86 protein-coding genes, 1 tRNA gene, 4 pseudogenes and 2 riboswitches (2 of these 93 cut by a window edge) are annotated in these 115,343 nt (G+C 70.1%); of the genes and pseudogenes, 46 read left to right on the top strand and 45 right to left on the bottom strand.

Going from position 1 to position 115,343, the window contains the following annotated elements:
* Positions 1-2,789, top strand: partial view of a M14 family zinc carboxypeptidase gene (locus tag ACH4YP_RS01960; RefSeq protein WP_361051265.1) — the 3' portion only. Its footprint begins 238 nt before the window's first position; only the last 2,789 of its 3,027 coding nucleotides appear in the window; its start codon lies off the left edge, out of view; its stop codon occupies positions 2,787-2,789.
* A 116-nt stretch (positions 2,790-2,905) separates the two neighbouring features.
* Here ACH4YP_RS01960 and ACH4YP_RS01955 read toward each other — a convergent pair.
* A pseudogene (locus tag ACH4YP_RS01955) lies at positions 2,906-3,713 on the bottom strand (transposase family protein).
* A gap of 67 nt (positions 3,714-3,780) precedes the next feature.
* Positions 3,781-3,978 (bottom strand): hypothetical protein, encoded by a 198-nt coding sequence (locus ACH4YP_RS01950; protein ID WP_361051268.1) that lies wholly within the window; start codon positions 3,976-3,978, stop codon positions 3,781-3,783.
* A 1,280-nt stretch (positions 3,979-5,258) separates the two neighbouring features.
* Here ACH4YP_RS01950 and ACH4YP_RS01945 point away from each other — a divergent pair.
* Positions 5,259-5,612 carry a hypothetical protein gene (locus ACH4YP_RS01945; protein ID WP_398488888.1) on the top strand — a complete coding sequence of 118 codons (354 nt, stop codon included), beginning with the start codon at positions 5,259-5,261 and terminating at the stop codon, positions 5,610-5,612.
* A gap of 253 nt (positions 5,613-5,865) precedes the next feature.
* On the opposite strand, the gene ACH4YP_RS01940 is transcribed toward ACH4YP_RS01945, so the two are convergent.
* On the bottom strand, positions 5,866-6,234 hold the full coding sequence (locus ACH4YP_RS01940) for a hypothetical protein (protein ID WP_361051273.1): 369 nt from the start codon (positions 6,232-6,234) through the stop codon (positions 5,866-5,868).
* Positions 6,235-6,326: 92 nt separating this feature from the next.
* Between ACH4YP_RS01940 and ACH4YP_RS01935 the strand changes: the two genes are divergently transcribed.
* The gene (locus ACH4YP_RS01935) at positions 6,327-6,656 is read left to right on the top strand and encodes an ArsR/SmtB family transcription factor (protein ID WP_398488886.1); all 330 of its coding nucleotides are present in this window, start codon (positions 6,327-6,329) and stop codon (positions 6,654-6,656) included.
* A gap of 208 nt (positions 6,657-6,864) precedes the next feature.
* Here ACH4YP_RS01935 and ACH4YP_RS01930 read toward each other — a convergent pair whose 3' ends face one another.
* Positions 6,865-7,326, bottom strand: coding sequence for a hypothetical protein (locus tag ACH4YP_RS01930; RefSeq protein ID WP_398488884.1), 462 nt, complete (start codon positions 7,324-7,326; stop codon positions 6,865-6,867).
* A gap of 222 nt (positions 7,327-7,548) precedes the next feature.
* Between ACH4YP_RS01930 and ACH4YP_RS01925 the strand changes: the two are divergent.
* Positions 7,549-7,674, top strand: a pseudogene (locus ACH4YP_RS01925) (IS5/IS1182 family transposase); the annotation flags it as partial.
* 92 nt (positions 7,675-7,766) lie between these two features.
* Here the strand turns inward: ACH4YP_RS01925 and ACH4YP_RS01920 are convergent.
* Positions 7,767-8,378, bottom strand: a complete 612-nt coding sequence (locus ACH4YP_RS01920; protein WP_398488883.1) for a transposase — start codon at positions 8,376-8,378, stop codon at positions 7,767-7,769.
* A gap of 270 nt (positions 8,379-8,648) precedes the next feature.
* Between ACH4YP_RS01920 and ACH4YP_RS01915 the strand changes: the two genes are divergently transcribed.
* Positions 8,649-8,894 (top strand): hypothetical protein, encoded by a 246-nt coding sequence (locus tag ACH4YP_RS01915; protein WP_361051284.1) that lies wholly within the window; start codon positions 8,649-8,651, stop codon positions 8,892-8,894.
* Positions 8,895-9,095: 201 nt separating this feature from the next.
* Here ACH4YP_RS01915 and ACH4YP_RS01910 read toward each other — a convergent pair whose 3' ends face one another.
* Positions 9,096-11,822: a discoidin domain-containing protein gene (locus ACH4YP_RS01910; RefSeq protein WP_398488881.1), complete on the bottom strand. Its 2,727-nt coding sequence runs from the start codon at positions 11,820-11,822 to the stop codon at positions 9,096-9,098.
* A gap of 231 nt (positions 11,823-12,053) precedes the next feature.
* Between ACH4YP_RS01910 and ACH4YP_RS01905 the strand changes: the two genes are divergently transcribed.
* From ACH4YP_RS01905 to ACH4YP_RS01895, 3 genes are all read left to right on the top strand, one after another.
* On the top strand, positions 12,054-13,103 hold the full coding sequence (locus tag ACH4YP_RS01905; protein WP_361051290.1) for a LacI family DNA-binding transcriptional regulator: 1,050 nt from the start codon (positions 12,054-12,056) through the stop codon (positions 13,101-13,103).
* 125 nt (positions 13,104-13,228) lie between these two features.
* The gene (locus ACH4YP_RS01900) at positions 13,229-16,108 is read left to right on the top strand and encodes a glycosyl hydrolase family 95 catalytic domain-containing protein (RefSeq protein ID WP_398488879.1); all 2,880 of its coding nucleotides are present in this window, start codon (positions 13,229-13,231) and stop codon (positions 16,106-16,108) included.
* Between the two features lie 219 nt (positions 16,109-16,327).
* Positions 16,328-16,500, top strand: a riboswitch (cyclic di-AMP (ydaO/yuaA leader).
* Between the two features lie 95 nt (positions 16,501-16,595).
* On the top strand, positions 16,596-18,074 hold the full coding sequence (locus tag ACH4YP_RS01895; protein WP_398488878.1) for a C40 family peptidase: 1,479 nt from the start codon (positions 16,596-16,598) through the stop codon (positions 18,072-18,074).
* Positions 18,075-18,194: 120 nt separating this feature from the next.
* Here ACH4YP_RS01895 and ACH4YP_RS01890 read toward each other — a convergent pair whose 3' ends face one another.
* The 10 genes from ACH4YP_RS01890 to ACH4YP_RS01845 all read right to left on the bottom strand — a co-directional run bounded on the left by ACH4YP_RS01890 (position 18,195) and on the right by ACH4YP_RS01845 (position 27,955).
* Positions 18,195-19,385: an acyl-CoA dehydrogenase family protein gene (locus tag ACH4YP_RS01890; RefSeq protein WP_398488877.1), complete on the bottom strand. Its 1,191-nt coding sequence runs from the start codon at positions 19,383-19,385 to the stop codon at positions 18,195-18,197.
* A 146-nt stretch (positions 19,386-19,531) separates the two neighbouring features.
* Positions 19,532-20,650, bottom strand: coding sequence for an alcohol dehydrogenase catalytic domain-containing protein (locus tag ACH4YP_RS01885; protein ID WP_361051298.1), 1,119 nt, complete (start codon positions 20,648-20,650; stop codon positions 19,532-19,534).
* Between the two features lie 194 nt (positions 20,651-20,844).
* Entirely contained in the window at positions 20,845-22,368 is a 1,524-nt protein-coding gene (locus tag ACH4YP_RS01880; protein ID WP_398488875.1) for a class I adenylate-forming enzyme family protein, read from the bottom strand.
* Positions 22,365-23,639, bottom strand: a complete 1,275-nt coding sequence (locus ACH4YP_RS01875) for an NAD(P)/FAD-dependent oxidoreductase (RefSeq protein ID WP_398488874.1) — start codon at positions 23,637-23,639, stop codon at positions 22,365-22,367. Before ACH4YP_RS01875 ends, ACH4YP_RS01880 begins: the two co-directional genes overlap by 4 nt.
* Positions 23,636-23,959, bottom strand: coding sequence for a 2Fe-2S iron-sulfur cluster-binding protein (locus tag ACH4YP_RS01870; RefSeq protein WP_361051307.1), 324 nt, complete (start codon positions 23,957-23,959; stop codon positions 23,636-23,638). Before ACH4YP_RS01870 ends, ACH4YP_RS01875 begins: the two co-directional genes overlap by 4 nt.
* A gap of 63 nt (positions 23,960-24,022) precedes the next feature.
* Positions 24,023-25,225 (bottom strand): cytochrome P450, encoded by a 1,203-nt coding sequence (locus tag ACH4YP_RS01865; protein WP_398488873.1) that lies wholly within the window; start codon positions 25,223-25,225, stop codon positions 24,023-24,025.
* Entirely contained in the window at positions 25,222-25,752 is a 531-nt protein-coding gene (locus tag ACH4YP_RS01860; RefSeq protein ID WP_361051312.1) for a cupin domain-containing protein, read from the bottom strand. The genes ACH4YP_RS01865 and ACH4YP_RS01860 overlap by 4 nt, the downstream gene beginning before the upstream one ends.
* Before the next feature lie 191 nt (positions 25,753-25,943).
* Positions 25,944-26,489, bottom strand: coding sequence for a MarR family transcriptional regulator (locus ACH4YP_RS01855; protein WP_361051315.1), 546 nt, complete (start codon positions 26,487-26,489; stop codon positions 25,944-25,946).
* Positions 26,490-26,522: 33 nt separating this feature from the next.
* The gene (locus ACH4YP_RS01850; RefSeq protein WP_361051318.1) at positions 26,523-27,371 is read right to left on the bottom strand and encodes a fumarylacetoacetate hydrolase family protein; all 849 of its coding nucleotides are present in this window, start codon (positions 27,369-27,371) and stop codon (positions 26,523-26,525) included.
* On the bottom strand, positions 27,368-27,955 hold the full coding sequence (locus tag ACH4YP_RS01845; protein ID WP_398488872.1) for a carboxymuconolactone decarboxylase family protein: 588 nt from the start codon (positions 27,953-27,955) through the stop codon (positions 27,368-27,370). The genes ACH4YP_RS01850 and ACH4YP_RS01845 overlap by 4 nt, the downstream gene beginning before the upstream one ends.
* Before the next feature lie 81 nt (positions 27,956-28,036).
* On the opposite strand from ACH4YP_RS01845, the gene ACH4YP_RS01840 reads away from it, so the two are divergent.
* Genes ACH4YP_RS01840 through ACH4YP_RS01830 form a run of 3 tightly spaced genes read left to right on the top strand, consistent with a single transcriptional unit; the run spans position 28,037 to position 31,783 of the window.
* Complete coding sequence (locus ACH4YP_RS01840; protein WP_398488871.1) at positions 28,037-28,897, top strand: VOC family protein; 861 nt, start codon at positions 28,037-28,039, stop codon at positions 28,895-28,897.
* Positions 28,898-28,943: 46 nt separating this feature from the next.
* A complete protein-coding gene (paaZ, locus tag ACH4YP_RS01835; protein WP_398488870.1) occupies positions 28,944-30,521 on the top strand; it encodes a phenylacetic acid degradation bifunctional protein PaaZ in 1,578 nt (525 codons plus the stop codon).
* Positions 30,518-31,783, top strand: coding sequence for a multidrug effflux MFS transporter (locus ACH4YP_RS01830; protein ID WP_361051328.1), 1,266 nt, complete (start codon positions 30,518-30,520; stop codon positions 31,781-31,783). The genes paaZ and ACH4YP_RS01830 overlap by 4 nt, the downstream gene beginning before the upstream one ends.
* A gap of 85 nt (positions 31,784-31,868) precedes the next feature.
* Here ACH4YP_RS01830 and ACH4YP_RS01825 read toward each other — a convergent pair whose 3' ends face one another.
* The 3 genes from ACH4YP_RS01825 to ACH4YP_RS01815 form a co-directional block, all read right to left on the bottom strand.
* On the bottom strand, positions 31,869-32,729 hold the full coding sequence (locus ACH4YP_RS01825; RefSeq protein WP_398488869.1) for a DUF4394 domain-containing protein: 861 nt from the start codon (positions 32,727-32,729) through the stop codon (positions 31,869-31,871).
* 187 nt (positions 32,730-32,916) lie between these two features.
* Complete coding sequence (locus ACH4YP_RS01820; protein WP_398488867.1) at positions 32,917-36,213, bottom strand: AfsR/SARP family transcriptional regulator; 3,297 nt, start codon at positions 36,211-36,213, stop codon at positions 32,917-32,919.
* A gap of 140 nt (positions 36,214-36,353) precedes the next feature.
* Positions 36,354-37,076: a glutathione S-transferase C-terminal domain-containing protein gene (locus ACH4YP_RS01815; protein ID WP_361051337.1), complete on the bottom strand. Its 723-nt coding sequence runs from the start codon at positions 37,074-37,076 to the stop codon at positions 36,354-36,356.
* 211 nt (positions 37,077-37,287) lie between these two features.
* Positions 37,288-37,433: riboswitch (SAM riboswitch) on the bottom strand.
* Between the two features lie 214 nt (positions 37,434-37,647).
* Between ACH4YP_RS01815 and ACH4YP_RS01810 the strand changes: the two genes are divergently transcribed.
* The 4 genes from ACH4YP_RS01810 to ACH4YP_RS01795 all read left to right on the top strand — a co-directional run bounded on the left by ACH4YP_RS01810 (position 37,648) and on the right by ACH4YP_RS01795 (position 43,044).
* The gene (locus tag ACH4YP_RS01810) at positions 37,648-37,770 is read left to right on the top strand and encodes a putative leader peptide (protein ID WP_361051340.1); all 123 of its coding nucleotides are present in this window, start codon (positions 37,648-37,650) and stop codon (positions 37,768-37,770) included.
* Between the two features lie 75 nt (positions 37,771-37,845).
* Positions 37,846-39,114, top strand: coding sequence for an LLM class flavin-dependent oxidoreductase (locus ACH4YP_RS01805; protein ID WP_398488866.1), 1,269 nt, complete (start codon positions 37,846-37,848; stop codon positions 39,112-39,114).
* A 22-nt stretch (positions 39,115-39,136) separates the two neighbouring features.
* Complete coding sequence (locus tag ACH4YP_RS01800; protein ID WP_398488864.1) at positions 39,137-40,549, top strand: NtaA/DmoA family FMN-dependent monooxygenase; 1,413 nt, start codon at positions 39,137-39,139, stop codon at positions 40,547-40,549.
* Positions 40,550-40,656: 107 nt separating this feature from the next.
* Positions 40,657-43,044: a SpoIIE family protein phosphatase gene (locus ACH4YP_RS01795; protein WP_398488863.1), complete on the top strand. Its 2,388-nt coding sequence runs from the start codon at positions 40,657-40,659 to the stop codon at positions 43,042-43,044.
* Positions 43,045-43,049: 5 nt separating this feature from the next.
* Here ACH4YP_RS01795 and ACH4YP_RS01790 read toward each other — a convergent pair.
* A pseudogene (locus ACH4YP_RS01790) lies at positions 43,050-44,090 on the bottom strand (RNA polymerase sigma factor); the annotation flags it as partial.
* Between the two features lie 285 nt (positions 44,091-44,375).
* Here ACH4YP_RS01790 and ACH4YP_RS01785 point away from each other — a divergent pair.
* On the top strand, positions 44,376-45,251 hold the full coding sequence (locus ACH4YP_RS01785; protein ID WP_361051352.1) for an aminoglycoside phosphotransferase family protein: 876 nt from the start codon (positions 44,376-44,378) through the stop codon (positions 45,249-45,251).
* A 393-nt stretch (positions 45,252-45,644) separates the two neighbouring features.
* Here ACH4YP_RS01785 and ACH4YP_RS01780 read toward each other — a convergent pair whose 3' ends face one another.
* Entirely contained in the window at positions 45,645-47,477 is a 1,833-nt protein-coding gene (locus ACH4YP_RS01780; protein WP_398488861.1) for a helix-turn-helix domain-containing protein, read from the bottom strand.
* 204 nt (positions 47,478-47,681) lie between these two features.
* Between ACH4YP_RS01780 and ACH4YP_RS01775 the strand changes: the two genes are divergently transcribed.
* From ACH4YP_RS01775 to ACH4YP_RS01755, 5 genes are all read left to right on the top strand, one after another.
* Positions 47,682-49,442 (top strand): FAD-dependent oxidoreductase, encoded by a 1,761-nt coding sequence (locus ACH4YP_RS01775; protein WP_398488860.1) that lies wholly within the window; start codon positions 47,682-47,684, stop codon positions 49,440-49,442.
* 95 nt (positions 49,443-49,537) lie between these two features.
* Complete coding sequence (locus ACH4YP_RS01770) at positions 49,538-50,413, top strand: intradiol ring-cleavage dioxygenase (protein WP_361051361.1); 876 nt, start codon at positions 49,538-49,540, stop codon at positions 50,411-50,413.
* A 23-nt stretch (positions 50,414-50,436) separates the two neighbouring features.
* A complete protein-coding gene (locus ACH4YP_RS01765) occupies positions 50,437-51,483 on the top strand; it encodes a maleylacetate reductase (protein ID WP_398489445.1) in 1,047 nt (348 codons plus the stop codon).
* A 236-nt stretch (positions 51,484-51,719) separates the two neighbouring features.
* Positions 51,720-52,976 carry a glucarate dehydratase family protein gene (locus ACH4YP_RS01760; RefSeq protein ID WP_361051363.1) on the top strand — a complete coding sequence of 419 codons (1,257 nt, stop codon included), beginning with the start codon at positions 51,720-51,722 and terminating at the stop codon, positions 52,974-52,976.
* A gap of 247 nt (positions 52,977-53,223) precedes the next feature.
* Positions 53,224-54,696: a glycoside hydrolase gene (locus ACH4YP_RS01755; RefSeq protein WP_361051366.1), complete on the top strand. Its 1,473-nt coding sequence runs from the start codon at positions 53,224-53,226 to the stop codon at positions 54,694-54,696.
* On the opposite strand, the gene ACH4YP_RS01750 is transcribed toward ACH4YP_RS01755, so the two are convergent.
* The 7 genes from ACH4YP_RS01750 to ACH4YP_RS01720 all read right to left on the bottom strand — a co-directional run bounded on the left by ACH4YP_RS01750 (position 54,686) and on the right by ACH4YP_RS01720 (position 62,654).
* Positions 54,686-56,833 (bottom strand): PQQ-dependent sugar dehydrogenase, encoded by a 2,148-nt coding sequence (locus tag ACH4YP_RS01750; RefSeq protein WP_398488858.1) that lies wholly within the window; start codon positions 56,831-56,833, stop codon positions 54,686-54,688. The genes ACH4YP_RS01755 and ACH4YP_RS01750 overlap by 11 nt on opposite strands.
* Positions 56,834-56,838: 5 nt before the next feature.
* Positions 56,839-57,699 carry a hypothetical protein gene (locus ACH4YP_RS01745; protein WP_398488857.1) on the bottom strand — a complete coding sequence of 287 codons (861 nt, stop codon included), beginning with the start codon at positions 57,697-57,699 and terminating at the stop codon, positions 56,839-56,841.
* Positions 57,700-57,930: 231 nt separating this feature from the next.
* Positions 57,931-58,695 (bottom strand): ABC transporter ATP-binding protein, encoded by a 765-nt coding sequence (locus tag ACH4YP_RS01740; RefSeq protein WP_398488856.1) that lies wholly within the window; start codon positions 58,693-58,695, stop codon positions 57,931-57,933.
* Entirely contained in the window at positions 58,688-59,437 is a 750-nt protein-coding gene (locus tag ACH4YP_RS01735) for an ABC transporter ATP-binding protein (RefSeq protein WP_361051377.1), read from the bottom strand. The genes ACH4YP_RS01740 and ACH4YP_RS01735 overlap by 8 nt, the downstream gene beginning before the upstream one ends.
* Positions 59,434-60,549, bottom strand: coding sequence for a branched-chain amino acid ABC transporter permease (locus tag ACH4YP_RS01730; RefSeq protein ID WP_398488855.1), 1,116 nt, complete (start codon positions 60,547-60,549; stop codon positions 59,434-59,436). Before ACH4YP_RS01730 ends, ACH4YP_RS01735 begins: the two co-directional genes overlap by 4 nt.
* Complete coding sequence (locus ACH4YP_RS01725; RefSeq protein ID WP_361051383.1) at positions 60,533-61,420, bottom strand: branched-chain amino acid ABC transporter permease; 888 nt, start codon at positions 61,418-61,420, stop codon at positions 60,533-60,535. The genes ACH4YP_RS01730 and ACH4YP_RS01725 overlap by 17 nt, the downstream gene beginning before the upstream one ends.
* 7 nt (positions 61,421-61,427) lie before the next feature.
* On the bottom strand, positions 61,428-62,654 hold the full coding sequence (locus tag ACH4YP_RS01720) for an amino acid ABC transporter substrate-binding protein (RefSeq protein ID WP_361051386.1): 1,227 nt from the start codon (positions 62,652-62,654) through the stop codon (positions 61,428-61,430).
* A gap of 148 nt (positions 62,655-62,802) precedes the next feature.
* Here ACH4YP_RS01720 and ACH4YP_RS01715 point away from each other — a divergent pair, with 148 nt between their 5' ends.
* On the top strand, positions 62,803-63,837 hold the full coding sequence (locus ACH4YP_RS01715; protein WP_398488854.1) for a LacI family DNA-binding transcriptional regulator: 1,035 nt from the start codon (positions 62,803-62,805) through the stop codon (positions 63,835-63,837).
* A gap of 206 nt (positions 63,838-64,043) precedes the next feature.
* On the top strand, positions 64,044-64,955 hold the full coding sequence (locus ACH4YP_RS01710; RefSeq protein ID WP_361051392.1) for a YceI family protein: 912 nt from the start codon (positions 64,044-64,046) through the stop codon (positions 64,953-64,955).
* A 20-nt stretch (positions 64,956-64,975) separates the two neighbouring features.
* Here ACH4YP_RS01710 and ACH4YP_RS01705 read toward each other — a convergent pair whose 3' ends face one another.
* The 4 genes from ACH4YP_RS01705 to ACH4YP_RS01690 form a co-directional block, all read right to left on the bottom strand.
* Complete coding sequence (locus ACH4YP_RS01705) at positions 64,976-65,512, bottom strand: hypothetical protein (protein ID WP_361051395.1); 537 nt, start codon at positions 65,510-65,512, stop codon at positions 64,976-64,978.
* Between the two features lie 74 nt (positions 65,513-65,586).
* The gene (locus tag ACH4YP_RS01700) at positions 65,587-66,492 is read right to left on the bottom strand and encodes an amidohydrolase (protein WP_398488852.1); all 906 of its coding nucleotides are present in this window, start codon (positions 66,490-66,492) and stop codon (positions 65,587-65,589) included.
* Positions 66,489-68,054, bottom strand: a complete 1,566-nt coding sequence (gene hutH, locus ACH4YP_RS01695) for a histidine ammonia-lyase (RefSeq protein WP_398488851.1) — start codon at positions 68,052-68,054, stop codon at positions 66,489-66,491. The genes ACH4YP_RS01700 and hutH overlap by 4 nt, the downstream gene beginning before the upstream one ends.
* Complete coding sequence (locus tag ACH4YP_RS01690) at positions 68,051-69,061, bottom strand: ornithine cyclodeaminase family protein (RefSeq protein WP_361051404.1); 1,011 nt, start codon at positions 69,059-69,061, stop codon at positions 68,051-68,053. The genes hutH and ACH4YP_RS01690 overlap by 4 nt, the downstream gene beginning before the upstream one ends.
* Positions 69,062-69,180: 119 nt before the next feature.
* Between ACH4YP_RS01690 and ACH4YP_RS01685 the strand changes: the two are divergent.
* The 11 genes and pseudogenes from ACH4YP_RS01685 to yjfF all read left to right on the top strand — a co-directional run.
* Positions 69,181-70,329: pseudogene (locus ACH4YP_RS01685) on the top strand (ABC transporter ATP-binding protein); the annotation flags it as partial.
* A gap of 263 nt (positions 70,330-70,592) precedes the next feature.
* Entirely contained in the window at positions 70,593-71,258 is a 666-nt protein-coding gene (locus tag ACH4YP_RS01680; RefSeq protein ID WP_361071778.1) for an ABC transporter permease subunit, read from the top strand.
* Positions 71,255-71,944: an ABC transporter permease gene (locus ACH4YP_RS01675; RefSeq protein WP_361071775.1), complete on the top strand. Its 690-nt coding sequence runs from the start codon at positions 71,255-71,257 to the stop codon at positions 71,942-71,944. The genes ACH4YP_RS01680 and ACH4YP_RS01675 overlap by 4 nt, the downstream gene beginning before the upstream one ends.
* Positions 71,945-72,046: 102 nt before the next feature.
* Positions 72,047-72,973: an ABC transporter substrate-binding protein gene (locus tag ACH4YP_RS01670; protein WP_361071780.1), complete on the top strand. Its 927-nt coding sequence runs from the start codon at positions 72,047-72,049 to the stop codon at positions 72,971-72,973.
* Between the two features lie 181 nt (positions 72,974-73,154).
* Positions 73,155-74,033: a MurR/RpiR family transcriptional regulator gene (locus tag ACH4YP_RS01665; RefSeq protein WP_361071772.1), complete on the top strand. Its 879-nt coding sequence runs from the start codon at positions 73,155-73,157 to the stop codon at positions 74,031-74,033.
* Positions 74,034-74,184: 151 nt separating this feature from the next.
* Positions 74,185-74,258: transfer RNA gene (locus ACH4YP_RS01660), tRNA-Pro, on the top strand.
* A 542-nt stretch (positions 74,259-74,800) separates the two neighbouring features.
* Positions 74,801-75,847, top strand: coding sequence for a LacI family DNA-binding transcriptional regulator (locus ACH4YP_RS01655; protein WP_398488850.1), 1,047 nt, complete (start codon positions 74,801-74,803; stop codon positions 75,845-75,847).
* A gap of 156 nt (positions 75,848-76,003) precedes the next feature.
* Positions 76,004-77,014, top strand: coding sequence for an ABC transporter substrate-binding protein (locus ACH4YP_RS01650; RefSeq protein ID WP_361071766.1), 1,011 nt, complete (start codon positions 76,004-76,006; stop codon positions 77,012-77,014).
* A gap of 209 nt (positions 77,015-77,223) precedes the next feature.
* A complete protein-coding gene (locus ACH4YP_RS01645) occupies positions 77,224-78,762 on the top strand; it encodes a sugar ABC transporter ATP-binding protein (protein WP_398488848.1) in 1,539 nt (512 codons plus the stop codon).
* Entirely contained in the window at positions 78,759-79,850 is a 1,092-nt protein-coding gene (locus ACH4YP_RS01640; protein WP_398488847.1) for an ABC transporter permease, read from the top strand. The genes ACH4YP_RS01645 and ACH4YP_RS01640 overlap by 4 nt, the downstream gene beginning before the upstream one ends.
* Positions 79,850-80,872 (top strand): galactofuranose ABC transporter, permease protein YjfF, encoded by a 1,023-nt coding sequence (gene yjfF / locus ACH4YP_RS01635; RefSeq protein ID WP_361071757.1) that lies wholly within the window; start codon positions 79,850-79,852, stop codon positions 80,870-80,872. Before ACH4YP_RS01640 ends, yjfF begins: the two co-directional genes overlap by 1 nt.
* Before the next feature lie 118 nt (positions 80,873-80,990).
* Here the strand turns inward: yjfF and ACH4YP_RS01630 are convergent, their stop codons facing one another.
* From ACH4YP_RS01630 to ACH4YP_RS01615, 4 genes are all read right to left on the bottom strand, one after another.
* Complete coding sequence (locus ACH4YP_RS01630) at positions 80,991-82,571, bottom strand: S1 RNA-binding domain-containing protein (protein WP_398488846.1); 1,581 nt, start codon at positions 82,569-82,571, stop codon at positions 80,991-80,993.
* A gap of 172 nt (positions 82,572-82,743) precedes the next feature.
* Entirely contained in the window at positions 82,744-82,920 is a 177-nt protein-coding gene (locus ACH4YP_RS01625) for a hypothetical protein (RefSeq protein WP_398488845.1), read from the bottom strand.
* Positions 82,917-83,138 (bottom strand): hypothetical protein, encoded by a 222-nt coding sequence (locus ACH4YP_RS01620; RefSeq protein ID WP_398488844.1) that lies wholly within the window; start codon positions 83,136-83,138, stop codon positions 82,917-82,919. The genes ACH4YP_RS01625 and ACH4YP_RS01620 overlap by 4 nt, the downstream gene beginning before the upstream one ends.
* On the bottom strand, positions 83,135-83,338 hold the full coding sequence (locus tag ACH4YP_RS01615) for a hypothetical protein (RefSeq protein ID WP_398488842.1): 204 nt from the start codon (positions 83,336-83,338) through the stop codon (positions 83,135-83,137). Before ACH4YP_RS01615 ends, ACH4YP_RS01620 begins: the two co-directional genes overlap by 4 nt.
* A 168-nt stretch (positions 83,339-83,506) precedes the next feature.
* Here ACH4YP_RS01615 and ACH4YP_RS01610 point away from each other — a divergent pair, with 168 nt between their 5' ends.
* Together ACH4YP_RS01610 and ACH4YP_RS01605 are read left to right on the top strand one after the other, a co-directional pair.
* Complete coding sequence (locus ACH4YP_RS01610) at positions 83,507-84,262, top strand: DUF6879 family protein (protein WP_398488841.1); 756 nt, start codon at positions 83,507-83,509, stop codon at positions 84,260-84,262.
* An 18-nt stretch (positions 84,263-84,280) separates the two neighbouring features.
* Positions 84,281-85,129 (top strand): helix-turn-helix domain-containing protein, encoded by an 849-nt coding sequence (locus tag ACH4YP_RS01605; protein WP_398488840.1) that lies wholly within the window; start codon positions 84,281-84,283, stop codon positions 85,127-85,129.
* An 85-nt stretch (positions 85,130-85,214) separates the two neighbouring features.
* Here the strand turns inward: ACH4YP_RS01605 and ACH4YP_RS01600 are convergent, their stop codons facing one another.
* Positions 85,215-90,449, bottom strand: coding sequence for a family 43 glycosylhydrolase (locus tag ACH4YP_RS01600; protein ID WP_398488838.1), 5,235 nt, complete (start codon positions 90,447-90,449; stop codon positions 85,215-85,217).
* Between the two features lie 403 nt (positions 90,450-90,852).
* On the opposite strand from ACH4YP_RS01600, the gene ACH4YP_RS01595 reads away from it, so the two are divergent.
* Together ACH4YP_RS01595 and ACH4YP_RS01590 are read left to right on the top strand one after the other, a co-directional pair.
* Complete coding sequence (locus tag ACH4YP_RS01595) at positions 90,853-92,289, top strand: family 43 glycosylhydrolase (RefSeq protein WP_398489443.1); 1,437 nt, start codon at positions 90,853-90,855, stop codon at positions 92,287-92,289.
* Positions 92,290-92,400: 111 nt separating this feature from the next.
* Positions 92,401-93,825, top strand: a complete 1,425-nt coding sequence (locus ACH4YP_RS01590) for a family 43 glycosylhydrolase (RefSeq protein ID WP_398489441.1) — start codon at positions 92,401-92,403, stop codon at positions 93,823-93,825.
* A gap of 39 nt (positions 93,826-93,864) precedes the next feature.
* Here the strand turns inward: ACH4YP_RS01590 and ACH4YP_RS01585 are convergent, their stop codons facing one another.
* Together ACH4YP_RS01585 and ACH4YP_RS01580 are read right to left on the bottom strand one after the other, a co-directional pair.
* The gene (locus ACH4YP_RS01585) at positions 93,865-95,295 is read right to left on the bottom strand and encodes an ATP-binding protein (protein ID WP_398488837.1); all 1,431 of its coding nucleotides are present in this window, start codon (positions 95,293-95,295) and stop codon (positions 93,865-93,867) included.
* Positions 95,292-95,999, bottom strand: a complete 708-nt coding sequence (locus ACH4YP_RS01580; RefSeq protein WP_398488835.1) for a response regulator transcription factor — start codon at positions 95,997-95,999, stop codon at positions 95,292-95,294. The genes ACH4YP_RS01585 and ACH4YP_RS01580 overlap by 4 nt, the downstream gene beginning before the upstream one ends.
* Before the next feature lie 154 nt (positions 96,000-96,153).
* Here ACH4YP_RS01580 and ACH4YP_RS01575 point away from each other — a divergent pair, with 154 nt between their 5' ends.
* From ACH4YP_RS01575 to ACH4YP_RS01565, 3 genes are read left to right on the top strand one after another with little or no spacing between them, the layout of a single operon-like run.
* Positions 96,154-97,494: a ferric reductase-like transmembrane domain-containing protein gene (locus ACH4YP_RS01575; protein ID WP_361071495.1), complete on the top strand. Its 1,341-nt coding sequence runs from the start codon at positions 96,154-96,156 to the stop codon at positions 97,492-97,494.
* Positions 97,495-97,504: 10 nt separating this feature from the next.
* Positions 97,505-98,230: an FMN-binding protein gene (locus ACH4YP_RS01570; RefSeq protein WP_398488833.1), complete on the top strand. Its 726-nt coding sequence runs from the start codon at positions 97,505-97,507 to the stop codon at positions 98,228-98,230.
* 23 nt (positions 98,231-98,253) lie between these two features.
* Positions 98,254-99,003 (top strand): FAD:protein FMN transferase, encoded by a 750-nt coding sequence (locus ACH4YP_RS01565; RefSeq protein ID WP_361071504.1) that lies wholly within the window; start codon positions 98,254-98,256, stop codon positions 99,001-99,003.
* A 264-nt stretch (positions 99,004-99,267) separates the two neighbouring features.
* On the opposite strand, the gene ACH4YP_RS01560 is transcribed toward ACH4YP_RS01565, so the two are convergent.
* The 4 genes from ACH4YP_RS01560 to ACH4YP_RS01545 form a co-directional block, all read right to left on the bottom strand.
* On the bottom strand, positions 99,268-100,743 hold the full coding sequence (locus ACH4YP_RS01560) for an FGGY-family carbohydrate kinase (protein WP_398488832.1): 1,476 nt from the start codon (positions 100,741-100,743) through the stop codon (positions 99,268-99,270).
* Positions 100,744-100,817: 74 nt separating this feature from the next.
* Positions 100,818-101,891 (bottom strand): mechanosensitive ion channel family protein, encoded by a 1,074-nt coding sequence (locus ACH4YP_RS01555; protein WP_361069671.1) that lies wholly within the window; start codon positions 101,889-101,891, stop codon positions 100,818-100,820.
* A gap of 376 nt (positions 101,892-102,267) precedes the next feature.
* Entirely contained in the window at positions 102,268-102,420 is a 153-nt protein-coding gene (locus ACH4YP_RS01550; RefSeq protein WP_361069673.1) for a hypothetical protein, read from the bottom strand.
* 137 nt (positions 102,421-102,557) lie between these two features.
* Entirely contained in the window at positions 102,558-103,598 is a 1,041-nt protein-coding gene (locus ACH4YP_RS01545; RefSeq protein ID WP_398489440.1) for a YbhN family protein, read from the bottom strand.
* 153 nt (positions 103,599-103,751) lie between these two features.
* Here ACH4YP_RS01545 and ACH4YP_RS01540 point away from each other — a divergent pair, with 153 nt between their 5' ends.
* The 3 genes from ACH4YP_RS01540 (at position 103,752) to ACH4YP_RS01530 (ending at position 109,508) form a co-directional block, all read left to right on the top strand.
* Positions 103,752-105,731, top strand: a complete 1,980-nt coding sequence (locus ACH4YP_RS01540; RefSeq protein ID WP_398489439.1) for an ABC transporter ATP-binding protein — start codon at positions 103,752-103,754, stop codon at positions 105,729-105,731.
* Between the two features lie 656 nt (positions 105,732-106,387).
* Positions 106,388-106,579 carry a hypothetical protein gene (locus ACH4YP_RS01535; RefSeq protein WP_361069679.1) on the top strand — a complete coding sequence of 64 codons (192 nt, stop codon included), beginning with the start codon at positions 106,388-106,390 and terminating at the stop codon, positions 106,577-106,579.
* Between the two features lie 175 nt (positions 106,580-106,754).
* Positions 106,755-109,508, top strand: coding sequence for a cation-translocating P-type ATPase (locus tag ACH4YP_RS01530; protein ID WP_398488829.1), 2,754 nt, complete (start codon positions 106,755-106,757; stop codon positions 109,506-109,508).
* Positions 109,509-109,564: 56 nt separating this feature from the next.
* On the opposite strand, the gene ACH4YP_RS01525 is transcribed toward ACH4YP_RS01530, so the two are convergent.
* Positions 109,565-112,327: an AAA family ATPase gene (locus ACH4YP_RS01525; protein ID WP_398488828.1), complete on the bottom strand. Its 2,763-nt coding sequence runs from the start codon at positions 112,325-112,327 to the stop codon at positions 109,565-109,567.
* A gap of 526 nt (positions 112,328-112,853) precedes the next feature.
* Between ACH4YP_RS01525 and ACH4YP_RS01520 the strand changes: the two genes are divergently transcribed.
* Entirely contained in the window at positions 112,854-114,209 is a 1,356-nt protein-coding gene (locus tag ACH4YP_RS01520) for an NAD(P)/FAD-dependent oxidoreductase (RefSeq protein WP_398488826.1), read from the top strand.
* A 76-nt stretch (positions 114,210-114,285) separates the two neighbouring features.
* Complete coding sequence (locus ACH4YP_RS01515; RefSeq protein WP_361069690.1) at positions 114,286-114,645, top strand: hypothetical protein; 360 nt, start codon at positions 114,286-114,288, stop codon at positions 114,643-114,645.
* Positions 114,646-114,922: 277 nt separating this feature from the next.
* Here the strand turns inward: ACH4YP_RS01515 and ACH4YP_RS01510 are convergent, their stop codons facing one another.
* Positions 114,923-115,343, bottom strand: the 3' portion of a protein-coding gene (locus tag ACH4YP_RS01510; RefSeq protein ID WP_398488824.1) for a hypothetical protein. Its footprint extends 119 nt past the window's final position; 421 of the gene's 540 nt are visible here — the last part of the coding sequence; the start codon falls outside the window, past its right edge; the stop codon is at positions 114,923-114,925.

Here is a 115,343-nt window from a genome sequence, read left to right as displayed (position 1 = left end):
TGCCGCTCAGTCGAAAGAAGACCACCTCGGCACCGGCATCGCAGCATGTGTTCCGGCAGTACAACGTACCTGGTGGGTTGCGCGCCGAGATGGCAGCGACGGTAGCGGACCATCCTGAGCTGGCGGAGCTGGTCACCGTGGGCACGAGCCTGCGTGGCGTGCCGATTCAGGCGGTGAAGGTCACCAGGGACGCTCGGCGGGTTCCGGACGGGCAACGGCCGGCCGTGCTCTACCTGGGTGGTCAGCACGCGCGGGAGTGGATCACGCCGGAGATGACCCGCCGGCTGATGCATCACGTCATCGACGGATACGGCCGGGACCCGGCCCTGACCGCCTTGCTGAACACCACCGAGTTGTGGTTCCTGCCGGTCGCGAACCCGGACGGCTACGACTACACGTTCACTCCTGGAAACCGTCTGTGGCGCAAGAACCTGCGGGACAACAACGGCGACGGCACGATCACCGAGGGCGACGGCGTCGACCTCAACCGCAACTTTGCCGACAAGTGGGGCTACGACAACGAAGGTTCGTCGAACGACCCGTCAGCCGAGACGTACCGAGGTCCCGCGCCGGACTCCGAACCCGAAACCCGGGCGCTGGACCAGCTCTTCAGACGGATAGGCTTCGCCTTCCTGATCAACTATCACGCACCCGCGGAACTACTGCTCTACGGCACGGGCTGGCAGGTCGCCACGCCCAGCCCGGACGACCAGATCGCAACCGCAATGGCCGGTGACCACACCCGGCCCGCCGTGCCCGGCTCCGATCCGGGACTCATCGCGGCCCTTTACAGCAGCAACGGCGACACCAACCAGCACGCACAGAACCGGTACGGCACGATCACCTTCGCCGCGGAGATGTCCTCCTGCTACACCGTGGCGAACGACCCGGAAAGTTGCGCGGACGAGTTCGCCTTTCCCGACGACGAGAAACTGATCGGCGGCGAGTTCCGCAAGAACCTGCCCTTCGCCCTGTCGGTCGCCGCCTCCGCCAAGGACCCCGCCAATCCGGTCTCCACGGTCGGTCGCCGCACCCCGGACTTCACCGTCGACACGTTCGACATCTCGTACGGATCACGGCAGCAGGTCGCAGTCACCGCACGGCGCACCCTGCGCGACGTGACCCTGCACTACCAGATCAACAAGGGCACCCCGCGGACGACCGGCGCCGGCGAGTGGCAAGGCGGCGACCGGTACGGCGACACCGGCGACCGGTACTTCGCCGAACTGCGTGGCACTGTGCCCGGCGCCTCGCCGAAAGACCGGGTGAAGGTCTGGTTCACCGCGGACAAGGGCGGCGCGAGGGTGACCAGCCCGGCGTTCACGTACCAGGTGGCCGACCACATCGGCGCGGACGTCCTGGTGCTCGCCGCCGAGGACGTCACCGGCGAATCGCCGACGAGTACGGACGGCGCCACCTCGGCCCGGTACGCGGACGAGCATGTCGCGGCGTTGCGCCAGGCCGGATACACCGCCGACGTCTACGACCTGGACACCCATGGTCGCCGGGCACCGCATCCGCTGGGTGTGCTGTCGCACTACCGGACGGTGGTGTGGGAGACCGGCGACGACGTCCTCCCGCGAGCCATCGGCCAGGAAGAGGGCGCCGTGGACTCGGCGGCGGCGGCGACCGACTTCGCTGTCCGCGATTACCTCAACGAGGGTGGCAAGGTGCTGCTCGACGGCAAATACGCCGGATACGCGCAGGCGGCCGACGGGCTGTACTACTACCAGACGCAGGGATCGCAGGATTGCTCCGTCGCCTTCGAGACCTGCGCACCGCTGGGCAACGACTTCCAGCAGTACTGGCTGGGAGCGTACGGCTATGTCGAGGCCGAGTCCGCGCCCGCGGTGACCGGCACGTCACAGGCCTTCGCCGGTTTCGCGGGCGCGCTCAACGCCGTCGGATCGGCCGGCAATCAGGACCACACCGCGGCTTTTCAGACCACGACGAGTTCGCTGCCCCAGGCATCGTTCCCGCAGTTCGCGAGCACGGCCGCGATGACCTGGCAGCCACCGGGCGGGGCCCCGTACGCCGCACAGGACGGCGACTGGTACGTGTGGAGCGGGGAAGCGTCCGACAGCTACAAACGGTTCACCCGTACGATCGACCTCTCCAAGGCCGCCACCGGACGGTTGCGTTTCAGCACGTCCTACGACCTCCCGAACGCCGAGGACTTCCTGTTCGTCGAGGCGCACACGCCCGGTTCGGACCAGTGGACGACGCTGCCCGAGGCCAACGGACACACCACCACGGCGATCGGCCAGGCGTGCTCGGACGGCGTCACCACCCACCCGTTCCTGAGCCACTACATCGGCGCGGACTGCGGCCCCACCGGCAGCACCGGCTCCTGGAACGCGGCCTCCGGCTCGAGCGCCGGGCGGCAAGAGTGGACCATCGACCTGTCTCGCTATGCCGGCCGGCGGGTCGAGGTGTCGATCTCGTACGCGGCGTCCTCGCTCTTCCCCGGCCCCGGCGTATTCCTCGACAATGCGCGAGTCGAGGTCGACGGGGTGACCGGCGCGCGGACCTCCTTCGAGACCGATCTCGGTGGCTGGACCGCGGCAGCCGCGCCGGTAGGCTCTCCGCCGGCCGCCGGCACCTTCCGCCGTACACGGCAAGCGTTCGGCGCGGGAGTCACCACTGCTGACTCGGTCTACCTCGGTTTCGGTCTCGAAGGTCTTCCTCCCGCCAGCCGAAAGGATCTCGTCAGCCGGGTGATGACCTACCTGAACAGACCGAGCACGGCGGCGCAGCGGACAAAAACCCGGAACCGGCCGTCGACATAGGCGGGGTGGACCGGGCTGCCGTCCTTACGCACCAACACGTAGGACTGTGAGGCCATGGCTTACGAGTTGGTGCGTGATAGCGGGTGGGGTGTGCTGGTCCGTTGGAGGACCGCTGTTCAGGCTTGAGCGGTGCGGTCGGATACGAGGCCGGCGATGGCGCGGTCGGAGGAGTGCCAGTGGCGCTCGCGTTCCCACTGTTCGACTCTGCCGGGCAGCGCTCCCGGACGCGGTTTTCTGGGCGGTGTGACTGCTTGCCCGCGGTGGTCGCGGCTCAGGCCGAGATAGCCGTCGTCCAGGAGGACCTCGACGTCGGGGAAGTGCTGGAAGCAGAAGGCGATGCCCTCGTTGCGGGCGGCCGTGGCGTCGTGCATGCGCATCGGTCCACAACGTGCGGCCACGCCAGTCGGCGATCACGGTGGCCTTCATGGTGTTCTGTTTCTTCTTCCCGGAGACGAACGCGCGCCGGCCGCCTCGTCCGGCCGGCGGACGGCGGACCTGGATCTCGGTGGCGTCCAGCCGCAGCTCGACGCCTTCGGCCTGGGCGTAGGCGAACACGTCGGCCAGCGTGCGTAATCGCAGGTCGGGACGGTCGGGGACCGCGCACCCCCGCTCGGCCAGGAGCGTGCGTACTTCTGCGATCGCTCGGGTGATGGTGGAGCGGTCGACGCCGAACAGCAGGCCGAGCACCGAGTGCGGCAGGTCGTGCCGCAGATGGATCAGCGTGGCCACCAGCCGGTCGACAAACACCAGCTGGTGGCGGGCGCCGGCCCCCGCGGCCCGCTTCCTGTCCCCACCTCGTGCAGCATGACGGCGGCCCTTGAGTCCGGCCTGCCACGGCACCGCCAACTCCTCCACCAAGAGCGCGAGATGACGCCGAGAGATCCCCGTGAACAGACGATGCGCCGGCACCGCCCGATTGACCATGATCGCCACAGGCGGATCATGCCACCGGCCAGGCACCACGCCTCACCCGCTATCACGCACCAACTCGTTAGGCGAGGAGGGCGACGATGGTCACCGTTATGGCAGCGGCAAGAGTGATGACCGTGGCGAAGGCGCCGGAAGCCCGGCTGAGTGCGGTGGGGTAGGTGGCGCCGTCCATGCGGGCGAGCTTGCCTGCGCCGGCGGCGGTAAGCAGCGCGATGACGATGACAAGGGCGGTGGTGAGAAGGGCGACGGCAACGGTCACGGCAAGCTCCCTGTACACAGTGGGGTGTTGACGTGGTCGAAGGTCGTGGAAGTGGTGTTCGCCGTGGTTCGTCGGGAGGAAGATGAACACTGACGAACACACAATCTCGGGGGCGGGTCTGTGCAGGACGAGCAGAACGGCCGTAGTCCGGCACTCACCAAACTACGCAGGCAACTGGCCGACGGGCTGGCCCGGACCGGGCTGAACAAGACGCAGCTCGCCAACCGCGCCGGACTGGGCCGCACGACCGTGTCGGAGGCGTTCCCCCCCCAAAGATGCTGCGCCATCCACGCAGACGGTTGCTGCGCTGGCCCGCGCGCTGAAGCTTCCAGCCGAGGAACTGCTGGAGTTGCAGCGGACCGCGGCGGAGAATCCGGGCACCGTCAAAGCGGACGGGACGGGGCCGGGCCGTCCGATGGGTGAGTGGGATCCCCACGCCTTGGAGGTCCACCCAGCGGGTCCGGCATCGGAGGGGACTGGTTCGAGCACTTCTGCACAGCGGGCGCTGCCCGGATATGTGCTTCGGGAGCATGACCGCGGGCTGGCCGAAGCGGTACGGGCGGCCGGGCAGGGGCGCAGCCGGATCGTGGTCCTGGTGGGCACCTCCTCGACAGGCAAGACACGAGCCTGCTGGGAGGCAATCCAACAACTCGCCGAAAAGGGGTGGCGGTTGTGGCACCCCTTCGACCCGACCCGGGCCGAGGCCGCTCCGATCACGTCCAGGCGGTCGTATTCCACCCGGAGACCGGACAGTTGGACCTGCGCCCCGACTCGCCCGCCTACGCCACCCCGCTGCGGCTGATCGCCGCACGGATCGTCGCCACGGCGAACAGCACGGCCGGCACCGCCGCCGTGCGCAGCATCCGGGTCCTGGCCGTCGGTGGCTCGCCCGCGCCCCGTACGACCGAGCGTCCCGGTGGCCGCGGTGGGGCCCGAAGCGCCGGTGAGAACCCGCGAGTTGGCCTCCGACGGCTACCGCCAGGCGGTCGCCGCGCACCAGTCCGTCTCACCCGCGCAGCGGGTGGACCCGGATATCGCTGAGGCAGTCGAGCGGCAGAGCAGGGCGATGCGTGGGTTGAGCCGGAGCGCGTTCCCGGAGCCGGAGGCATCCTCGGAAGACCAGCCAGCGCCGATCGAGACGGCTGGCGTCCAGCACCGCCGTGAAGCCAAGGCCACCCGCGCACTTGCGCTGCGCCGGGCGGCGCGTGCCGAGCGAGCGGCCCGGCAGGACAGGACTGCGGTGGGGCAGCTCGAGGGCGCAGGTTGTCAGGATCTCGTCTATGGACGAGATCACCAAGGTTCTGAGGCGGGAGTTCGACGCGGAGGAGGGGAGCTTCCTGCTGCGGCTGCGCGGGGATCTGGAATGGGACCGTGCTGCCTTCGCCCGCCTGGAACGGGCGATGCGAGTCGCGTGCGAGCGGTCCCAGTCCGACGAGAAGCTCGATCGATGGGTCGTCGAAGGGTTCTATGAGGTCGTGACCTGGGTTCCGTCGTGGACGTCACACCCGAACTTCCCCAAGCCGGCGCCCGATGCCTGTTTCGAGGACTGCGTCGAGCGAATCGGGGATCTTGCCAACTGGTTCTTCCGGGGCTGGCACAACTACTCCGAGGGATGTGTCTGGACTGACCTGTGATGGCTTCGGGGAGTTCGGTCAGGCTGCATCGTCCCGGTCGCGTTCGACGGCTGCGAGCCGGTTCCTCAGCCAATAGCTGGGGCCGTTGATGGAGATGACGTCGCAGTGATGGAGGAACCGGTTGGCTTCGGTCACTTCTCAGGACAGCGTTTGTGGATGAGTTTGGAGTGCAGTTAGCGATCAGTGGGCCTGGGGATGTTCACCAGTTTTGACGGCGCCACCGAGCGTGCCTGTTTGGGTCGACTGGGTTGGCTCATGCGAGGGCTGATCGTGCGGCTGCGTGGAACTGCACGTACTCGATGGTCGCGCCTCCGGGGTGCTGCACGGTCAGGTTTCGGCCGGTGGGCACCTCGTTGGGGCCGTCGAGGATTTCTCCGCCGTGTTGCTCGGTGATGCTCAGGATCTGGTCGATGGACTCGACGATCGCGGTGGCGTGGGTGCCGCGGTAAGGGGCTAGGGCTTCCTCTGAACCTGCCAGCAGCAGATAGCCGCCGATGCTCGCGAGGTTCAGACCGCGGTAGGTGAACCGCAATCGTGGCTGCTCTCCGGTGAGCTCGACGAAGGTCGGCAATGCCACCTCCAGGTCGTCGACGTAGACGCGGGCAAGGGTGGCAAGCACCATCACGGCCATCTCCTAGATCATTTCGATTTTCCCGAAACATCGAAGCGATCTGCATACTACGGGTGTCACACAGGCGAAGACGAGGAGGGCCAGTGGAACAGCCCGACCACGCGGACTTGGACCTGGCGGTGGTGCTCCATGCCCTGGGCGATCCGGTTCGGTTGGCACTGGTCCGCCGAATGGCTGAGGACGGTGAGAGCGCGTGTAGCCCGGACGGCGTGGACGTGCCCAGGTCGACGCTGTCCAATCACTGGCGAATCCTGCGCGAAGCCGGGATCACCCAGACACGGCGGGTCGGAAAGGCACGTCTGATGGCTCTGCGTCGCGCTGATCTCGACGCCCGCTTCCCGGGACTCCTGGCCGCCGTGTTGGCCGACGGCTGTGCGCCGAACTCGGCGAAGGACCCGTGGACGCTGCTCTGACCTGGCTGCTGCGCACCCCGGCCGTCGTCGCCACCATCATCGGACCCGTACCGCCGCACGGTTCGACATCAGTCGGCGCCCCTTCGACATGTCGCTGAACGACGACAGGCTGTGCAGGCTCGACGAGATCTGGCCCGGCTCTGGCGGCGAAGGCCCGGAAGTCTGCGCCTGGTAGCCATGCCCCGGGCCGGGACGGCCGCGTCGCGTATCAGTCGAGCGCGACGCCCGTCTCCTCGGCCAACGCGCGCAGCAGGCGGTCCTGGAACGCCTCGTCGTGGACGGCGGGGTGCGGCTGTTCACTCCGGCGGTGGTACCAGTACCCGCCGGTGGTCCGGGCCTCGGGTTCGTTACTGACGGCGAGCCGCTCCTGGGTCCGAGGGCCGAGTTCGAGATCGTCCGGCGCGTCCGGACCGCCCATCCTGGTCGGCACCCGGCCCGGATCCACGGCGTTGCTCAGCACCTCGGGCCGCAGGCGGGCCACCGCGGCCGCGAGCGTCGTGACGAACAGCTCGCTGTCGGCGTACGAACCCGCGCTTGCGCCCTGCCAATTCACTCCGGCGGCGAGCGAGGGGTGCCCGCTGAGGTGCGGGCTGCTGCTCAGATACACCGTGCGGCGCGGCCCGGGCAGCAGGGCCGTCAGCAGGTACGGCGCGACGACGTTGACGGGCATGACGGCCCGGCCGTTCCATGCCCCGGCGTTGTGGATGACCGCGTCGAGGGGCTTGGCGTCGTTCAGTCCGGCGGCGAGGTGCCACGCTGGGTGGATCTGGGCGGACTGATCCAGCGCGTCTCACTCACGGTCGGCCGGACCTGGCAGACGCTGCTCGCCGTGCGCATTCTGCACACCTGACGGTCGTCTCATATCGCCGCCTACGGCCGCGATGATCTTTCCGTGGCTGGTGTGATCACGGCATCGGAGCCGTCTTGGACAGGCCCCTTCACAGGGCTGAGCCTGCGATGCTTCACCAAGTTGGTGAGCGCACTGCGGCGCGAGGGCGCGGACGCGGTCCGTAGAGGCACGCTCGTACCAACCCGGGACCACACCGTCGCCGAGCAGCCGAAGACATCTCATGTCGTCTAGAGGTCAAGTCCGGGCTCAGGCGGCGCGGGTCAAAGGGGCTGGGAAGGCTCGCGGTTGTATGTCGTTCGGTTCTGCAGGCAGTGGTAGAGGCAGCCCAGGAGCTTGTTGAACAGGTTCCGCAGTGCGGCGGTGTGGCGTTCTCCGCCGGCTCGTCGCCTGTCGTAATGGGTGCGCGGAGCCTCAGTGCGGAGCGTGGCAAAGGCCCACGTGTAACCAACACCGGCGAGTCGTCGGTTCTTGACGGTCCGGGCCACGACGACATGGCTGCGGCCCGAAGCGCGGGTCACGGGTGCCGCGCCGGCGTATGCCTTGACGGCCCTCGCGTCCGCGAACCGGGAGCGGTCGTCACCGATCTCGGCCAGCACTCGGGCCCCGGACAGCACGGAGAGCCCCGGGAAGCTGATGATGATGTCGGCGTCCGGGTGCGCGAGGAAGGCTTCCTCTGTCGCCGTCGCGAGGTCGGTGACACTGCCGCACGCAGCGTTGACCTGCTGGATGAGTGCTGATGCCTGCCTGCCCATGGCCTCTTCCACCAGGGGCAGCTGGTGGAGATGTTCCGCGCGGAAGATCTCCCGGAGCCTGTCGACCTCCGTTTCAATGCCGCGGCGCAGGCGACCCGCCCGTGTGAGGAGCGCGCGCAACTGGCTGCGGGTGAGTCTGGCCGCAGAGGCCGGGGTGGGGGCGGCTGCAAGGACCGCGCGTCGACGTCCTGCACGCCATGCTCAAACACCGCACCCTCTACCAGCCCGGGCACGAACAAACAGCCTGACCAAGCCCACAGACCTTGACCAAACAGATAGAAGCACCCCCCGGGTCCTCAGCCTGCCCGGCCTCGACGTCCGCCGGGGATCGGTCGACCCGCTGCCCGTCCCCTACGAACTGGTCCTGTCCCTCGTAGCCGGAGGCGGGGCGTGCGGGCTCGGCTTGACCACGCGGCCGAACTCTTCGACGACGCCCGCTTGGTCCGCATGGCCGAGCACTTCCACACCCTCCTCGACGCCGCGTGTGAGCGCCCGGACGAGCCGCTCTCCCGGTTGCCGATCCTCACCGAAGGGGAGCACATGCAGGTGGTCCACGCCTGGAATCGCGTCGAACCGAGCGCGTCGCCCCGGCAGCGGGCGCCTACCTGCACGATCTGGTCGCCGCGTGGCTCGTAATTACCTGGGGACCAGTTGGGGACCACACGGAGCTCGCGACCCTGAACAGCACACGCGCGGACGCACGACTCGCACCCTAGTTCTGCCTGATATGTGCAGGTAATTCCTATGGTCCTCACTCCTGGGGGTCAAGGGGCCGCAGGTTCAAATCCTGTCGTCTCGACTAGAGGAACACTGATAGTCGCAGATCAGAGCCCTGCTTCACTCCGGTGAAGGGGGGCTTTCGATCGTCAGCCAGTCCAGTGCGGCGACCTGCCGTCCTCCCTTCGCCACGACGTAGAGGTCGTGGGTGCCGGACAGTTCGCGCTTCAGGTTCACCGTTCGCTCCTGCCAGTCGTCGGCGCTGTCGCCCCGGAGGGGTATCGCTGCGACCAGCGGACCGTCCGGCGCGTCCAGGCGGAGTTGGAGTGAACAGGTGCGCGCGCAGGAGGACGTGCTGCGCACGGTGAGTCGGCCGCCGTCGATGTTCACCGCGCGGAACCCCACCCGGTCGCCGGAGCCCAGCACCCCGGTGGCGGCCGTGCCGCGCTTCACGCCCTGCACGACTGTGGCCTGCTCGGCCTGGAGTGTGGTGGTGGCGTCGGGGCCGTCGCCGTACAGGCGCAGGTCATTGACGACCCAGGGGACCGGTCCGCTCGCGCTGAGCGTGATACGGACGTAGCGGGCCGTGGTCTGCCGGGGGAACACCGCGTCCTGGGTGAAGGAGCGGCCCGAGACCCGGGCGAGCGGCTCGCCCCAGTGGGTGCCGTCGCGGCTGACCGAGACCGAGAAGCCGTACGGCTGGCCGACGGTGTCGCGGCCGGCGTCGAGCGAGAGCCTGCCGAAGGTCTTCGGCTCACCGAGGTCGACAGTCAGGTACTGGCCGGAGGACTGTGAACTCCCCGCCGTCCAGCGGGTGTTGATGTCTCCGTCGGTGACAGCGGTCGCGTCCGTACCGTCGCTCGCCGTCGTGGTCCAGGTGCCGTGCCGCACCCGCTGCTGGCAGCCCGGCAGGTCGCAGCCCGTCGACCAGATCGGTGCGCCGTACTCGTACGCGCCCTGGTCGGGGCCCGCGCCCCGGACGTCCGTCGTGATGCCGTCGATCGTCTCGCCGGCGTCGATGGCGGGGGAGCCGGCCGTCAGCCACAGTTCGCCGTTCACGGCGTCCGTGTAGCCGGGCTTTTCGCTGATCAGGTTGGAGCGGACCACCGGCAACGGGTCGCCGGTCTGGGTGGCGCTGACCGGCTTCGGGCCGATGATGTTGCTGATGTACGAACCCGAGGCGTCCGTCGCCCCGCTGAGCAGCACCGAGTTGCCGTTGATGCCCATGCCGTAGCTGGAGTTGTGGTCCTCGTTGGCGATGCTCGGGCCGGTGTGGCCGTTGAAGAAGGTCCCCCGGGTGCCGGTGTTCCAGGCGACGTTGTGGTGCAGCCGGAAGTGGCCGGAGTAGTTGTCGACGTAGAAGCCGACCTGGCCGTCGGCGTCGTGCGAGGTGTTGTGGTCGATGGAGGTGCCGCTGCCGTTGAGGCTGCAGCAGACGTAGAACGGGGAGCCGTCGCGGGACGTGCGCATCGCCTCGGACATGTCGTTGTAGGCGATGCGGTTGTCGTGGAACTCCGTGCCGTTGAGCTGCCAGGCCGTGTCGATGGAGGCTCGCCCCGTGCGCCGGATCGTGTTGCGGGTGACCGTGTGGCCGTTGCCGTTGACCTCGATGCCCGGCGTGTAGCTGCCCATCCAGCCGACATCGTGGATGTAGTTGTTGGTGACGGTGTTGCCGGTGCCGCGCAGCAGGACGCCGTCACCGGCGGACTGGGAGATCTCGCTGTTCTTCAGGGTGTTGCCGGTGCCGAGGATCTGTACGCCCGAGTCGAGGATGCGGGACGCGACGATGTGACCCTCGAAGGGCGGGATCGCGAGATCGCTGTCCGGCGGCATGGGCAGGGTGGAGAACTCCGAGATGTAGCTGGCCCGCAGCCGGTCGACCACAACTCCCTTGCTCTTGTCGCCCGTTCGGAGCGAGGTGCCCCACAGATCCAGGCCGCGCACGGTGACGTACGAGCTGTCGGTCAGGTCGACGCCCCACAGCCGGTGCTTCGCGGTCACCGTGTGCCCGGCCATACCGCCCTTCGGCGGCACCATGTAGAGCCGGTGCGCGGTCTCGTCGTAGTACCACTCCCCGGGCCGGTCGAGGGCGGCCTTGGAGCCGACGAGGTAGTAGTTGCGGTAGTTCTGGTTGCCCATGCACAGCGGCGGGCAGCGGTGGTTGCCGCCCTTGAAGTCCAGCTTGCCGGGGCCGGTCGCGGTGACCGTGCCGGTCTGCTGGGCCCAGGGGTTGGAGCCCGCCCACAGGTGCACGGTCGCGCCGGTCCAGTCGGCGTCCGCCAGGTCGGTGTCGTCGATGTGCTGGTCGGTGGAGGTGGGGTCGGCCTCGGCCCAGGTGGTGTTCAGCGGATCAGGGCCGGAGTTGGGCCAACGGCCCTCCTGCGCCCGGGCGTTGTCCAGGAACACGGCGTTGAAGTCGGGGTCGGGGGGAAGGTCGGTGTCGGCGGCGACCAGACCGTCGCCCGCGTCCTTCCAGCCGGTCACCGGTTCGGTCCCGTCGACCGTCACCGGTCCGTCGCCGTACGCCGCGATGGTGATCGGCGCGTCCTTCGTGCCGGAGGGCGGAGCGAGTCGCTCGCGGTAGGTGCCGCGGTGGATCAGACAGGTGTCACCGGGGCGGACGCGGGAGAGACAGTCGCCGATGGTGCGCAGCGGTCTCGCCGCGGAGCCGGACGCGTGGTCCCTGCCCGCGGGAGCGACGTGGTAGACGCGGCCCGGGCTCGCTTCCTGCGCCTGCGCCCGTGCCGGTGCCGGTGCCGGTGCCTGAGCTTGCGCCTGGACCGGGAGCGCCAGCAGTGCCGTGGCAGCGGCCAGCACGGACAGGCGTCTGAGCCTTCTGGTTGTCATGTGCCGCCTCCAGTCGTCGAGGGTTCCGGGGGTTCCGTCGGGGATTCCGGAGAGTGCCGCCGGGCCTCCTCGGCTTCCGGAGCGTCCGGGGCGCCCCGGACGCCCGGTACCGCGCGTCTCAACCGGTGCTCGCCCGGAGGGTCCACGGCGGGACAACTCCTTTTCCCGGGGGTACGGTTGCGATAGTTTTCGCAACTTGTGATCGCCTCGAAAACGTAGGAGATTCATCCGATGACGTCAACGGTTCGGACGGGATCTGGCTCAGGGCGCCGGCGCACTCTGGCCGAAATCGCCGAACAAGCTGGCGTTTCGGTCTCCACCGTTTCCAAGGTGCTGCACGAAAGATCCGATGTATCGGCCGAGACCAGGGCCAGGGTGCAGCGCATCCTCGAACAGCACGGCTATCTGGCGAAGCATCGTCCCGCGGCCACCGCGGCACCGCCCGGCGGTCTGATCGACTTCGTCATCAATGAACTGGACAGCCCCTGGGCCGTGGAGCTGATCCGCGGCGCGGAGGACGTCCTGCACGACGCGAACATGGGGCTGGTCGTCTCGGCCACGCACGGCCGGACCAGACGCGCCCGCCAGTGGCTGGACTCCCTGGCCGCCCGGTCCACCCGCGGGGCGATCCTCGTGGTGCCGGAGCTGACGCCGGAGCAGCACGAGGAACTGGGCCGGCTCGGCATCCCGTACGCGCTGGTGGCGCCCATCGATGAACCCGCGCCCGGGACGCCGTGGGTGGGCGCGACCAACTGGCCCGGCGGGCTTGCCGCCACCCGCCATCTCATCGAGCTGGGCCACCGGCGGATCGCGATCATCAGTGGCCCGGAGCGCCGGCTTACCTCGCGGGCGCGGGTCGACGGCTATCGCTCGGCGCTGGCGGAGGCGGGGCTCCCCTTCGATCCGGCGCTGGTGCGCTACGGCGATTTCACCCACGATCTCGCGCACCGGCATGCGCTGGAGTTGCTGGCGCTGCCCGAACGTCCGACCGCGGTCTTCGCGGGCAGTGACCATCAGGCGCTTGGCACCTACCGGGCCGCCGCCGAACTCGGGCTGCGGATCCCGGCAGACGTCAGCGTGGTCGGTTTCGACGACCTGCCGTTCGCCGACTGGGTGACCCCGAGACTGACCACGGTCCGCACCCCCCTGGCGGACATGACCGCTCTCGCGGCACGGATGGTGCTGCGGCTGCTGTCCGGGGAGCAGCCGGAGACGACGCGGGTGGAGGTGGCGACTGAACTGGTGGTGCGGGAGAGCAGCGCACCACCAGGCCGTGGATAAGCCGCTGTTGGTCAGTCCTCGGATGAACAGCCGTGTGTGTGAGCCGTATTGACGCATCATCAGCCACTTCCTACCCTCACATCCAACCAAGTCATCGGATCAATGTGGTGGGACGGGAGTCGATGATGGGTGTCAGCAGGCGGGGGTTCCTGGGCAGTGTCGCCGCGAGCGCGGCCGGTGGAGCGGCGACCGGGATGGGTGCCGCGGAACCGGCGTCGGCCCAGCCGGGCCCGCCCGTCGGCCCCGTGGCCCTCACCGGCATGCGCACCGACCGCGAATGGCGGGACTTCCTCGCCGGACAGGACCCGCGCTGGAAGCGACTGCCGCGCGCCTGGTACGAGGGACCCTTCCTCGGCAACGGCCTGCTCGGCTCGATCGTCCACCAGGAACCCGGTGCCAACGCCCTGCGCTTCACCGTGCACCACAGCGAAGTGCAGGACCACCGGCCGGAGTTCGGCCACAACTGGGGCCTGGCCCGCCTCCCGGTCGGCAACCTCCGCCTGCACCCCGTCGGCGCCATCACCGGCGCCGACCTGCGCCTGGACCTGTGGAACGCCGAGGTCAGCGGAACGGTCACCACGGACAAGGGCACCATCGCCCTGCGCGCGCTGGTCCACAACGACCGGACGCTGCTGCTCGTCACCGCACGCGCGAGCGCGGGCGAACGCGACTTCCGCTGGGAGTTCGCCCCCTCGCCCGCCGTCAGCCCGCGCATCGTCCGGGAGGACCCTCCGGCGGGCCTGGCGCCCAACCCCGCCCCGGTGACCACACGCGAGCCGGACGGCACGGGCGTCGTCGTCCAGTCACTGGTCGCCGGCGGCCAGACCGTCACCGTCCACCGGGAACACCGGCGGGGCGACGAACGCTCGTACGTCCTGGCCGTCGCCCACTCCCATCCCGGCACCGACGCCGAGGGACGGGCGAGATCCGCGGTCCGCAAGGCATCGGCGCTGCCCGTCTCCAGCCTGCTGCGCACCCATCGCGCGTGGTGGCACCGCTTCTACCGCAAGAGCTTCCTCTCGGTCCCCGACGAGATGCTGCAGAGCTTCTACTGGATCCAGCTCTACAAGCTCGCCTCCGCCGCCCGCGAGGACGCGCCGATCATGGCGACCACCGGACCCTGGCTGGAGTCCACGCCCTGGCCCGCCGTGTGGTGGAACCTCAACGTCCAGCTGGAGTACTGGGCGGTGCACGGCTCCAACCACCTTGAGCTGGACGCCGTCCCGCGCACCCTTGCCGAGAACACCGGCACACTCATCGGCGGCCTGCGCCCCGAGTACCGGTCCGACTCGGCGGGCCTGCGCCGCGCCACCGACGCCACCTGCGACAGCAGCGGCACCGTCGCCGTCCCGGGCGTCGGCGCCAACCCGGAACTCGGCAACCTGCCCTGGGCACTGCACAACGTCTGGCTGACCTACCGGCACACCATGGACCGGGGCGTCCTGGAGGACGTCCTGTACCCGCTGCTGCGCCGAAGCACCAACTACTACCTGCACTTCCTGTACGAGGGTGACGACGGCAGGCTGCATCTGCCGCCGACCCACTCGCCCGAGTACGGCAACGCCCCCGACTGCAACTACGACCTGGCGCTGCTGCGTTGGAGCTGCACGACCCTGCTGGAAACCGTCGACCTGCTCGGCGTACGGGACGAACTGGCGCCCAAATGGCGGGAGGTGCTGGAGAAGCTGACCGACTACCCGGTGGACGAGAACGGCTTCATGATCGGCGCCGGAGTCCCCTTCGCCAAGTCCCACCGGCACTACTCCCACATGCTCTCCGTCTACCCGCTCTACTCGGTCAACTGGGAACAGCCCGAGCACCGCGACCTGATCGAGCGGTCGCTGAACCACTGGATCGGCTTCGAGGGCGCCCTGCGCGGCTACAGCTTCACCGGCGCCGCCTCGATCACCGCCCAGCTGGGCCGGGGCGACGACGCGCTGACGTACTTGAGGGAGCTGGTCGACCGGTTCGTACAGCCCAACACCATGTACTACGAGGCGGGTCCGGTCATCGAGACACCGCTGTCCGCCGCGCAGAGCCTGCACGACATGCTCTGCCAGAGCTGGGGCGACACCATCCGCGTCTTCCCGGCCGTCCCGGGAGCGTGGAAGGACGTCACGCTGCACGACTTCCGCACCCAGGGCGCGTTCCTCGTCAGCGCCGTCCGCCGCGGCGGCACCACCCGCTGGGTCCGCGTACGCAGTCTCGCGGGGGAACCGTGCCGCGTACGCCACTCCCTGCGCGGGCGGCTCACGGTCTCCGGGGTCGGCGGCCCCGCACCGGCCTGGCGCGACCTCGGCGACGGCGTCGTCGAACTGGACCTGGCACGGGACGCGGAGGCGGTCATCCACCCGGCCGGCTCACGGCCCGACCTGAGGATCGCCCCGGTGAAGGTGACCGTGCCCGCCGACCCGTGGGGACTGCCGGAACCGCCGCAGAGCGGAACCGTCACCCAGCTCGATCTCACCGGGCACTTCGACAACGACGGCATCACCACCGAGATGTACTACGGCGACGGGGACTTCGACGGCACCGGCCGTACGTACCCCATGGCCCAACTCCCGCAGACCGGGCAGACGACGGACAACGGGATCGCCTTCCTCTTCACCAACGGCAGTGAGGGGACGAACAACAACCTCGTGGCGGGCGGGCAGGAGATCGCCGTCCCGCCGGGCGCGCGACGTGCGTTCGCGAAGCTGCACGTGCTCGGCGCGGGCGACACGGCGGCCGTGACCGTCCCCGCGGTGGTCCGGTACGCCGACGGAACGAGCGAGGCCGCGCCGATCCCGCTCACCAACTGGCTGGCGTCCGGCCCCGAGTACGGCGAGACCGAGGCGGTGATCACGGGTCAGATCCACACGCGCACCGGGCCGTCGGCCACCAAGGCGGCCGTCTTCCATCAGATGATCGAACTCGACGCGAGCAGGCAGTTCACCGCGATCACACTGACCGCGCCCCCCGGGGCGGCCAGGGCCCATGTCTTCGCCCTCTCGCTGGAGGAGTGACAGGAGTAGCGGGGGCGGTGGGAGCAGTTGGAGTAGCCGGGACGGTCAGAGGTGGCGAACCATGAGAAGTCGCCGAAGTCCGGCGATATCTCGACCCGGTACGACGAAGGTCACAGTTATATATCGGACACTTCGCTCTTCAATCTTCACATGAGGTGCACATGTTGGCTAAGTTGACGGACAGGACGCACGACTCCCTCCGGTGAACCTCGCCGGGTCGCGCGGCCTCCGCCGAATCCGGTGGCCCTCGCGGCGACCGGAACCGGGGACCCAACCGAACTTTGGGGTGAATCGGCCCAACCGCCCGACAGGGCAAGGGCCGTAGGGCATACCTTCCGGATTCCTCGCCCGAACCCGACAGCTAACTCGGTAGGCGGAGCACGGAAGGAGTACGGCTCCCATCGCGCCGGAACGAACCCCGCGCCCCGGAGGCAGCAACCTCCCGGGCATACCCCGGCCCGCCCTCGCGACGGCGGCCGCCACCTCGGTGGACCTCTACTCCTCGGCCGGCGGCTCCTCGCCCGCGAGAGGGGACGACGGGCCCAGTCGCGAAGAGGTCCAGCAGCGGATCAGCAGCCTGTACGACCAGGCGGAGACCGTCAGCGGGAACTACAACGCGACCCGGGCCATGAGTTCGGGGCGCCCGCGCGAGCGTATGACGCCCGGGCCCGACACCGGACGTGGCCGCGCCGACGCCGTCGCCGCCCCTGCCCCCGCTCTGAACGACCGCGCCAAGCAATGGTTCGACGTGGGACGTTCGCAACTGGGGCCCCTCATCCCCGCCGTGCTGCCGCCCGACAGGATGCCGGACCGCGGCCAGAGCGGCCAGACCGGAACCCGGCCCAGGAGCCCCGGTGACCGTCCGGCCGACCGGTCGCCCGACCGTGCGCTGGAAGCGGCGGGCAAACCCCTCCTGGAGCTGACGGCCGGACCAGGCGCCGCGACAGCCGCCCGACCCGTGGCGGAGTTGACGGCCGGTCCCATCGCCGCGCTGCCGGCCGCGCCGCGGTCGCGTCAGGACGCCACCGAGGTTCTGCCCGCGATCCCCTCCGCGCCGGCCGCCGATCCGCGGCAGTCGCTGAAGACGTCCAAGCAGCGGAACCAGAGCAAGCTCGCGAAGGCCCGCGAACTGCTCTCCGCGCACATCGCCCGGCGGAGCGCGCCGGTGGCGGCCATCGAACCTCCGTCGGCGGAGACCGCCTGGGGTACCGGCGAGGCACAGGGCTACCGCCAGCCCGAGGCCGAGTGGTGGCAGCCCCAGCCCCAAGCGCAGCAGCCGCAGCCGGCCGGTTTCGGCACGCAGCTGTCCGTCGACGCCCTGGGCGGCCCCGACTTGACGTTCGGCATGGACCTGCCCACCGCTCCGGCTCCGTCGATTGCTCCGGCTCCGGCTCCGTCATTCGGCATGGATCTGCCCATGGGCCCGGACCTGTCCTTCGGTATGGCTCCGCCCATCGACGCCCGTACGCCGATGGGCACGGGCCTGCCGATCGGTTCGGACGGTGCCGCGAACCCGGGATACGGCGCCGCGAACCCGGCTTATGGGGCTGCGAGTCCGGGTTACGGCGCTGCGACCCCCGGCTACGGCGGATCGACCCCGGCATACGGCGGCAAGGCGGCGACAGCGGTCGACTTCGCCCGTGCGCAGATCGGCAAGCCCTTTGTGTGGGGAGCGATGGGGCCGGGCTCGTACGACTGCTCCAGCCTCACCCAGGCGGCCTGGAAGGCGGCGGGGGTCACACTCCCGCGTACCGTGCACGATCAGGCGGTCGCCGGCATGGCGGTCCCGCTCTCCGACATCCGTCTCGGCGACCTGATCCTCTTCCACGGGCACGTTGGCCATGTCGGCATCTACAGCGGCAACGGCATGATGGTCCACGCGCCGAGCCCGGGGGCGGTCATCCGCGAGGAGTCGATCCACTGGGCCGGGGAACCGGCGATCCACAGTGTGATCCGGCCTGCCTGACCCCGTGTCACCGCACGCCTGACCCGTCGTCCTGCGCTCGCCGCGGCGTCACCGCCGAGCGCAGGACTGCAGGGCCGAGGGCGTCGCGTGACGACGAAGGCTCCGGCCGTCGTGGTCCGCTCAACGGAAGGCCGCCTGGCCCGTCAGCGCCTGGCCGATCATGAGGGTGTGCATCTCGACGGTGCCCTCGTAGGTGAGGATCGACTCCAGGTTGTTGGCGTGCCGCATGACCGGGTACTCCAGCGAAATGCCGTTCGCGCCGAGGACGGTACGGGCGGTCCGGCAGATCTCCAGCGCGTTGCGGGTGTTGTTGAGCTTGCCGAAGCTGACCTGCTCGGGGCGCAGCCCGCGGTCGTCCTTGATCCGGCCCAGGTGGAAGGCGAGCAGCGTGCCCTTGGAGAGTTCGAGGGCCATGTCGGTCAACTTGGCCTGCGTCAGCTGGAATCCGCTGATGGGACGGCCGAACTGGACCCGGTCGCCCGCGTACGCCAGTGCCGTCCGGAAGGCCGAGCGCGCGGCCCCCATCGCGCCCCAAGCGATGCCGTAGCGCGCCTCGTTGAGGCAGGACAGGGGACCCTTGAGTCCTCGTACCTCCGGCAGTACGGCGGTGGCCGGCAGGCGTACGGAGTCCAGGACGAGTTCGCTGGTCACCGACGCTCGCAGTGACATCTTGTGCTTGATCGCGGGTGCCGAGAAGCCGGGGGTGTCGGTGGGCACCACGAAGCCCCGGACTCCGTCGTCCGTACGGGCCCAGACCACCGCGACGTCGGCGACCGACCCGTTGGTGATCCACATCTTGCGTCCGTCGAGGACCCAGTCACCGCCGTCGCGACGGGCGACCGTGCGCATACTGCCGGGGTCGGACCCGGAGTCGGGTTCGGTGAGCCCGAAGCAGCCGATGGCGGTGCCCGCCGCGAGACGGGGGAGCCACTCCTCCTTCTGGTCCTCGGACCCGAACGCCCAGATCGCGTACATGGCCAGCGAGCCCTGGACCGAGACGAGGGAGCGCAGCCCGGAGTCCGTCGCCTCCAGTTCGAGACAGGCCAGCCCGTAGTCGACGGCGCTCATGCCGGCGCAGCCGTAGCCCTCCAAGTGCATGCCCAGCAGGCCGAGTTCGCCGAGTTCCTTGGTCAGGCCGCGGATGTCCTCGATCGCGCCCTCCTCGAACCACTCGGCGATGTGCGGTTCGACGCGCCGGTCGCAGAAGGTTCGGACGCTGTCCCGGACGGCGCGTTCGTCCGGTGTCAGCAGACTGTCGAGTTCCAGGAGGTCGAGGGGTTCGGCCGGTCGCCCGGCGTGCGGTGCGTGCATCAGGGTCTCCGAAAATCGCGAGGGAGGGGAGGGGAAAGACGAGAGGGGGCAACAGGGGAGCGGGAGGAGGCCGCCGGCCAGGGGAGTATGGCCGACGGCCCCCGGCTGGAAGGAGGCCGTTTTCTACGGCTCGGCGTGCGCCGAGCTCAGGAGGTGGCCGTCGGGTCGATGACGAAGTTGCTGAAGCCGCCGTTGCGCTGGGCGATCCCGCCGATGGCTTCGTTGATCCGGTCGAGCGGGAACACCTGGTGCTCCAGCGGGCCGAGGTCGAGCAGACCCGCCTCCACCATGTCGGCCATCGCCTGGCCCTCTCCGGAGGTGAACCAGGCCGATCCGATCAGCCGCAGCTGCTGGTCCATCATCCGGTGGATGTCGATGGGCAGGTCACCGGCGACCGCGCCGATGTTCACCGCGATACCGCCGCGCGCCATGGCCCGCATGCCGGCCAGGAACGTCTCGTGCGGCGCACCGGGGCCGAGCGCGTCGATGTAGATGTCGACGCCGTACCCGTCGGTCTCCCGGTGGATCCACTCGTCGAGCGGACCGTCGTTGAGGGAGTGCAGACGCAGCCGGCCCGGCGCCAGTTTGTCGACCTGGTCGAGCAGGCTCTGGTCGCGGCCGGTGCCGTAGACACATGTCAGGCCGAGGGCGGGGGCGAGGAGCGCGGCGCCGATGCCCAGGGTGCCGCTGATGCCGTTGATCAGGATCGACTTGCCAGGAGCCGCTCCGGCCTTGCGGAGGGCGGAGTACATGGTGCCGAGGTAGCCGAAACGGGCGGCGGCGTCGAAGGGCAGCGAGTCGGGCAGCTTCACCAGGGCGTAGGCGGGCGCCACCATGTACTCGGCGAGGCCGCCCTGGTAGCGGTCCAGGAGGCCGATCGCGGTGGCGGAAAAGCCGAAATATCCGGCGAAGGCGTAGCTGGCGCAGTTGATCGAGTCGTTGTTGCGACACGACCGGCACGACCCGCAGTGCCGGCCGGGGTTGACGTACACCCGGTCGCCGACCTCGAACCCCTGGACGCCCTCGCCGACGGCCTCGACCACGCCGGCCGGGTCGAGACCGAAGATCGCCGGAAGGGTCGGCAGCGGGCTGTGCGGGAACCACGTCGTCCACATGTTCAGGATGTTGGCGAGGTTCGGGACGATGTTGACGGCGTGGACGGCCACGCGGACGTCGCCGGGGCCGGGCTCGGGGACGGGGAGTTCCTCGATCCGCATCGGTTCGCCGACGGCGTGCATCCGCGCGGCTCGCATGGTCGCACTCATGATCTCTCCAGGGTGTGGGTGGTGGAGATGCCGCCGGTGGCGCCGGCTCCATCTCGGTCTGCGGGGATGTGCGGGGATGTGTGGGGGAGATCGGGGGAGGAGGGGTGGGGATCTGTGGGGGAGATCGGTGACAGTCGTCCAGCAGGGTCTGTCAGTCGTCCAGCGAGGTCTGTCAGTCGGTCGAGCCGGGCCTGTCAGTCGTCCAACAGGGTCGCGAGGCGCTGCCGCTGGAGCTTCCCGGTCGCCCCTCGCGGGAGCGCCGGAACCACGGACAGACGTCGTGGCCACTTGTGCCGGGCCAGCCGGCCGTCGAGGTGGGCGCGGATGTCCTCCAGGGACGGTCCGTCGCCCTCTGCCACCACGAACGCGGTGACGACCTCGCCCCAGACCGCGTCGGGTGCCCCTGCCACCGCGACCTCGACGACACCCGGGAGGCTGATCAGCGCGTTCTCGACCTCGGCCGGGTCGACGTTCTCGCCGCCGGTGATGACGGTGTCCTTGACCCGGCCGACGACCTCCAGCCGCCCCTGGGCGTCGATCCGTCCACGGTCCCCGGTGTGGAACCAGCCCGCGGGGTCCGTGGCGGGGCGCGGCCCGTCGGCGGTCCAGTACGAGGACGCGACGGACGGCCCGCGTACCCAGATCTCGCCGGGGGCGCCGGCAGGGGTGGGCCCGCCGGCCTCGTCCACGACGAGAAGCTCGACGTGGGGCACGGGACACCCCGCCACGGCGGCCGGTCCGTCGGCCGTGCCGAGCGCGGAGTACGTCACGCCGGCGCCGGACTCCGTCAGACCGTAGGAGTCGACCACCCCGATGCCGCGCTCGTGCAGCAGATCCCGGGTCGCGGTCTGCGCCGGTGCTCCGCCGGAGAGGATCCACCGCAACGTGTCCAGGTCACCGCCCGCGAAGCGGGGATGACGGGTCAGCAGAGCGGCCATGGCGGGCACGGCGAAGGCACAGGTGATCCGGTGGTCGCGCACGAGGTCGATGAACAGGTCCGGGTCGAAGCGCGGGGCCAGCACCACCGTCCCGCGACGCGCCCAGGTGTACTGCGGCAGCCCGCCCAGTACGGCGACGTGGGCCAGCGGAGTCGCGACGAGGGCGACGTCGTCCGGGCCGACGGGCAGCCGGTCCAGCCCGTTGACCATGCTCCAGCGGAGGTTGTCGTGCGTCAGCGCGACGCCCTTGGGGTGTCCGGAGGTGCCGGACGTGAACGCGATGACCGCGACGTCCGAACCGGCCGGGGCCTCGGTGTCGAGTCCCTCGGCGGCGGGCGCGGACCCTTCGTCGCCGGGGTGCAGGTCGTCCCACGTCAGACGGAAGCATCGCCCGCTGCCGTCGGCCGGCCGGCCGCTCAGGAAGCGTTCGTCGGCGACGACGGCACGCGGCGCGGTCTCCGCGCAGACGACCGCCAGTTCACCGGCGGTCAGCTGCGGATGGACGGGTACGAGGACGGCGCCCATCCTCGTCACGGCGAACAGCGTGACGAGGGCCTCGGGCCGGGCCGCACCCTGCATCACGACGCGGTCTCCCCTGCGCACCCCGAACTTGTCGAGACGGGCGACCGTGCGCCGGATGGCCAGGTCCAGTTCGGCGTAGGTCCAGGACCGGTCCGTGGCGACCAGGGCGAGGCGGGAGGGGACCTCGTCCGCGCTCGCCACGAGGTGGGCGCCGAACCAGGCGTCCGTCGGGGCCGGAGGTGTGACTGTGCCGGTCATGCCCGCACCTCCGCGGCACGTCGGGCGCGGGCGAGCGCGCCGAGGGTCGACCCGGTGAGGTCGGCGGGGGAGACCGGTGTGCGCCGCTCCAGCAGGCGGCGGGCGGCCAGGTGTTCCGCGGGCCAGTTCAACGTCTCCACGGCGACCAGCCGCTCGTCTCGGAAGGCGTACGCGGCCAGCCGCTCCGGGGAGTCGCCCGGCAGCACACGTACCTCGTCGGTGTCCGTGCGCAGCCCGGCGATCTGCAGCTTGATGTCGCCCTGGTCGCTCCAGAACCACGGCAGGCTCTCGTACGGGCCCGGGGACCCGGCGATACGGCGGGCGACCAGCGCTCCCTGGTCGGTGGCGTTCTGCACGGACTCCAGCCGGACGACCCCGTCCGCGTGGGGGTGCGGATGGCGGGCGCAGTCGCCCACGGCGGAGATCCGGGGGTCGGTGACCGAGCGCAGCTGTTCGTCCACGATCACGCCGTCGTCCACGGCCAGACCTGCGGCCCGTGCCAGTTCGTCGCGGGGTACGGCTCCGATGCCGTACACGACGAGGTCGGCGGGCAGGGAGCCGTCGTCGGTGACGACCCGGCGCACCCGGCCCTCACCCTCGATCGCCCGCACGGCCGTCCCGGTGACGATCCGTACGCCGGTGCGCTCGTGTCGCTCCCGCAGGTGCTCCTGGAGCTGCGGGGAGACGGCCCGGCTCAGGAGCCGGTCGGCCAGCTCGACCACCGTCACGCGGGCTCCGCGTGCCCTGGCGACCTGGGCGAGTTCGAGTCCGATGAACCCGCCGCCCACGACGACCACGTCGCGGGCCGTCGTCAGCGCCTGCCCGATCGCGAGGGCGTCGTCGATCGAGCGCAGGGCGTGTACCCCGTCCAGCTCGGCGCCGGGGACGGGCAGCGGCCGGTTGCGTGCGCCGGTCGCCAGCACCAGGTGCTCGTAGGGGACGCGTTCGCCCGTGCCGGTGACCACGACGCGGGCGGTGGTGTCCACGGCGGCCACCCCATCGCCCAGCCGCAGGCCGATGTTCCGCTCGCGGTAGAAGGACTCCGGCACCAGGGTGACACCCATGCCGTCCGGATCGGTGTGGGCCTTCTTGGACAGTGGCGGCCGCTGGTAGGGCAGGTGGTGCTCGTCGGCGAACACGGTGACCGGCCCGTCGTACCCGGCGCCGCGCAGGGCCGAGACGACACTGAACCCGGCCTGTCCGCCGCCGACGACAACCACGCCCGCGCCCGTGCCCGCGTCGGTGCCCGCGAGACTCTTCATGTTCGTCATACCTGCTCCTCGGGCACGTGGACGACCAGCCCGTCGAGCGCTTCGGAGATCTGGATCTGGCAGCTGAGCCGGCTGGTGGGCCGGCGTTCGGCGGCGGTGAAGTCCAGCATCTCGTCCTCGACGTCGTTCGGCGGTCCCGTCAGTTCGCTGTGCCGGCCGTCCACGTAGACGTGGCAGGTGGCGCAGGCGGCGTTGCCGCCGCACTCCGCGACGATGCCCTCCACCGCGTTCGACACGGCCGCCTGCATGAGGACCGTCCCCGGCGCGGCGGTGACCTTGCGCTGGGTGCCGTCGGGCAGTTCGAAGATGACGATGGGCATGAAGTCCTCCTGGTGGGGACGGCTCGGTCGGGCCTGCCAGGCGCAGGCGGTGGCCTGTCGGGCTCAGTCGGAGGCTTGCCAGGTGACGTTCAGCGAGGTGAGACCCCGGAACACCCAGCCCTCCAGGTGGTCCTCCGCGCTGTCGACCAGGCGGAGTCCCTTGAGGCGGCCGAACACGAGGGGCCAGGCGAGCGCGCTGACCTCGTGGCGGGCGACCCATGCCCCCATGCAGAAGTGCGGACCACCACCGAAGGCGAGGTGCGGGCGGTGCGGCCGGTCGACATCGAACTCGTCGGCCCGCTCGAAGACCGACTCGTCCCGGTTCCCCGACGCGATCACCAGAGCCACCCGGCTCCCGGCGGGCAGGGCCACGCCGGCGATCTCGTAGTCCTGGGTGAGCTGGCGCGGATACATGCCGATCGGTGAGATCCACCGGGCCGTCTCCTCGAACACCCGCTTCCAGAGCACCGGCTCCGCCAGGACGCGGTTCAGCATCTCGGGGCGGCGCAGCAGTGCCCAGGCACCGACGCCGAAGACGTCACGCGGCTCGTTGACGCCTCCGCCGATGATGACCTTCACGTTGTTCTGGATCTCGCTGAGCTCCACGGGATCGGCCGCGTGGACCATGGAGGAGATCACCGAGCCGTCGGGCTCGCGCCGGACGGCCTCGGCCATCTCGGCCACGGCCTCGTCGATGGCCCGGGTGGCGTGCTCGGCGCGCAGCCACAGGTCGGGGTCGTCGGCGTAGTTGCTGTTGCCGTCCATCATCGCCCGCGACCAGGCGGCGATGTCGTCGGCACTCGCGTTGCGCAGCCCGAGCACCAGGGCCAGGTTGGCCGCCGCGAGGGGCTCCGCGAAGTCGCGGACCAGGTCCGCCTCGCCGTGCCCGGCGATCCGGTCGAGCAGGTCGTGCGCGTTGCGCTCGAAGGCGCCGGCCCACAGGTCGCGTACCTGGCGCGGGCGGGTGGGCGGCTCGGCCGCGGCCCGCAGGCGCCGGTGCTCCGGGTCGTCCTCGCGCAGCAGGTTGGGGCCGACGGTGCGCAGGAGCAGCGACCCCTCCTCCCGCGAGCTGAACACCTCGGGCAGTTTCTCGGCGTGGACGATGTCCTCGTACCGGGTGAGCAGGTGCCGTCCGACCGAGGGGACCCACGCCAGGGGAGCGGTGCGGCGTAGTTCGGCGTACGCGGGATAGGGGTCCCGGCGCAGCTCGGCGAGGTCCAGGTCGACGACGGGTGCGCCGGGGGCCGCGGTGGTGACGGCGCTCACGACGTGCCGCCCGCGCCGATCAGGACGAAGAGCACCGTGGCGGGCTCCGTGCCGTCGTTGCGCCAGGCGTGGCGAGTGCCGTTCTGCACGACGATGTCGCCGGGACCCAGCGCCGCGGTCTCCCCGCCGTCGAGGTCGAGGACGATCTCGCCCTCCAGGACGACGCCGTAGTCGACGGTGGGAGTGGTGTGCATGCCGGGGGCGTCCGGCTCGAACAGTTCGGTGAGACCCGGGGTGGCCTCCAGCTGCTCGGCGCCCGCCGCCGCGGGGTCCCAGCCGGGGTCGGCGTAGACACTGGACGGCGGGAAGGTGACGGTCAGCGCGATCGTCTCGCCGGGAGCGGGCACGAAGGAGGTCAGGGCCTCCGTCGGGTCGGCCGACGGGGCGGCGGGGGCCGACGTGTTCCAGACCAGGGACCTCGCGAAGCCCGGGGTGTGGACGTACTGAAGGGTACGGGGCGGCTCGCCGTCGCTGACTATGACGGGCTTGCCGCTCGAACTGACACCGGTGACGACACGACGAACCATGGTTCTCTCCTTTGAGAAGCAGTTCGGGTACGACGAAAGAGCGTCGGATGTGGGGTGGCTGAGAAGGTAAGGCGCACAGCGCCGAAAACGTTAGAGCTGAGACAGTAAAAGTTCTGACGATTTTCAGATGTCGCGCCGCACCCGCGTTCTTCCCGGTGTGCGTGCGTTTGTGAGGCGGTCCCCGCGGCCGGTCAGTCCGCGGCGGGCGGGGTCTCCTGGTTGACCAGCGTACGCAGCAGATGGACGAGCTCACCCAGCTGGTCGTCGCGCAGGATAGCCGTCCAGGCCCGCTCGCGCTCGGTCTGGGCCGCGATGGCCCGCCGCAGCGTCTCGCGGCCCTCCGTGGTGAGCTCGACGATCAGCTGGCGCCGGTCGGTCTCGACCCGCTTGCGCGTGACCAGTCCGCGGTTCTCCAGCGTCGTCAGCGCGCTGGAAATGCTGGCGCGGGTGGATCCGGAGACCCGGCCGATGTCCTGCTGGGCGAGCCCGTCGTAGGCCCACAGGGCGTTCAGGATGCGAAAGCCCGCCCAGGTCAGGCCCAGCGGCCGGTGCACGTGCCGTTCGAAGTCCTTGGTCAGCCGCGCTTCGAGACGGGTGAGATCGGTGACCATCTCGATCGCGTCCAGGTTCCGGGGGTCGGTCGTGCCCAGCTCCCGATGGTGGTGGCGCAGCAGCTCCGAGAACTCCCGGGTCCGGCTCTCGCCCGCGGCCTCCGGTTCACGCACGGTGTCGGTCACGATCTCCCACCCTTCCTGGTCGGGCCGCCGGCGTCAGCCGGCGACGACCGGATTGACCATAGTGCCGACACCCGTGACCTCGGTGCGCAGGACCTTACCGTCGCCGAGGTAGAGCCGCGGCGTCCGGCGGACACCGCAGCCGGCCGGGGTGCCGGTGAAGATCAGGTCCCCCGGCTCGAACGTCACCCGCTTCGACAGCCAGGCGATCAGCTCGGGAACGCTGAAGATGAGGTCCGAGGTCCGGCCGCGCTGCACCTCCAGCTCGTCCACCCAGCCGGCCACCTCGATGTCGTCCGGGTCCTCGAACTCGTCGACCGTCACCAGGTAGGGCCCGATGGGGCTGAAGGTGTCGTACGACTTCGGCAGCGTGAACTGGTTGATCGGCTTGCGCCACTGCTCCTTGCGGTCGCTGATGTCCTGACCCGCGGTGACACCCGCGACGTACGACCAGGCGTCGGCCTCGGAGATGTTCTTGCCGGTCCGCCCCATCACGACCACGAGCTCCGCCTCGAAGTCCACCTTGTCGTACTGCGGCTCCACCACGATGGAGTCGTACGGGCCGACCACGGACGAGGCGAACTTGGCGAACACCGACGGTTCGTCCGGGACGGGGAGGTTGGACTCCTCGGCGTGCGCGCGGTAGTTGAGGGCCACCCCGATCGCCTTGTACGGCTTGGCGACGCGGCCCAGGTCACGCGGCTCGAACGGCTTCCAGTCGGCGTCTTCCGCACGCTCGGCGAGAGCGCGCAGCTCGTCGTGGAGGGCGAGATCGGAGAGCACCTCCAGGCGCGGCTCGATCGCTCCCTTGCCTGCCGTGGCGATGTCCAGGGCACGGTCCTCGCGCACGAGGACGGGGCGGCCGGCGAGGTTGGCGAGCTTCATATGGACACTTCCTTCTGGGCGGCGGGCTCGACGCGGGGCAGGTCGAGCGCGAGTTCGCCCTCCGTCCGGACGCCGAGCGTGTTGATGACGGTGGCGATGGTCAGGTACTGGCCGACGGTGTAGAGGACGTCGATGATCTGCTCGACACCGAGGTGCGACTCCAGCCGGCTCCACAGCTCGTCGTCGACGCCCTGGCGGTCGATGAGCGAGTCGGTGGCGGCGAGCAGGACCTGGTCGAGCTCGTCGAGTCCCTCCCACGTGCCGGTCGCCGCGTCGAGGATCGTCGCGTCGGTCAGTCCCGCGCGCCGGGCGATCCGGACGTGCTGGTCCCACTCGTACGTGGCCCGGGCGCGGGCGGCGATCCGCAGGATCATCAGCTCCCTGGACGTGAGGGGCAGGGTGTTCTTGCCCAGCACGTGGTTGCTGAAGACGAGATAGCGGCGCAGCGCGTCCTCGTGGTGCGCCAGCGTCGCCCAGATCGTGTAGATCCGGCCGTCCTGGTCGCGGTACGGCGCCAGTGACGCCAGTGTCTTCTCCTGCAGGTCGGCCTCGTCGACGGGCTGCAGGCGGGGCTTCTCCGGCATCGGAGTCCTCCTCGGCTCGATGGCGTCAACTTATTCGTACGAGCCTTGACCGTCAAGGGTCTAACAAATATCGTCTTCCTCATGACGATCCAGAGCCTTGGGTACGTGGGTATCGGCACGCCCGACCCGACAGCATGGGCGGAGTACGCCCAGAAGGTAATAGGCCTCGCGGTCGAGCCCGCCGAGCCCGAAGGGCCGGTGCGCTACCGCCTGCGCATGGACCAGCATCCGTTCCGCATGTGGCTGACCCAGGCGCCCGCGGGCGGTGTCACGGTCATCGGGTGGGAGGTCCGCGACGCGACCGCGATCGACGAGATGACGGGGCGCCTCAAGGAGGCCGGGGTCGACGTCGCCGTCGGTACGGACGAGGAGTGCCAGGACCGCCAGGTGACCCGGATGGTGCACTTCACCGGCCCGCTGGGCATCCGCACCGAACTGTTCTGCGGCCGCCGGCTCGCCCCGAGCCAGTTCGTCTCACCGCTGGGCGTCGACTTCGTGACCGGGGAGCAGGGGCTCGGCCATGTCGTCATGAAGACGCCGCACGTCCAGAAGGCGGTGGACTTCTACTGCGAGATCCTGGGGTTCCGGCTCAGCGACACCGCCGACTACCCCTGGGGCACTTTCTACTTCCTGGGCTGCAACCCGAGGCACCACAGCGTCGCCTTCATCCGCTCGTACAAGAACGAGGGAACGCACCACATCCTGTGCGAGGTGACGACCCCGGAGGACGTCGGCCGCGCCCTGGACCGGACACGCGAGCACGGCATACCGCTCATGGCCACACTCGGCAAGCACGCCAACGACGGAATGTTCTCCTTCTACATGACCTCGCCGGCCGGCTTCGGCATCGAGATCGGCGCGGGCGGCGTGCAGGTCGACGAGAGCACCTGGGTCAGCCGCACCTACACCGCCGACATCTGGGGCCACCACCCCGTCGACTGACGGACCGTGAACACCCCTTTCCGTCTCCGACGAAAGCAGCCGCATCATGCTCCAGAGCTATGTGCAGGACACCTGGGTCACGCCCACGGCCACGCCCGAATCGGCGGTCGACGTACACGACGCGGTCACCGGTGACACGGTCTGCCGCGTCTCGTCCGAAGGCCTGGACATCGCTGGGGCGTTCGACCACGCACGCCGCGCCGGCGTTTCCGCTCTGCGCGACCTCACCTTCCACCAGCGGGCGGACCTCCTGGACGCGGTCGCCGCCGCCGTCCGCGCACGCCGCGAGGAGCTGTACGCGCTGTCGGCCCGAGCCGGAGCCACCCTGCCGGACGCCCGGTACGACGTCGACGGCGGCATCCGCGTCCTGCGTGACTACGCGGCTCGCGCACGCGCCGAGCTGCCCGACGCGCCGCACCTGGTCGAGGGGCCCGCCGAACGGCTGGCGCGGGGCGAGGACTTCCTCGGCGTCCACCTCTGCACCCCCTCCCCGGGCCTGGTGCTCCAGGTGAACGCCTTCAACTTCCCTGTCTGGGCACCCCTGGAGAAGCTGGCCCAGGCGCTGCTGGCCGGCATGCCCAGCGTGGTGAAGCCCGCCACCCCCACCGCGTACCTCACCGCGCAGCTCGTACGGATCGTCACCGAGGCCGGTGTCCTGCCGCCCGGCGCCCTGCAGTTGGTCGTGGGGTCGGTGCGGCCGGCGCTCGATCTGCTCCGGGAACAGGACGTGCTCTCCTTCACCGGCTCGGCCGCCACCGCCGCGACCCTGCGCACCCACCCGAACCTGGTGGCCCGCTCCGTCCGGTTCAACGCCGAGGCCGACTCCGTCAACGCCATCGTCCTGGCCCCGGACGTACCGCCCGGATCACCGCTGTTCACGGCGTTCGTACGGGAGGTCGTGACCGAGATGACCGTCAAGGCCGGGCAGAAGTGCACCGCGATCCGCCGGGTCCTCGTCCCCTGGGAGCACGAACCCGCCGCCCTGGACGCCATCTCGTCCGAGCTGGCCGGGGTGACGATCGGCAACCCCGCCTCGGAGGGCGTCCGGATGGGCGCGGTCGTCAGCCTCGCGCAACGCGACGACGTACGCCGGGCGGTGCGCGCGATCGCCGAGTCCGGCCGCTTCGTCCACGGCGACCCCGACAAGGTGCGGGTCGTCGACGCGGACCCCGAGCGGGGCGCCTTCCTCGACACCCTCCTCATCTCCGCCGACCCGGACGCCTCCGCACCCCACGAGGTCGAACCGTTCGGACCGGCCGCGACCGTACTCGCCTACCGCGACGCCTCCCACGCCACCGACCTGGTGGCGCGCGGCCGGGGCAGCCTCGCCGCCTCCGTGGTCGGCGACGACCTCGCGTGGACGACCGCCTTCGTGCGGGAAGCGGCCCCCTGGCACGGGCGGCTGCACCTCCTGGACTCGGCCAACATGGCGCAGACCACCGGGCACGGATCGCCGCTCCCCGCCCTGCGCCACGGTGGCCCCGGCCGGGCCGGCGGCGGTTCGGAGATGGCAGGCATCCGCGGCGTCGTGGACCTGATGCAGCGCACGGCACTCCAGGCCTCGCCGCGGGTTCTCAACTCCCTCGGGGCCGCGCAGTCGTCCTCACCGGCCGGCCCGGTGTGACCGCAGGGCCCGTCGGCCGGTCCTCGTCCGCCTCCTCGGAGCACGAACCCGCGGAGCGCGGCGGTACGGGCCTGCCGACGGCGACGATGCTCGCCCTGGCCCTGGCCTACGCGGTCGCTCCGCTGGCCACCGACATGTACCTGTCGGCGTTCCCGCGCATGACACGCGAACTGCACACCTCGGCCGCGGGCATCCAGCTGACCTTGACCGCGTTCATGACCGGCCTGGCCGTCGGACAACTGGTCATCGGGCCACTGTCCGACCGGTATGGCCGACGCCGACCGTTGCTGACCGGGACCGCGGTGAGCGTGCTCGCGGGGCTGCTCTGCGCCGCGGCGCCCTCCGCGGAACTGCTCATCGCGGCCCGATTCCTACAGGGCTTCAGCGGAGCCGCCGGGATCGTCATCGCCCGCGCCGTGGTCAGCGACCGGGCCAGTGGCGCGGGGGCGGCCCGGGCGTTCGGTCTGCTCATGATGATCGGCGGGGTGGCGCCGGTCCTCGCCCCGCTGACGGGCGGGGCACTGGTCGGAGCCGTCGGCTGGCGCGGGATCTTCCTCGTCCTCACCGGCCTGGCCGTGCTGATGTTCGTGGGCGCGCTGCTGTTCGTGCCCGAGACCCTGCCCCCGCGGGAACGGCACACGGGAGGGCTCGCCGACACCCTCCGCAGAACGGGCACGCTCCTGACCGACCGGCCGTTCCTCGGCCACGCCCTCGCTTTCGCCTTCGGGTTCGGCATGCTGTTCAGCTACCTCGCGGCATCCCCGTTCGTCTTTCAGAACGTCTACGGCTTCTCGGTCGGGGCCTACGCGGTGTCCCTGGCCGTCAACGCCTTCGGGTTCACCGCCACCAGCGCCCTCAACAGAAGACTCGTCCGGCGCTTCGGCGCACGCCTCCTGCTGCGCACCGGCCTTGCCACCATGTTCGTGTTCTCCGCGACGCTGTGTCTGCTCGGCGTCACCGGGCTGCTCGTCCGGGCCTCCGCCGTGCTCCTGATCTTCGTGACGGTGTCGTCCCTCGGTCTGGTCGCGGCCAACGCCACGGCGCTCGCCGTCGCCCGGGCTCCACACGCGGCGGGCAGTGCCTCGGCGGTCCTCGGAGCCTCACAGTTCGGGCTGGCGGCCGTCGTCTCCCCGCTGGTGGGACTGGGCGGCGACCACACCGTCGTCCCGATGGCCGTGGCCATGGCAGCCTCGACGGCGGTGGCGGGATCGGCGGTGCTGCTCCTCGCCCGGAAGGACCGAGGCGGTGACGAGGCCGCCTGAGCCGGGCGGGTCCGCGCGCTCGGAGGCCGTGTCGGGCACGTGCCCGACACGGCCTCCGAGCCTTCGGCGGTCCTCGGGAGGCCCGTCAGTTCGTGTCGAGCGCGATGGCGATGTCGGTGATGCTCGCGGGGAACTGGTCCACGAAGGACGTGGCTCCGGTGAGGACGTCGACGGTGTAGAAGCTCGGATCCGCGTCGGTGCCCGCGAAGAAGGTGGCGAAGGCCGTGTTCGAGATGGTCTTGCCGGCGCTCACGTCGCTGAAGATGTCGAAGCCGGCGTTGGCACCGGCGTTCTGGCCGAGTGAGCCGGTCGCGGTCAGCAGGCCCATCGCGGGCGGTGACTGGATGACGACCTGGTCCGTGGTCGTGTTGAGGTCGAACAACGTCGTCGCGGTGTCCGAGGTCAGGTCGTTGTTGGTGTACGCGGCGGCCGTGACGCCATGGGCCGAGACCCCGTCCGTGGTCAGCGGGGTGTTCGTGGTGGTGCTGCTGTTGGCGAGGTTGTGCGCCAGGTTCTGACCGGTGTCGCTGATGATCCGCAACCGGTCGGCCGCGGGGTTGAAGTCGACGCCGAAGTTCGTGCCCTGCAGCGGAACACTGAGCTGCGAGACCTTGGTGACCTGCGGGTCCGTGACCGCGGGCGGGATCAGGACCGTGTAGATGCCGCCCTTGTTGCCGACCAGGTACATCAGTCCGTTCTGTACGCGGAAGTCGATCCCGATGGCGGCGGTGTCGCCGACGAGCCCGTTGATGCGTTTGAACCAGTTGAGCGTGCCGGGTGTGTTGGTGTTGAACGCGGCCATCTTGCCGTCGTCCGTGATGCCGAACGCCGGCAGGCTGGGCGCTGCCGCCGCGTGACCGGCGCTCGGGGTGGCCACGACGAGCGCCGCCATCGCGGACGTGGCCGCGACCGCCGCGGCGATTCTCTTCTTGAGCCCTGCTTTCATCGTTTGTTCCCTCTCGGTCGGCGTGAGCCTGAGCGTGGATGTGAGCGCGAGCGTGTGCTGTGGCAGAGGTGTCGCCGCCCGGTCCGGCAGGCCGGATCAACAGGCGGCGACGGCAAGCTATGAGGCAGGACTGGACATCCACTGGACGGTGGTTGAACGGCCGACCGGCGAGGGCTCCGCGGGGGGTTCACTGCCCCGACGCGGTCGACGCCGCGGTGGCCGGTACCCACGGCCCCAGGGCCCGGCGGGCACGCTCGGCGCCCGCGTGCGCCCGTGCCAGCTGGTCGTGCTCACCGGTGACGGCCGCGACCGTCGCCGCGGTGGAGTGGTGGTCGAGCGCCTCGTCGTGACGGCCGCCGCCGTGCAGTGCCTCGGCGAGGCCGTTGAGCGCCGACGCCTCGCCGTAGCCCTCCCCGTTCTCACGGAACAGTTCGAGGGCTCGCCGCTGACAGGTGACCGCGGCCTCGAACTCGCCCTGCCCCAGCCGGATGTCGCCCAGACCGGACAGCGCGTACGCCTCGCCGCCGTGGTGCCCCAACTGCCGGAAGAGCGCGAGGGCCTGCTCCTGGCACTCGGCCGCGGCCTCCGAACGGCCCAGCCGCAGAAGGGCGTTGCCGAGGTGGGAGAGGGTGCGGGCGCGGCCGATCCGGTCGCCGGTCAGATCGTGCAGGGCGAGGGCCTGCCGCTGGTGCTCCGCCGCCTGCTCGTACTCGCCCAGCCGCAGACAGACATTGCCGAGGTTCGTGAGGGTGCGTGCCCGTCCCACCTGGTCGCCGGTCTCCCGGTAGAGGGCGAGAGCCTGTTGATGGTCGTGCGCCGCGTCCCGGAGACTGCCCAGCCGCCAGTGGACGTTGCCGAGGTTGGACAGGGTCCTGGCCCGCCCCGCCCGGTCGCCCGTCCGAAGGTGCAGTTCGAGGGCCCGTACGAGGTGGTCCTCGGCCGATCCCGCGTCGGCGAGCCGCCAGTGCACGACCCCGAGGTTGGTCAGCGCGTGGGCCTGCCCGCCCAGGTCACCGATCGTCTCGGCGGCCCGCAGGGCGTGGCGGTGGATCTCCAGCGCCTCGGTGTGGTGACCGGAGTCGAGGTGGCGGAACAGCAGAGCGGCCAGGCGGACGGCGTGCCCGGGACTGCCGCGGTCCGCGGCCACCGCGCAGACGGCGGCCAGCGTCGGCCGCTCGGCGTCCAGCCAGGCCCGTGCCCCGGCCGCGTCACCGACGGCCGGCGAGACGCGGACGGAGGGGGCGACAGCGGGCCTGTGGTGCCGTTCGGCGGGGTAGAGCGTGTCCATGGCCGCCGCGGCCGTGCTCAGGTAGTGGTCGAAGAGACGGACCAGCGCGGCCTGCCGCTCGGCCTCGGAGTCGTGCGTACGGGTCAGGCGGTGGGCGTAGGCGCGCAGCAGGTCGTGCGTGCCGAACCGGCCCGGCCGGGCGGACTCCACGAGATGGGCCCGGGCCAGCAGCGCCAGAGTCCCGGCGGCCTGGGCGGGGCTCGCACCTGCGTCCGCGGGCCTGCCGCCCGGCACGGCATCCGACGAACGGGCCGACGTCCGGCCCGGCATAGGGTCCGGCGCGTGACGTGGCACGCTGTCCGGTGCCGGGCCCGACCGGTTGTCCGACGTGTGCCGGGGTCTCTCGTCCCGCACGTCACCCGGCACACGGGTCCGTTCCTCGCCCGGCACATGAGTCGGCCTCTCGCCCGGGGCATGGGGCAGTGCCTCGCCCGGCACTTCGCCGATCAGCGCGGCGACCGCGTCGGCGTCCGCCTCCGGTCCCGGGTGCAGGCTCAGCAGACGGAAAGTACGGGCGGCCGGGGTGGGGAGTCGCTCGTACGACCAGGAGAAGACCGCTTCCACCGCCGCCCGGCGGTCGCCGCCCGCGTCCAGGAGGTCGAGCCGCCGCTGCTGGTCGGCCAGCTCCGCCACCAGGTCCGCCAGCCGCGACGACGGGTGGGCGACGGCGAGTTCGGCCGCGACCCGCAGCGCCAGCGGGAGACGTGCGCACTGTTCGGCCAGGGCGGCGGCCGGCCCCGGCTCGGTGTCGACGCGCGCGCCGACGAGCGTGCGCAGCAGGGCGACCGCGTCGGGCGGCGGGAGCGGGCCCAGACCGATACGGCGGGCGCCGTGCAGGGCCACCAGTCCGGCGAGGCTGTCCCGGCTGGTGACCACGACGGCACACAGCGGCGAGCCGGGAAGCAACGGGCGGACCTGCTCCTCGGACAGGGCGTTGTCCAGGACCACCAGCATCCGCCGGTCGGCCAGTTCGGTCCGGAACCGGCTCGCGCGGTCGTCCACGTCGAGCGGGATCGCGTCACCGGGAACCCCGAGGACGCTGAGGAACCGGGTCAGGGCGTCACCGGGCGGCATCGGGCGGTCCGGGTCGTAACCGCGCAGGTTGACGTAGAGCTGGCCGTCGGGGAACCGGCGCCGCGTGCGGTGCGCCCAGTGGACGATCAGCGCGGTCTTCCCCACCCCGGCCGTGCCGGAGACGACCGAGACGGCCCCGGCCGTCGGGCTGTCCGCCGCCGCGGCCAACAGCCGGTCCAGCGCGGAGAGTTCCGGATCACGGCCCGCGAAGTCGGGTACGTCCGCCGGGAGTTGCGCGGGTAATCGGTGCGCCGAGGGCGGGAACGGGGGTACGTGGGCGGGCACTTGCGCGGGCAACGCGGCGACGCCTGTCGTGCCGGGGCCGCCGACGGGAGCTTGCCCGGCACCGGGAGCGGAAGGCCGGGTGCGGCGCCGCAGCACGGCGGCATACGCCTCGGCCAGCGCGGGGCCGGGATCGACGCCGAGTTCGTCCGCCAGCCGACGACGGCTCCGCCGGTAGACGGCGACCGCCTGATCGCGTCGCCCGACGGCCTCGTACGCCCGGATGAGCCGGGCCTGGGCGTCCTCGTCCAGCGGCTGCGCGACCGCGGTCTCCTCCAGGACGGGCAGTGCGTCGGCGCTCCTGCCCGCCGCGATCATGGCCTCGCCGTACTGGGCGACCACCCCACGGCGTTCCTCCGCCAGCGCGACCACCACCGGGTGCGCGGCGAGGAAGGGCAGGTCCGCGAGGGGCGGTTGCTGCCACAGCCCGAGCGCGTCGGTCAGCAGGGCCGCGGCCCGCTCCTGGCCGCCGCCGCGCCCGTCCCGTCGTACGGTCACCGCTCCGGCGACCAGGTCCCTGAAGCGCAGCAGGTCGATGGCGTCGTTCGGGACGCGCAGCGCGTAGCCGTCGCCGAGCCGGGGGAGCAGCGCACTGCGGGCGCGTGCTGGCCGGTCCGGTTCCAGCAGGTGGCGCAGGTGCTTGATGTGGGTCTGGACGACGTTCGACGCGGTGGCCGGCGGGCGCTCGCCCCACAGCGCGTCCGCGAGTCCGAAGAACGGCAGTTGCTGTCCACGGGACACCGCGAGCAGGGCGAGTACCGCGCGGCGCTGGGGCGAACCGAGGTCGAGGCGGGTGCCGTCCCGCCAGGCGCAGACCGGCCCGAGTACCTGAATGCGCATGCGCTCCCCGCCCGCCGTTTTACAACTCCCTCACCATTTCCTTTCTTCATCCCCATCTCTATCTCTCTTGTCGGCATATCCGGAAGGCGTATTCCGGCCCACTGCCGCGCAGTTGTCACACCGGGCCCGCGGGCTCGCGTTCAGCGCTCGTCGCCGGAGACGTCCGGGTGCCGGCCGAGGCGTCGCACGTACTCCTCGATGTGGCGGTACGGAGCGAGGGTGCCGGCCGCGTCGAAGTGGTCGAGGTGGGTGAGTGTCACCCAGAGATCCCTGTCCGCGGTGCCGAGCTCATCGCCCAACACGTAGGGCTGGCAGGCGAGTTGACGGTTCAGGCGGTCCAGGGCGGGCAGCCGGGCTCCGTCGGTCTCGGGGTCGGCGAGCAGGCCGGCGAGGTCGCGGAGGATGTCGGGCGTGTGGTTGCTGACGACGCGTCCGCTCCAGCGGTCGCACAGCGCGGGCGCGGTGAGCGGGCCGTCGTAGTGGTGCCAGGTCGCCTCGTAGGCGCCGCGCAGCGACGCGAAGGCATCGGGTGTCTCGGCGGGGAGCTTCAGGACGGTGGTGGTGAGCGAGTCCGTGAGGCCGAGCAGGTCGAGGACGACCGCCACGCGCGCCGAGTAGGGACAGGCCTCGGACAGGTACAGCTGATAGCGGTGCGGCGCCGGGTAGAAGCCGCCCGCGAGACCGACGCCGATACGGCCGCGGAAGCGGTGCGGACGGGCGGCCGGGACGGGGCCGGACGAGCCGCCGGCGGCCGTGCCGCGGCCGGACGAATGGGAGGCGGTCGTGTGGGCGGCGGTCGCGCGCGAGGTCGCCGTCGTGAAGGTGTCAGTGCTGCTGGAACCGCGGGAAACCGTCTCGGGCATGACTCTCCAGGGGAACTCGAAGGCCCTGGCCGCCTCGTGGGCGCCAGTGGCGGAACGGAGTGACTGCGCTGGCCGTACAGGTCCGGATCGGTCGGACGCGTAGCGGATCAGTAAGCGCTGGAGACACGCGACAAATCGATGTGCAGGCGCCTCGTCAAGCCGTTCCTGGACAAATTCCCACCGGTCCTGCCGTCGGGGCTCACGAGACGCGAGACCACGCTTGCCCCGCCGCTCCGGCGGAACCCGGTCGTCACCCGGGGCACCCCGTCGCGGTGGAAGGGTTGCCTGCCAGCGGGCCGGGGCCGATGACCGCACGAACGGGGAGTCCCCGCACGACGGGCGCTGGCGATCGTGACCGTCCCCGCCAGTGTTGATGCGGTCCGCGGGACCGTCAAGACGGCGTCTCAGCAGCTGGGCCTCCGGCCCGACAGGAACTCTTGGTGGCAGGAAGAAAGGACACAGCCGTACTGTTGTGCTCGTTGACGACGAGGCGGTGCCCGACCGAGGGCCCGCGCATGCGAGGTCGGCCGGACCCCCGGTCCGCCGAGCCGGAAGGGCGGAGGTGACGCACGTGCGAGCGCGAACCATGTCCCGCCGCGGCGCCACGAAGGCCGCCCCGCTCCATCGCGTACGCCTCTACTCCCGGCCGCACATCGACCTGTTGCGCTTCGCCGGCGCGCTCTGTTGCTCCTGACCCGTAACCCACGCGGCCGCGCCCTCCGCTGAGGGCCGGCTTTCCCGTACGGTCGATCAGGAAGGCACACCTGTCGTGTCCTCAGCACCTTCTGCCCCGCCCTCGTCGGCGCGGCTGCACCTCGCCGTGGCGCTCGACGGCGCCGGCTGGCATCCCGCCGCCTGGCGCGAACCGGTGGCCCGGCCCCGGGAACTGTTCACCGCCGCGTACTGGGCCGACCTCGTCGCCGAGGCCGAGCGCGGTCTCCTCGACTTCGTGACCTTCGAGGACGGCCTCGGACCGCAGTCCTCACACTCCATCGAGCCGGACGGGCGGACCGACCAGGTCCGCGGCCGGCTCGACGCCGTTCTCGTCGCCGCGCGCATCGCACCGCTGACCCGGCACATAGGTCTGGTGCCGACCGTGGTGGCCACGCACACGGAGCCGTTCCACATCTCCAAGGCCATCGCCACCCTCGACCACGTGAGTTCCGGCCGGGCGGGCCTGCGGGTGCAGTTGACGGCACGTCAGAACGAGGCGGCGCACTTCGGCCGCCGTACGCTGCCCCGCCTGGACGCCTACGACAGCACGGCCACGCAGGACGTGGTGGGCGAACTCTTCGACGAGACGGCCGACTACGTCGAGGTCGTGCGCCGGCTCTGGGACAGCTGGGAGGACGACGCCGAGATCCGGGACGTGGCCACCGGCCGTTTCGTCGACCGCGAAAAGCTGCACTACATCGACTTCGAGGGCAGGCACTTCAACGTCAAGGGCCCCTCCATCACCCCGCGTCCGCCACAGGGACAACCCGTCGTCAGCGCCCTAGCCCACCAGAGCGTGCCGTACCGGCTGGTGGCCCGCGCCGCCGACATCGGCTACGTCACCCCGCACGACACCGACCAGGCCCGCGCGATCGTCGCCGAGATCCGTGCCGAACAGGCCCTCGCGGGCCGCGCCGACCAACCCCTGCACGTCTTCGGCGACCTGGTGGTCCTCCTCGACGACGAACCCGCCGCCGCGGCCGCCCGCAGGGACCGCCTCGACGCCCTCGCGGGAGCGCCGTTCACCAGTGACGCCCGCGTCTTCACCGGCACACCGGCCCAACTCGCCGACCTGCTCCAGGAGTTGTGGTCGGCCGGGCTGAGCGGCTTCCGGCTGCGCCCCGCCGTCCTTGGCCACGACCTGCCGGCCATCACCCGGGGCCTGGTCCCCGAACTGCAGCGCCGGGGCGCCTTCCGCCGCGCCTACGAGGCCGACACCCTGCGCGGACTGCTCGGGCTCGCCCGCCCGGCCAACCGCTACGCGGCCAACGCCACCGGCGCCGCTGCCGCCGACACCAACGCCGCTGCCAACGCCACCGCCTGAGCCGGACGGAGACCGCAGGACCATGAGCAAGCCGCTGAAGCAGATCCACCTGGCCGCCCACTTCCCCGGCGTCAACAACACCACCGTGTGGAGCGACCCGGAGGCCGGCAGCCATATCGAGTTCAGTTCCTTCGCGCACTTCGCGCGGACCGCCGAACGCGCCAAGTTCGACTTCCTGTTCCTCGCCGAAGGGCTGCGACTGCGCGAACAGGGCGGAAAGATCTACGACTTGGATGTCGTCGGCCGCCCCGACACCTTCACCGTCCTCACCGCGCTCGCGGCCGTCACCCAGCACCTCGGCCTGACCGGCACCATCAACTCCACCTTCAACGAGCCCTATGAAGTGGCTCGGCAGTTCGCCAGCCTCGACCACCTCTCGGACGGGCGTGCCGCCTGGAACGTCGTCACCTCCTGGGACGCCTTCACCGGCGAGAACTTCCGCCGCGGCGGCTTCCTCCCGCAGGACGAGCGCTACTCCCGGGCCAGGGAGTTCCTGGCCACCGCGAACGAACTCTTCGACTCCTGGCACGGTGACGAGATCGTCGCCGACCAGGACACCGGCACCTTCCTGCGCGACGCGAAGGCCGGCGCCTTCGTCCACCAAGGTCAACACTTCGACATCGAGGGGCAGTTCAACGTCCCGCGCTCCCCGCAGGGCCGCCCGGTGATCTTCCAGGCCGGCGACTCCGAGGAGGGCCGCGAGTTCGCCGCCGCCGGGGCCGACGCGATCTTCAGCCGGTACGCCACCCTCAAGGACGGCCAGGCGTTCTACACGGACGTCAAGGGACGCCTGGCCCGCTACGGCCGTACGCCCGACCAGCTGCTGATCCTGCCCGCGGCGACCTTCGTCCTCGGCGACACCGACGCCGAGGCCGCGGAACTGGCCCGCGAGGTGCGCCGGCAGCAGGTCAGCGGGGCGACCGCCATCAAGCACCTGGAGTTCGTCTGGAACCGTGACCTGTCCGCGTACGACCCCGAAGGACCGCTGCCCGACATCGACCCCGACCTCGGCGAGCACACCGTCGCGCGCGGCCGGGCCCAGGTCCGGATGTACCGCGACCCGCTGGCCACCGCCCGCGAGTGGCGCGAGCGCGCGGCGGCCAACAACTGGTCCATCCGCGACCTGGTCATCGAGACCGGCAACCGCCAGGCCTTCGTCGGTTCCCCGGCCACGGTCGCGGCCACCATCGACGACCTCGTCCAGGCCGACGCGAGCGACGGCTTCATCCTCGTCCCGCACATCACCCCCGGCGGCCTGGACGCCTTCGCCGACACGGTGGTCCCGCTGCTCCAGGAGCGCGGTGTGTTCCGTACGGAGTACGAGGGCACGACCCTGCGCGACCACTTGGGCCTGGCCCATCCCGATGCCGAGGCCCGTACGAATGCCGAGGCCGCCGTCGGCATCGGTGAGCGGGGTGGGCGGGTGGCTTCGTGAACGTACGGGCGGTCACCCCGATCGTGTAGGCACAGGACCACGGAGTGGGGGGTGGAAACCGGTCAGCTGGCTTGATGCGGATGCCGAAGGGGACCATTCTTGTACACATGGTGACATTGCCGCGTGACGGAGGACCGGCGGCCACGGCCGGTGACGCCATGGCGGTGGTCGACGAGAGCGGCAATGTCACGGGCTGGAGCGAGGGCGCGCGGCTGCTGACGGGGCACACGGCCGAGGACGTGACCGGGCGGTCGGCGTCGGAGTTGGTGGCCGGTGAGCCCGCGGCGGCCTGGCGGGCTCTGCTGACCCGCGGCGACGCGGTCGTGGCCGTGCGCCACAAGGACGGGCGGCGGCTGGAGCTGGCGCTGCGGATGTGCCCGCTGCAGGGCGGGAAGGAGCGGCGGCCGGGGTTCGTCGTCACCGCGACCCCGGACACCGGCGAGCGCGTCCTGGGTGAGCTGGCGTTCAAACAGGCGTCGATGTCCATGTCGATCTTCGACACCGGGCAGCGCTACCTTCGGATGAACGACTTCGCGTGCCAGGTCATGGGGCAGCCCGAGACGGAGTTCCGGCACCGGTACTTCCCCGACACCGTGGAGAACGCCGAGCACAGCCGCGGCTTCCTGCGCCATCTGGAGATCGTCGCGGAGACCGGGCAGCCGGTCCACTACGAGAGCTGGACCCGCTCGCCGTCCGGCCGCCGCATGCACGCCTGGAGCTTCGAGATGTGGCCGGTGCGGGACCACTCCGGAGAGCTGATCGGCACCGCTCTCGCCGGGTTCGACAGCAGCGAGCAGTACTGGGCACGCCAGCGGCTGGCCCTGCTCAACGAGGCCGCCGGGTCCATCGGCACCAAGCTCGACGTGATCCAGACCGCCCGTGAACTCGCCGAACTGGCCGTACCCCGGCTCGCCGACTTCGCCAGCGTCGACCTGCTGGACTCGGTGCTCCAGGGCGAGGAACCCGGGACGGGGCCGGTGGAGGGCGGCGTGGAGCTGCGCCGGGTCGCCCACCACTCCGACACCCCCGGTGTGCCGGAGGCGGCGATAGACCTGGGTTCCGCCGACGTCTACCCGGCCTTCTCGCCGCCCGCACGCGCCCTGGCCACCGGCGAGCCGGTGCTCACCCGAAGCGGCGACAGCGGCCTCGACCTCTGGTTCGCCGAGAACCGCGCCCGCTCCGCCAAGCTGCTGGAGGGCGAGGACCACGAGCTGTCGCTGATGGCCGTACCGCTGGTGGCGCGCGGCACGACACTGGGCGTGGCCGTCTTCGTCCGGATCCTCACTCCCGAACATCCCGACGCCTTCGATCCGGACGACGTGTCGCTGGCGGAGGAACTGTCCAGCCGGGCGGCCGTCTGCGTCGACAACGCCCGCCGCTACACCCGGGAGCGCACGACCGCGCTGGCCCTGCAGCGCAGCCTGCTGCCCCAGGTGATGGCGGGGCAGGCGGCCGTCGAGTTCGCCTCCCGCTACCTTCCGGCGCTGTCGCAGGCGGGGGTCGGCGGTGACTGGTTCGACGTGATCCCGCTGTCCGGGACCAGGGTGGCGCTGGTCGTCGGGGACGTCGTCGGACACGGCCTCCACGCCTCCGTCACCATGGGCCGGCTCCGTACGGCGGTCTGGACCCTCGCCGACGTCGACCTGCCGCCGGACGAGCTGCTCACGCACCTGGACGACCTGGTCGGACACCTCGCCGCCGACGAGAGCGCGATGATCGGGGAGATCGGCGCCACCTGTCTGTACGCGGTGTACGACCCGGTGTCCCGCCGCTGCACCGTCGCCTCCGCCGGCCACCCGCCGCCCGTCGTGCTGTTCCCGGACGGGACGGTGAAGGTCGTCGAGGTCGCCGCGGGACCGATGCTGGGCGTCGGCGGGCTCCCCTTCGAGGCCACCGAGCTGGACGTGCCCGAAGGGGCCGTACTCGCCCTCTACACGGACGGTCTCGTCGAGGCCCGCGATGTCGACGTGGACGTCGGCACCGCCGCCCTCTGCACCGCCCTGGCCGCCCCGGCCGGGAATCTGGAGGACACCTGCGACAACGTCCTCAAGGCCCTGCTCCCGGAGCGCCCCGCCGACGACGTGGCGCTGCTGCTGGCCCGTACCCGCGCCCTGGACACCGACCAGGTGGCCGCCTGGGACCTGGAGTCCGATCCGGCGCTGGTCGCCACGGCCCGGCAGTACGCCACCGAGCAGCTGACCCGCTGGGGGCTCGACGAGGCCGCCTTCGTCACCGAACTCGTCGTGAGCGAACTGGTCACCAACGCCATCCGCTACGGCGGCTCCCCGATCCAGCTCAGACTCATCCGCGACCGTACGCTCATCTGTGAGGTCTCCGACGCCAGCAGCACCTCGCCGCATCTGCGCCGGGCCCGCACCTTCGACGAGGGCGGCCGGGGCCTGCTGCTCGTCGCGCAGCTCACCGACCGCTGGGGCACCCGCCCGAGCGGCACCGGAAAGACCATCTGGGCCGAGCAGGCACTGCCGGTCCAGTGATCGAGTTACTCGAGGCCGACGTAGTCGCGCAGAGCCTGTGAGCGGGAGGGGTGGCGCAGCTTCGACATCGTCTTGGACTCGATCTGGCGGATGCGCTCACGGGTGACTCCGTAGACCTGGCCGATCTCCTCCAGGGTCTTCGCCTGCCCGTCCAGCAGCCCGTACCGCAGGGTGATGATGCCTGCCTCGCGCGGGGTCATATGGGCGAGGATCTCCTGGATGGTGTCCTTGAGCAGGAGGAACGTCACCGCGTCGAACGGGGAGATGCTCTCGCTGTCCTCGATGACGTCACCCAGCTCGCTGCCGCCGTCCTCGCCGAGCGGCAGGTGCAGCGAGACGGGGTCCTTGGTGTACCCGTCGAGCTCGATGACCTTGGAGATGGGCAGCTCCATCCGCTCCGCCACCTGCCCCACCGTGGGTTCGACGCCCAGTTCCTGAAGCATCTCCCGGCGGAGTCTGGCCATTCTGTTGATGACCTCCACCGCGTGGACCGGAATACGGATCGTGCGGCTCTGGTCGGCCAGGGCCCGGGTCAGCGCCTGCCTGATCCACCAGGTGGCGTAGGTCGAGAACTTGAAACCCTTGACGTAGTCGAACTTTTCCACGGCCCGAATCAGCCCCGTGTTGCCCTCCTGGATCAGGTCCAGAAAAGTGAGACCCCGTCTCGTATAACGCTTGGCGATGGAGACGACCAGGCGGAGGTTGGCCTCGATGAGGTGGGATTTCGCCCGGTGACCGTCCTCGATGAGGATTTTCAGCTCGCGCCGGAACGCCGGATCGAGATCGGGCTCTTCGTCGAGCCTGTGCTCGGCGAACAGGCCGGCCTCGATCCGCTTGGCGAGGTCGACCTCCTGGGCGGCGCTGAGGAGGCGGACCCGGCCGATCACCTTCAGGTAGTCCCGGACCGGATCGACCGAGGCGCCGTCGGAGCCGAGCCGGGGTGCGGGAGCGTCGGCGTCGTAGTCCGGAGACAGCAGAAGAGTCTCCTGTCCCTGTCCCTGTTGTTGTTCCGGGGTATCCGTCTCCATTGCGGTCAACATCTCTTCCCGTGCCTCAGTTCTTGGTGCAAACTCAACAATGTTGAGCAAGACCCTCGGTCTTCAGGAATCCTGAATTCTCGTCGTCCACGGTGCTGATTGCTCGGCGTGGGAATCTTCATCAGGCTCGCCCCATTACGGTACACCCGCCGGAGCCCCGGTCGGCGGCCCCGCATTGCCTCGAAATGTGGGTGACATGAATCACGTCGTACGCGCTGTTGATTTTCTCGACGGATTCTGAACGCCCAAAATTCCGTGGCCCGCACGGGCGTGACGAGCCCATACTCCGACACGATGGGCACACAGACTTCCGGGGAGATCCCCGAAAAGTACGCCGCCGGGGACTACCTGGACCGCTGGGCACTGACGCCGGACGGCCCGACGGCACGGGGCATGGCCTCCGTCGTCCTGCCGGTGATCCGCGCGGACGGCACGCCCGCGGTCCTGAAGTTCCAGGAACGCAGCGAGGACAACGCGGGCGCCACCCTGGGACTGCGCATGTGGAACGGCGACGGCGCGGTGCGCCTGCTCGACCACGACCCGGACACCGGCACCATGCTGCTGGAGCGACTGGACGCGGCGAGGCCGCTGTCGTCGCTGACCGACGACGACACCGCTCTGCGGATCCTCGCCGACCTGCTGTCGCGACTGACCGCGGTGCCCGCGCCGGACGGCCTGCGACGGCTCGCCGACATCGCCGCCGCGATGCTCGACCAGGTGCCGCACGCGCTGCCGGCCCTCCGCGACCCAGCCGACCGGCGTCTGCTGCGCACCTGCGCGTCCGCCGTGGCCGAACTCGTCGGCGAGGCGGGGGACCGGCTGCTGCACTGGGACCTGCACTACGACAACGTCCTCGCCGGGCAGCGGGAACCCTGGCTCGCCATCGATCCCGAACCCCTCGCCGGAGACCCGGGGTTCGACCTGTGGCCCGCGCTGGACAGCCGCTGGGACGCGGTGACGGCGACCGGCGACGAGACCCGCGCGGTGCTCCGCCGCTTCGACGTGCTGACCGAGACGCTCGACCTGGACCGGCAGCGGGCGGGCGGCTGGACGCTGGGCCGCGTCCTCCAGAACACCCTGTGGGACATCGAGGACGGCAAGACGGCGATCGACCCGCCTCAACTGGTCATCGCCTCGGTGGCGTTGGGGCGCTGGACCGGGAGGGGGTAGGGGCGGCTTCGTGGAACCTCCGCCTTCAACCACCTCGTCACCGCCTCACCGTCCGGAACGCGTGAGGGGAGCCCGCCGTGTCGGGATCGAGAACCTTTTCGTGCGAACCGAGCAGTACGGGCGGGCCGTACGTACTACAGCACGGTCTCCGCCACCAACCCGCAGGAGGCAAGCGGCAGCAACTCGGGGTAGGTGGCGGCGACCGTCGGCCTCCCCGCCGTGCCGCGACCGGCGTGCACCGGGACCGCCTCCGGCTCAGCCGTTCTACCGACGACGGCATCGCCTGGCCCCTCGCCGAGGGAGGGATCCCAGGCTTCTGCGAGGCCGCAACCGGCTCCCGGGCCGGAGGCCATCAGGGCGAGCGGTCGACGGGCAGGGGGCGGAATTCGGCCGTCACAGCGAGTAGCCCCGCAGCTTTCGGTACAGGGTCGCGCGGGCGATGCCCAGCGCCGCCGCGGCACGTGCCTTGTTGCCGCCGTGGCGGCGCAGCGACTCCAGGATCGCGGTGCGTTCGGCGAGTTCCATCGGACTCAGCCGCCGTGTCGCGGGGCCCTCCCGGACGAGGTCCGGGAGTTCGGCGCGTCGCACCGGGCCCGCGACCTGTCGGCGTTCCGCCAACGCCCTGACGAGATGGGCGAGTTCCGTGATGTTCCCGGGCCACGGATGACGTTCCAGGGCCCGTAGCGCGTCCAGCGTCCAGGTGAGCGGAGGCCGTCCCGGCACTGGCCCCGGAGCCAGTTCGGGGAGCAACTCCCTGATGTCGTCCGGGCGTTCACGCAGCGCCGGGAGGGTCACCGAGCGGAGGGCCAGGATGTCGAGCAGTCGCTGGAGGCAGGGGCCCGGGGGAGTGTCCGGCGTGTACGTGAGGAGCAGGGGCGCGTCCGGGTGTTCGTCGAGCAGGGAGTTGAGAGCGGCGATGTCGGGCTGGGCCAGGCGCTCGGCATGGCGGAGGAGGAGCGCGCGGTTGCTCGCAAGTGCCGTCGCCCAGATGTCAGGTTCGTCGACCGGGCCCTCCGCCGCGTCCACGACCACCGGATCCAGATCCCCGCGCGCTGCCAGCAACTCCCTTGCCAGGGCGGTCTTTCCGGTGCCGCGCTCCCCGGTCAGGAGCAGGGGCTCCCGGGAGCGGGCAAGTGCCGCGGCCTTCGCCGTCGCGTGCCGCCACGGCACCGAGCGCCCGGCGAGCGCGAGACGAGGCCGCTGCGTGAGCGGTCGCGTCGCTTCGCCGGCGGGTGGCTCGACCACGGCGACCACACCGATGACCGCGCCCTCATGGCGTACAGGGGTGACACGTGCCACGCCCGCGCCGTCGGGGAGTTCGAGATCGTAGGCGACGGAACCGCTCCCGTTCCGTACCGAGTCGTACGGCTCGGAGGGGTTGCACGGCTCGGAAGTGCCGGCCGCCTCCAAGAGGCCAGAAGCCTCAGAGGTGCCGGTGTCGTCCCGCCCCGAGCCGTTCGCCGCCGCGGTCCGCTCCAGCACCGCCACCGCGCCCGGCGACAGCATGCCCGCTGCCGCGTCGCTGAGCAGCCGGTTCTTGCCGTCGAGCGCCACGACCGCCGCCCCGGGCCGTGCGGCGGCCCGCTGGAAGGCGTCGAGCAGCACTCGTTCCGTCGTGCGGGACCGGGCCAGCAGCTCCGCCTCGACAGCCGTCGCCGTGGCCTCGGCGAGGGCGGCGCCCGGATGCGGCGCGCACCCGGCGCTCAGGCCGGACGCGACGGTCACCGTGCCCAGGACCTGGCCGTTCTCCGGGGCCAGCACCGGCACGCTGACGGCGGACACGTCCTGCCACAGGTCGAGGAAGTGCTCGGGGCCGTGCACCTCCGCGCGACGCCGGGTGCTCAGGGCGAGGGCCGCGCTGTTGTGCCCGACCTCCTGCTCGGACAGGTCATGGCACTTCTTGTCGCCGGGCACGTTCCCGGCCGACCAGAGCACGCGCAGCCGCTCGTCGGTGAGGACCAGGGACGACTGCCCGGAGGCGAGGGTGGGCGCGAGCCGTTCGAGCACGGGTCGCGCTGCGGTCAGCAGGGCCGACGGAGGGGGAGGCAGGGGCTCCGAGGGTTCCGCCAAGTCGTGCCGTACGCCGAAGAACCGGGCCCGCCGCCAGGCGGCGACGAGCTCGTCCGGTACGCCCTCGGGCAGCGGGCGCCCCGTCAGGAACCGCTCTCGGGCCTGGCGCAACGGCGTGAGAGCGGGACGGGCGGGGGACTCTTCGGTGGTGGTCACGGCGCCTCCCACCGTACCGGTCATGGTTCAACGGGTAACAAAGGGTCGCACTCGCCGTGTTCCGCACCCGCAAAGGTGCCGTGCAAACCCGCACCGGCGTCCCACAAACCCGCACCGGTGTCTCGTAATGAGACACCCGCGCTCCCGCGCACCGCACGATGATCATGAACGGTTGGTGCTGTCCTCATCCCCTGGAGCGTGCCCGTGCACACCGTCGAGCCCGTAGTCGAGACTTCCGTGGTCGAGACCGACGTACTCATCGTGGGCAGCGGCCCCGCAGGCGCCTCGGCCGCCCTCGCCCTGAGCACCTACGGCGTGCCCAACATCGTGGTCACCCGCTACGCGAGCCTCGCCGACACACCCCGCGCCCACATCACCAACCAGCGCACGATGGAGGTCCTGCGCGACCTCGGTGTCGAGCAGGACGTCGTCGCGCAGGCCACGCCCCAGCACCTGATGGGCAACACCACCTTCTGCACCAGCCTGGCCGGCGAGGAGCTGGGCCGCGTCCGTTCCTGGGGCAACGACCCCCTCGTACAGGCCGCGCACGACCTCGCCAGCCCCACCCGTATGTGCGACATGCCCCAGCACCTCATGGAGCCGGTGCTCGTCGACGCCGCGGTCGCCCGTGGCACCCACCTCCGCTTCAGCACGGTCTACAAGTCCTTCGTCCAGGACGCCGACGGAGTCACGGTCACCGTCGAGGACCGGCTGCGCGGCGACGAGTACACCATCCGCGCCAAGTACCTGATCGGCGCCGACGGGGGACGCTCGAAGGTCGCGGAGGACGCCGGGCTGCCGATGGGCGGCCAGATGGGCGTGGCCGGCAGCATCAACATCGTCTTCGACGCGGACCTGAGCAAGTACACCGCGCACCGGCCGTCCACCCTCTACTGGGTGCTCGCCCCGGGCGCCACCGTCGGCGGCATCGGCGCGGGCCTCGTCCGCAACGTCCGCCCCTGGAACGAGTGGATGATCGTCTGGGGCTACGACGTGACCGCGGGAGCCCCGGACCTCACCACCGAGTACGCGGAGTCCATCGTCCGCAGGCTCGTCGGCGACGACGAGATCCCCGTGACCATCAAGTCCTCCTCGGCGTGGACGGTCAACGAGATGTACGCCGAGTCGTACTCGAACGGCCGCGTCTTCTGCGCGGGCGACGCCACGCACCGCCATCCGCCGTCCAACGGGCTCGGCTCCAACACCTCCGTCCAGGACGCGTACAACCTGGCGTGGAAGCTCAGGCTCGTCCTCGACGGCTCCGCCTCACCCAGGCTTCTCGACACGTACACCGCCGAGCGCGCCCCGGTCGGCAGGCAGATCGTCACCCGCGCCAACAAGTCCATCGGCGAGACCGCGCCGATCTTCGAGGCGCTCGACGGCCTCTCCCCGCAGAGTCCCGAGCAGCTGTGGGCCAACATCGCCTCCCGCAAGGACGCCACCGAGGCCGCCGAGAAGCAGCGCGCCAGGCTCCGCGAGGCGATCGCCTTCAAGGTGTACGAGTTCAACGCGCACGGCGTCGATCTCAACCAGCGGTACGTGTCGGACGCGGTCGTCCCCGACGGCACGCCCGACCCCGGGTTCGACCGCGATCCCGAGCTGTACCACCAGCCCTCGTCCCGGCCCGGTGCCAAGCTGCCGCACGCGTGGATCACGGCCGGTGACCGGACCCTGTCCACGCTCGACGCGGCGGGTCACGGGCGCTTCATGCTGTTCACCGGTATCGGTGGTGAGGGATGGGTACGGGCCGCGGAGGCCGTCGGCCTCGACATCGCCACCGCCGTCATCGGGCCCGGTCAGCAGTACGAGGATCCGTACGGCGACTGGGCGCGGCTGAGTGAGGTCGCCGACTCGGGTGTGCTGCTCGTGCGGCCCGACGGGTACGTGGCGTTCCGGTACGCGAACGCTGCCGGCGATGCCGAGGAGTTGCTGGGGGATGCGGTGCGGCGGATCCTCGGACGGTAGCGGGTGGCTCCGCCGGTTGCGTCGTTCGCAGGGCGAGGCAGGCTGTACGGGACAGTGATCGTCGGGAAGCGGGACACGGTGAATCAGGAGTCGTCATGACCATCGAAACCGGCGGGACCGCGGTCACCGAGGAGGCCGTCGGGAGTCTTGGTGCGGGTACCGATCCGCGGCTGCGGGAGTTGCTCACGGGGCTGATCCGGCACCTTCACGACTTCGCGCGGGAGACGCGGCTCACCCAGGAGGAGTGGGAGCGGGCGATCGGGTTCCTGACGGCGACCGGCCAGACGTGCACCGACACCCGGCAGGAGTTCATTCTCCTGTCGGACGTGCTCGGACTGTCGATGCTGGTCGAGACCCTGAACGCCGACCGCGGCCCCGGCGCCACCGAGTCGACCGTCCTCGGCCCCTTCCACATGACGGAGTCCCCGGTCCGTGAACTCGGCGCGGACATCGACCTGGTGGGCAGCGGCGAACCGTGCGTGGTCAGCGGCCGGGTGCTCTCCCAGGACGGCACCCCGCTGCCCGGCGCGGTCCTCGACGTCTGGCAGGCCGACGCCGACGGGTTCTACGACGTGCAGCAGCCGGACCTCCAGCCGTCGGGCAACGGCCGCGGTCTGTTCACGGCGGACGCGGCGGGCCGCTTCTGGTTCCGTACCTGCGTACCGAGCCCGTACCCCATCCCCACCGACGGCCCGGTCGGCGACCTGCTCCGCGCCACCGGCCGGCACCCCTACCGCCCCGCCCACATCCACTTCATCGCCTCCGCCGAGGGGCACGCCCCCGTCACCACGCACATCTTCGTGGCGGGCAGCGAGTACCTCGACTCGGACGCGGTCTTCGCGGTGAAGCACAGCCTGGTCCAGGACTTCGCTCCGACCGACGACCCTTCCCTGGCACGGGAGTTCGGCATCCCGAACCCCTTCCGGCACGCGCGGTTCGATCTCGTACTGACTCCTGGGGCGAAAGCGTGAACTTCTCGTACGAGGCCCAGCCCATGCGGGTCGTCCTCCGGCCCGGCGCCTCGGTGAGCGCGACGGCGGGGGAGGTCCAACGGCTCGGTCTGCGGCGGGTGTTGGTGGTGTCCGGCGCGCGCGGAGCGGACACCGCGCGGGCGGTCGCCGACTCGCTGGGCGAACTGTGCGCGGGACTGCACGCCGAGGCCCGGATGCACGTCCCGGTGGAGGTCGCCGACCGGGCCGTCGAGGTGGCCCGCGCGGCCGGTGCCGACGGCTGCGTCGCCGTGGGGGGCGGTTCGTCGATCGGCCTGGGCAAGGCGATCGCGCTGCGCACGGGACTGCCGCTGATCGCGGTCCCGTCCACGTACTCGGGCTCCGAGATGACCCCCGTGTGGGGCCTCACCGAGCACGGCGCGAAGCGCACGGGGCGAGACCCGTCGGTCCTCCCGCGCAGCGTGGTGTACGACCCCGAGCTCACCCTTTCCATGCCCGTGCCCCTCTCCGTCACGAGCGGAGTCAACGCCGTCGCCCACGCGGTCGAGGCGCTGTACGCCCCCGACACCTCGCCCCTCGTCTCGCTGATGGCCGAGGAGGGCGTACGAGCGATGACCTCGGCCCTTCCGGAGATCGCCGCCGAGCCTTCGTCCCTGGAGGCCCGCGAGCGTGCCCTCTACGGGGCCTGGCTCTGCGGTTCCTGCCTGGGCGCGACCACCATGGGGCTGCATCACAAGCTCTGCCATGTGCTGGGCGGCACGTTCGGCCTGCCGCACGCCGAGACCCACACGGTGGTGCTCCCGCACGCCCTCGCGTACAACGCGCCCGCCGCTCCCGAGGCGGTCGGGGCCCTCGGCCGCGCCCTCGGCACCGACAACGCCCCGCTGGCTCTGTGGACCCTGTCCGGACAGCTCGGCGCACCTCGCTCCCTCGCTCAACTGGGTCTCGCCGAGGTCGACTTGGCGGTGGCGGCCGAGCAGGTCGCGGGGCAGGCGTACGCCAATCCGCGCGAGGTCACGCACGAGGGCGCACTCGCCGTGCTGAGGGCGGCGTTCGCGGGGGACGCCCCTCGCGCCGAGCTCCCGGAATAGCCTCGGAACGGTCCCGGAACAGCTGCCTCCACCGCACCGATCAGTGCCTTTCGGAGTACCGGAGCCGGCACCTCCGGGCCGGGTGCGGCGACGGTGAAAACTCCGATCCATGTCTTGACATACACCTGAAACGATTCTTAGCTGGCTGCGCGCCATCTAGATTCATGAAACAGGTTCATGGATGTGAATGGAGTGTGTGTGAAGCTCATCGACCACGGCCTGGAGGCAGTCCGCGCATGACCACCCCCGACAGTCGGATCCGTGAACTGATCGTCACGCCGATCGCCTTCCGCGACCCGCCGCTCCTCAACTCCAGCGGCGTGCACGAGCCGCTCGCCCTGCGGCTGATCCTCCAACTCGTCCTGGAGGACGGCACGGTGGGCCTCGGCGAGTCGACCGGGGGTGACCTCCGCCTCGAACGGCTGGCGGCAGCGGCGCAGGCGGTCGTCGGCATGGACGTCTTCGACACCACCGCCGTCGCCGCCGCGATCGACACCGTGCTGCTGCCGACCGTGCCCAGCTCCCACGAGCGCGGCTGGACCACCTCCGCCGTGGAGGTGGCGTGTCTGGACGCCCAGGGCAAGCTCCTCGGGCGCTCGGTCAGCGATCTGCTGGGCGGCGCGGTCCGTGACGCCGTGCCCTTCGCCGCGTACCTCTTCTACAAGTGGGCCGAACACCCGGCGCTCGACGGCGATCCGGCCGTCGGCGACGAGTGGGGCGAGGCCCTCGACCCGGCGGGCATCGTCGAGCAGGCCCGGCTGATGCAACAGCGGTACGGCTTCAGCTCGTTCAAGCTCAAGGGCGGTGTCTTCCCGCCCGACGAGGAGATCGCCGCGATGAAGGCGCTCGCCGAGGCCTTCCCGGGACAGCCGTTGCGGCTCGACCCCAACACGGCCTGGACGGTGGAGACCTCGAAGTACGTGGCGCGCGAACTCGACGGCTGCCTGGAGTACTTGGAGGATCCCACCCCCACGATTCCCGGCATGGCGGAAGTCGCGAAGACGTCGCCCATGCCGCTGGCCACCAACATGTGCGTGGTCGCCTGGGAGCACCTGAAGCCGGCCGTCGAGCAGGACGCCGTCCAGGTCCTGCTCACCGACCACCACTACTGGGGCGGACTGCGCCGCACCCGTGAACTCGCCGCCGTCTGTGAGGCGTTCGGCATCGGACTGTCGATGCACTCCAACTCCCACCTCGGTATCAGCCTCGCCGCCATGACCCATGTGGCCGCCGCGATTCCGAACCTCGACACCTCCTGCGACACCCACTACCCGTGGAACCACGCGGACGACGTCATCGTCCCCGGCGCCCTGGAACTGCGGGACGGTGCGGTCAAGGTCCCCACGGGTCCGGGTCTCGGTGTCGAACTCGACCACGACGCGCTTGAGCGGCTCCACCGGGTCTATCTCGACTCGGGCATGAAGGGCCGCGACGACACCGGTTACATGCGGCGCGTCCACCCGGAGTACGAGTTCAAGCTCCCTCGGTGGTGATGCCGTCGCGCCTATGAGGCCGCGCAGACACGGGCGCTCGTATGTCACCGCGGTGGCGCGGGCGCCCGTAGTGCTGTGGTGACCGGGACGCCCGAGGTGCTGTGGCGGCAGGGGCGTCTGTGCAGCCGTGTGACACGGGCGTCCGTGAAACTATCGAAACAGAAAGCGCTGTCACGCGTCTCGACAACCGTTTGCCCCCGCCTCATTCTTCAACCAGGTTGTGGCATGAGCGCGACAGGAGACCTCCATGATGAAGCGCAGATCGCTGCTGGCGGCGGCGGGCGGCACGCTGCTGGGCAGTGCGCTGGCGACGGGCACCGCCCGCGCCGACGCGACCATCGGCGTCAACCCCGGTACCAGCTACGGGCGTTGGGAGGGGTGGGGGACCTCGCTCGCGTGGTGGGCCAACGTGTTCGGCGCGCGGGACGACTTCGCCGACATCTTCTTCACCACCAAGTCCGTGGCGTACGGCGGCAGGACGCTGCCGGGCCTCGGTATGAACATCGCCCGCTACAACCTGGGCGCGTGCAGCCCGAACAGCGTGGGCGGCCAGTCCATGGTCGCCTCGCCCAACATCCCGGCCTTCAAGCAGATCGAGGGCTACTGGCAGGACTGGAACAACGAGGACCCCGCCTCCTCCGCCTGGGACTGGACGGCGGACGCAAACCAGCGTGCCGCCCTGGTCAAGGCCACCCAACGGGGCGCGGTCACCGAGCTGTTCGCCAACTCGCCCATGTGGTGGATGTGCCTCAACCACAACCCGTCGGGCGCCTCGGGCGGCGGCAACAACCTCCAGTCCTGGAACTACCGGCAGCACGCCTCCCACCTGGCGGCCGTCGCCCTGCGCGCCAGGAACAACTGGGGCGTGAACTTCGCGACCGTCGACCCCTTCAACGAACCCTCGTCCTCCTGGTGGACCGCCACCGGCACCCAGGAGGGCTGCCACATGGACGCCGCCGTCCAGGCCGCCGTCCTCCCGTACATGCGCAGCGAACTCGACACGCGGGGGCTGTCCGGCATCAGGATCTCCGCGTCCGACGAGACCAGCTACGACCTGGCCCGTACGACCTGGAACTCCTTCGGGGCGTCGACGAAGGCCCTGGTCAGCCAGGTCAACGTGCACGGCTACCAGGGTTCGGGCGGACGCCGCGACCTCCTCCACACGGATGTCGTGACGACCGCCGGCAAGAAGCTCTGGAACTCCGAGACCGGTGACGGCGACGGCACCGGCCTCACCCTGGCGAGCAACCTGTGCCTGGACTTCCGCTGGCTGCACCCGACCGCCTGGGTCTACTGGCAGGTGATGGACCCCTCCACGGGCTGGGCGATGATCGCGTACGACGCGGGCACTCTGCAGCCGACCACCGTGCAGACCAAGTACTACGTGATGGCCCAGTTCAGCCGCCACATCCGGCCGGGGATGACCATTCTCGACACCGGCGTCGGGTATGCGGTCGCCGCCCACGACGCCACGCAGAAGCGCCTGGTCGTCGTGGCCGTCAACTCCGGTGCCGCGCAGACGCTCACCTTCGACCTGTCCCGCTTCACCACGGTCACGGGCGGCAGCGGCGGGCTCGTACGGCGCTGGAACACCGTCACCTCAGGCGGCGGTGACCTCTACACGGCACGCTCGGACACCTACCTGAATGGCAAGAGTCTGAGCGTGCCGTTCGCCGCCGCCTCGGTGCAGACCTTCGAGATCGACGGTGTCACCGTGTGAGGGCAGCCCCGCCCGCACCGGTGACCTTCAGGTCCCGCACCCGCCCGATGTTGTCGAACGAGCCGAAGCCCACCCGGCCGGAGGAGAGCGTGGTGTCGACGGCCGTCATCAGGGGCTGTTTCGAGCCGTCGAGGTAGACCGCGATCTCACCGGTGCCGGGGCAGTGCACCACCCGCACCTTGTGCCAGGCCGAGTCGGTGACGGCCGGTGGCGCACCGGTGGTGCCGTTCCACTGGTCCTCCAGGCGCAGCCGGTCGGCGTCGTTCACGACGAAGATCCCGTTGTGCGGATAGATGGTGTTGTCGGTCGACAGGTGCGCGTAGTAGAACTTCGTGTCCGACTGGTGGCCGAAGACGATGATCACGTCCCGGTTGGTGGTCTCGACGGGTGTGTCGAGGCGGACCTGCGCGTCGATCCGTACGGAGCCGAAGGCCGGGGGACCCGCGGTGAGCACGGCGTACTCGAAGGGGCGGCGCGGGCCGGGGCGGGCCGCTCCGGCCTCCGCGAGGATCGCCTCACGGCCCGGGAACCGCCACTTGGACGGGGTGACCGGGGCCCAGTTCCGTCCGGCCATGACGTTGGTGACCTTCGTGCCGTCGGTGTCGCAGGAGGCGAACTTCCGGGTGCCGGTCACCTTCCAGATCTTGCCGTTGGCCTTGGAGAGGAGATACAGCCCGCCGTCGGCGTCCTGTCCGAAGCGGAGGTCGACCCGGTCGTCCCCGGCCAGGTCCGGCAGGGTCACCCGGGTGCCGCTCTCGTCGTACAGCATCAGGTCGTACAGCTTCGCCAGTTCCGTGCCGCCCCGGCGCATGTCCTTGGTGTCGGCGTAGAGGAGCCGGCCGTCGACGAGGTCGCCGAAGACGTACTTGCCGTACAGCTCGGGCAGGGCGCGGTCGCGGAGGACGAAGCCGCCGACGATGGCCCGTCCGACGTCGGAGGTGCAGTTCCAGTCGGCGGGCGGGTCGTGGTCGTAGGCGGCGACGGGATAGGTGTAGCCGTACTTCTCGTCGTCGGCGGGCAGCGGCTGCATCCTGGCGCAGGGATCGGTGGCGGCCTTGTCGAAGACGAAGGCGCCCTCACGTTCGCTCCAGCCGAGGTTGTCGCCCGCCCTCACCTCGTAGACGGCCTCAATGGCGTGCTCTCCGATGTGGCCGAGGTACATACGGTTGCGGCCACCGGTGTCCCAGCTGAAGCGGTGCGGGTCGCGCATGCCGTACGCGTAGATCTCGCCGAGGGCGCCGGGGGCGTTGACGAAGGGGTTGCGGGACGGGATGCCGTACTTGCCGTTGGCGCTGTCGTTGCCCCGCGGGTCGATGCGCAGGATCTTGCCGTGCGGCAGCGCCAGGCTCTGCGGCTCGCCGTTCCTGGCGCCCTGGCCGCCGTCGCCGACGGCGAGGTAGAGCAGCCCGTAGTCCTTGTCGTGGGGCCGGGCGGTGGGGTTGAAGTCGATCTGCTGGATGCCGTGGATGCGCCCGGTGAAGCCGATCCGGAGCACCTCACGACGCGTGCCTTTGAAGGTGTCGGCCGAGGGGTCTGCGGCCGTCCACTCGGTGACGACGCCGTGGTACACCGTGTTCGACGCCTGGCGCATGTCGGGCACGGCGGTGGTGGCCGAGGCCAGTTCGGTGTGGACGGTGTAGAAACGGCCGTTCTTCTTGAAGCGTGGGTCGAAGGTGACGAACCCGAAGCCCATGCCGAGCCCCTGGCTGCCGAAGAACGCGGGGGAGAAGGTGCCGGCGACGTCGAGATAGACGCGCGGGGTGCCGTCCTCCACCAGATACAGCTTGCCGTTGAGGTCCGGCACGGCCATCCGGCCCGAGCCGTCGGGCAGTTCGCTCAGGTAGTTGATGCGGGCGTGCCGCATCATCCGTGGATCGGTGACGGGACCGTCCGGCGGCACGCTCTTCGGGAAGGCGGCGAACTCCTCGACGGTGAGTCCGATGCCGGAGGTGGTGGGCCGCTCGGGGATCGGGTCCGTGATCGGTTCGGCCGCGTGGGCCGTGGCGCCGGGCAGGGCGACGAGGACGGACAGCAGCAGGGCGAGAACGAGTAATGGTGTCAGCAGGATGGGCCTGGGCCTGGGGTTGAGCATGGGGCTGGGGCCGAGTCTGGGTCTGGTGCCGGGGGATCCGGGCATGGCTGTCACTCCTTCGCGGCCTTGTGCGTGACCAGTCGGTACTGCGCTCGGACCAGCGCGGCGTCCACCGCGCGGTCGAGGAACATCAGGCTGTCCATACGGCAGTTGCAGGGATTGCCCTCCCGGGTGTTCTGCGGGAAGCTGCCGCCGATCTTGAGGCCTCGCGGGTCGGTGGCCGAGGTGCGGTGCGGGCCGGGGCCCGAGAGGTCCCAGGGGTCACCGGGCACGGTGTAGAAGCCGTCCAGCGGCTTGCCGTTGCGGTAGAGCGCCATCTCACCGCTGTCGAAGTCGAAGGTCGCGGCGAGGAACACCCACTTGCCGGGCGGCAGCAGGGTCCGCCAGTCCTGGGACGCCGCGAAGGTCTGGGAGGCGCCCCCGTCGATCCGCCGGCCGAGGGCGACCAGCCGGAGTTCGCCGTTCACGTTGATGAGTTCAAGCAGGGCTCGTACGGCGTGTCCGTCGGAGTCCCCGGAGAGCACCCCGGCGAGACCGATCGCGCCGTAGAAGTCGTCAGGGGCGGCCGTGTTGGTGTTGGGGCTCGGGTTCTGCCCGGTCATCTTGAACCACCCCATGACGGTGGTCCCGCGCACCGCGTTGAAGGCGTTCAACGTCGGCACGCCCGACGCGGAGTACACGCCCGCCTTCCAGTCGTCGTTGCCCGTAGACGCCTGGTCGATCTGCCGCGCCTGGAGCGAGGTCCGGCTGCCGTGGTGCGCGCCGTCCGGTGCCCGCATCCGGGCACCGCCGCCCACCAGGTCGATGTCGGTGCCGGAGAAGCCCCGGTCGCGTTCCCGGGCCGGGTTGCCGCGCACAGGGTGCTCGAAGTCGTAGTGGGCGGCGAGGTGGGGCCTGAGTCCGGGGTGCACGGCGGGTCCTGGCCTGCCGTCGCCGCGGGCCCCGGCCGGAGCCGCCGCCAGTGCCGTGATAGCGGTCAGGAGAACGGCGAGAACCGTTCCCTCGAACCGCCTGTGCGGTCTGCGGGGTCTGCGGGGTCTGCGGGGTCCATGAGGTCTGTGTCGTCTGCGCTCGGCCATGTCGTTCACTCCTTTGCGAGGCGTGTCACGTCATCGCTGTGCTTGGCGTTGTTCGCCGCGGGTCTACTGCTTGGGTGCGGCCGGCGGCTGCGCCGGCCTGCCCCCGAGGTAGAGCTCGCCCAGCTGTGGATCGGCCAGCAACTCCCTTGCCGGGCCCGAGATATGGACCCGTCCGAGGTCGAGTACGCAGCCGATGTCGGCGGTCTCCAGCGCGCGGCGGGCGTTCTGCTCGACCAGCAGTACGGCCGTGCCCGCCTCCCGCATCCGCACGATCTGCTCGAAGACCACACCCGTCGTCTTCGGGTCGAGCCCCATGGACGGCTCGTCGAGCAGCACCACCCGGGGCCTGACCATCAGCGAGCGGGCGAACTCCACCTGTTTCTGCTGCCCGCCGGAGAGCAGTCCGGCCAGGCTCGTCCAGCGTTCGGCGACGAGGGGGAAGAGATCGCGTACGAAGTCGGCGCGCTCGGCGACGACCGCCTTGTCCTTGATGGTGTAGCCGCCGAGGAGGACGTTCTCGGCGACCGTCATCTCCCGGAAGACGCTGTGCCCTTGGAGGACATGGGCGACTCCGGCGGCGAGCAGTTGCTGCGGTCCGCGGCCGGTGACGTCCACGCCGTCGACCAGGACCCGGCCGGAGCGCGGCGCGAGCAGCCCGCTCGCCACCTTCAGCACGGTGGACTTGCCCGCGCCGTTCGGGCCGACCAGGCACACCACGGCTCCGGCGGGCACCCGGACCGTCAGACCGCGCAGCACCAGGGCCGCCCGTCCGTATCCGGCGCGGATGTCGTCGAGTTCGAGCAGGAACCCGGAGTCGGAGTCAGACACCAAGGTAGGCCTCCAGGACTCGTTCGTCGGACTGGATCACCGAGGGCGGGCCTTCCGCGATCGGCCGCCCGCGGTCGAAGACCACGACGTGGTCGCTGAGGGACATGACCAGGTCCATGTTGTGCTCGACGATCAGGAAGGTCCGGCCCTCCGCGTTGAGTTCACGCACCAGGTCGCAGATGCGGTCGATCAGCGCCGGGTTGACCCCGCCCGCCGGTTCGTCGAGCAGGATCAGCTCGGGCTCGCTCATCAGGACGCCCGCGAGTTCCAGCAGCTTCTGCTGCCCCCAGGACAGGTTCCGCGCCTCCGCCCTCTCTAGATGGTCGATGCCCATGCGGGTGAGCCAGTACCGGGCCCGTTCCGTCTCCTCCCGTTGGCGGGCACCGGCGAGTTGGGCCAGCAGGTTCGGCGGGCGTACGGCGACGAGCAGGTTGTCCAGGACCGTCATCCGGGGGAAGACACGGCAGAGCTGGAAGGAGCGGCCGATGCCCGCCCGGGCGATGCGGTGCGGCGGCCTGGCGGTGATGTCCCGGCCCCGGTACGTCGTACGGCCCGCGTCGGGACGGATCATGCCGGTGACACAGTTGAAGAACGTGGTCTTGCCGGAACCGTTCGGCCCGATCAGGGCGTTGACCCTGCCGTGCCGGAAGGACACGGTGGCGCCGTCCAGGGCCGCCACCCCGCCGAAGGTCTTGGTGAGTCCGACGGCCGCCAGGCTCTGCTCACCCTCGTGCGCGCTCACTGCCTCACCTCTCTCTTCCCGTCTCTGTTGCCGTCCGGTCTTTTCCCGTCCGGCCGGTGGTCCGGCCGGACGTCCGCCTCGCGCTCGTCGCGCAGTTCGGCCGCGGTGACCTCGCGGATCGACGTCTCGCCGGTCCCGAGGACCCGCGCGACCAGTCCGGTGACGGCCGGGATGACCCCGTCCGGCATGAACATCACGACGACCCCCAGCAGCAGGCCGGCGAAGACCAGGTGCAGTGGGGTGTCCCCGTACTCGAGCTTGGAGTACTCAAGGCCGTATCCGACGACCACGGCCCCGAGCAGCGGGCCGTACAGATGACGTACGCCCCCGAGGAGCGCCATCAGGACCATGTAGGCCCCGCTCAGGATCGAGAACTGGAAGACGGGGTCGAGGTCGCCGAACCACAGCGCGTAGAGCCCTCCCGCCAGAGCGGTGAAGGCCGCCGAGACCACGAAGACGACGAGCTTGTACGTGTAGGTGGGGGTGCCCAGCGACTGGGCCTTGTCCTCGTCCTCCCGGATCGCCTTCAGCCCCATGCCGAAGCGGGAGCGGTCGATGATCCACCAGGCCAGCAGCGCCAGTGCCAGCAGTCCGAGGAACAGGAAGTAGAAGATCTCGTGGTGCTCGGAGCGCAGCTTGCCCGGGAACGGCCGCGGGACCACCAGACCGCGCGAGCCGCCGGTGAACGAGGCCCAGCTCTGGAAGACCAGCAGCATGATCAGGACCAGGGCGATCGAGACGATGACGAAGGACGCCCCGCGCACCCGCAGCGCTGCGTAGCCGACGGGTATCGCGAGCACGGCGACCAGGGCGGCAGCGACGAACAGCGCGACGAAGGACGGCAGTTCGCCCTTGGTGACGAGCAGCCCGGTCGCGTAGGCGCCGAGCCCGGCGAACGCGCCGTGCCCCAGGGAGATGTAGCCGGTGAAACCGCCGACGAAGTTCCAGGAGGTGGACAGCACCGCGAAGTTGAGGATGGCGATGCCCACGGTCAGCTCGTAGGGACTCGGGGCCATGGACGGGAAGGACAGCGCGACGGCGATCCCGGCGACCAGTGCTCCCAGTCGCAGGAACCTGCCGGTGTGGCGCGGGCGTTCAGAATCTCTGGGCAAGCCGACCCCCGAAGAATCCCTGCGGCCGGACGGCCAACGTGGCGAACAGCGCGACGTAGAACACCGTCTGCGCCCAGGTCGTGCTGAGTTCCAGCTGCAGCAGGCTCTGTGTCAGGCCGAGGGACATGGCGGCGATCGCCGCGCCCGGCACGCTGCCGAGGCCGCCGACGACGATGATCGCCATCAGCGGACCGATCCAGTGCCAGTGCAGCGAGGGGTAGATGGTCGTGTCGAGCGAGAGCGCCGTGCCGCCGACCGCCGCCGTGGCGAGCCCGAGGCCGAAGCCGTAGCCGGCGATCCGGTCGGTGTCGATGCCGACCAGTGCGGCGGCCTCCCGGTGCTGGATCGTCGCCCGCAGCGCCTGGCCGAACCTGCTGTGCCTCATCAGCAGATACAGCCCGAGCAGAGCGGCCGCCGCCAGGCCGAACGCGATCAGCTTGACCACCGCGACGCGCGCGCCGAAGAACTCCAGGCTCGCGGAGGAGTAGCCGAGCCTGATCCGGCGCTGGGTGCCGGAGAAGGCATACCCGAGGAGCCCCTCGATGACGAGGGCGACGGAGAACGTCAGCAGCACCGACATCATGGTCAGGGTCGCCGGGCGCAGCCGGGTCAGGAGCAGCCGTTGCATGGCCACGCCCGCGACGAAGAACAGCGGCACGGTGACGAGCAGGGTGAGCAATGGGTCGACGCCGGTCTCCCGGTGGGCGTACCAGGCGAGGTAGGCGGCGAGGATCAGGAACGCGGAGTGGGCGATCATCACGACGCGCATCACGCCGAAGTAGAGGGTCAGGCCCGCCGCCAGGAGGGCGTAGAGCCCTCCCAGCAGCACGCCGAGGACGATGCTCTGGAAGACGAGGCTCGCGGAGGGCACGCAGGCATCACCACTTCGGCTTGGGGTGGACCAGGTCGGCTTCCTTCTGTTCCTCGGGCAGGACGATCTGGATCTCGCCGTCCACCCACTGCTGGATCATGTGCGCGCTCTGCGGGCGCCCCTTGTCGTCCCACTTCAGAGGGCCGACGACGGTTTGCACCTCGTTGCCGCGCAGCCACTTCACGAGCTTCTGCTGGCACTCCTCGTCCTGGGAGGCGCACTTGGCGGCCTCGACGGCCGCGGCGACGACCTGCCCGGTGGTGTAGGCGTTGGCCTCGTCCTCCTCCGGGGCCTTGCCGAACTGCTCGGTGTACTTCTCGACGAACTCCTTGTTGCTCGGATAGTCCGCGTGCTGGGTGTAGCCGGTCGGCGCGAGGATGCCCTCGGTCTTGTCGCCGATGGCCTTGGCGAACTCCGGTTCGGTGGGGGCGGTGGAGAAGGCGGCCATCTTCGGCTGGTAGCCGAGCTGTTGGAGGGCGACGATCAGGTTCACCCCGTCCTGGTACTGCGAACCGCCCACCACCATGTCGGCCTTGGAGGAGGCGATCTGCGCGGCGATCGAGCCGAAGTCGGTGGTGTTGGGCGGGTAGACCTCGTCGACGACGGTCTTGATACCGCCTTTCTCCAGCTTGTCCTTCAGCCCGTACGCCGTTCCCTGGGCGAAGGGGTCGTCCATCGCGGCGTACGCCACGGACTTGGGACGCTCCGCCTCGGGCAGCGCCAGGATGTAGTCGGCGAGGTGGTTGTAGTGGTCGCCCGCGACCGCCGGGGCCGCGTAGAAGAGGTTCTTGAAGCCCTGGTCGAAGACTTCCGGGGCCGCGCCGGCCGGCTCGACGAAGAGCAGGCCGTACTCCTCCGCCACCCGGGCCGCCGGCACCACGAGCCGGGTGGAGAACGGGCCGAGGACCAGGTCGACCTGGTCCCTGCCGATCAGTTGCTCGTAGTCGGAGACCACCCGGTCCGCGTTCGACTGGTCGTCGAGGATCTTCAACTCGACCTTGCGGCCGAGCAGTCCGCCCTTGCCGTTGACGATCTTCGCCCATGCCTTGTAGCCGCGCTCCACGCCCTTGCCGGGTTCCGAGAAGTCCCCGGTGAGCGGCAGTGAGACACCGATGGTGATGGGGTCGTCGGGTGAATCCTCGGAGCCGCCGCCCGAGCCGCAGGCACCGGCCGTCAGCGCGGTCGCGGACACGAGGGCGGCAACTCTCCATGAATGGCGCTGTGTTGTGCTCATCGCTGGACTCCCCTGTCCGCAGGCACTCTCTTCGCCGTTCGAAAGCGCTTTCGCGAGCGCTTGCGTACTATGTAAGCCGCGTCACAGGAGCTGAGACAAGCGTCGTGCACGAACCGATTGACAACGCCCTGTTCGGAGGCGGTGACGAATGCCAAGGCCCCGTTCACGACTGCGGCTCGCCGATGTGGCCGAGCGCGCGGGCGTTTCACTGACCACCGCGTCCCGGGCGCTCGCCGGACGGGACGGGGTGCGTGAGGAGGTGGCCGAGCGGGTCCGCCGCATCTCGCGGGAGCTCGGCTACGTCGCCAATCCCCATGCGCGCACCCTGGCGGGGGGTACCGCGTCCACGGTCGGGCTGATCGTCCATCAGATCGACGACCCGTACTTCTCGGAGATCGCGGGCGGGGTCGTACAGATGGCGGGCGAACGCGATCTGATCGTGCAGATCTGCCACTCCGGCCGCGATCCGCAGAACGAACTGCGTCAGATCCGTCATCTGATCGCCCAGCGCGTCGGCGTCATCATCATCGCGGGCTCCGGGTACGTCGATCCCCGGATGGAGGCCGAGTCCAGGGCCGAGCTGTCCGCCTTCCAGGAGGCCGGCGGGCGGCTCACGGTGATCGGCCGTCACTTCCTCAACGCGGACGCGGTACGGCCCGACAACAAGGAGGGCGCCGAGACCGTCACCGGTCATCTGCTCTCCCTCGGACACCGCCGGATCGCGGTGGCGGCGGGCGAGATGCTGCTGTCCACGGTCGCCGACCGGTTCGTGGGGGTGACGGCGGCGTTGGCCGGAGCCGGACTGTCCTCGGACGAACTGCCGTTGGCGCAGGCCGAGTTCACCCGCGACGGCGGGCGCGACGCGGCCGAGCGGATCCTGCGCGACCACCCGGACACCACCGCGATCGTCGCCCTCAACGACGCCATGGCCATCGGTGTCCTCTCCGCGCTCCGCGCCCACGGCGTACCGGTCCCGCACCGGATGTCGGTCGCCGGATTCGACGACGTGTCGTTCGCGGCGGACCTCGCCCCCGGCCTCACCACCGTCCGGCTGCCCCTCGCCGAAATGGGCCGCCAGGCCCTCGCGATGGCCCTCAGACCGCCCGCCTCCCGGCCCCGCCGGAAATCCACCGGCCACGCACTGGTGGTACGCGACTCCACGGGGCCCGCGCCCTCGCGGTGAGACACCGGGTGCGCACTGTCTCGTACTCAGACGGCGCGCACTGTCTCGTTTTGAGACACCCACGCCGTGGACGGCTGGATCATGATCATGAGCGGCTCACGTCCCGGCTCGCCGTGCCCGTGTCCGTGCGGCCCACGGGCCCACCGGGTACGTGGGAGGGCGTCGAGCCGTGGCAAGCAACGGAACTGAGAAGACAGGTGAACATCATGGCCCTCGGACGGCTTCGGCGTCGGCTTTCCAGGGACGCCTCCGCCGCGGCGGGCCTCACGATGCCCCTGCCGCCCGGCGCGGGCGCGGTCGGCTGCGAGGTCGCGGACCCCATGGGGCAGCCCATGGGCGGCGCCGACGTCACGATCACCGCGCTCGACTCCCATCGTGTCGCGGCCCGCGGCACCACCGACCCGTACGGCTTCTTCATGGCCGTGCTGCCGCCGGGCGGCTACAGCATGATGGTCATGGCCGAGGGGCTCACCCCGGTCCGCGAGACCGTCGAGATCGTCGCCGACGTCACCCTCCCCACCCTGCACGCCCGACTGGAACCGGCCCGGCAGCTCGACCTGCCGCCGACCGGCACCTGGCTCTTCGACCCGCCCCACACGGCGATCCGCTTCATCGCCAAGCACGTCGGGATGGCCCATGTGCACGGCCGGTTCGAGCGCTTCGACGGCGGCATCCAGATCGTTCAGGACATCACGGAGTCCCGGGTCCATGTCCGGATCGACGCGTCGAGTATCACGACCGGCAACACGACCCGCGACAACCACCTCCGGTCGGCGGACTTCCTGGACGTCAAGCGGTTCCCCTTCATCGACTTCCACAGCACGCGGTTCGCCTACCGCGGCGGCAGCAAGTGGATCCTCCAGGGCTCGCTGACGATGCACGGGGTGAGCCGCTCGGTGGCCCTGGACACGACGTACCTCGGTATGGTGAACGGCGGTTACGGCGAGGAGCTGCGCTGTGCGGCCCTGGCCAAGGCCGAACTGCACCGCGAGGACTACACGCTCAACTGGCGGAACATGCTGGCCCGCGGCATCGCGGTGGTCGGTCCGACGATCCAGCTCGAACTGGACGTACAGGCGATGTACCGCACGCACGACACGCCCACGCCGCCGGAGTAGCGGGCCCTCTCCGAACCCACCTACCCTCCGGTCGAGTTGAGGGCGTCGAGCAGCCGAGGGCTCGCCGGGGAGCCCTCGTCGGGCGGCCCGGCCGTGCGATGGAGTTCGCCGTCGACGATCTCGTAGTGCCCGATGGCCTCGATCGGCGGCGAGTAGACGTGGACGGTCACGGCGCCCGCGTCGTGGTCCATCCGATGGACGCCCGACCCCGGGAACGAGAACGACTCGCCGGGCCCGTACCGGCGCGCGCGACGCGGGCCGCCCACCGGCAGCCCCTCCTGCCAGGCGGCGCCCTCGATCACATGCACGCCGACGCAGGAACCCTGGTGGTCGTGGTAGCCGGTGTCGCGCGACTGCCACCAAGTGTTCAGCCACGCCTCGGAGTTGGCGTTCCGCCACAGCAGCAGGTATGAGCCGGGGCCGGAGCGGTCGAGCGCGGCGGTGTCGACGAACGCCGCCGCCCGGCGGGCCCGGTCCGCACACTCCTCGGGCCGCAACGGCCGGTCGGACACACCGAGTTCGGCGAGCGCGGTCGGGTCGATCGGGGTCGGGTTCATGGTCATCCCCCTTGTGCCGATTGGGTGTTGGACGACGGTCACGGGTGGCCGTCGCGTGAGGCCGTCGGGCGCGGTCAGCCCTTTCCGGTGAGCAGACGGCGTGGATTGGTGATGCGGAAGGCGTACGCGGTGGCCCCGCCCAGACCGAAGCCGGGCTGCTGCGGCGGTTCCGCGTAGGGCCGGTCCGAACCCATCACGACGACCTCGGTACCGAGGACGCGGACGACCGAGTCGACGGCACGCGGACCGTACGAGGACGTCTCGACGAACACGTCGGGGTCGACGCCCGCCCGGCCCTCGTCCCCGCCACGCGCGGCGAAGCGCTCCCCGTGCAGCGGGGCGAGCCCGGCCAGCAGCGCGAAGCACACCCGCAGCCGGGGATGACGAGGCCGGCCGAACGCCCGGAAGGCGAACCACGCGGAGTGCATCTGCTGCACGTACGGCACCATCGCGGGCCACCAGCCGGGCTCCGGGGACGCACCCGGCGCCGGGCCGGGGTGGACGAACAGCGGGAGGCCGCGCGCTTCGAGCAGATCGAGCAGCGGGGCGCAGCGCGCGTACCCGGCCGCGTCGGTCAGGGCGTTCGCCGGGAGCTGGAGTCCGGCGAACCCCCGGTCGAGGTCCGCGGCGGTCGCGTCGGCGTCGATGTCCCGGACACAGGCGGCGGCCCAGGCCCCGAACGGCTCGGGCAGTTCGGCCGCGTCCTGGTGGTAGGCGGCGAGCAGCGGCCGGGCCTCGTCGGACGGCAGCCACTCCACGCCGAGCGGGGCGGACAGCGAGACGAGCGCCCTGCCCAGCCCGTCGGCGGCGGCCAGTTCGGCACGCCCGGCGACGTCGTGGTCGGCGGCCGGGACCGCGTACGGCGGCTCGCCGGCGGTGTGCAGGGTCCAGCCGTCCAGGAACGGCGGCCTCTCACGCGCTCGCAGGGCCGCGAGGAACGAGGCGGTCCACAGATGCTGGTGTACGTCGACGTTGGTCACGAAGGTCCTTCCACCAGGGCGCACAGAGCGCTTCGTACCTCGTCGGACCCCAGGACGTCGTCGCTCACCCGGTCCACGTCCGCTCCGCAGGGCCGGTCGTCGTCCAGGCGCGGGACCAGCTCGCGGATCGCGCGGTGCAGGAGAGCGGGGCCCCGTCCCACGGTCGCCGGGGCCGCCAGGTCCACGGCCTGGGCCGCGGCAAGCGCCTCCACGGCGAGCAACTGCCGCAGCCTGACCAGCATCGTCGTCAGCCGTCGCGCCCCCAGCGCCGCGTTGGTCGAGTCGTCCTCGACCGCGTCCGCGCCGTGCCGGGGGTCGGTGCACACGGGCGCGGACAGGGCACGGATCTCGGCGACGAGCGCCTGCGCCGTCTTGGCCAGCGGCGCGAAGCCCGAACGCTCAGGACCGTACGGCGAGAGGTTCGCGGGCAGTCCGCTGACAGCCGGATTCAGCAGCCGCCGCATGCGCTCGGCCGAGATCGCCGCGGTCTGCGTCAGCGCCAGCGCGACGGTGTCGAAGCCGAGGGCCAGGGCCGGGGTGTGGAAGTTGCCGGACGAGAGGATCTCCCCGGTGTCGGCCAGGACCACCGGGTTGTCGCCGCAGCCGTTGAGCTCGGGTTCCAGTGCGGCACGGGCGAAGTCCAGGGCGGCGTGCAGCGCCCCGTGCACCTGGGCGGCGCAGCGCAGGCTCACGGGGTCCTGGACGCGCCTCGCGTGCCGCGGATCAGTCAGCTCGCCGCCGTCCAGCAGCGCGAGCAGCTCGTCCGCCGCCCGGGCCTGGCCGGGGGCCGGACGCAGGCCCAGTACGCGGGTGTCGAGCGGGCTCGTGTTCGCCCGGAACCCCTCGAAGGTGAGCGCCGTGACCGCCTGGGCGAGGGTGAGGACGGCGGCCGCCTCGTGCAGGGCGAGGGCGCCGACACCGGCGGCCAGAGGGCTCGCGCTGCACAGCACATGCCCGTCCTTCGGCCCCAGTTCGGCGGGGGCCAGCCCGGCCCGCCGCAGGGCCTCCGTGCCGCCGAGCACCTCACCGGCGACCTCGGCACCGCCCTCGCCGATGACGACCAGGCCGACATGGGCCATCTGACACAGATCGGAGGCGCCGATCGACCCCACCTCGGGGATCACCGGGTGCACCCGTGAGTTGAGCATGGACACCAGCAGCGGCACGATCTCCGGCCGCACCCCGCTGCCACCGCCCGCGATGCCGTTCACCCGGGCCAGCAGGGCGGCGCGTACGACGGGGACCGGCAGCGGATCACCCACCGCGTTGGCCCGTCCCCGCACCGTGCGCACGCTGAACTCGCCGAGTTCGGCCCGCGGCAGCGCGTACGACGAGCGGCTGCCCAGCCCCGTCGTCAGTCCGTACGTCGGCACCTCACGGTCGACCACGTCGTCGACGACCGCGCGGTCGCGCTCCAGCCGGGGCAGGACCTCCTCGGCCAGCACGACCCGGGCGCCGCGGAGTGCGACGGCGGCGACGTCGTCGCAGGTGAGGGCACGCCCGTCGAGGACCACGGCGTCAGCGGCGACGGGCGGGGTAGGAGCGGGAGGCGTACCGGTCATGAGAACCGCAGGTTCTGCCCGAGGCCACGCTCTTCGGCCTTCCTGAGCATGGCCGCGCCCAGCGCGATGTCGGACAACGAGAGGCCGCGATGCCAGAACAGGATCGTCTCGTCGTCGCGCTCACGGCCGGGCTTGTCGCCGACGACGATCTCGCACAGCTCGCCGTACAGGGTCTCCTCGCTGAGCCGGCCCGACTCGACATGCGCGCGCAGAGCACCGAACGGCCCGGACCGGCACTGGCCCCAGTCGTCGACGACGACCTTGTCCATGATGTCGGTGAGGGAGAGTTCGACCGCGCTCATCGTTCCGTACGGTACGACAAGCGCTCCCGGCGCGATCCACTCCGTCCTCAGCAGCGGCTCGGGCCGCTCCAGCCGGGACGCCTCCACGACGATGTCGGCGCCCTCGACGCACGACTTCCAGTCGTCGGTGACGATCACCGGCTTGCCGAGGTCGCGCTCAAGCCGCTCGGCGAAGGCCTCACGGCTCTCCGGACGGCGCGAGTGGACCCGTATCTCGTCGAAGTCGAAGATCCGGTCGAGCAGCCGGACGTTCCAGTACGAGGTGGCGCGGGCGCCGATGTGACCGAGCACCTTGGAGCCGGGGCGGGCCAGGTGGCGTGCCCCGAGCGCGGTGAGCGCGCCGGTGCGCATCTCGGTGATGGCGGTGGCGTCGACCACGGCCACCGGCATGCCCGTACGCGGGTCGAAGAGGTTGAGCAGCGCCATCTCGGAGGGCAGTCCGGCCTTGTAGTTGCCGACGTAGTCGCCCACAATCTTGACTCCGGCCAGCCCCAGTGGCGCGATGTAGCCGCGCAGGACGTTGAAGTGGCCGTTGAACGAGGGGTCGGGCGTGAGATGGACCCGTGGTTCGATGACCGTCTCCCCGCGGCCCTGAGCACGCAGCCCCTGCTCGACGGCGTCGAGCACCTCGGTGTCGTCAAGTTCGAGCTGTTCGATGTCCGCGCCGTTCAGGAACGTGAACCAAATCGGGTCAAACGCCTGCATTCCGGGCACCCTTTCACTTTCTTCGGACGAACGTAACGTCTCGTTTACAAAAGGGGATTGACTGTAATTCAGCCACACACAACTCTGCATGACCATATGCAGTCGGGTAAGGGGCAGCTTTGATCAGATTTGACGCGGTGAGCAAAAACTATCCCAACGGCACGACAGCCGTGGACGAGCTGTCGCTGGAGTTGGCGGAGGGCGGCATCACGGTCCTGGTCGGTCCCTCCGGCTGCGGCAAGACCACGACGTTGCGCATGGTCAACCGCATGGTGGAGCCGACGGCCGGGACCGTGAGCCTGGGCGGCCGGGACATCCGGGAGATCGCCGCCCCGGAGCTGCGCCGGGGCATCGGCTACGTGATCCAGCACGCGGGGCTGTTCCCGCACCGCACGGTGCTGGACAACATAGCGACCGTGCCTTTGCTGCTCGGCTGGGGCAAGAAGAAGGCACGCTCGCGTGCGGCGGAGCTGCTGGAGCTCGTGGGGCTGCCGGCCGCCATGGCCAAGCGCTATCCGTACCAGCTCTCCGGCGGCCAGCAGCAGCGTGTCGGGGTGGCCAGGGCGCTGGGCGCGGACCCGCCGGTGCTGCTGATGGACGAGCCGTTCAGCGCGGTCGACCCCATCGTCCGGGGGGAGCTGCAGGCGGAGTTCATCCGGCTGCAGAAGGAGCTGCACAAGACGATCGTGTTCGTCACCCACGACATCGACGAGGCGATCAAGCTCGGCGACAACATCGCCGTGTTCCGCACCGGGGGCAAGCTCGCGCAGTTCGACACCCCGGAGCGGCTGCTCGCGCATCCCGCCGACGACTTCGTGGCCGATTTCGTCGGCCAGGACCGAGGCATCCGCCGGCTGTCCTTCGTCAAGGCGGCCGATCTGCCGCTGCGGGACGGGCTGGTCCTGCCGGCCGACACTCCCGTGGCGCGGGCCCGGGCGGCGGACGAACCCTGGGTGCTCGTCGTCGACGGGGACCGGCGGCCGCTCGGCTGGGCCGCGGTCGCCGATCTGCCGACCGGCGGCACACTCGCGGACGCCGCGCTGACCCCGCTCGGCCACACGTTCAGCCTGGCCGGTGACTCGGCACGGGCCGCCCTCGACGCGGCGCTCCTGTCACCGTCCCGGCTCGCGGTGGGTGTGGACCCCCAGGGCGCGGTCGTCGGCGTCGCGGACGCGTACGAGCTGTCCGCGACGATGGCCGGGAGCGGGACGCCGGCCGACGCGACGGTCGCGGCCGAAGCGGTCGGCGACCCGGCGACTGGGCCGGAGACGACTGCGTCAGGGACGGCTGCGGCTGCGGCTGCTGCAGAGGCGGACGCGGCCGACGGCGAGGCGGCCGACGGCGAGGCGGTCGGCGCCGGGGCGGCTGAAGCGGAGACGGCCGGGGCTGAGACGCCCGGGGCGGAGACCGCTGACGCGGCGACGACCGAGGCGAGGACCGCCGAGGGCGCGGTGTCCAAGGTGCAGGTCGCCAAGGGCGAGAAGGACGGTGGCGGCGACGCCGCCGCTGACGGCGCGGGCGGTGACGGGCGATGAGAGACGGCGAACCCCTCATACGCTGGGACTGGATCGGCGACCACATCGGCGAGCTGGCCGACTACACCGGCGTCCATCTGCGACTCGGACTCCTGCCGGTGCTGTTCGGACTGATCATCTCCGTGCCGCTCGGCATCCTCTGCCACCGCTGGCGGTGGATCTACCCGCCGACCCTGACCGCGGCCAACGTGCTGTACTCGATCCCGTCGCTGGCCCTGTTCATGATCTTCGTCCGCTACACGGGGCTGACCGAACGCACGGTCATGATCCCGCTGACGCTCTACACGCTGTCGGTGCTCATACCCAACGTCGTGGACGGACTGGCCTCGGTCCCCGAACCGGTACGGCAGGCGGCCACCGCCATGGGATTCGGCACGGTACGCCGTGTCGTCCAGGTCGAGCTGCCGATCGCAGTACCCGTCGTCGTGGCCGGCGTCCGGGTCGCCGCCGTCTCGTCCATCAGCCTCGTCGCCGTGGGGCAGCTGATCGGCCAGGGCGGCCTCGGCTACTACATCACCCGCGGACTCCAGCTCGACTTCCCGACCCCGATCATCACCGCGACCGTACTGATCATGCTGCTGGCCCTCTTCACCGACGCACTGCTCGTACTGGCACAGCGGCTGCTCACACCATGGGCTCGCGGCAAGGGGGCGAGGGCGTGAACGACTTCCTGAACCAGCTGGAGCTCGTCGGCGACTGGCTGACCTCGTCCCAGCAGTGGAGCGGGGACGACGGCATCCCGCACCGGCTCGCGGAGCACCTCACCTACAGCGGTGTGTCGCTGTTCTTCGCCACCCTGATCGGGCTGACGTTCGGACTGCTGGTCGGGCACACCGGCCGGGGCGCGTTCGCCGTCGCGACCGTGGCGAACCTCGCGCGGGCCATCCCCACCTTCGGCCTGGTCGTCCTCGTCGTCACGGTGGCCGGACTGAGCACCACGCCCGTGCTGGTCGCCCTGGTCGCGCTCGCGGTCCCGCCGATCCTCATCAACACCTTCGAGGGCGTACGCGGCGTGGACCCCGACACCCGGGACGCGGCGCGCGGGATGGGGATGACCGGCTGGGAGGTCCTGCTCAAGGTCGAGGTGCCGATGGCGCTGCCGCTGATCCTGCTCGGGCTGCGGGTCGCCGCGATCCAGGTCGTGGCCACGGCGACCGTCGCCGCGTACCCCGGTCTCGGCGGTCTGGGGCGCTTCATCGTCGACGGACTCGCCCGCAACAACTACGAACTGGTCATCGGCGGCTCTGCCGTCGTCGTCCTGCTGGCGCTCGTCGTCCAGGCCGTCTTCACCGTGCTGCGGCGCGTCGTCGTCTCGCCGGGGCTGCAGCCCTCGGCGACCAAGTCCTGATCTCCCGAGTTCCTGATGTACCGGGCTCCCACGCTCCTGAAGGCCCCGAGAGCTCCTGAGGGTTCCTGAGGGCTCCCAAGAAAGGAAACACCCATGAAAGCCATCGTCCGCGCCACCGCGTTCGGCCTGATCACCACGTTCGCCCTGACCGCCTGCGGAGGCGGCGGCGACAGCGACGACAACCCGCTGTCGGGCGGCAGCGAGGACAGCGGAGGTGGCAAGTCCATCGTCGTCGGCTCGGCGAACTTCCCCGAGAACCAGCTCCTCGCCGAGATCTACGCCCAGGCCCTGGAGGACAAGGGCCTGAAAGTGACCCGCAAGTTCGACATCGGCGCCCGCGAGGTGTACTACGACCAGGTGGTCAAGGGCGGCATAGGTGTCTTCCCCGAGTACAACGGCGCGCTGCTGTCCGTCGCGGTCGACAAGAAGAGCACCGCCACCAGCACGGAGGAGATCAACGCGGAGCTGAAGGCGAAGCTCCCGAAGTCCGTGGAGATACTCGACTCCGCCGCGGCCGAGGACAAGGACTCGGTCACGGTCACCTCCGAGATCGCCGCCAAGTACAAGCTCAAGACCCTCGCCGACCTGAAGCCGGTCGCGAAGGACATGACCATCGGCGCCGGCTCGGAGTTCAAGACCCGCACCCAGGGCGGTGTCGGTCTGAAGACGGTCTACGGCGTCGAGTTCGGGAAGTTCCAGCCGCTGGACGCGGGCGCCCAGAGCACCCTGCTGAACCTGCTGAAGGACAACAAGGTGCAGGCCGCCAACCTGTACACGACCGACCCCGCCATCGTCGAGGACAAGCTGGTCGTCCTGGAGGACCCGAAGAACCTCTTCTCCTCGCAGAACGTCACGCCCCTCGTCTACAAGTCCGCGGTCGACGACAAGGCCAAGGCGGCGCTCAACGCCCTCTCGGCCAAACTCACCACCGAGGACCTGCTGGAGATGATGAAGAAGCTCGTCAACGACAAGGAGGACGCCTCCGACGTCGCCAAGGAGTGGCTGTCGAACGCCGGCCTCGCCGGCTGACGCCGACGCCGACGCTCGTCCGGACCTTCCGCACCGGTCGCGGAAGGTCCGGTACGCCCGGCGAGGAGTCGTATACGCCCGGCAAGGAGCCCAGCTGGACGGCCGAAGAGCCCGGCAGGACGGCCGAGGGTCGGGCACGCCCGGCAACGAGTCCGGTACGCCCGGCAGGAGGGGGACCAAGGTGACCGACACGGACGGGGCCGACGTCGGCGCGGGCGCCCCACAGGGGGCCGTCGCGCCCGCGCGGCTGCACCAGCTGTTCGAGGGACGCAGGCTGACGCCCACGCAGCGCCGTATCGCCCACTGTCTGGTCCGGCAGACCGCCGCCGCACCCTTCCTGTCGAGCGTGGAACTGGCCCAACTGGCCGGAGTCAGCCAGCCGTCGGTGACCCGCTTCGCGGTCGCCCTCGGCTTCGACGGTTACCCGGCCCTGCGCAGACACCTGCGGGACGTGGCACCCGCCGGGCCGGCCGTGGACGCGCGGCCGGCCAACCCGTACCAGCAGGCGGTACGGGCCGAGATCAGCCATCTGCTCCAACTGGCGTCCCTGCTCGCCGATTCCGGGCCCGTGGAACGCGCGGGACGGCTGCTCGCCGCCTCGCGGCCACTGCCGGTGCTCGGACTGCGTGCCTCCGCGGCCCAGGCCCGCGGCTTCGCCTACTTCGCGGCCAAGGTCCACCCGGACGTACGTCTCCTCGACGAGGGAGGCTCACGGCTCGCCGACCGCATCGACATGGCCAGGAACGCCGGTGCGAGCGCCCTCATGTGCTTCGCCCTGCCGCGCCACCCGGCCGAGCTGATCGCCGCACTCGACCACGCCCGCGCGACGGGCCTGACCGTGGTGACGATCGCCGACGGCACCTTCGCCCCGGTGGCCGCCCACAGTGATCTGCTCCTGCCGGCCGCTGTCGGCACCGACCTGGTCTTCGACACGGTGAGCGCCCCCATGCTCCTCGGCCAGGTCCTCCTGGAGGCGATGTGCGACGCCCTGCCCGACGCCCAGGCCCGCCTGGAGGAGTTCGACACGAGGGCGGCCGCACGCGGCCTGTTCGTCGACTGACCGGCTCGGGCGAACACCGCGCGACGGTCGATGCGCGGACGCCGGTCACCGGGCGCCGAACCGGTCACGGGCCCTGAACCGGCCTCGGTCACCGGGCGCATACGATAGGGTTCACCTGCGTGTTCACGCGGAACTCCGCGACGAAGCGCATCGGGACGTGGCGCAGCTTGGTAGCGCACTTGACTGGGGGTCAAGGGGTCGCAGGTTCAAATCCTGTCGTCCCGACAGAGCGAAGGGTCTTCGCAGGCGAGAGCCTGTGAGGGCCCTTTTCGCGTGCGGGTGTTGTGCCGACGCTCAGCATCGTCGGGGGAGGGGTGCGTACCTCTGGCTGGAACCGATCATCATCAACGTCCGATATTTCGTTCGTGGTTCGAAGTTTCGATGCTGAAAAATAGAGCGGTGTCCGAGGCGCGTCAAGACCCTTGCCGTGAACCCGTGTAGAGGGCCGCCGGCCCGACGCCCCGCGCTTCCGTCGCGTTACTCAAACGTGACGTCCTCCTGCTGCAGGACCCCTTGACCGGCATGAATTGTTAGCGCTCACAATGACCTCCGCAATCACCGGCCGACATCCAGGGAGGTACGACCATGGCGTCAGCGGCGCCCCAACTCGCCTCCGTGGCAGCTGCCGTGGGGTTCCCGCCCGGAGAGTTGCCCGGCTGTCCGGCGGATCGGCTGCCGTTGTCGAGGGCCGGACCCCGCCGCACGGAGACGTCCACGGGTGGTGTCACAGAAATCTTCCGGTACATGACAGCCAAGGAGGTGCGGCCATGGCACAATCGCAGCTTCGGCCGCCCACCATGGCCGATGTCGCGCGACTGGCGGGCGTGTCCCACCAGACAGTTTCCCGTGTGCTGGGGGATCACCCCAACGTGCGGGACGAGACACGGGCCAGGGTGCTGCACGCGATCGAGGAGATGGGCTACCGCCGCAACTCCTCCGCGCGAGCCCTGGTCACCCGACGCACTCGGACCCTGGGTGTCGTCGCCTCCGACACCACGCTCTACGGTCCGGCCAGCACCCTCTTCGCACTCGAGGAGGCGGCGCGTGCCGAGGGTTACCTCGTCTCCACGGTCAGCCTGCGCAAGCTGACCGTCGAGACACTGTCCGAAGCGCTGGACCACCTCAGTGAGGGCGGGGTGGAGGGAGTGGTCGCCATCGCCCCGCAGCGGTCGGCGGTCGAGGCCCTTGCCGAACTCCGCCACCCGTTCCCGGTGGTGACCGTGGGCAGCGGACCGGGCGTGGGCATCCCCTGCGTCATCGTGGACCAGTGCATGGGCGCACGGCTGGCCACCGGTCATCTGCTGGCCGCCGGCCACCGTACGGTCTGGCACCTCGCCGGACCCGAGGACTGGCAGGAGGCGGCCGACCGGGCCGCCGGCTGGCGGGCGACCCTCGAAGAGGCCGGTGTCGAGCCGCCGATGTCCCTGCGCGGGGACTGGAGTCCGCTGTCGGGATACCGTGCCGGCCAGGAACTGGCCGGCTGGGTGGGCCGGGGGCTGACCGCGGTGTTCGTCGCCAACGACCAGATGGCACTGGGGGTGTTGCGGGCCCTTCGGGAAGCGGGCGTGCGAACCCCCCAGGACGTCGCGGTGGTCGGCTTCGACGACATCCCGGAGTCGGAGTTCTTCGCCCCACCGCTCACCACCGTCCGGCAGGACTTCTCGGCGGTGGGCAAACGGAGCATCGCCCTGCTCCTGGACCTGATCGAGGGCCGTGACCCGGCCGGGACACCCCGGTTCGCCATCGAGCCCCAACTCGTGGTCCGCGCAAGCACTTTCCCGTACAGCGCGGACCCGGGCGCAGCACCCACCTGACGCCGCGCACGGCGTCCGACGGCCGATTTTCACCGCATCCGTATGGCCGATATGCCGAACGGTGATCGACAGGCTGGACAAGGGTGGCCTGTCCCGGCGAGTAGCAAGGCGTACCAGCAGGTCCCTCAGGGACCGGATCTTCAAAGGAGAAGACACATGCTCAACAGAAGGAACTTCCTCACCGCGGCGGTCGGCGTGGCGGCGGCGGGCGGCCTGGCGGCCTGCGCCAAGGAGGACGAGGGCGGCTCGGGTTCCTCCGACGGCAGCGGCGGCGGCAAGAAGATCACCCTCGGCTTCGCGCAGGTCGGCTCGGAGAGCGGCTGGCGCACCGCCAACACCAAGTCGGTGAAGGACGCGGCCAAGGAGTCCGGCTACACCCTCAAGTTCTCCGACGCCCAGCAGAAGCAGGAGAACCAGATCTCGGCGATCCGCAGCTACATCGCCCAGAAGGTGGACGTCATAGCCTTCTCGCCGGTGGTCGTCACGGGCTGGGACGCGGTGCTCAAGGAGGCCAAGACCGCCAAGATCCCGGTCATCCTCACCGACCGCTCCATCGAGACCTCCGACGACTCCCTGTACGTGTCCTTCATCGGGTCCGACTTCACCGACGAGGGCCGGCGCGCGGCCAAGATGCTGGAGAAGGTCCTCGCGAAGGCCGGCCACAAGGGTGCGGTGAAGATCGCCCAGCTGGAGGGAACCACCGGCGCCGCCCCCGCACTTGAGCGTGCCAAGGGCTTCAAGGAGATCATGGAAGCCGACCACAAGGACGACTGGAAGGTCGTCGTCAGCCAGACCGGCGACTTCACCAGGGCCGGCGGCAAGCAGGTCATGGCGGCCTTCCTGACGTCCAACCCGGACATCAACGTCCTCTACGCGCACAACGACGACATGGCACTCGGCGCCATCCAGTCCATCGAGGCGGCCGGCAAGAAGCCCGGCAAGGACATCCTGATCGTCTCGGTCGACGGCGTGAAGGACGGCTTCGTCGCGATGTCCGAGGGCAAGATCAACGGCATCGTCGAGTGCAACCCGCTGCTCGGCCCCCAGCTGATGACACTCGTGCAGGAGGTCAAGGACGGCAAGACGGTCGAGCGCCGGATCAAGACCAAGGAGGGCGACTTCCTCCAGGAGCAGGCCAAGGACGCCCTCCCGACCCGCAAGTACTGACGTACGGGTGCCGACCCGCAAGTACCGACCTTCGGGCGTCGACCCGCGGGTGACGACCTTCGGGTGCCGATCCGCACGTACTGATCCGCGGGTGTCGACCCGCACGTACTGACCGACCGCACCCACCGCCAGGGAGCCTCCGCCCGGCCGAACACCTCGGCTCAGGGGGCTCCCTGCGGGCCTGAACGAAATCCATGAGGAGCGCTGCCATGGCAGAGCCGCTGCCCGTCCTGGAGATGGCGGGCATAGTCAAAGAGTTTCCGGGGGTACGGGCTCTGTCGGGTGTCGACTTCCGGCTCTTCCCCGGCGAGATCCACGCACTGCTCGGCGAGAACGGCGCCGGCAAGTCCACCCTCATCAAGGTGCTGACCGGGGTCCACTCCCTGGACGGCGGCACCGTCACCCTGAACGGCACGTCCGTACGGTTCACCAGCCCGTCGCAGGCGCAGCAGGCCGGCGTCAGCACGGTCTACCAGGAGGTCAACCTCTGCCCCAACCTGTCGGTGGCGGAGAACATCTTCATCGGACGCGAACCCACCCGCTTCGGCCGCATCCAGTGGAAGCGGCTGCGCCGTGAGGCCGCCGAGCTGGTCGACCGGCTCGGCCTCGACATCGACGTCACCGCGCCCCTGTCCTCGTACCCGCTGGCCGTGCAGCAACTGGTCGCGATCGTACGGTCGGTGGGCACCGGAGACGCCGACGGCCAGGGGGCGGGCACCAAGGTGCTCATCCTCGACGAGCCGACCTCCAGCCTCGACCGCGACGAGGTCCTCGAACTCTTCGCCCTGATGCGGCGGTTGAAGGACGAGGGCGTCGCGATCCTCTTCGTGTCGCACTTCCTGGACCAGATCTACGAGGTCTGCGACCGGATGACCGTCCTGCGCAACGGCACCCTGGTCGGCGAGCACATGGTCCGCGACCTCGACCAGGTCGGCCTCGTACAGCTGATGATCGGCAAGGCCCTGGACCAGCTGGAGGAGCTGCACGACCAGCAACTCCACTCCGACGTGGGGGAGTCGCTGCTCAAGGCGGACGGCCTCGGCCGCGTCGGCGGCATCGCCCCCTTCGACCTGGAGATCAAGAAGGGCGAGGTCGTCGGACTCGCCGGACTCCTCGGCTCCGGCCGCACGGAACTCGCCCGGCTGTTGTTCGGCGCCGACCACCCCGACAGCGGCAGGCTGGCCATCGGCGGTAGGCAGGTCTCGATGAGCGCCCCGAACGACGCGATCGCCGCGGGCGTCGCGTTCTGCTCGGAGAACCGCAAGACCGAGGGGCTCGTACCGGACCTGACGGTGCGGGAGAACATCATCCTCGCCCTCCAGGCCACCCGCGGCTGGACCCGGCCCATCCCCGTCGCCCAGCGCGACGAACTCGTCGCCAAGTACATCAAGGCCCTGGACATCAGGCCCGCCAACCCCGAGGCCAGGGTCGGTCAACTCAGCGGCGGCAACCAGCAGAAGGTGCTGCTCGCCCGCTGGCTGATCACCCAGCCGAAACTGCTGATCCTGGACGAGCCGACGCGCGGCATCGACGTCGGCGCGAAGGCCGAGATCCAGAAACTCGTGGTCTCGCTCTCCGAGGAGGGCATGGCCGTGCTGTACATCGCGGCCGAGCTGGAGGAGGTCCTGCGGCTCAGCCACACCATCGGAGTGCTGCGCGATCGCAAGCTGGTGGCGCAGCTCGCCAACGGGCCCGAGATCACCACCACCCGGATCCTGGAGACCATCGCGAGCGGAGAGCACCAGTGACCACCACTCCCCGATGGCGAGCGCTGACCCACCATCACCTGTTCTGGCCGGTCGCCGTGCTGGTCATCCTGCTGCTCGTCAACGTTCCCTTCACACCCGACTTCTTCGCCGTCAAGATGACGGACGGCCACCTCTACGGCAGCCTCGTCTCGATCGTCCTGTTCGGCTCGCCCCTCATCCTGGTCGCGGTCGGCATGACCCTGGTCATCGCCACCGGCGGCATCGACCTCTCCGTCGGCGCCGTGGTCGCCATCACCGGCGCCCTGACCTGTTCGTACATCAGCGACCAGGCCGACCAGAGCGCCCTGTCCGGGGTGTTCCTGGCCCTCGGCATCGGACTGGTGGCCGCCATCGTCTGCGGCCTCTGGAACGGCTTCCTGGTCGCCAGGATGGGCATCCAGCCGATCATCGCCACGCTGATCATCATGGTCGCCGGCCGCGGTGTCGCCCAGCTCATCACCGACGGGCAGATCATCACCGTCAACAGCGAGCCGTACAAGCTGATCGGCGGCGGCTACTGGCTGACGCTGCCCTTCTCCATCTTCATCGTGGCCGCCGTCGTGGCCGTCACCGTGGTGATCACCCGCCGCACGGCCCTCGGCCTGCTCGTCGAGTCCGTCGGCGGCAACGCCGAGGCCAGCCGCCTGGTCGGCATCAGGTCCATGCGGATCAAGATCATGGTGTACGTGTTCTGCGCGCTGTGCGCCGGCATCGCGGGCCTGATGATCAGCTCCAACACCTCGGCCGCGGACGGCAACAACGCCGGTCTGTGGATCGAGCTCGACGCGATCCTCGCCGTCGTCATCGGCGGTACGTCGCTGCTCGGCGGCCGGTTCTCCATCGGCGGCACGGTCGTCGGCGCCCTCGTCATCCAGACCCTGACCACCACGATCTACACCATCGGCGTGCCGACCCAGACCAACCTGGTCTTCAAGGCCGCCGTCGTCATCATCGTCTGCCTGATGCAGTCGCCGAAGTTCCGCGCCAAGGTGTTCGGCGCGAAGGGCGGCGGCAAGAAGGCCGCGGCACCGGCACCGGCGGAGACCGCCCCGGCGGCCGACGCCTCTCCCAAGATGGAGGTGTCGTGATGAGCACGACCACCCAGCGGCCGACAGCGGCGGACAGCCGCACGCCCAGCAAGGCCGCGCGCGTACTCGGCGACCGGCGGCTGCCCGTCCTGGTGACGGCCGCGCTCTTCCTCGTCATGTACGTCATCGGCCTGAGCCGGTACCAGAACTACGGGTTCGCCGAATCGCAGGTCTTCCTGAACCTGTTCATCGACAACAGCTATCTGCTGGTCGCGGCGGTCGGCGCCACCTTCGTCATCCTGTCCGGCGGCATCGACCTGTCGGTCGGTTCCGTCATCGGCTTCACGACCATGTTCACGGCGTGGCTGGTGGAGCGTCAGGGACTGCCGATCGTGGTCGTCATCCCCATGGCGCTCGCCGTGGGAGCCTTCGGCGGCTTCCTGATGGGCTATGTGATCCAGAACTTCGAGATCCAGCCCTTCATCGTGACCCTCGCCGGCCTCTTCCTCTTCCGGGGCCTGTGCCTGGTCATCAGCAAGGAGTCCATCTCCATCGGCGACTCCTCCGTGAGCAGCATGGCCCAGACACAGGTGTCACTGGGAGGTGCCTTCCTCTCCATCGGGGCCATCGTCGCGCTGGTGGTGCTGGCCGCGGCGTTCTACGTCCTGCACTACACGCGCTTCGGACGCCGGGTGTACGCCATCGGCGGCAACGAGCAGTCGGCCTTGCTGATGGGGCTTCCGCAGGGCGGCACCAAGATCGCCGTCTACACGATGAGCGGTTTCTGCTCGGCGCTCGCCGGTCTCCTCTTCACGCTCTACATCCAGTCCGGCGACCCGCTGCACGCCACCGGCATGGAACTCGACGCCATCGCCGCGGTCGTCATCGGCGGCACCCTCCTCACGGGCGGCTCCGGCTATGTGATCGGCACCCTCTTCGGCGTCCTCGTCCTCGGCCTCATCAAGAGCCTCATCCAGTTCGAGGGCACACTGAGCTCGTGGTGGACGAAGATCGCGACGGGTGTGCTGCTGTGCGCGTTCATCCTGATCCAACGGGCGATGACGAGCCGCCGCAAGACCTGACCCATCCGTTCGCACCTTGCCCTTGGGCCCGCCCTGCACTGGGCGGGCCGTCGGCATGAGATCTCCACCCCGGCTGCCCCTGTCCCGTGACGGATCTGGGACTCCCTGGTCGGAGCATTCAGGCGTCGGCTTCATCCCCGTCGACCGAGGTCGCTTGCCGGTGCGAGAGAGTGATCCGGCGCCGGACCGGGTCGACGTCCAGGACCTTGACAGGCAGAGCGTCACCGACCTGGATGCCGAGTTGAGGGCTGTCGGGACGCCCGTCGGACAGCTCGGAGTTGTGCACCAGTCCCTCGAATCCGTTCTCCACGTCTTCAACGCGTACGAACACACCGAACGGCACGAGCTTGGTGACGCGGCCGACGATCGTCTGGCCGGTCAGCCCGGTCAGCAGATGCATCGGATCCTCGTGCAGCGCCTTGAGGGACAGTGATACGCGTTCACGGATGGCGTCGACGCTGAGAATCTCGGTGCTGATCTCCTGACCGACGGAGAGGATGTCGGAGGGGTGGCTGATGGGACGCCATGACAGCTCGGGGATATTGATCATTGCCTCGAAGCCGCCGATGTCCACGAAGGTGACGCCGAAGTCGGCGATGTGGGTCACCGTGCCGGTGACGATCTCACCTTGGTGAAGGGTTTTGAGGAAGGCCCAGTTCCGGTCGCTCGGCGTCGGCTCGGTCTGCCAGCGGGCCCGCACCACTCCGTCGTTGTCAGGCATGACAGCGGTGAACAGAGGCGCACGTTCATCGGCATACACGGACAGGAGCGCTGCAGCGTCGGCACCGGATATCCGGGCGGTCAGCTCCGAAAACGTGTCCTCGTCGGCGACAGCGCTGTGGAGCCGGCCATCCTTGTCCTGCCAGACACATTCTATGAGGCCCTCGGTGGGGAGGGCGCCGAGAACTGCGTCGACGTCGGAGGACAGGTCGGGCCACACGGCCAGCCGGGCGCGGGGAGCGATCCCGGCGCGAACTGTGTCGATGGCGTCGCGGGTGAGGTGGTGCCACCGTGAGGCGCCTTCGATGTACGTCTCCTCCAGGAGCGCGGCTCGGCCGATGACGACTGACCAGTGCAGACCGGCCCAAAAGTCGTCGTCGCCGGGCCGCTGGACGTGATTCCTGTCGGCCTCCACGTCGTAGGGGGAAGCGTCCAGGCGTTCCGGGAACAGCCCGAGCGCGCGGGTCCGGGTCAGTGCCTCCTCGCAGGCCTGGTTGCTGCCGATGTAGAGGTACTGGTCCCATCCGACGTGCACAGCGAATGTGCCCTCCGCCTCCAGCCGACACCAGGCGCCGCTGTCCCGCAGCATGAGCCGAACCAGCTCCAGCCCGAGACTGAGCGGCACCTCTGCTCCGTCGTGGAAGCCGGCAAGACGGTTCGGAAAGAGCCCGTCAAGCCCGAAGTCGTCCGAGGGCCGCTCGACGCCGAAGTGCGCGAGGGACGGGACCTGGGGCTCGCGGACGGACAAGCGGTCGATGGGCCGCTCGACGCCGAAGTGCGCGAGGGACGGGACCTGGGGCTCGCGGACGGACAAGCGGTCGATACCGACCTCCGCGGCGAACGCCTCGACCGCCTGAAGATAGGCCGTCTCGATCTCGCCGTGATCGCTGACGGTGTCCTCGGTGCCGGCGTAGTGCCCGTGATCGTCACGGTCGGCGGGGTCGTACTTGGTCACGCGGTAGACGTAGGGGAGCTGCACGTCCCTATCCTCCATCACGGCACTCACGCCGGCCGAGGGATTGACGACGGCAGCACCTCACCCATGCACAGAACTGCGACAGCCGCCGCCGACAACGGAGGGCCGCCGGCTGTCACCCACGACGGAGCCCGGTCAGGGGGAACACCGGCCGGGGTCCTTGCTGTTGGGGCTATCACTTCGTGCCGTGGCAGGAGCAGCCGCACCGCTGTACCAGGAGGATGCCGTACGAGTGGGGCAGAGGTACGTCCTCGATCTGGGTGCACTCACGGTGTAGGCCCTTGTAGTCAGGCCGCTGGGCGAGCGTGCATTCTGCCGACAGTGGCGGGATGCGGGTCGTGGGCGCGCTCACGGTGCCGCTTCCCGGCTCCGGGCGTTGGCCAGGGCCACGCCTGCCGACAGTCTCTCCGCTGCAGAAGCGGGCCGCAGAGGGCCGCTCGCGTCCCACTCCCGCCCGCCACCCGGCGGCCTCAGCTGCCAGCGTGTCCCGACTCGGTCCATCACCTCGCCGACCTTTCGGGCTTCCTCGTCCCACACCAGGTCGCCGTCCTGAGGCGAGTACTCGTTCATGTGCACCCCTGCGGGACGACGGCGGCGAGCCGCTGCGCGACATCAACGCGTACCCGGCCCAGGGTGATCAGGTTCAGTGAGGGGGACCCCGTGTCCGCTCCCAGGGACGGCAGGACGATCCCCGCCTCCGTCAGTGCATCCCGTAGAACTTCGGCTGCTTCCACGGCGTCCGTGGTGCCCCGCTCCTGTGCTGTGGCCATGAACTGAGCGTTCTGGAGGGACCGTTGAGGCGGCTAGCAGCTATTCGAGGTTATTCTCGGATAGCTAGGTCCTATACCTGAAGATTCTTCCGAAGTGGCAGGGAGGCCATCGCCGGGACAGGCACCACGGCGCGAAGCTGGTCAAAACCTCGGCGAAAGGAATTGATCATGGCGCGACGGCTGCGCTTCAACGGCACCGGGAGTGGTGTGAACGGCTGCCCCGCCGTGCATGAGGATTGCGACACCGGCGAGGTGATCATTCACGGACCGGTACTCACCGACCCTGACGACATCGCCCGCCTGCGGCACCTTGGGGAGGGCGAGGTGCCCATCATCGTTCCGCGTGAACTGCTCGTCGACTTCGGCCCCAAGGAGGTCACCCGCGTGCCGAACACCATCGGTCTGGATGAGTTCGACCGGCTGTTCACCCAGTTCAAGCACGCGGCCTGGCGGCTGGAGACCCGCCGCCGGTACGCGTCCGACGAGCTCACCGACACCTATGCGCAGTTCCTCCGGGGTGAGCCCGTCGACTGGGAGGGCAGGGACGCAGAGTGGTGCGCTGAGCGCCGCGAACAGACTGCCCGGGGCAAGCGGTTCGAGCGGGTCCGTATCGTCGACAACCCGCCCACGCCGGGTCAGCTCTACCTGCTCGACAACGCCCGGCGGAACAGTGGCGTGGGCGAGGACATCCGGCAGCTCCGGCGGGCCGACGCCGAGCCGCTCCAGCTGCCCGGAGAGGACTTCTGGATTTTCGACTCCCGGCTGGTGGCCCGGCTCAACTTCGACGAGGCCGACAACCTCGTGAACGTGGAACTGATCACGGAGCCGGTTGAGGTCAACCGGTACGCTCAGGTGCGCGATGCCGCCGGGCACTACGCCGTGCCGTTCGAGACCTTTGCCGCCGACCTGGCCACGACCGAGTAGGACAGGTGAACGGAACCGGTGGGCACGGACTATCAGCAGGCGCGTGAAGCGCTCGGCGTTCGGCTGCGTGAGCTGAGACTCACGGCCCCGGGCGGTCGGCTCACCGGTTCCGCACTCGCCCAGCGGCTCGGCTGGCCGCAGCCCAAGATCAGCAAACTGGAGAACGGCAAGCAGACCGCCACGCCCGATGATCTGCACGCCTGGGCCGAGGAGACCGGCCGGCCAGACGCGTACGACGAACTCCTTGCCCGCCTCAGGGGGTTCGAGTCACACATACGGTCATGGCGGCGGCAGCTTGCCTCGGGGCACAAGCCCGTCCAGGACACCCACCTGGCCGCACACGCCGACGCGTCCGTGTTCCGTGGCTGGGAGTCGTCCATGATCTTCGGGATCCTCCAGACCCCCGACTACGCCCGGCACATCTTCAAGCGTTACGCCGAACTCCAGCAGTCGCCCCGGGACACCGAGGAGGCCGTGCGCTCCCGGATCAAGCGTCAGGAGGCGCTGTACGACCCGACGAAACGCTTCCACCTGCTGCTGTGGGAGCCCGCGCTGCGGGCGCTCATCTGTCCGCAGTCTGTCCTGGCCGCGCAGCTGGACCGGCTGTCCGGCGTAGTCGGCCTGGACACGGTCGAGTTGGGGATCCTCCCGTTCAGTGCCTCGCTCAAGATCCCGCCCGCCACGGCCTTCTGGGTCTACGACGACAACCGCGTGATCGTCGAGACCTGGCACTCCGAGCTGTGGATCGAGGACGGGCCCAGCGTGAACACCTACCTCCGCACCTGGAACACACTGCGGGAGTCCGCCGTGTACGGGGCCGACGCGCACCGACTCATCACAGCCGCGCGCCAGGCCCTTACCGCCTGACAGCCCGACGCGCAGAGCGGCGCTCGGGATCATGGACCCCGAGCGCCGCCCCGCCCAGCGGTGGGCAAGCCGTCAGCCTCAGCTCTCAGCCGAACACGATCCCGTACGCCTTCGTGCCAACGCGGTTGTCATAGACGACCTCTCCCGTGGACTTCTTCCAGATCCTGATGCGGTAGGTGTCGGGGGAGTCGGTGATGGTGATGCGGAAGGCGTAGCCGCCCGTGCCGTTGACTGTTCCCGAGCCCTGGTACTGGGCTTCGGTTCGGGTGACGACCAGCCAGTCCGAGCCGGTGGAGCGGAACTTGAGCTTGCCGGCCGCGAAGTCGAAGGTCGCGTTGCCGCTGGGCACGGTGTCCTTCGCCTTCTTGTACGCGGCACCGAAGGAGAAGCCCGCGAGACCGGTCAGCGAGGGCTTCGCCGGGTACGCGCCCGCCGGGGAAGAGATGACTCCGACACCGGCGATCGGACCGGCCGCGCGGTCGTAGACGACCAGTTCGGGCAACTGGGTGCTGTCCTTGCCGCCGTCGTCGTCGGTGACGGTGACCACCGGACGGTGGATGCCCGCCTTCTTGTAGGTGTGCGTGGCCGCGCAGCCCGCGCTCGTGACGGTGCCCTTGAACGGCTCGGTGCCGTCCTTCCAGTCGACCTCGCACGTCTGGGTGTCGTCGGACCCAAGGTCGGTGAACAGGGCCTTGACGGCCGCGCTCTTGCCGACGGACACGGCCGAGACGGGCCCCGTGGCCGACGTGATCACCGGCGCCGCGTTGTCCACGGTCACGGTGAGCGTGTCACTGCTACGGCCGCCGGTCAGCGTCACCTCGTACGCACCGTCGTCGGCGCAGGTGATCGACGTGAGCACTGCCTCGGGGTCGGCGAACGTGCAGGGCGCTCCGCCCGAGCCCCCGCCCGAGACCGTCCACCTTGGCTTGCCCGCCCCGGAGATCGTGCCCGTGACCGGGATCGCGCTCCCCTCCGTGCCCATCGCGTCCGGACCCGCCCGGACGATGGTGACCGGGTCGATGCTCGACAGCGTCGGGACGACCTTCTTGATCAGCCCGTCGGCGTCGAACTCCAGCTTGTCCACGGTGGTTTCGCGGTTCGTGCCGTCACCGCCCGGGATGGCGAAGCGGTGGTAGGCGATGTACCAGTCGTCGGTGTTCGGGACGTGCACCACCGAGTGGTGGCCGGGGCCCTTGATGCCCAGGGAGAGGTCCTTCTCCAGGATCACTCCGCGCTTGGTCCAGGGGCCCGTGGGCGAGGAGCCGGTCGCGTAGGCGACGCGGTAGTTCTCGTCCCGGGTGTCGTTCTCCGACCACATGAAGTAGTAGGTGCCCTTGTGCTTGATGACGAAGGTGCCCTCGTTGTAGCCGCTGGGAGTCATGTCGGTGACCTTCGACGCGTCGAAGGAGACCATGTCGTCGTTCAACGGCACGGCGTACGCCCTGCCGTTGCCCCAGTACAGGTACGGCGTGCCGTCGTCGTCGGTGAACACCGCCGGGTCGATCATCTGGCCCGGGTACTGGCCCGCCTTCAGCAGCGGCTTGCCCAGCGCGTCCTTGAACGGGCCCGTGGGCGAGTCGGAGACCGCGACACCGATGTTGGCGTCGGCGCAGAAGTAGAAGTAGTACTTGCCGTTCCGCTCCTCGATCGCCGGCGCCCAGGCCCTGCTGTCGGCCCAGCTGACATCCGGACCGAGGTCGAGGATGACGCCCTGGTCCTTCCAGTGGACCAGGTCCTTGGAGGAGTACGCCTTGAACCGGGTGCCGCTCCAGCCCGGGAAGCCGTCGGTGGTCGGGTAGATGTAGAAGGTGTCGCCGAATCTCGTGATGTTCGGGTCGGCGTTGAGCCCCGGCAGTACCGGGCTCTTCATCTCAAGTGCTCTGACCGTCCAGGTGCGCTTCTTGCCGTCCGAGCCGGTCACCTCGTACTTCACGGGCTCGGTGAAGTCGTGGAGCGAGCCGGACGCGGGGCTGATGGACGCACCGTGGGCGAGGCCGAACTCCGGTGCCAGCGCGGTGAGATCACTGCCCTCGGCCAGCGGGAGGGTGACTTTGCTGTCCGCGTCGTCGATGATCGCGTCGACTTTCAGCGCGGGATGGGTCGCCGTGGCGATCCCCGTGGTGTTCCCGCTCAGCTCCAGGATCTCGGTGGGCGACAGCGCTCGGTTGTAGATCCGGAAGTCGTCGACCTCGCCGCCGAAGTACGGGTCGGGGGAGTACATGGACCTGCCGATGTAGCCGGAGTAGCCCTTCGACGCGTCGTACAGCTCGGACGGCTTGATGGTGATGCCGGTCGCCCGGGCCGCCTCGACGCCGTCCACGTAGAGGACCGCCGTCTCGGTCGCGCCGTTCACGGTCACGGTGACGTGCTGCCACTCACCTGAGGTGAGCCGCGAGCCGCCGGTCAGCTGCTTCTCGCCCGACCAAGTGGCCTTGGTGATCGCCGAGAAGAGCTTCCCACCGCCGTTGGACGGAGTGGCGAAGAGGTACTTGTCGCTGTCCGGGCCGAGACCGAAGAGCCACTGGAAGTTGTCCCCACCCTTCCACTTGGCGTACGTGGAGACGGTGACGCTGTCCGTGCCCTTCAGCACGCCGTTCGGGATTCTGACGTACGGGGAAGTGGTCGAACTGCTCGAACCGCCGGACATCTTGAACGAGCCGCCGTCCACACCGGTCCCGAAGTCGGGCGTACGGACGTACGTGCCGTGGTAGCCGTGGCCGCTGGAGTCACGGGCGATGCTGCCGCCCGTCTCGTCGAAGCCGTAGTGAAGGACCAGGTCCGCGGGCACCTCGGGGCCCTCCGCCGAGACCGTGACCTCGGCCTTGACCTGCAGCGCGGCGCCGTCGGGCAGGCTGCCCTGCACGGTGAACGTGCCGGCCTGCGCGTACGCCGAGGCGGGGACGTCGCCCCAGGTGACGGAGACGGGCCGCTCGACGCCGTCCGCGTACTCGGCGATCACCGTGGCGGGCAGGACCGGTGCGTCACCGATGCCCGTCGTCACCTTCACATCCTCGACGGACTCGACGATCTGGTCCGGCTGATACGCCTTCAGCAGCCGGTCGTACTCGGCCTGCGTGACCGGAAGTACCGTGCCGTGGCGGGGTTCTGACGGAAGGTCATATCCCGTGGACGGGGTCCAGTCGCCCGAGGCGAGGTTCGTCGTCTCGAAGGGGATGTAGCCGCGTCCGCCGAACTCGTCGAGGAACGCGTACCACTTGTCCTCGGTGTTGGACTTGAACACCAGCGGTCCCTCGGCGGCGCTCATCGCGCCCTTGCCGATGCCCTCGGCCACGAAGTCCCAGGACTCGTCGAGGATCGAGTCGCTCTTCTCCTGGAAGATGAACTTGCTGTTGGGGGTCGACGACGAGTTGTCGCGTTCGTCCTTCGACAGCCGGTAGTAGGTGTCGCCCCGCTTGATCATCGTCGAGTCGATGACCGAGTAGCCGCGGTCGATCCACACCTTGGGCTCGCTGAAGGTGCGGAAGTCACGGGTGGTCGCGTACATCATGCGGTTGTACGTGTCGCCCGAGTGCTCGGCGTTGTCGTACAGCTTCGACGCCCAGAAGACGACGTACGAGCCGAGCTTCTCGTCGTAGAACGCCTCGGGTGCCCAGGTGTTGCCGGCCGAGTCGGGTGAGACCTTGACCAGTCGCTGGTCGGTCCAGTGGACCAGGTCGGTGGACTCCCAGACCATGATGGACCTGCTGCCGGTGCGCTGGGCCGCGTCCCAGTCGCCGTTCCCGTAGATCCGCAGGTCGGTGGCTATCTGGTAGAACTTGTCGCCCTCGGGGGAGCGGATGATGAACGGGTCGCGCAGGCCCTTCTCCCCGAGCGTGGAGGTCAGGACGGGTTTGCCGTCGTTCAACTCCCGCCATTTCAAAGGGTCGTTGCCCTTGCTGAGGGCCGAGTAGAGCTGCTCGCCGTCCGAGGTGCCCTCGCCGGTGAAGTAGCTGAACATATAGCCCTTGAGGGGTGCCTCGGCGGGGAGTTCGGGCACCTTCGCGGTGAGGACCCGGGTCGCCTTCGCGTCGCCCTTCGTGACGGTCGCGGTCAGCTCGACGGTCGTGCCGCCGTCGCCGGGCGCCGGGCGGTGGACGACGCCGTCGGCGGAGACCACGTCCGGCTTCGCGGAGGTCCAGCCGACCTTCGTGCCGTACGAACCGGTCGCCGGCAGGGTGATGTTGCCGCGGACGTCGTCGAGGTTGTCGACCTTCAGCGCCTCGGCGGCCCGCTCGGTGGCCGTGTCGTCGTCGAACGCGGCCGGGACCGTGATGTCGAAGGACTTGGTGTCCGTCACTGAGCCCTTCTTCAGGGTCGCGGTGAGCGTGGCGTGGCCGTCCGGCTCGCCGGCGGCGGGGCGGGTGACGGCACCGGAGTCCGACACCACCGAGGGAGTGTCGGACTTCCAGCTGATGGTGGAGCCGCCCGCCGTGCCCGTGGTCGGCAGGGTCACGTCCGCGACGACGGCGCTCGTGTCGCCGAGCGTGAGGGCGGCCTTGTCGTCGGCGACGCCCCGAGTGGCGACGGGGAGGGAGAGCTGCTCGACCTCCGAGCCGGCCAACGCCCGGTCGTAGACCCGGAAGTCACGGATGCTGCCCTTGAAGAGCTTGTCACCCGGGTACACCGACTTGCCGAGGTAGTTGGCGGTCGTGGTGCCGGAGCCGATGGAGCCGGGAGTGATGGTGACCGCCGTGTTGCGGGCCACCTCCACACCGTCCTCGTACAGGACACCGGTGTTGCCGGTCTGGGTGTACGTGACCTGCTTCCACACGGCACGGGTCATGGCGCGTGCCGGTGAGGGCTGGGTGGTCTGTTCCGTCGACCAGTTGCCGGAGGCGATGGAGGTCCGGAAGGTGCTGCCGGTGGTGAACAGATAGCCGTTGCCCGCGGAGCCGCTCGTGTTGCCGAAGCCGTAGACGAAGTACGGGGTGTTCTGCGCGGAGTCGACCTTCACGTCCATCGAGACGGAGATCGAGTTCATGCCGCTCATGATGTTGTCCGGCACCTTGACGTAGGTGTCGGAGCCGTTGAACGAGAGCCCCTCACCGGCGTTCGACCAGGTGGCGGTGCCGTTCACCGTGCCGGTCCGGCCGTTGCCGGAGGCGTCCGCGACTGTGCTGCCGGAGGCGGCGTCGAGCTTGTACCAGAGAGCCAGGCCGTCGGTGATGTCCGCGCTCCCGGCCGCGTGGGCGGGGGCGACGGGCCCGGCGAGTCCGAGGAGCAGCGAGGCCGCGGTCAGTCCCGCGAGCCCTCCTGCCCAACGTCCCGTACGGCCAACGGGCTTCGGTCTCGTACGGCCAAGAGGTCTCGCGAGTCGCATCGCTTCAACTTCCTCTGCTGAGACATGCCGGAAGGAAAGGACCGCGAGGTCTCAGCAGCGGGCTCATGCCGTTTCGCGTGTGTGACGTCGCGTTGCGAGAGTGTGAAGCGGTGTGAACGGGGGCGTCAAGAGGTTCCGAACAATGTCCGGCAGGTCGAACGGGTGAGGGACTTTACGCAACACCCGTAGGTCCGCGTGGCGTTCGCGGTTTTACGTCACGGAAAGCCGACCGAAACCAAACGCGTCAGAAACGTTGACGTGTACACCGCGCGTACCTATCTTCTGGTCGAAGTTACGCACGTTGTACGGCATTTCGAACGTAGCGAACAATGTGCTCATCGGAAGGGGATCCGCCGTGTTCCGTGCCCGTCACTGGTGCACCCTCGTGGCAGCGCTGCTCGTGATGCTCGCCTCCGTCGCCACGCAGCCCGCCACGGCCGCGGAGGGGCGGCCGTACACCAACCCCGTCAAGGCGCAGAAGGGCGCCGACCCCTGGCTGGAGTACTACAACGGCAACTACTACCTGGTCACCACGTCGTTCACCGGCGTGCTGACCATGCGGAAGTCGCCGACCCTGGCCGGTCTGTCCGCGGCCCCCAGCGTCCAGGTGTGGAGTGACACCACTTCCACCCGCAACACCAACTTCTGGGCCCCCGAACTGCACTTCCTCGACGGGCACTGGTACCTGTACTACTCCGCGGGGCAGAGCGGCGTCGCCTGCTGCGACTCCCAGCGCACCTACGTTCTGGAGAGCGCGGGCACCGATCCGATGGGCCCGTACACCTTCAAGAACCAGCTCTCGGGCTCCAACCTCACTCCGGGCGGCTGGCTCATCGACGCCAGCGTCCTGAAGCACAACGGCAACCTGTACCTGCTGGGCAGTGGCTTCATCAACGGCAGTACGCAGAGCCTGGTCATCGCGCCGATGAGCAACCCGTACACGCTGAGCAGCTCGACCTTCAGCGTCATCTCCAGCCCGACGCTGAGCTGGGAGACCTCGGGCGGTGCCGTCAACGAGGGGCCCGAGCCGCTGTACCACGACGGCCGGACCTTCCTCACCTTCTCCGCCAGCCACTGCCAGACCGCGGACTACAAGCTCGGCCAGCTCGAACTGACGGGCACCAACCCGCTGTTGGCGTCCGCCTGGACGAAGAAGCAGACCCCCGTCTTCCAGCGCAACGACGCGGCCGGCGTCTACGGCCCCGGCCACAACGGCTTCTTCACCTCGCCCGACGGCACCGAGAACTGGATCGTCTACCACGGCAACAACACCGCGAACGGCGGCTGCGGCAACGGCCGGACCACCCGCGCCCAGAAATTCACCTGGAACGCGGACGGCACGCCGAACTTCGGCACCCCGGTCGCCCTCGGCACCACCCTGCCCGGCCCGTCAGGGGAGACCGCGGCGACCCCGACGGCGTACACGCTGGTGAACCGCAACAGCGGCAAGTGCCTTGACGTGGACGGCGGCAGCACCGCGGACGGCGCCAACATCTTCCAGTGGACCTGCAACGGCGGCGCCAACCAGAAGTGGCGGATCGAGGACCAGGCCAACGACACCAGCCGACTGGTCAACGTGGCCACCGGCAAGGTCATGGACACCGCCGGGTGTGCCGCCGCCGACGGAACCGACATCGCCCAGTGGTCCTGGCTGAACAACAACTGCCAGAAGTACCGCCTCGTGTACACGGCCACCGGTGACTACGTGCGGATCGTCAACGAGAGCACCGGCAAGGTCGCCGACGTCGCCAACTGCGGTACGGCCGACGGCGTCGACGTGCGTCAGTGGACCTGGCTCAACAACACCTGCCAGCAGTGGCAGTTCAAGCCGACGACGTGACCCACGGCGTGACCGGCGCGCGTCCGGCTCGGCCGACGCGTTCGACCTGATCGAGACGCATTCGTCTTCCATGTGATCGAGAGGAACTCAGTGAGACGCACGATCGCAAGGGTGGTCACGGCACTGCTCGTCACCCTGGCCGCCCTGACCTCCGGCATCGCCGAGGCCGCCGCCCCCGCCTCGCCCGCCGTCACCTTCACCAACCCGATCGCCGAACAGCGCGCCGACCCGCACATCTTCAAACACACCGACGGCTACTACTACTTCACCGCCACCGTGCCCGCGTACGACAGGATCGTCATGCGGCGGGCCACCACCCTCCAGGGACTGTCCACGGCCGCCGAGACGACGATCTGGACGAAGCACGCCAGCGGTGACATGGGCGCGCACATCTGGGCCCCGGAGATCCACTTCATCGACGGCAAGTGGTACGTCTACTTCGCCGCCGGTGCCACCAACGACATCTGGAAGATCCGGCCGTACGTCCTGGAGACCAGCGCCGCCAACCCGCTGACCGGGACCTGGACCGAGAAGGGCCGCATCGCCCTGCCGCTGGACACCTTCTCGCTCGACGCGACGACCTTCACCGTCGGCGGCACCCGCTATCTGAGCTGGGCGCAGAACGACCCGGCGGTCGGCACGGGTACCAGCATCTACCTCGCCCCGATGTCCAACCCCTGGACCATCAGCGGTACTCCGGCGCGCATCTCCACCCCGACCCTCTCCTGGGAGACCGTCGGCCACCGCGTCAACGAAGGACCGGCCGTCATCCAGCGGAACGGCAAGGTCTTCATGACCTTCTCGGCCAGCGCCACCGACGCCAACTACTGCCTCGGCCTGCTGACCGCCAACGCCACCGCCGACCTGATGAACCCGGCCTCCTGGACGAAGACCCAGACCCCGGTCTTCAAGAGCAACGACGCGACCGGCCAGTACGGCCCGGGCCACAACACCTTCACCACGTCCGAGGACGGAAAGTCCGACATCCTCGTCTACCACGACCGCAACTACAAGGACATCAGCGGCGACCCGCTCAACGACCCCAACCGCCGTACGCGCTACCAGAAGCTGTACTGGAACGCCGATGGCACGCCCAACCTCGGCATCCCGGTGGCCGACGGTGTCACCCCGGTCCGCTTCTCCTCGTACAACTTCCCCGACCGGTTCATCCGGCACTGGGAGTACCGGGCGAAGATCGAGCCGAACGTCACCAACCTCGCCGACTCCCAGTTCCGTGTCGTGACCGGTCTGGCCGGCGCCGGGACCGTCTCCCTGGAGTCGGCGAACTTCCCGGGCTACTACCTCCGCCACCGGAGCAACGGCGAGGTCTGGGTGGACAAGAGCGACGGGACCACGGCCTTCAAGGAAGACGCGAGCTTCTACCGGCGGGCGGGACTGGCCGACGCGTCCGCGGGTGTCTCCTTCGAGTCGTACAACGTCGCGGGCAGCTACATCCGGCACTACAACTATCTGCTCGTCACGCAGCCGGCCGACACGACGACGGCGAAGGCGGACGCCACGTTCTACGCCGAGTAGGCGGGTCTCGCACTGAGGGGCGCTCAAGCCCTGCGCCCCTCAGGGGGTCAGCGGAAGCCTCATCGTGAACGTCGTCGTGCCCGGGCGGCTCGTCAGGTCGATGGTGCCGCCGTGGGCCTGGACCAGGGACCGGGCGACCGCGAGGCCGAGGCCGCTGCCGCCCCGGTCGCGGGTGCGGGCCTTGTCCATACGGAAGAAGCGGTCGAAGACGCGCTCCTGGTCCGCGGCCGGAATGCCCGGACCGGCGTCGGTGACCCGGACGACCGCGGCGTCGGTCACGACCGACACCTCCACGGACACCTCCGTACCGGCCGGGGTGTGCACGGCGGCGTTGGTGAGGAGGTTGTCCAGGACCTGTCGGATGCGCAGGGCGTCGAGGCGCAGCCGCACCGCGTCCGGACCGGCCGTCACGGTCAGCGGATGGTCCGGGCGGGCCGCGCGGAAGGCGTCCGAGGCCTGGCGCACCAGCTCCGCCAGATCCGCGTCCTCCAGCCGCACCGGTGTCTCGACCTCGGCGGCGTCCAGCCGGGCGAGCAGCAGCAGGTCGTCCAGGAGCACGCCCATCCTGGCCGCCTCGGCACGCAGCCGGGCCAGGTGCTTCTCCCGTTCCTCGGGCTCGTTGGCCGCCGCGTACTGGAAGAGGTCCGCGTAGCCGCGTACCGACATCAGGGGTGTACGCAGCTCGTGCGAGGCGTCCGCGACGAAGCGGCGCAGCCGCTGCTCGGCCTTCGTGCGGACGGCCAGCGAGTCGTCGATGTGCTCCAGCATGGTGTTGAAGGCGGTGCGCAGTTCCTCGACCTCAGGGCCGCCGTTCCCGCGGTCGGCTCGCACCGGGAGCCGCGCCGAGTCGGTGAAGTCGTGCGAGGTGATGCCGCGGGCCGTGTGCGCCATGTCGCTGAGCGGCTTCAGACCCCGCCGCAGCACCGCACGGCCGAACACCACGAGCCCCACCAGCGCCAGGACGAACGCGACGACCTGGACCGTGACCAGCTGGTCCATGGTGTCCTCGATGTCGTCCATGGGCGCCGCGGTGACCAGGACCACCCCGGGCTCGGGCTCGCAGGCCCGCAGCCGGTACGTGCCCTTCCCCTCGATGTGCGCGGTGCGGAAGAGCGGGTCGTGGCCCGAGGCCTGCAACGCCTCGGCGACGGTGGCGAGTTCGTCGGCGTCCGCCGGTACGTCCGCGGGCTTGCGCAGGACGGCCGAGTCGGCGGAGAGCTCGTACGAGGCGGTGTACCAGCCGTAGTACGGCTTGCCCTGCACGGTTCCGTACGCCTCGACGTCCTTGGACTGGGTGATCTGGACGAGCTTCATCTGGTCGTTGAGCTGGCGCTCCAGATAGCCCCGCATGTACATCGACAGCGATGCCCCGACGACGGCGAACACGACCAGCGAGAGCACGCCCATGCCCAGGGCCAGCCGGGTGCCGAGGCGCAGTCTGCGGTAGTTCTCCGCGAAACGGCGGATCACTCCGCGACCTGCCGGACGACGTACCCGACGCCCCGCACGGTGTGGATCAGCGGTGCCCCGTCCGTGCCGTCGAGGTAGTTGCCGTCGAGCTTGCGGCGCAGCCGGCTGATGACCAGCTCCACCACGTTCGACCGGCCGCCGAAGCCGTACTCCCAGACATGGTCGAGGATCTGCGCCTTGGTCAGCACGGTCGGCGACTTCCGCATCAGATAGCGGAGCACCTCGTACTCGGTCGGCGTCAGCGTCAGCAGCCGGTCGCCGCGGCGCACCTCGCGGGTGTCCTCGTCCATCGTCAGGTCCGCGACACTCAGCACCGACCGCTGGAAGGCCGGACCCGCGCTGCGGCGCAGCACGGTCCGCAGCCGCGCCATCAGCTCCTCCACCGCGAACGGCTTCACCAGATAGTCGTCGCCGCCCCTGGTCAGGCCCGCGACCCGGTCGGCCACGCCGTCCCGCGCGGTCAGGAACACCACGGGCACCATCGTCCCGGACAGCCGCAGCCGGTCGAGCACGGCGAAGCCGTCGAGCCCGGGCAGCATCAGGTCGAGCACCACGATGTCCGGATGGAACTCGGCGGCCCGGTGCAGCGCCTCCTCGCCGGAGTTCGCGGTCACCGCCTCCCAGCCCTCGTAGCGGGCGACCGTCGCGACCAGGTCGGCGATGGGCGGGTCGTCGTCCACGACGAGAAGTCGTACTTTTTCCACGTGCCCATAGTGCTTCACGTGTCTCATGACGCCATAGTCGCGGGCCCCTCGACTCCACATCGATAAAAACTTGAAAGTTGAGCGACAGGAAAACGACAGCTCCCGGCAGGCAGGCTTCGGATTCCCAGGACCCGATCAAGGAGTTGCCGACCCCGTGACTACTGTCCAGACGACCGTTCCGCCGCCTGCCGCGGCGGTGCGCCCCAAGGTGGTGGCCCGCGCCGGCCTGTACGGCGTGCTGGCCGTGAACGTGGCCGTCGTGACCGTGTTCTTCGTCCAGGCCGGGTTCGCCTCGAACGCCCTCATCGTCATGGGCCGGCTCCTCGGCCTGTACGCCGCGCTCCTGATGGCCTTCCAGCTGCTGCTGGTCGCCCGGCTCCCCTGGCTCGACCGCCGCATCGGCATGGACAGGCTCACCTCCTGGCACCGCTGGGTCGGCTTCGGCCTGCTCTGGACGCTGCTGGGCCACGCCGTGTTCATCACCTTCGGCTACGCCGACTCCTCCGGCATGGGCCCGGTGAGCCAGCTGGTGGACCTCGCCGAGACCGTCGAGGGCGTGCTGCGCGCCGTCGTCGCACTGGTGCTGATCCTCGTGATCGGCGGCGTCTCGGCCCGCTACGCCCGCCGAAGGCTGTCCTACGAGACATGGCACTTCATCCACCTCTACACGTACGTCGCGGTCGTGCTGGCCTTCACGCACCAGGTCGCGGTGGGTACGACCTTCACCGCGTCGTCCTTCGCCACGGCGTACTGGTACGGCGTGTGGGGCGTGGCGCTCGGCGCGGTCGTCCTGGGCCGGCTGGTGCTGCCGCTGTGGCGGAACACGCGCCATCAGCTGCGGGTCTCGGCCGTGGTGCCCGAGTCCGACGACGTCGTGTCGGTCTACGTCACGGGGCGCGACCTGGACCGGCTGCCGGCGCGCGCGGGCCAGTTCTTCCTGTGGCGGTTCCTGACCAAGGACCAGTGGTGGCAGGCCAACCCGTTCTCGCTGTCGGCGGCACCGGACGGCCGGACACTGCGGCTCACCGCCAAGACGGCGGGCGACGGCACAGCGGCCCTGCGGCACCTGAAGGTGGGCACGCGGGTCTTCGCCGAGGGCCCGTACGGCGCCTTCACCGCGATGCACCGGACCCGGCCGGAGGCCGTGCTCATCGCCGGCGGCGTGGGCGTCACCCCCATCCGGGCCCTGCTGGAGGAGCTGCACGGCCACGCGGTCGTCATCTACCGGGTGTCCACGGACCGGGACGCGGTCCTCTACGACGAGCTGCGGGAGCTCGCCCACGCCAAGGGCGCCGAGCTGCACCTGGTGTCCGGGCCGGTCAGCCCCGACAAGCTGGCGCCGGGCGAGCTGGCCCGGCTCGTGCCGGACATCGGCGACCGGGACGTCTTCCTGTGCGGACCCCCTCCGATGATGAACGCGGTGCTGGGCAGCCTGCGCGAGCTGAACGTGCCCAAGCAACAGATCCACTTCGAGCGCTTCAGCCTGGCGGGATGAGAGAGACACCGTGAAACGAGCCATTCCTGTCCTGGTCCTGACCGTCGCGGGGCTGATCCCGGTGTGGCGCTACGCGCCCTCGACCGACACGTCGTCCACCACGGAGGTCGCCGAACCCGCCTCGACACCTTCCGCGTCCTCTTCGGGGGGTACGTCGAACCAGGTCGTCGCCGGTTCGACCATCAAGACCGAGAAGGGTCCCGTACAGGTCGAGGTGACCTTCGACGGCGACAAGATCAGCTCCGTACGGATGCTGCAGCAGCCGAACCACCCCCAGACGAAGGCCGCGGTCCCGAAGCTGATCGCGGAGACGCTCACGGCGCAGAGCGCGGACATCGACGCGGTGTCCGGCGCGACGATCACGAGTGAGGGGTACGTCGAGTCGCTCCAGGCGGCCATCGACGCGAAGCCGGCGTCTTCCTCGTCGTCTTCGTCCTCTTCTTCATCCTCGGCCTCGCCGTCCGCCTCGGCCGCCGCTTCCCAGGTCGTCGCGGGTTCGACCGTCGACACGGAGAAGGGTGCCGTGCAGGTGGAGGTGACCTTCGAGGGCGACAAGATCGACGCGGTGCGGATGCTGCAGCAGCCGAACCACCCGCAGACGAAGGCGGCCGTGCCGAAGCTGATCGCGGAGACGCTGGACGCGCAGAGTTCGGAGATCGACACGGTCTCGGGCGCCACGATCACGAGTGACGGGTACGTCGAGTCCCTCCAGGCCGCCATCGACGCGAAGGGCTGATCGCGATGTCAACGGCCGAGGAAGTGCGCCGCGTCGAGCACATCATGGGGCTGCCGATATCCCTGCGGATCGACGCACCCGACGACCCGGACGACGCCGACACCGCCGGGAGCGCGTCCGTGGCCGCGGACCGGGTCTTCGCGTGGCTGCGCGAGGTCGACGCGCGGTTCAGCCCGTTCATCGCCGACAGCGAGGTGTCCCGGCTGGGCAGGGGAGAGCTCGAACCCCACGAGCTCAGCGCGGACCTCGTCGAGGTGCTCGACCTGTGCGAGGAGTACCGGGTCGCGAGCGGGGGCGCGTTCCAGGTGCGGCTGCCCGGCCGAGGCCTCGACCCCTGCGCGATGGTCAAGGGCTGGGCGGTCCAGCGGGCCGCGGAACTGCTGCTCGCCGAGGGCGTGACGACGTTCTGCCTCAACGCCGGCGGCGACGTGGTCTCGGCCGGCCGTCCGTGGCGGGTGGGCGTGCGCCACCCGGAACAGGCCGACCGGCTGTGCGCGGTGCTGGAGATCACCGACGGCGCGGTGGCGACCTCCGGGCGCTACGAGCGGGGCGACCACATCCTCGACGGCCGCACCGGCCGTCCGGCGACCGGACTTCTCAGTCTGACCGTCGTGGCCCCGTCCCTGACCGAGGCGGACGCGACGGCGACCGCGGCGTTCGCGATGGGCGCGGACGGGATCGACTGGGCCGCCGCGCGCGAAGGCTGCGAGGTCTTCGCCGTGGACGCCGAGCGCCGCGTCTTCCGCACGTCGGGGTTCCCTGTCGCGGCCTGATTGATCGAGGGGACGGCTCGTACGAACTCCTGAGGGCCCTGATATCCGCAACTGGGGATATCAGGGCCCTCGTTGGCGTGATGCCCTCGGCGTCACGCCCTAGGGCCCTTCTGATGGATCTCCGCGGCGTCGCGACGCCCGGCACGCACGCTCGCCGCACGGCGCGAAGGGCCAGGTGGCTCCGCCACATGACCCTCCACACCGCACGCCGATCGCACGCACCGACCGCCGCTCCTTCTCCCACGGAGATCCATCAGAAGGGCCCTAGCCCCGTTGTCGCGCGGCCAGTTCATGGGCGATGTCCCGTGTCGCCGGGTAGAGCCGGAGGTACAACGCGTACAACTCGTCGTAACCGGAGCGCAGTTGAGGGTCAGGGAAGACGCGTTCGCGCACCGGGTTCCACTCGTCGATGAGCGGATCGCCGACCGCGCTCGCCGCGAGGAACGCCGCGCCGTAACTCGCCCCGAGAGTGACGGTCCTGACCTCCTGCTCCAGGCCCGTCACGGCCGAGACGATCCGGGTCCACAGGCCGCCCCGGGTGCCTCCGCCCACGGCGACGACACGGCGGATGTCCGCGCCGGCGGCGCGCATCACCTCGACGTTGTGCCGTACGCCGAAGGCCGTCGCCTCCAGGGCGGCACGGTAGAGGTCGCCGCGGGTGTGCTCCACCGTCAGCCCGGCGATCACCCCGCGGGCGTGCGGATCGGCCACCGGCGTCCGCTCGCCCGCGAAGTACGGGAGCATCAGCAACCCCCGCGCGCCTGGCCCGGACGCCTCCGCGCCGGCGAGCAGCTCGGTGTGCTCGGGCGTGCCGAACAGCTCCCGCAGCCAGTCGGTGATCATGCCGGAGGTGGCCATGCCGCCCGCGAGACTGCGCGTTCCGGGCAACGCCCCGACGGTGCTCCACAGTTGGGGCACCAGCAGACGCTCGGACAGGGTGTTGATCAGGAACATGGTGCTGCCGTACATCAGCATCAGGTCACCGTTGTGCTGTGCCCCCACGCTCAGCGCCTCCGACCAGGCGTCGACCGTGCCGGCGATCACCGGGATTCCGGCGGGCAGCCCGGTGGCTTCGGCGGCCTCGGCCGTGACCTGCCCGGCGACGTCTCCCGGCCAGAGCAGGCGGGGGAGTTCGAGCCAGGGTGCGATGTGCCGGGTCCACGGCTCGTACCACTCCTGGGCCACGGAGTCGTACAGCGGGACGGCCTGGCTCGCCGAGTGGTGGTCGAGCACATAGGCACCGGTCAGCCGGACCACCAGGTACGAGCTGGGCATGTGGAGCCGCCGGGCCCGGGCGACCACGTCGGGCTCGTGCTCCGCCAGCCAGGCGATCTTGGGACCCACGGCCTGGGTGGACAGCAGCGACCCGCAGCGCCGCAGTACGGCGTCACGGCCCAACTCGTCGTCCAGGCGGGCGATCTGCTCGGTGGCCCGGGTGTCGACGCCGTACAGGATCGCCGGGCGCAGCGGTGTGTCCGTCCCGTCGGTGAGGGCCACGCACGGGCCCATGCCGCTGACGCCGACCGCGGTGACGGACGTGCCGTCCGGCGCGGACGTAAGCAACTCCCGGGCGAGGGAGGCGAATTCGTCCCACCACACCCCGGCGTCCATCTCGACGTGCCCGGGGCGCGGACGGTCGACCGTGTGCGGGCGGACGGCCGTCGCGAGGACGGTTCCGTCCTCGTCCACGAGTACGCCCTTGCTGCTGGACGTACCGATGTCGGCCCCGATCACCGTCATACGCTCACGTCTCCCCGCTCACCCGCACCGGCCCGAAGGGGGGCGGCCTTCGCGGACCGCCCCACCCCGATGTTCTACGGGATCGACAGGGATCCGTCGCGCTGAGGCGGAATCGCCACGCCGTTCTGCTGGAGGGCGACCGTGCGCGCGGGGGAGGGAATGCGGATGCCCTCCACGTGGTACCGCTTGTGCAGCCGCTTCACGAACTCGTGCTTGATCCGGTACTGGTCGCTGAACTCCCCGACGCCCAGGATGACGGTGAAGCTGATCCGCGAGTCCCCGAACGTGTGGAAGCGGATGGCGGGTTCGTGCTCGGGAACCGCGCCCTCGATCTCCGTCATGATCTCGGTGACGACCTCGGAGGTGACGCGCTCGACATGGTCGAGGTCGCTGTCGTAGCCGACGCCGACCTGCACGGTCAGGGTCATCTCCTGTTCCGGACGGCTGAAGTTGGTCATGTTGGTGCTGGAGAGCTGCGCGTTCGGGATGATGACGAGGTTGTTGGAGAGGTTGCGTACGACGGTGTTGCGCCAGTTGATGTCGACGACGTACCCCTCCTCCCCGCTGGTGAGCCGGATGTAGTCGCCGGGCTGGATCGTCTTCGAGGCCAGGATGTGGATGCCCGCGAAGAGGTTGGCGAGGGTGTCCTGGAGGGCCAGGGCGACCGCGAGACCGCCGACGCCGAGGGCGGTGAGCAGCGGGGCGATGGAGATGCCCAGGGTCTGCAGGACGACCAGACAGCCCATGGCCAGGACGACGACCCGGGTGATGTTGACGAAGATCGAGGCCGATCCCGCGACCCCGGAGCGGGACTGGGTGACGGCCCGCACCAGGCCGGCGACCACGCGTGCCGCCGTGATGGTGGCGGCGAGGATGAGCAGGACCGTCAGGATCTGGTTGACGGTGTGGTTGATCCTGCCGGTCAGCGGCAGAGCCGCCGCGGCGGCCGCGATGCCGCCCGTGAGGGCCGCGACCGGTATCAGCGCGCGCAGCCCGTCGACGAGGACGTCGTCGCCGCTCCAGTTGGTGCGGGTCGCGTGCTTGCCCAGCCAGCGCAGGAGGAGGCGCAGCAGGACGCCCGCCGCGAGCCCGACGGCCAGCCAGACACCCGCGACGATCCAGTCGTGCACAGTGAGGTCCCGGTTCACCAACTGCCTCCCGTCGTACCGCGAAGGGCGCTCGCGCCCGGTATGTGATGCGTCGTCACCTTGTTGCCACCTGCTGCTCGATTTCGTGATGTGCGACCCCGCCAGGAACGACGAGTCGTTGACCGAGTAGTTGACCGGCGGGTTCGCTCATCTTGCTACATGCGCACAGGTGTTCCGTGCCAGGACCGCTCGGGTCAGGCCATCTCCCACCAGCACCGCCGCCAACTCGCCATGCCCGTAGGCTTGTTGATGTCTTCCCAGCCTCCGCCCTGTCCCGGGCGAGCGCCGAGACGCCCTCGTCGCCCGGCCCGGCGAGCGTCCCCGGCCCCTCTGCGCATCCCGCCCCAACTTGGCCTGGATACGCCGTCGGGGACGCTCAGTTCTCGCCGAACGAACCGTGCCGCCCCACCCCCGCGCGGAACGCGTCGGCGAGGCCGGCCGCCGTGGGACCGTCCGCCGCGTTGCGGACCCCGGGGCGGGAGAGGGCGACGGTGGTGACGTGTTCCTGGCGCTCGATCCGGACCGGCATATCGCGGACGCGGACCGCTTCGTGTGGCGACGTGAGCAGGTTGCTCCCGGGGCACACCGACGGGTTCAGGCCGTCCCCGTCAACTCGCGGGCGGTATCGGAAGGATGCTTTCCGGCCCGGCCAGGCCCCCGACGCGCTCAGATCATCTTCAGCCGCACCAGCGCGCCGAGCGTGAGCGCCCCCGGCAGCAGTGGCAGCCACACCGTGATGATGCGGTAGGCGAGCACCACCGCCGTCGCCACGGCTACCGGACCGCCCGCCGCCACCAGCGCCAGGATCAGGGCGGCCTCCACCGAGCCGATCCCGCCCGGCGTCGGCACCAGGGCGACCGCCACCGTGGCCGCCAGATACGCGAGCGCCATGTGCAGCGGCGGTACCGGCAGCCCGAGCGCCTGCCCCACCGCGGCCAGTCCGGCCGCCTGGAACATCGGGAAGGAGAGCGAGCCGCCCCACAGCGCGAGCGCGCGGGCCGGCCGCGTATGCACGGACCGGGCTTCGCCCAGCGCGGTCCGCAGGAAGGTCAACACGACGGTACGCACCCGTCGTACAAGCAGCAGCACCGTCACCGCGACGCACACCACCGCTGCGACGGCGAGCAGCAGCGGGCCGGCCGCGCCGTCCGGCAGGAGCGCGCCGACCCGCAGCGCGTCGGGGAAGGCGATCAACAGGGCGAGCAGCAGCCCGACCCGGGCGATGGACTCCGCCAACAGGTAGAGCGCGAGCGCGGACGACGAACGGGCCAGCGGAACCCCGCACACCGTCATGAACCGCAGATTCACGGCGGTCGCGCCAAGACCCGTCGGCAGCAGATGGTTGGCGGCGCCCGCCGCGAACTGCGTGGCCAGCAACCGCCGTTTGGGCAGCCGTTCGACGAGCGCGCCCTGCCGGGTGACGGCGGCCGCCACCCAGGTCAGACAGGTCGCGGCGACCGCGACCAGCAGCCACGGCCACTTCGCCGACGCCAGATGCCCGAAGCCCTCCGCGAGCACGGACCGGTGCTGCACCGCGACCACGGCCACGAGGGCGAGCGGGAGGAGACACAGGATCTGCCGGACCGGAAGGCGTCTGGCGAAGCCCTGGGGAAAGCGTTCGACCGTCACATCGGGAGAGGGTTTCCACACCGCACCAACGTGGGGTTGCGGGCACGGGGACAGCGGCTGACACGCCGGGCACGGCATCGGGTCGCCGGGCTCGGTGAGGGACTTGGTGCCGGTGAGCGCGGCTGTCTCGGTGGGATCCACTGTCCCGGTGAGGGGAGTGGGCTCAGTCAATGTCATCGATCACCCCTTGACCTCAAGATTGCTTGAGGTTCTACGGTCTGTCCCATGAGTATGGAGACCACGGCCTGGACGCAGCTCCACAGCGTCATGAACGCCGAGCAGGAACGCCGCCCCTTCGCCAGAGCCACCCTGCGTCGCATCGCCGGGTTCGCCCGCCCGCACCGCCGCCGAATCGCGCAGTTCGTGGTGCTCAGTGTGGTGACGGCGCTGCTCGCCGTGGCCACCCCGGTCCTCGCCGGACGCGTGGTGGACGCGATCGTGTCCGGCGGCGACGAGAGCACGGTCGTACGACTCGCCCTGCTCATCGCCCTGATCGCGTTCGCGGAGGCGGCCATCGGACTGGTGGGCCGCTGGCTCTCGGCGAACCTCGGCGAAGGACTCATCCTGGATCTGCGGACAGCGGTCTTCGATCATGTACAGCGCATGCCGGTCGCGTTCTTCACACGCACTCGTACGGGCGCGCTCGTCAGTCGACTCAACAACGACGTGATCGGCGCCCAGCGGGCGTTCAGCAACACCCTCTCCGGAGTGGTGAGCAATCTGGTCACCCTCCTGCTCACCCTCGCCGTGATGCTCACCCTGTCCTGGCAGATCACCCTGCTCGCACTCGTACTCCTCCCGGTGTTCGTCGTCCCCGCCCGCCGGATGGGCAGCCGGATGGCGAAGCTCCAGCGTGAGGCGGCCGACCTCAACGCGTCCATGGGCACCCGGATGACCGAGCGCTTCTCCGCGCCCGGCGCCACCCTGATCAAGCTCTTCGGCCGGCCGGGCCAGGAGTCCGCGGAGTTCGCGGTGCGCGCCCGGCGGGTGCGGGACATCGGGGTGCGCACGGCGATGGCGCAGACCGCGTTCATCACGGCCCTGACCCTCGTCTCCGCCCTCGCACTCGCCCTGGTCTACGGACTGGGCGGCTGGTACGCCCTGCGCGGCAGCCTGGAACCGGGCGCCGTCGTCTCGCTCGCCCTGCTCCTGACCCGCCTGTACGCGCCGCTGACCTCCCTCGCCGGTGCCCGCGTCGAGGTCATGAGCGCGCTGGTCAGCTTCGAGCGGGTCTTCGAGGTCCTCGACCTGAAGCCGCTGATCGACGAGAAGCCGGACGCCCGCGCGGTCCCCGAGGGCCCGGCCTCCGTCGAGTTCACCGACGTCCGCTTCGCCTACCCGTCCGCCGACAAGGTCTCCCTCGCCTCCCTGGAGGAGGTCGCCGCACTCGACACCCGCGGCGGCGCCGAGGTCCTGCACGGCATCTCCTTCCGCGCCGAACCCGGCCAGACCGTCGCCCTCGTCGGCTCGTCCGGGGCAGGCAAGTCCACCGTCGCGTCACTGCTGCCACGGCTGTACGACACCGACGAGGGCTCCGTACGCATCGGCGGCGTCGACGTCCGTGACCTGAGCGCCGAGTCGATGCGGGCCACCCTCGGCATGGTCACCCAGGACGGCCACCTCTTCCACGACTCGGTCCGCGCCAACCTGCTCCTCGCCCGGCCCGACGCCGACGAGGAGGAACTGTGGGACGTCCTGCGCCGCGCCCGCCTCGACGACCTCGTGCGCTCCCTGCCCGACGGTCTCGACACGGTCGTCGGCGAGCGCGGCTACCGCCTCTCCGGCGGCGAACGCCAGCGCATGACCATCGCCCGGCTGCTGCTGGCCCGCCAGCGGGTGGTCGTCCTCGACGAGGCGACGGCCCACCTGGACAACACCTCCGAGGCCGCCGTGCAGGAGGCACTCGCCGAGGCCCTGCAAGGCCGCACCGCCCTCGTCATCGCCCACCGCCTCTCGACGGTACGGGCCGCCGACCAGATCCTCGTCGTCGAGGCCGGCCACATCGTGGAACGCGGCACCCACGACCAACTCCTCACAGCGAACGGACGGTACGCCGAGCTCTACCGGACCCAGTTCGAGAAACCGGCACGGCCCGACGGAACCGAGGACGGCACGACCGAGGACGGCGTGACGGAGATCGCTGTGGCGGAAAAGGCGGAGAAGGCGGAGGAGGCGGAGGAGGCGGAGGAGGCGGAGGAGGCGGTGGCATAGGCGCCGCGCACGGCGCCGCCGTACATGATGAAGTCGCTCGGGTCAGCAGACGGTCGGCATGCGGTGCCGAAGCGGCCCGGTGTGCTGACGGGGGGGGTGCCTGCCATGGTGGCGGGCCTGGGCCGAGACGTCTGGTTCCCCCTTCGGAGGGTTCGTCATGTGGCTCGACACCTCGCCCGCGGCTTGGGGTCTTCATCGGTGACGCGGCACGTTCCGCATGGCTGACCCCGCCGACGGGACAGAAACCGCGCAGGGACACCGGACGGTGCGGGCCGTGAGAAACCCACTGTCACAGATGCACCGTGTGTCCGGTCATCACTCCGGAAGGGTTGTGTGATCCCTGGAACTCGTGGCTGTGGCCTTTGGCCCGTTCCGGGGCGGACATACGGAGGTGCAGCACGGCGCCGGACAAGGGCTCAGGGGGCAGGCCGACGAACAGGCGGTGTCGGCATTCAGCTCCTTTCAGAGGCTCCACGGCCGCCGGAGACCAGCGAATCCCACCACTGAGCATCCCGAGGACACGTGAGAACGGCTGACCCGGCGCCCGCCGGACCAGCGCGCAAGACTCATCCACCGCCGTCCACGGCCCTGCGCCCGATGGACGGCGCAACCCGGCGCTCCCGCATACCGCGGCAGAGCACGGTTCAAAGGAGGCAATGATGTTCGATCTCCGGGCAGAGGCAGAAATGCGACTGCACTCGGACAGGACGGCCAGCGAACTCGCCCTGAAGAAGCAACGAGAAGAGGCCGGCGAGAACAACGACGTCACCGAGACACCGCCTGAGGCCGACGAGGTGCACGCGACCACGGAAACGACGGCCACCACCGACGCGGAGACAGACGAATGACGGGTGATCGAGTAGCCGTGGGTCGGTGACCCGCGCCGTATCTGCCCGACCAGGGACACCAGTAGCCGTCGGCGGTGGCTGCCGACGAAAGCCGTGGCGGTGAGCAGCAGTCCCGTCGTGACGCTCCGCTCGCAAGGTCAGCTCGTAGTGGTCCGCTCCGGAAAGGAACGAAGCAATGGCGACGCTGGACGGGAAACCTGCGAGCGGGGTCGCGCCCGCACACACCACGACCCAGGTCCCCGACGGTGAGCCGGACGCCTGTCGGCAGGCTCCGGCCCAGGTGGCAGAGCGGTTCAGCGTCGACCCGGGGGCGGGTCTGAGCACGGGGCAGGTCCTTGAGCGCGCGTCCGTCCACGGCGCCAACCGGCTGTCCGAACCGGCCCGGCGCCCGGAGTGGTTGAAGTTCCTGGACCAGTTCCGCAACTGGCTCATCATCATCCTGCTGATCGCAGCCGTGGTGGCCGGGGCCGTCGGTGACATCGGGGACGCGGTGGTGATCACCGTCGTTCTGCAGGTCAACGCGGTACTCGGCTACTGGCAGGAGCGGCGTGCCGAGCGCAGCCTGGAAGCGCTGCGCCGAATGCTGGTGCCCACGGCGAGAGTTCGCCGTGACGGTACGGAGCAGGTGGTGGAGGCACAGCTCCTGGTGCCCGGAGACATGGTCCTGCTGGAGGCCGGCGACCGCGTACCGGCTGACGGCCGGCTGACCGTCGCGGAGACGGTCGAGGTGGCCGAGGCGGCCCTGACCGGTGAGTCCCAGCCGGTCGCCAAGAGCGTGACGGCCGTCGATCACCCCTCGACAGCCCCGGTGCCGCTCGCCGAGCGCACCAGCATGCTGTTCATGAACACCGCGCTGACCCGGGGCCGTGCCGAAATGATCGTCACGGCCACCGGAATGCGCACCGAACTCGGCGCCATCGCCGAGGCGTTGCGCACAGGGAGCGAGCCGCCGAGCCCGCTCCAGGTCCAACTGGACAGCCTCGGCCGGCGGCTGGCGGCGCTGAGCGGAGCCGCGGTCGTCGCCTACGCCCTGAGTGCGTTGCTCCGCGGCGAGTCGCTCTCGGACATCGCGCTCCGCGCCGTGGCCCTCGCGGTCGCCGCCATCCCCGAAGGGCTGCCCGCCGTACTGGCCCTGACACTGGCACTCGGTGTGCGCCGCATGGCCGGTCGCGGCGCCATCGTCAAACGACTGGCGTCGGTGGAGGCGCTCGGTGCGGCGACGGTCGTGTGCAGCGACAAGACCGGCACGCTCACCCTCAACGAGATGACCGCGCGGACCCTGTGGACCGCGGGCAGGCTCTACGACGTCACCGGGGAGGGGTACGGGACGGCAGGCGCCCTCCGTGTCCCTGGCGCGGACGACACGTCTCCCACCGACGATCTCGGTGACGCGGTGCTTCCCTTCGCCCTGTGCAACGACGCACGCCTGACCGGCGGCGGCGTCATCGGGGACCCGACGGAGGCCGCACTCGTGGTCCTGGCGGCCAAGGCCGGTGTGGACGCCGACCGGCTGCGTACGGAGGTGCCCCGCATCGGCGAGCTGCCCTTCGACGCGGCCACCAAGTACATGGCGACCTTCCACTCCGCACCCGACGGTCGCACCCGCGTCCACGTCAAGGGCGCGGTCGACGTCCTGCTGGGCATGTGCACCGACGTCCTCACCGAGGACGGCGTACGCGCCCTCGACGAAGGGCACAGGGACGAGATCCTCGCCGTGACGGCGCGGTTCGGCAGCTCCGGACTGCGGGTACTGGGCGCGGCCACCGCCCTGAGGGACGGCACACCGAGCGTGTTCACCACGGCCGCGCTGCCCGGCCTGACCCTGGTGTCGATCGCCGGGATCGCCGATCCGCCCCGCCCGCAGGCTCGGGGCGCGATGGCGCTGTGCCGCACGGCAGGAGTCGCCGTCAAGATGATCACAGGCGATCACGCCGACACAGCGGCGGCCATCGCCCGCGAGCTGGACATCGACGGCGACGTCGTGACGGGTGCCGACCTGGACCGGATGACGGGGGAGCAACTCGCCGAACGCATCGACGACATCGGTGTGTTCGCCCGGGTCGCCCCGGAGCACAAGGTCGTGATCGTACGGACGCTGGCGAACCGGGGGCACATCGTCGCCATGACCGGTGACGGCGTCAACGACGCCGCGGCGCTCCGGGCCGCCCACATCGGCGTGGCCATGGGCATCACCGGCACGGACGTGGCCAAGGAAGCCGCCGACGTGGTCCTCACCGACGACAACTTCTCCACGATCGTGCGGGCCGTCCGTGAAGGACGGGCCATCTACGCCAACATCGTCAAGTTCGTCCGCTTCCAGCTGGCCACCAACATCGGTGCGATTCTGACCCTGCTCAGCGCCTCTCTCGCCGGTCTGCCCTCCCCGCTCACGGCCGCCCAACTGCTGTGGGTCAACATCATCATGGACGGTCCGCCGGCGATGGCCCTGGCCGTCGACCCCGCCCGTGACGATGTGATGCGCCGCCCTCCACGCGACGCGGGCGAGCGGATCCTGGACGCCCACCGGCTCTTCGCCATCGGCCGGGCCGGTGCGGTCATGGCGACGGGCACCGTCACGCTTCTCGCCGTCGCCCGCTCGTACGTCGACGCGGACACCGCCCTGACCATGGCGTTCACCACGTTCGTGCTGTTCCAGCTCTTCAACGCCCTCAGCGTCCGCGCCGACGACGGCCCGCTGCTGGGCCGATACCAGTTGCGCAACCGCGCGCTGTGGCTGTGCCTGACCGGTGTCCTCGCGGTACAGGTCGCCGTCGTCCACCTGCCCTGGGCACACACGGTCTTCGGAACCGTGCCGCTGACCGTGACCCAATGGGCCCTGTGCCTGGGCACCGCGTCCACCGTGCTGCTCGCCGAGCTCGTCCTGCGCGCCGTAGGAGGGCGTGGGGCTCGCCGGAGCGGCGCACGGTGATCAGGGTCGGCCCTGATACCGGACTGGAGGCCGCCCTGGAGACGAACGCTCGGCCGTCAGGCGCCGGGCAGCGCTCCGCGGAGCTTGTTCCGCGAGTTGACGCCGAGCTTGGTGAACACCTTGCGCAGGTGCCACTCGACCGTGCGAGGGCTGATGAACAGCTCGGCGCCGATCTCGGAGTTCGTCTTGCCATCGGCGGCCAGTCGGGCGATCTGGCCCTCCTGCGCGGTGAGGGCCTCACGTTCGTCGACCGCGCGTTGGCGTACCGATTCGCCAGTGGCCAGGAGCTCGCGGCGGGCACGCTCGGCGAAGGCACTCGCTCCGAAACCCTGCAGCATCTCGTAGGCGGTGCGCAGTTGCTCGCGCGCGTCCAGGCGCCGGTTCTCGCGGCGAAGCCACTCGCCGTACACCAGGTGGGTACGAGCGAGGTGGACGGCGATCCGGCTGCGTTCCAGGTGCTCGATGGCCTCGCGGTACAGCAGATCGGCGGCCCGGCCCTCGGCGAGCAGTGCTCTCGACCGGGCCAGAACGCCGAGGCCCCAGTCGGTGCCGCCGGCGTCGGTTCGTTCCTCGAGTCGGCGCAGAGCCGCGGCGGCCGCCGCGGGCGCGTCACTGCGAGCTCCCGCCTCGACGAGCTCGACGAGGGAGAAGCCGAAGACCGCCAGATCCTCGTGTTCCCCTGCCCGTTCGGCGCTGGCCAGAGCGTCCTGGTAGCGGCCGTGGCCGTTGTACAGCACCGCGAGCAAGTAGTGGGCCAAACCGATCGCTCGTCCCTCGCCCCAGGTTGTCGCGTCCCGGGCGCCGGCCTCGATCAGCTCCGTCGCCCGGGCGTCCTCGCCACGCCAGGCCATGAGCAGAAGCGAGGTGTACCCGAGGGGCGAGTGGCCGCTCACCTCCGTGATGGTGTCGGACTCGTCGATCAACGCCGAGGCAAGGTCGAACTCTCCGGCGTGCACATGCAGGGCGGCGCGGTAGGAGAGGGCCAAGGGCAGGAAATTGAGCGCGCCGGTCTCGCGAGCGGCCCGGACCGCGTGGGTGGTCAGTTCATGCCACGTCTCGTCGTCCCACAGGTCGCCGGCGACGAGCCACGTCAGCCAGAGCCAGCGCATGGTGTCGTCCTCGTTCCGTCCGGCGGCTCGCCGGAACTCCCGCAGCACGGGCTTCAACAGAGACGCGCCCTTGGCGTGCCCCTCGGTGAACCGCGTCGCCAGGCCGTCGAGAAGCATGTCCGCCAGCCGCGGAGGCCGCGGTCCGCGCGGTGCGGCGCGGGCGGCCTCGGCCACCTCCCGTACTCCGATACGTCCATGGAGGCGACCGGCGAAGACCGCTGCTCCGACCGCTTCGAGGTACGCCTCACGCGCCTGTCCGTCGTCGACCTGTTCCAGTCGGCCGGCCGCGTCGAGCAGCAACGGCAGAGCCTCACCGCCGCGCCTGCGCGCGAAGACGATCTGGGCGCGGAGCCGGGCCAGCCGCGCGTGCAGGGCCTCGTCCAACGGGCTCATCTCCGCGGCGGTGAGAAGCTCGAGCGCCGCGTCGGGGGCCCCGGCCTCGAAGGTGGCCCGCGCCGCGGCCGCCGCCCTCGTCCCGCGTCTGGCCGGATCGGGTGTCAGCTCGGTCGCACGTCTCAGGAACGCTGCCGCCGCCGCGATGCCGCCACGGGCCTGGGCCCGCCCGGCCGAGCGCTCCAGCTCGCTTGCCAGGGCCTCATGGGGTTCGACCGCCGCATGGGCACGATGCCAGGCTCGGCGATCCGAGTCGAACTCGGGATCGGTCGCCGCGGCCAGCGCACGATGCACATCCCGGCGTTCCCCGGGGTCGGCCGCGCGATAGGCCGCCGAGCGCACCAGCGGATGACGAAACCGCACCTGCGCACCGAACTCGATCAGCCCCGCCGCCTCGGCCACCTCCGCGGCGTCCGCCCCGATGTCGAGCCGTTCGGCCACTCGCCTCAACAACGGCACGTCCCCCACCGGATCGGCGGCGGCCGCCAGCAGCAGCCGTTGTGCCGCGTCCGGAAGCGCCCCGATGCGCCGCTGGAAACTCTGCTCGATCTGACTCGCCAGCGGCCGCGCGTCCGGATGCCCAAATCCGCCGGCCAGCTCCGCCGCGGTCAACCCCCGCGTCAGTTCCAGCAGGGCCAGCGGGTTGCCGCGGGTCTCGGCGACGATCCGGTCCCGTACGCGCTCGTCCAGCCGCCCGGGGACCACGGAGTCCAGAAGCGCATGTGCGTCGTCGTCGCGCAGACCCCGGACCACGAGCTCCCGCAGTGCCACCAACGGGTCGTCGCCCGGCGCGTACGCCGACGTACGCGCCGCGAACACCAACGCCACCCGCTCCGCGAGCAGTCGGCGCGCGACGAAGGCCAGCGTCTGCGCGGAGACCCGATCGAGCCACTGGGCGTCGTCCACCACGCAGACGAGCGGTTGCTCCTCCGCCGCCTCGGCCAGCAGGCTGAGCACCGCCAGCCCGACCAGGAAACGGTCCGGCGCGCTTCCCGCACTCAGACCGAAGGCGATGGCCAGGGCGTCTCGCTGTGGGCCGGGAAGGCGATCGAGCTGCCCCATCATCGGCATGCACAGCTGGTGCAACCCGGCGAACGCCAGCTCCATCTCGGACTCGACGCCGACAGCCCGCAGGATCTGACAGCCTGTCGCGCTCCCCACCAGGTACTCCACCAGCGCGGACTTGCCGACCCCGGGCTCGCCGCGCAGCACCACCACCTGGCTCTGCCCAGCCCTGGTGCGGGCCACCACCTCATCCAGCGCGCCGCATTCGCCACGCCGGCCACGCAGCCCGTGCCGAAGAGCGCTGCTCGACATCTACACCACCGCGCCGGTCAAGGGGCCAGACCCTGATCAACGCGGGTCGTCCCCATCATGCACCTGTGCGCGGTGCCCGGACAATCAGTCGGACAACCGGACGGACGATCACCGCCGGAGGCCGGGCGAGGCCTCGTCGATCGCCGGTAGCGGCATGGTTACGAACGAGGGTCGCCGGGGTTGCGAGAGGACGCGAAGCCCCTGGAGCGGATCGATGAGGTGCGCCATGTCGCAGGCCCGCCCCGCGTCGAGGAAGGCCGGGAGCAGCCCGTCTCGCTCCGCTGGATCGACCCGGTTGTGCCGCTGTCCGGCCGGATGCCTGCGCGCCCGTACTGCCGGTTGAGGGCGAACTCCGACCGACCGAGCCGGCACAGGACGCCCGATCAGGATGGCGCGCGAAGAGACCAGTCCGAGCTGTGCCGACGGGACTCGACGAGCCGTCCACGCGCGCCCTCCGCCGCCGTCGCCTGTCACATCCGCAGGTGCCGCCCGGTCTATGTGGCGTCGGCTAGGAGTTGAGGGAATCATGCGCGAGATTGTGATCGTGGGTGGCGGCTACGCGGGTTTCTACACCGCCTGGGGTCTGGAGAAGCTGTTGCGTGCGGGGGAGGCACGGGTCACGGTGGTCGACCCGCGTCCCTACATGACCTACCAGCCGTTCCTGCCCGAGGTCACGGCCGGTTCCGTCGAGGCACGTCACGCCGCTGTGTCGTTGCGGCGGCATCTGCGCCGCACCCGGCTGATCGCCGGCAGCGTGACCGAGATCCGCCACACGGACCGGAGGATCACCGTGCGGCCCGCCGGCGGATCCGAGTACGACCTCGGTTACGACACGCTCGTGGTCACTGCCGGCGCTGTGACTCGCACGTTCCCCATACCGGGGCTCGCGCAGCAGGCGATCGGTCTGAAACACGTGGAGGAGGCGGTCGCCGTCCGGGACCGGCTGATGACCGCGTTCGACCAAGCGGCGTCACTGCCGCCGGGCGCCGAGCGGCGCAAGCTGCTCACTGTCACGTTCGTGGGCGGCGGGTTCTCCGGTGTGGAGGGTTTCGGTGAGCTGCTGTCGCTGGCGACCGCGATGCTGAAGCACTATCCGGAGCTGAGTGCGGACGACCTGTCCTTCCACCTGGTCGAGGCCCGAGGCCGCATCCTGCCCGAGGTGAGCGACGAGCCCGGTGCCTGGGTGGTGCGTTCTCTGGAGAACCGTGGCGCGCGCGTCCATCTGAACACGCAGCTGCTGTCCGCTGTGGACGGGCATGTGGTGCTCACCGGCGGTGAGGAGTTCGACTCGGGGCTGATCGTCTGGACAGCCGGCAACGCGTCGAACCCGGTGGTGCACAATCACACGGATCTGCCGGTCGACGAGCGGGGCCAACTCGTGGTCCGCCCCGATCTGCGTATGGGCACGGACAGTGAGCCGGTGGCAGATGTGTGGGCGGCCGGCGACGACGCGGCCGTTCCCGACCTCGCTTCGACCGTCCCGGGAGCCCGCACGGTCCCGAACGCGCAACACGCCGTGCGGCAGGGCAAACGCCTTGCGAAGAACATCGCGGCCGACCTGCACGGAGGGAGAATCCGCGACTACCGCCACAGCAGCCTCGGAGTGGTGGCGACGCTGGGTGTGGGGCGGGGCGTGTTCGAGTACAAGGGCCTCGTCATCAAGGGACTTCCCGCCTGGCTGATGCACCGGGGCTATCACGTTCTGGCGGTACCGACCTGGGAGCGCAAGGTCCGTGTTCTGACCGTGTGGCTCACTGCCGCCCTGTTCGGCCGGGACCTGGTCTCCCTCGCATCTGTCCAGCACCCGAGGGACGCCTTCGTGGCGAGCAGCGGCCTGCAGAAGTCCGGCGGGAGCCGGACGACCAGCCGCCCGGCCGCGTGAGCACGCCTGAAGAGCTGGGTGGCTGACTGTCGGTTCGGGGGCAACCGGGCTTCTCGCCTTCCCCGTGGAGCACACCATGGACTTGGAGCACACCATGGACGCACGTAAGGAGGCCGCACGCGGCCTGACGGACATCGAGACGTTCCTGTACCAGGAGGCTCATTTGCGGGGAGCCCATCAGCGCGTGGCTGATTTCACCGCCCGGGCCCGGGGGCTGACCCAGGAGCAGAAGACGGACATCGAGCGTTGGTATCTCGAGGAGCAGATATACGTTGCCCGCATGGTGACGGAGTACATCGCCGACAGCATCAGCGTGGTGGAGGAGCAGCATCACATCCGCTTCGGACGATGGCTGAGGGGAACGCTGATCGCGATGGCTCTGATTACCGCGGCGTTGATCGGAAGCGTCGCTGTGATCCTGGGAACGTCGGGCTGAACCGCCGCCCGCCGCCCGCCGTGCAACTCAGCTCCGAGATGTGACACTGTCTTCGACGATAGTGTCAGATCGGTTCAGTATGAAAGTAAATCTTTGGTAGAGTGATCACACTGTTCCGGACGCCATGGAAACCCCCGTGACAGGTGCCCGGAACGCGACACCTGTGACCAGAGCCCACAGGTGCGATGCCCGGGCGCCACGCGATTCCCCGCTGTGGCGCCCGGGACCATCCGCCGAGAACGAGCACCGGACGGGCACCCGTGGGGATCCCGCTCGGTCAGGAACGCTGGGCGCGGTAGAGGCCCCGGCCCGTCCGCCGGACACGGGAGGCACCGACGAGACGGTCGAGGGTGCTGCGGATGCCGTTGATGCTCCCGCTGTCGGTGTCACGGCCGAGCGCCGCGGCGACATCGCGGGCCCGCACGTCCACGTCACCGACGGCGGCGAAGTACTCCATGATCTGCTCGGTGACCTTGCCGTATTTCTTCTGCTCGTCCGCGTCGGTGCCGCCGGCAACGGGACGCTCCGTGTCCGCGGGCTCGGCCGGGACACTGTCTGTCCGTGGTCCGGCGGTCGCCGCGGGCTGTCCCCGCCGCGCGCTTGCGGCAGCGGCCGTAGCGGTCGGGGGTGCAGCGGCCTGGGAGTGCATCAGGATGTCGAGGGCACCGAGTGCCCGCTGCACCGAGCCGAGATGCGCC

It is taken from the genome of Streptomyces sp. NPDC020747 (genome assembly GCF_044334695.1).
GTDB lineage: Bacteria > Actinomycetota > Actinomycetes > Streptomycetales > Streptomycetaceae > Streptomyces.
Note: the sequence above shows the minus strand (reverse complement) of the source record. Positions and strands in the feature narration are given on the sequence as shown.

Coding starts and splice junctions, on each gene's coding strand:
- ACH4YP_RS01710 (WP_361051392.1), top strand. CDS start 64,044: ATGGCCCTCGGACGGCTTCGGCGTCGGCTTTCCAGGGACGCCTCCGCC.
- ACH4YP_RS01825 (WP_398488869.1), bottom strand. CDS start 32,729: ATGAAAGCAGGGCTCAAGAAGAGAATCGCCGCGGCGGTCGCGGCCACG.
- ACH4YP_RS01885 (WP_361051298.1), bottom strand. CDS start 20,650: ATGAGTGCGACCATGCGAGCCGCGCGGATGCACGCCGTCGGCGAACCG.
- ACH4YP_RS01515 (WP_361069690.1), top strand. CDS start 114,286: ATGGACTTGGAGCACACCATGGACGCACGTAAGGAGGCCGCACGCGGC.
- ACH4YP_RS01525 (WP_398488828.1), bottom strand. CDS start 112,327: ATGTCGAGCAGCGCTCTTCGGCACGGGCTGCGTGGCCGGCGTGGCGAA.
- ACH4YP_RS01760 (WP_361051363.1), top strand. CDS start 51,720: ATGACCACCCCCGACAGTCGGATCCGTGAACTGATCGTCACGCCGATC.
- ACH4YP_RS01645 (WP_398488848.1), top strand. CDS start 77,224: ATGGCAGAGCCGCTGCCCGTCCTGGAGATGGCGGGCATAGTCAAAGAG.
- ACH4YP_RS01770 (WP_361051361.1), top strand. CDS start 49,538: ATGACCATCGAAACCGGCGGGACCGCGGTCACCGAGGAGGCCGTCGGG.
- ACH4YP_RS01765 (WP_398489445.1), top strand. CDS start 50,437: ATGCGGGTCGTCCTCCGGCCCGGCGCCTCGGTGAGCGCGACGGCGGGG.
- ACH4YP_RS01540 (WP_398489439.1), top strand. CDS start 103,752: ATGGAGACCACGGCCTGGACGCAGCTCCACAGCGTCATGAACGCCGAG.
- ACH4YP_RS01595 (WP_398489443.1), top strand. CDS start 90,853: ATGCTCGCCTCCGTCGCCACGCAGCCCGCCACGGCCGCGGAGGGGCGG.
- ACH4YP_RS01795 (WP_398488863.1), top strand. CDS start 40,657: ATGGTGACATTGCCGCGTGACGGAGGACCGGCGGCCACGGCCGGTGAC.
- ACH4YP_RS01785 (WP_361051352.1), top strand. CDS start 44,376: ATGGGCACACAGACTTCCGGGGAGATCCCCGAAAAGTACGCCGCCGGG.
- ACH4YP_RS01560 (WP_398488832.1), bottom strand. CDS start 100,743: ATGACGGTGATCGGGGCCGACATCGGTACGTCCAGCAGCAAGGGCGTA.
- ACH4YP_RS01890 (WP_398488877.1), bottom strand. CDS start 19,385: ATGCACGCACCGCACGCCGGGCGACCGGCCGAACCCCTCGACCTCCTG.
- ACH4YP_RS01720 (WP_361051386.1), bottom strand. CDS start 62,654: ATGAGCACAACACAGCGCCATTCATGGAGAGTTGCCGCCCTCGTGTCC.
- ACH4YP_RS01680 (WP_361071778.1), top strand. CDS start 70,593: ATGAGAGACGGCGAACCCCTCATACGCTGGGACTGGATCGGCGACCAC.
- ACH4YP_RS01800 (WP_398488864.1), top strand. CDS start 39,137: ATGAGCAAGCCGCTGAAGCAGATCCACCTGGCCGCCCACTTCCCCGGC.
- hutH (WP_398488851.1), bottom strand. CDS start 68,054: ATGACCGGTACGCCTCCCGCTCCTACCCCGCCCGTCGCCGCTGACGCC.
- ACH4YP_RS01850 (WP_361051318.1), bottom strand. CDS start 27,371: ATGAAGCTCGCCAACCTCGCCGGCCGCCCCGTCCTCGTGCGCGAGGAC.
- ACH4YP_RS01650 (WP_361071766.1), top strand. CDS start 76,004: ATGCTCAACAGAAGGAACTTCCTCACCGCGGCGGTCGGCGTGGCGGCG.
- paaZ (WP_398488870.1), top strand. CDS start 28,944: ATGCTCCAGAGCTATGTGCAGGACACCTGGGTCACGCCCACGGCCACG.
- ACH4YP_RS01870 (WP_361051307.1), bottom strand. CDS start 23,959: ATGCCCATCGTCATCTTCGAACTGCCCGACGGCACCCAGCGCAAGGTC.
- ACH4YP_RS01900 (WP_398488879.1), top strand. CDS start 13,229: ATGGGTGTCAGCAGGCGGGGGTTCCTGGGCAGTGTCGCCGCGAGCGCG.
- ACH4YP_RS01715 (WP_398488854.1), top strand. CDS start 62,803: ATGCCAAGGCCCCGTTCACGACTGCGGCTCGCCGATGTGGCCGAGCGC.
- ACH4YP_RS01520 (WP_398488826.1), top strand. CDS start 112,854: ATGCGCGAGATTGTGATCGTGGGTGGCGGCTACGCGGGTTTCTACACC.
- ACH4YP_RS01615 (WP_398488842.1), bottom strand. CDS start 83,338: ATGGCCACAGCACAGGAGCGGGGCACCACGGACGCCGTGGAAGCAGCC.
- ACH4YP_RS01815 (WP_361051337.1), bottom strand. CDS start 37,076: ATGCCCGAGACGGTTTCCCGCGGTTCCAGCAGCACTGACACCTTCACG.
- ACH4YP_RS01845 (WP_398488872.1), bottom strand. CDS start 27,955: ATGCCGGAGAAGCCCCGCCTGCAGCCCGTCGACGAGGCCGACCTGCAG.
- ACH4YP_RS01550 (WP_361069673.1), bottom strand. CDS start 102,420: ATGCCGGTCCGGATCGAGCGCCAGGAACACGTCACCACCGTCGCCCTC.
- ACH4YP_RS01905 (WP_361051290.1), top strand. CDS start 12,054: ATGACGTCAACGGTTCGGACGGGATCTGGCTCAGGGCGCCGGCGCACT.
- ACH4YP_RS01755 (WP_361051366.1), top strand. CDS start 53,224: ATGATGAAGCGCAGATCGCTGCTGGCGGCGGCGGGCGGCACGCTGCTG.
- ACH4YP_RS01750 (WP_398488858.1), bottom strand. CDS start 56,833: ATGCCCGGATCCCCCGGCACCAGACCCAGACTCGGCCCCAGCCCCATG.
- ACH4YP_RS01620 (WP_398488844.1), bottom strand. CDS start 83,138: ATGAACGAGTACTCGCCTCAGGACGGCGACCTGGTGTGGGACGAGGAA.
- ACH4YP_RS01940 (WP_361051273.1), bottom strand. CDS start 6,234: ATGGTGCTTGCCACCCTTGCCCGCGTCTACGTCGACGACCTGGAGGTG.
- ACH4YP_RS01820 (WP_398488867.1), bottom strand. CDS start 36,213: ATGCGCATTCAGGTACTCGGGCCGGTCTGCGCCTGGCGGGACGGCACC.
- ACH4YP_RS01705 (WP_361051395.1), bottom strand. CDS start 65,512: ATGAACCCGACCCCGATCGACCCGACCGCGCTCGCCGAACTCGGTGTG.
- ACH4YP_RS01860 (WP_361051312.1), bottom strand. CDS start 25,752: ATGGTTCGTCGTGTCGTCACCGGTGTCAGTTCGAGCGGCAAGCCCGTC.
- ACH4YP_RS01880 (WP_398488875.1), bottom strand. CDS start 22,368: ATGACCGGCACAGTCACACCTCCGGCCCCGACGGACGCCTGGTTCGGC.
- ACH4YP_RS01545 (WP_398489440.1), bottom strand. CDS start 103,598: ATGCCGTGCCCGGCGTGTCAGCCGCTGTCCCCGTGCCCGCAACCCCAC.
- ACH4YP_RS01875 (WP_398488874.1), bottom strand. CDS start 23,639: ATGACGAACATGAAGAGTCTCGCGGGCACCGACGCGGGCACGGGCGCG.
- ACH4YP_RS01610 (WP_398488841.1), top strand. CDS start 83,507: ATGGCGCGACGGCTGCGCTTCAACGGCACCGGGAGTGGTGTGAACGGC.
- ACH4YP_RS01690 (WP_361051404.1), bottom strand. CDS start 69,061: ATGCAGGCGTTTGACCCGATTTGGTTCACGTTCCTGAACGGCGCGGAC.
- ACH4YP_RS01930 (WP_398488884.1), bottom strand. CDS start 7,326: ATGCCCGTCAACGTCGTCGCGCCGTACCTGCTGACGGCCCTGCTGCCC.
- ACH4YP_RS01535 (WP_361069679.1), top strand. CDS start 106,388: ATGATGTTCGATCTCCGGGCAGAGGCAGAAATGCGACTGCACTCGGAC.
- ACH4YP_RS01655 (WP_398488850.1), top strand. CDS start 74,801: ATGGCACAATCGCAGCTTCGGCCGCCCACCATGGCCGATGTCGCGCGA.
- ACH4YP_RS01530 (WP_398488829.1), top strand. CDS start 106,755: ATGGCGACGCTGGACGGGAAACCTGCGAGCGGGGTCGCGCCCGCACAC.
- ACH4YP_RS01910 (WP_398488881.1), bottom strand. CDS start 11,822: ATGACAACCAGAAGGCTCAGACGCCTGTCCGTGCTGGCCGCTGCCACG.
- ACH4YP_RS01945 (WP_398488888.1), top strand. CDS start 5,259: ATGGACGAGATCACCAAGGTTCTGAGGCGGGAGTTCGACGCGGAGGAG.
- ACH4YP_RS01840 (WP_398488871.1), top strand. CDS start 28,037: ATGACGATCCAGAGCCTTGGGTACGTGGGTATCGGCACGCCCGACCCG.
- yjfF (WP_361071757.1), top strand. CDS start 79,850: ATGAGCACGACCACCCAGCGGCCGACAGCGGCGGACAGCCGCACGCCC.
- ACH4YP_RS01600 (WP_398488838.1), bottom strand. CDS start 90,449: ATGCGACTCGCGAGACCTCTTGGCCGTACGAGACCGAAGCCCGTTGGC.